Source organism: Bradyrhizobium sp. IC4060, from assembly GCF_020193715.1.
In the GTDB taxonomy this organism is placed as follows: Bacteria; Pseudomonadota; Alphaproteobacteria; order Rhizobiales; family Xanthobacteraceae; genus Bradyrhizobium; species Bradyrhizobium yuanmingense.
The window spans coordinates 285718-398659 of record NZ_JADYVJ010000003.1; the positions used below are offsets into that span (position 1 = coordinate 285718).

108 protein-coding genes and 1 pseudogene (2 of these 109 running past the window's edge) are annotated in these 112942 nt (G+C 64.8%); 37 read left to right on the forward strand and 72 right to left on the reverse strand.

Annotated features, from left to right (window positions below):
• A protein-coding gene (locus tag I6F16_RS13165) for a Crp/Fnr family transcriptional regulator (protein ID WP_225112922.1) crosses the window boundary here: on the forward strand, nt 1-409 show its 3' portion. Its footprint begins 302 nt before the window's first position; the window shows 409 of its 711 coding nt (coding positions 303-711); the start codon falls outside the window, past its left edge; the stop codon is at nt 407-409.
• Nucleotides 410-513: 104 nt separating this feature from the next.
• Here the strand turns inward: I6F16_RS13165 and I6F16_RS13170 are convergent, their stop codons facing one another.
• Complete coding sequence (locus I6F16_RS13170) at nt 514-711, reverse strand: DUF1858 domain-containing protein (protein ID WP_225112923.1); 198 nt, start codon at nt 709-711, stop codon at nt 514-516.
• An 84-nt stretch (nt 712-795) separates the two neighbouring features.
• Nucleotides 796-2148 (reverse strand): oxygen-independent coproporphyrinogen III oxidase, encoded by a 1353-nt coding sequence (gene hemN / locus I6F16_RS13175; protein ID WP_225112924.1) that lies wholly within the window; start codon nt 2146-2148, stop codon nt 796-798.
• A 165-nt stretch (nt 2149-2313) separates the two neighbouring features.
• On the opposite strand from hemN, the gene I6F16_RS13180 reads away from it, so the two are divergent.
• The 5 genes and pseudogenes from I6F16_RS13180 (at nt 2314) to I6F16_RS13200 (ending at nt 7741) form a co-directional block, all read left to right on the forward strand.
• Entirely contained in the window at nt 2314-2514 is a 201-nt protein-coding gene (locus I6F16_RS13180; protein ID WP_225112925.1) for a hypothetical protein, read from the forward strand.
• A 302-nt stretch (nt 2515-2816) separates the two neighbouring features.
• Nucleotides 2817-3914 (forward strand): copper-containing nitrite reductase, encoded by a 1098-nt coding sequence (gene nirK, locus I6F16_RS13185; protein ID WP_225112926.1) that lies wholly within the window; start codon nt 2817-2819, stop codon nt 3912-3914.
• 57 nt (nt 3915-3971) lie between these two features.
• A pseudogene (locus I6F16_RS13190) lies at nt 3972-4849 on the forward strand (SUMF1/EgtB/PvdO family nonheme iron enzyme).
• A 164-nt stretch (nt 4850-5013) separates the two neighbouring features.
• Entirely contained in the window at nt 5014-6039 is a 1026-nt protein-coding gene (locus I6F16_RS13195; protein WP_035998784.1) for a Fe(3+) ABC transporter substrate-binding protein, read from the forward strand.
• Between the two features lie 130 nt (nt 6040-6169).
• Entirely contained in the window at nt 6170-7741 is a 1572-nt protein-coding gene (locus I6F16_RS13200) for an iron ABC transporter permease (protein WP_225112927.1), read from the forward strand.
• 81 nt (nt 7742-7822) lie between these two features.
• Here I6F16_RS13200 and I6F16_RS13205 read toward each other — a convergent pair whose 3' ends face one another.
• The 3 genes from I6F16_RS13205 to I6F16_RS13215 are packed head-to-tail and all read right to left on the reverse strand — an operon-like array spanning nt 7823 to nt 9856.
• On the reverse strand, nt 7823-8458 hold the full coding sequence (locus I6F16_RS13205) for a GNAT family N-acetyltransferase (RefSeq protein ID WP_225112928.1): 636 nt from the start codon (nt 8456-8458) through the stop codon (nt 7823-7825).
• A 21-nt stretch (nt 8459-8479) separates the two neighbouring features.
• Nucleotides 8480-9130 carry a CoA transferase subunit B gene (locus tag I6F16_RS13210; RefSeq protein ID WP_035998776.1) on the reverse strand — a complete coding sequence of 217 codons (651 nt, stop codon included), beginning with the start codon at nt 9128-9130 and terminating at the stop codon, nt 8480-8482.
• 18 nt (nt 9131-9148) lie between these two features.
• On the reverse strand, nt 9149-9856 hold the full coding sequence (locus I6F16_RS13215; protein ID WP_035998773.1) for a CoA transferase subunit A: 708 nt from the start codon (nt 9854-9856) through the stop codon (nt 9149-9151).
• A 287-nt stretch (nt 9857-10143) separates the two neighbouring features.
• Between I6F16_RS13215 and I6F16_RS13220 the strand changes: the two genes are divergently transcribed.
• From I6F16_RS13220 to I6F16_RS13235, 4 genes are all read left to right on the forward strand, one after another.
• Nucleotides 10144-12027, forward strand: coding sequence for an AsmA family protein (locus I6F16_RS13220; protein ID WP_225112929.1), 1884 nt, complete (start codon nt 10144-10146; stop codon nt 12025-12027).
• A gap of 188 nt (nt 12028-12215) precedes the next feature.
• Nucleotides 12216-13601, forward strand: coding sequence for an ABC transporter substrate-binding protein (locus tag I6F16_RS13225; protein ID WP_109142529.1), 1386 nt, complete (start codon nt 12216-12218; stop codon nt 13599-13601).
• A 96-nt stretch (nt 13602-13697) separates the two neighbouring features.
• A complete protein-coding gene (locus tag I6F16_RS13230; RefSeq protein WP_035998764.1) occupies nt 13698-14570 on the forward strand; it encodes a sugar ABC transporter permease in 873 nt (290 codons plus the stop codon).
• On the forward strand, nt 14567-15418 hold the full coding sequence (locus tag I6F16_RS13235) for a carbohydrate ABC transporter permease (protein WP_035998760.1): 852 nt from the start codon (nt 14567-14569) through the stop codon (nt 15416-15418). Before I6F16_RS13230 ends, I6F16_RS13235 begins: the two co-directional genes overlap by 4 nt.
• Before the next feature lie 96 nt (nt 15419-15514).
• Here I6F16_RS13235 and I6F16_RS13240 read toward each other — a convergent pair whose 3' ends face one another.
• The 5 genes from I6F16_RS13240 to I6F16_RS13260 all read right to left on the reverse strand — a co-directional run bounded on the left by I6F16_RS13240 (nt 15515) and on the right by I6F16_RS13260 (nt 22880).
• A complete protein-coding gene (locus tag I6F16_RS13240; RefSeq protein ID WP_225112930.1) occupies nt 15515-16327 on the reverse strand; it encodes an ABC transporter permease subunit in 813 nt (270 codons plus the stop codon).
• Nucleotides 16328-16331: 4 nt separating this feature from the next.
• Entirely contained in the window at nt 16332-17246 is a 915-nt protein-coding gene (locus I6F16_RS13245) for an ABC transporter permease (protein ID WP_225112931.1), read from the reverse strand.
• Complete coding sequence (locus tag I6F16_RS13250; RefSeq protein ID WP_225112932.1) at nt 17243-18415, reverse strand: ABC transporter ATP-binding protein; 1173 nt, start codon at nt 18413-18415, stop codon at nt 17243-17245. The genes I6F16_RS13245 and I6F16_RS13250 overlap by 4 nt, the downstream gene beginning before the upstream one ends.
• A gap of 169 nt (nt 18416-18584) precedes the next feature.
• Nucleotides 18585-20057, reverse strand: a complete 1473-nt coding sequence (locus I6F16_RS13255) for a glycerol-3-phosphate dehydrogenase (RefSeq protein ID WP_225112933.1) — start codon at nt 20055-20057, stop codon at nt 18585-18587.
• A gap of 138 nt (nt 20058-20195) precedes the next feature.
• A complete protein-coding gene (locus I6F16_RS13260) occupies nt 20196-22880 on the reverse strand; it encodes an EAL domain-containing protein (RefSeq protein ID WP_036021968.1) in 2685 nt (894 codons plus the stop codon).
• 202 nt (nt 22881-23082) lie between these two features.
• On the opposite strand from I6F16_RS13260, the gene I6F16_RS13265 reads away from it, so the two are divergent.
• A complete protein-coding gene (locus I6F16_RS13265; protein WP_036021966.1) occupies nt 23083-24207 on the forward strand; it encodes an NAD(P)/FAD-dependent oxidoreductase in 1125 nt (374 codons plus the stop codon).
• A 146-nt stretch (nt 24208-24353) separates the two neighbouring features.
• Here the strand turns inward: I6F16_RS13265 and I6F16_RS13270 are convergent, their stop codons facing one another.
• Nucleotides 24354-24536, reverse strand: coding sequence for a DUF465 domain-containing protein (locus tag I6F16_RS13270; RefSeq protein WP_008546178.1), 183 nt, complete (start codon nt 24534-24536; stop codon nt 24354-24356).
• Between the two features lie 330 nt (nt 24537-24866).
• Between I6F16_RS13270 and I6F16_RS13275 the strand changes: the two genes are divergently transcribed.
• From I6F16_RS13275 to I6F16_RS13285, 3 genes are all read left to right on the forward strand, one after another.
• Complete coding sequence (locus I6F16_RS13275) at nt 24867-25073, forward strand: DUF465 domain-containing protein (protein ID WP_008546179.1); 207 nt, start codon at nt 24867-24869, stop codon at nt 25071-25073.
• 131 nt (nt 25074-25204) lie between these two features.
• A complete protein-coding gene (locus tag I6F16_RS13280) occupies nt 25205-25423 on the forward strand; it encodes a hypothetical protein (RefSeq protein WP_035998725.1) in 219 nt (72 codons plus the stop codon).
• A gap of 22 nt (nt 25424-25445) precedes the next feature.
• Nucleotides 25446-25697, forward strand: coding sequence for a hypothetical protein (locus I6F16_RS13285; protein ID WP_036021965.1), 252 nt, complete (start codon nt 25446-25448; stop codon nt 25695-25697).
• Nucleotide 25698: 1 nt separating this feature from the next.
• On the opposite strand, the gene I6F16_RS13290 is transcribed toward I6F16_RS13285, so the two are convergent.
• On the reverse strand, nt 25699-26406 hold the full coding sequence (locus I6F16_RS13290) for a GGDEF domain-containing protein (protein ID WP_225112934.1): 708 nt from the start codon (nt 26404-26406) through the stop codon (nt 25699-25701).
• A 142-nt stretch (nt 26407-26548) separates the two neighbouring features.
• Between I6F16_RS13290 and purE the strand changes: the two genes are divergently transcribed.
• The gene (gene purE, locus I6F16_RS13295) at nt 26549-27037 is read left to right on the forward strand and encodes a 5-(carboxyamino)imidazole ribonucleotide mutase (protein WP_036021962.1); all 489 of its coding nucleotides are present in this window, start codon (nt 26549-26551) and stop codon (nt 27035-27037) included.
• On the forward strand, nt 27034-28140 hold the full coding sequence (locus I6F16_RS13300) for a 5-(carboxyamino)imidazole ribonucleotide synthase (protein ID WP_036021959.1): 1107 nt from the start codon (nt 27034-27036) through the stop codon (nt 28138-28140). Before purE ends, I6F16_RS13300 begins: the two co-directional genes overlap by 4 nt.
• Nucleotides 28141-28182: 42 nt before the next feature.
• On the opposite strand, the gene aqpZ is transcribed toward I6F16_RS13300, so the two are convergent.
• Nucleotides 28183-28905 (reverse strand): aquaporin Z, encoded by a 723-nt coding sequence (gene aqpZ, locus I6F16_RS13305; protein WP_035998714.1) that lies wholly within the window; start codon nt 28903-28905, stop codon nt 28183-28185.
• Nucleotides 28906-29164: 259 nt separating this feature from the next.
• On the opposite strand from aqpZ, the gene rpsU reads away from it, so the two are divergent.
• On the forward strand, nt 29165-29461 hold the full coding sequence (gene rpsU, locus I6F16_RS13310; protein ID WP_008546194.1) for a 30S ribosomal protein S21: 297 nt from the start codon (nt 29165-29167) through the stop codon (nt 29459-29461).
• Nucleotides 29462-29562: 101 nt separating this feature from the next.
• Nucleotides 29563-30213 carry a tetratricopeptide repeat protein gene (locus I6F16_RS13315; RefSeq protein WP_074447704.1) on the forward strand — a complete coding sequence of 217 codons (651 nt, stop codon included), beginning with the start codon at nt 29563-29565 and terminating at the stop codon, nt 30211-30213.
• 26 nt (nt 30214-30239) lie between these two features.
• Here the strand turns inward: I6F16_RS13315 and I6F16_RS13320 are convergent, their stop codons facing one another.
• The 12 genes from I6F16_RS13320 to I6F16_RS13375 form a co-directional block, all read right to left on the reverse strand.
• Complete coding sequence (locus I6F16_RS13320; RefSeq protein ID WP_036021950.1) at nt 30240-31145, reverse strand: hypothetical protein; 906 nt, start codon at nt 31143-31145, stop codon at nt 30240-30242.
• A gap of 93 nt (nt 31146-31238) precedes the next feature.
• Nucleotides 31239-31523 (reverse strand): cupin domain-containing protein, encoded by a 285-nt coding sequence (locus I6F16_RS13325; RefSeq protein WP_035998690.1) that lies wholly within the window; start codon nt 31521-31523, stop codon nt 31239-31241.
• Between the two features lie 12 nt (nt 31524-31535).
• Complete coding sequence (locus tag I6F16_RS13330) at nt 31536-32633, reverse strand: ionic transporter y4hA (RefSeq protein WP_035998688.1); 1098 nt, start codon at nt 32631-32633, stop codon at nt 31536-31538.
• A gap of 48 nt (nt 32634-32681) precedes the next feature.
• Nucleotides 32682-34109, reverse strand: a complete 1428-nt coding sequence (locus tag I6F16_RS13335) for a sodium:proton antiporter (protein ID WP_225112935.1) — start codon at nt 34107-34109, stop codon at nt 32682-32684.
• Nucleotides 34110-34113: 4 nt separating this feature from the next.
• Complete coding sequence (locus tag I6F16_RS13340) at nt 34114-34911, reverse strand: alpha/beta fold hydrolase (RefSeq protein ID WP_225112987.1); 798 nt, start codon at nt 34909-34911, stop codon at nt 34114-34116.
• 211 nt (nt 34912-35122) lie between these two features.
• Nucleotides 35123-36520, reverse strand: coding sequence for an NAD(P)(+) transhydrogenase (Re/Si-specific) subunit beta (locus tag I6F16_RS13345; RefSeq protein ID WP_057028050.1), 1398 nt, complete (start codon nt 36518-36520; stop codon nt 35123-35125).
• Nucleotides 36521-36559: 39 nt separating this feature from the next.
• Nucleotides 36560-36877: a proton-translocating transhydrogenase family protein gene (locus I6F16_RS13350; protein WP_035998681.1), complete on the reverse strand. Its 318-nt coding sequence runs from the start codon at nt 36875-36877 to the stop codon at nt 36560-36562.
• A gap of 12 nt (nt 36878-36889) precedes the next feature.
• Nucleotides 36890-38017, reverse strand: coding sequence for a Re/Si-specific NAD(P)(+) transhydrogenase subunit alpha (locus I6F16_RS13355; RefSeq protein ID WP_036021943.1), 1128 nt, complete (start codon nt 38015-38017; stop codon nt 36890-36892).
• 140 nt (nt 38018-38157) lie between these two features.
• Nucleotides 38158-38310 carry an aa3-type cytochrome c oxidase subunit IV gene (locus I6F16_RS13360; RefSeq protein ID WP_035998674.1) on the reverse strand — a complete coding sequence of 51 codons (153 nt, stop codon included), beginning with the start codon at nt 38308-38310 and terminating at the stop codon, nt 38158-38160.
• Between the two features lie 97 nt (nt 38311-38407).
• Nucleotides 38408-38803, reverse strand: coding sequence for a type II toxin-antitoxin system death-on-curing family toxin (locus tag I6F16_RS13365; protein ID WP_074447732.1), 396 nt, complete (start codon nt 38801-38803; stop codon nt 38408-38410).
• Nucleotides 38804-38815: 12 nt separating this feature from the next.
• Nucleotides 38816-39040, reverse strand: coding sequence for an AbrB family transcriptional regulator (locus tag I6F16_RS13370; protein WP_225112936.1), 225 nt, complete (start codon nt 39038-39040; stop codon nt 38816-38818).
• 81 nt (nt 39041-39121) lie between these two features.
• A complete protein-coding gene (locus tag I6F16_RS13375) occupies nt 39122-41059 on the reverse strand; it encodes a M3 family oligoendopeptidase (protein WP_225112937.1) in 1938 nt (645 codons plus the stop codon).
• Between the two features lie 127 nt (nt 41060-41186).
• Here I6F16_RS13375 and I6F16_RS13385 point away from each other — a divergent pair, with 127 nt between their 5' ends.
• The 3 genes from I6F16_RS13385 (at nt 41187) to I6F16_RS13395 (ending at nt 47091) form a co-directional block, all read left to right on the forward strand.
• Nucleotides 41187-42683 carry a sigma-54 dependent transcriptional regulator gene (locus I6F16_RS13385; protein WP_225112939.1) on the forward strand — a complete coding sequence of 499 codons (1497 nt, stop codon included), beginning with the start codon at nt 41187-41189 and terminating at the stop codon, nt 42681-42683.
• A 347-nt stretch (nt 42684-43030) separates the two neighbouring features.
• Nucleotides 43031-45199 carry a L,D-transpeptidase family protein gene (locus tag I6F16_RS13390; protein ID WP_225112940.1) on the forward strand — a complete coding sequence of 723 codons (2169 nt, stop codon included), beginning with the start codon at nt 43031-43033 and terminating at the stop codon, nt 45197-45199.
• Between the two features lie 284 nt (nt 45200-45483).
• A complete protein-coding gene (locus I6F16_RS13395; RefSeq protein WP_225112941.1) occupies nt 45484-47091 on the forward strand; it encodes a DUF882 domain-containing protein in 1608 nt (535 codons plus the stop codon).
• Between the two features lie 49 nt (nt 47092-47140).
• On the opposite strand, the gene I6F16_RS13400 is transcribed toward I6F16_RS13395, so the two are convergent.
• The 3 genes from I6F16_RS13400 to I6F16_RS13410 all read right to left on the reverse strand — a co-directional run bounded on the left by I6F16_RS13400 (nt 47141) and on the right by I6F16_RS13410 (nt 49768).
• Nucleotides 47141-48907, reverse strand: a complete 1767-nt coding sequence (locus I6F16_RS13400) for an adenylate/guanylate cyclase domain-containing protein (protein ID WP_035998656.1) — start codon at nt 48905-48907, stop codon at nt 47141-47143.
• An 86-nt stretch (nt 48908-48993) separates the two neighbouring features.
• Nucleotides 48994-49266 carry a DUF2312 domain-containing protein gene (locus tag I6F16_RS13405; RefSeq protein WP_018641571.1) on the reverse strand — a complete coding sequence of 91 codons (273 nt, stop codon included), beginning with the start codon at nt 49264-49266 and terminating at the stop codon, nt 48994-48996.
• A 196-nt stretch (nt 49267-49462) separates the two neighbouring features.
• Nucleotides 49463-49768: a DUF1244 domain-containing protein gene (locus tag I6F16_RS13410; RefSeq protein WP_035998652.1), complete on the reverse strand. Its 306-nt coding sequence runs from the start codon at nt 49766-49768 to the stop codon at nt 49463-49465.
• A gap of 154 nt (nt 49769-49922) precedes the next feature.
• On the opposite strand from I6F16_RS13410, the gene I6F16_RS13415 reads away from it, so the two are divergent.
• The 3 genes from I6F16_RS13415 (at nt 49923) to I6F16_RS13425 (ending at nt 53080) form a co-directional block, all read left to right on the forward strand.
• Nucleotides 49923-50504, forward strand: coding sequence for a DUF1036 domain-containing protein (locus tag I6F16_RS13415; protein ID WP_035998649.1), 582 nt, complete (start codon nt 49923-49925; stop codon nt 50502-50504).
• Nucleotides 50501-51937 carry a pyruvate kinase gene (gene pyk, locus I6F16_RS13420; protein WP_036021924.1) on the forward strand — a complete coding sequence of 479 codons (1437 nt, stop codon included), beginning with the start codon at nt 50501-50503 and terminating at the stop codon, nt 51935-51937. Before I6F16_RS13415 ends, pyk begins: the two co-directional genes overlap by 4 nt.
• Nucleotides 51938-52168: 231 nt before the next feature.
• Complete coding sequence (locus I6F16_RS13425; RefSeq protein ID WP_225149232.1) at nt 52169-53080, forward strand: EamA family transporter; 912 nt, start codon at nt 52169-52171, stop codon at nt 53078-53080.
• Between the two features lie 34 nt (nt 53081-53114).
• Here the strand turns inward: I6F16_RS13425 and I6F16_RS13430 are convergent, their stop codons facing one another.
• Entirely contained in the window at nt 53115-53795 is a 681-nt protein-coding gene (locus I6F16_RS13430; protein WP_057028549.1) for a TetR/AcrR family transcriptional regulator, read from the reverse strand.
• Nucleotides 53796-54236: 441 nt separating this feature from the next.
• On the opposite strand from I6F16_RS13430, the gene I6F16_RS13435 reads away from it, so the two are divergent.
• Entirely contained in the window at nt 54237-55835 is a 1599-nt protein-coding gene (locus I6F16_RS13435; protein WP_225112943.1) for a glycosyltransferase 87 family protein, read from the forward strand.
• A gap of 74 nt (nt 55836-55909) precedes the next feature.
• Complete coding sequence (locus I6F16_RS13440) at nt 55910-57136, forward strand: glycosyltransferase family 87 protein (protein WP_225173808.1); 1227 nt, start codon at nt 55910-55912, stop codon at nt 57134-57136.
• Between the two features lie 222 nt (nt 57137-57358).
• Here the strand turns inward: I6F16_RS13440 and I6F16_RS13445 are convergent, their stop codons facing one another.
• The 3 genes from I6F16_RS13445 to I6F16_RS13455 all read right to left on the reverse strand — a co-directional run bounded on the left by I6F16_RS13445 (nt 57359) and on the right by I6F16_RS13455 (nt 59243).
• Complete coding sequence (locus I6F16_RS13445; protein ID WP_036041262.1) at nt 57359-57571, reverse strand: hypothetical protein; 213 nt, start codon at nt 57569-57571, stop codon at nt 57359-57361.
• A gap of 109 nt (nt 57572-57680) precedes the next feature.
• Nucleotides 57681-58910: a glycosyltransferase family 87 protein gene (locus I6F16_RS13450; protein WP_225112945.1), complete on the reverse strand. Its 1230-nt coding sequence runs from the start codon at nt 58908-58910 to the stop codon at nt 57681-57683.
• A gap of 168 nt (nt 58911-59078) precedes the next feature.
• On the reverse strand, nt 59079-59243 hold the full coding sequence (locus I6F16_RS13455; protein ID WP_035998610.1) for a Flp family type IVb pilin: 165 nt from the start codon (nt 59241-59243) through the stop codon (nt 59079-59081).
• A gap of 297 nt (nt 59244-59540) precedes the next feature.
• Here I6F16_RS13455 and I6F16_RS13460 point away from each other — a divergent pair, with 297 nt between their 5' ends.
• From I6F16_RS13460 to I6F16_RS13470, 3 genes are all read left to right on the forward strand, one after another.
• On the forward strand, nt 59541-61031 hold the full coding sequence (locus I6F16_RS13460) for a hypothetical protein (RefSeq protein ID WP_225112946.1): 1491 nt from the start codon (nt 59541-59543) through the stop codon (nt 61029-61031).
• A gap of 44 nt (nt 61032-61075) precedes the next feature.
• Nucleotides 61076-62638 carry a hypothetical protein gene (locus I6F16_RS13465; protein ID WP_225112947.1) on the forward strand — a complete coding sequence of 521 codons (1563 nt, stop codon included), beginning with the start codon at nt 61076-61078 and terminating at the stop codon, nt 62636-62638.
• A 64-nt stretch (nt 62639-62702) separates the two neighbouring features.
• On the forward strand, nt 62703-63698 hold the full coding sequence (locus I6F16_RS13470) for a glycosyltransferase family 2 protein (protein WP_225112948.1): 996 nt from the start codon (nt 62703-62705) through the stop codon (nt 63696-63698).
• Nucleotides 63699-63762: 64 nt separating this feature from the next.
• Here the strand turns inward: I6F16_RS13470 and I6F16_RS13475 are convergent, their stop codons facing one another.
• From I6F16_RS13475 to tolQ, 14 genes are all read right to left on the reverse strand, one after another.
• Nucleotides 63763-65202, reverse strand: a complete 1440-nt coding sequence (locus tag I6F16_RS13475; protein WP_225173809.1) for a hypothetical protein — start codon at nt 65200-65202, stop codon at nt 63763-63765.
• A gap of 121 nt (nt 65203-65323) precedes the next feature.
• On the reverse strand, nt 65324-66556 hold the full coding sequence (locus I6F16_RS13480; protein ID WP_036021882.1) for an APC family permease: 1233 nt from the start codon (nt 66554-66556) through the stop codon (nt 65324-65326).
• 9 nt (nt 66557-66565) lie between these two features.
• Nucleotides 66566-67405, reverse strand: a complete 840-nt coding sequence (locus I6F16_RS13485; RefSeq protein ID WP_225173810.1) for a universal stress protein — start codon at nt 67403-67405, stop codon at nt 66566-66568.
• Between the two features lie 252 nt (nt 67406-67657).
• Entirely contained in the window at nt 67658-69580 is a 1923-nt protein-coding gene (gene ftsH, locus I6F16_RS13490; RefSeq protein ID WP_035998585.1) for an ATP-dependent zinc metalloprotease FtsH, read from the reverse strand.
• Between the two features lie 276 nt (nt 69581-69856).
• Nucleotides 69857-70912, reverse strand: a complete 1056-nt coding sequence (tilS, locus tag I6F16_RS13495) for a tRNA lysidine(34) synthetase TilS (RefSeq protein ID WP_035998583.1) — start codon at nt 70910-70912, stop codon at nt 69857-69859.
• A gap of 64 nt (nt 70913-70976) precedes the next feature.
• On the reverse strand, nt 70977-72074 hold the full coding sequence (ybgF, locus tag I6F16_RS13500; protein ID WP_225173811.1) for a tol-pal system protein YbgF: 1098 nt from the start codon (nt 72072-72074) through the stop codon (nt 70977-70979).
• A 207-nt stretch (nt 72075-72281) separates the two neighbouring features.
• Nucleotides 72282-72770: a peptidoglycan-associated lipoprotein Pal gene (gene pal, locus I6F16_RS13505; RefSeq protein ID WP_035998574.1), complete on the reverse strand. Its 489-nt coding sequence runs from the start codon at nt 72768-72770 to the stop codon at nt 72282-72284.
• A gap of 244 nt (nt 72771-73014) precedes the next feature.
• Complete coding sequence (locus I6F16_RS13510) at nt 73015-73776, reverse strand: hypothetical protein (protein WP_035998571.1); 762 nt, start codon at nt 73774-73776, stop codon at nt 73015-73017.
• Nucleotides 73777-73943: 167 nt separating this feature from the next.
• Nucleotides 73944-76265, reverse strand: coding sequence for an EAL domain-containing protein (locus tag I6F16_RS13515; protein WP_225173812.1), 2322 nt, complete (start codon nt 76263-76265; stop codon nt 73944-73946).
• Between the two features lie 36 nt (nt 76266-76301).
• Nucleotides 76302-76445, reverse strand: a complete 144-nt coding sequence (locus I6F16_RS13520) for a hypothetical protein (protein ID WP_225112956.1) — start codon at nt 76443-76445, stop codon at nt 76302-76304.
• 78 nt (nt 76446-76523) lie between these two features.
• Nucleotides 76524-77870 (reverse strand): Tol-Pal system beta propeller repeat protein TolB, encoded by a 1347-nt coding sequence (gene tolB / locus I6F16_RS13525; protein WP_225173813.1) that lies wholly within the window; start codon nt 77868-77870, stop codon nt 76524-76526.
• Between the two features lie 30 nt (nt 77871-77900).
• A complete protein-coding gene (locus I6F16_RS13530) occupies nt 77901-78860 on the reverse strand; it encodes a protein TolA (protein WP_225146441.1) in 960 nt (319 codons plus the stop codon).
• A 4-nt stretch (nt 78861-78864) separates the two neighbouring features.
• A complete protein-coding gene (tolR, locus tag I6F16_RS13535) occupies nt 78865-79317 on the reverse strand; it encodes a protein TolR (protein WP_036021864.1) in 453 nt (150 codons plus the stop codon).
• 43 nt (nt 79318-79360) lie between these two features.
• Nucleotides 79361-80077: a protein TolQ gene (tolQ, locus tag I6F16_RS13540; RefSeq protein ID WP_008546343.1), complete on the reverse strand. Its 717-nt coding sequence runs from the start codon at nt 80075-80077 to the stop codon at nt 79361-79363.
• A gap of 422 nt (nt 80078-80499) precedes the next feature.
• On the opposite strand from tolQ, the gene I6F16_RS13545 reads away from it, so the two are divergent.
• On the forward strand, nt 80500-81018 hold the full coding sequence (locus tag I6F16_RS13545) for a DUF2231 domain-containing protein (RefSeq protein ID WP_035998550.1): 519 nt from the start codon (nt 80500-80502) through the stop codon (nt 81016-81018).
• Between the two features lie 7 nt (nt 81019-81025).
• Here the strand turns inward: I6F16_RS13545 and I6F16_RS13550 are convergent, their stop codons facing one another.
• On the reverse strand, nt 81026-81796 hold the full coding sequence (locus tag I6F16_RS13550) for a DapH/DapD/GlmU-related protein (RefSeq protein WP_225112959.1): 771 nt from the start codon (nt 81794-81796) through the stop codon (nt 81026-81028).
• 255 nt (nt 81797-82051) lie between these two features.
• Here I6F16_RS13550 and I6F16_RS13555 point away from each other — a divergent pair, with 255 nt between their 5' ends.
• On the forward strand, nt 82052-83215 hold the full coding sequence (locus tag I6F16_RS13555) for a fatty acid desaturase (protein ID WP_225112960.1): 1164 nt from the start codon (nt 82052-82054) through the stop codon (nt 83213-83215).
• 33 nt (nt 83216-83248) lie between these two features.
• Here I6F16_RS13555 and I6F16_RS37990 read toward each other — a convergent pair whose 3' ends face one another.
• From I6F16_RS37990 to I6F16_RS13580, 6 genes are all read right to left on the reverse strand, one after another.
• Nucleotides 83249-83383, reverse strand: coding sequence for a hypothetical protein (locus I6F16_RS37990; protein WP_260344240.1), 135 nt, complete (start codon nt 83381-83383; stop codon nt 83249-83251).
• The gene (locus tag I6F16_RS13560) at nt 83380-83637 is read right to left on the reverse strand and encodes a hypothetical protein (RefSeq protein WP_057028074.1); all 258 of its coding nucleotides are present in this window, start codon (nt 83635-83637) and stop codon (nt 83380-83382) included. Before I6F16_RS13560 ends, I6F16_RS37990 begins: the two co-directional genes overlap by 4 nt.
• A gap of 254 nt (nt 83638-83891) precedes the next feature.
• A complete protein-coding gene (locus I6F16_RS13565) occupies nt 83892-84383 on the reverse strand; it encodes a DUF2852 domain-containing protein (protein ID WP_035998538.1) in 492 nt (163 codons plus the stop codon).
• 121 nt (nt 84384-84504) lie between these two features.
• Nucleotides 84505-85245: a TetR/AcrR family transcriptional regulator gene (locus I6F16_RS13570; protein ID WP_057028075.1), complete on the reverse strand. Its 741-nt coding sequence runs from the start codon at nt 85243-85245 to the stop codon at nt 84505-84507.
• A 124-nt stretch (nt 85246-85369) separates the two neighbouring features.
• A complete protein-coding gene (locus I6F16_RS13575; protein ID WP_036021849.1) occupies nt 85370-85735 on the reverse strand; it encodes a YciI family protein in 366 nt (121 codons plus the stop codon).
• Nucleotides 85736-85783: 48 nt separating this feature from the next.
• On the reverse strand, nt 85784-86188 hold the full coding sequence (locus tag I6F16_RS13580; RefSeq protein ID WP_035998515.1) for a YciI family protein: 405 nt from the start codon (nt 86186-86188) through the stop codon (nt 85784-85786).
• A gap of 264 nt (nt 86189-86452) precedes the next feature.
• On the opposite strand from I6F16_RS13580, the gene I6F16_RS13585 reads away from it, so the two are divergent.
• The 3 genes from I6F16_RS13585 to I6F16_RS13595 all read left to right on the forward strand — a co-directional run bounded on the left by I6F16_RS13585 (nt 86453) and on the right by I6F16_RS13595 (nt 88546).
• Nucleotides 86453-87241, forward strand: coding sequence for an SDR family oxidoreductase (locus tag I6F16_RS13585; protein WP_225112961.1), 789 nt, complete (start codon nt 86453-86455; stop codon nt 87239-87241).
• A gap of 127 nt (nt 87242-87368) precedes the next feature.
• The gene (locus tag I6F16_RS13590; protein WP_035998510.1) at nt 87369-87806 is read left to right on the forward strand and encodes a hypothetical protein; all 438 of its coding nucleotides are present in this window, start codon (nt 87369-87371) and stop codon (nt 87804-87806) included.
• 395 nt (nt 87807-88201) lie between these two features.
• Nucleotides 88202-88546: a hypothetical protein gene (locus I6F16_RS13595; RefSeq protein WP_035998508.1), complete on the forward strand. Its 345-nt coding sequence runs from the start codon at nt 88202-88204 to the stop codon at nt 88544-88546.
• A 197-nt stretch (nt 88547-88743) separates the two neighbouring features.
• Here the strand turns inward: I6F16_RS13595 and I6F16_RS13600 are convergent, their stop codons facing one another.
• The 4 genes from I6F16_RS13600 to I6F16_RS13615 all read right to left on the reverse strand — a co-directional run bounded on the left by I6F16_RS13600 (nt 88744) and on the right by I6F16_RS13615 (nt 91497).
• On the reverse strand, nt 88744-89157 hold the full coding sequence (locus I6F16_RS13600) for a VOC family protein (RefSeq protein ID WP_035998505.1): 414 nt from the start codon (nt 89155-89157) through the stop codon (nt 88744-88746).
• A gap of 30 nt (nt 89158-89187) precedes the next feature.
• Complete coding sequence (kdpF, locus tag I6F16_RS13605; RefSeq protein WP_225112962.1) at nt 89188-89727, reverse strand: K(+)-transporting ATPase subunit F; 540 nt, start codon at nt 89725-89727, stop codon at nt 89188-89190.
• 118 nt (nt 89728-89845) lie between these two features.
• Nucleotides 89846-91132 carry an RNA polymerase sigma factor gene (locus tag I6F16_RS13610; RefSeq protein ID WP_035998501.1) on the reverse strand — a complete coding sequence of 429 codons (1287 nt, stop codon included), beginning with the start codon at nt 91130-91132 and terminating at the stop codon, nt 89846-89848.
• Nucleotides 91129-91497 carry a YciI family protein gene (locus I6F16_RS13615; RefSeq protein WP_035998498.1) on the reverse strand — a complete coding sequence of 123 codons (369 nt, stop codon included), beginning with the start codon at nt 91495-91497 and terminating at the stop codon, nt 91129-91131. The genes I6F16_RS13610 and I6F16_RS13615 overlap by 4 nt, the downstream gene beginning before the upstream one ends.
• A 140-nt stretch (nt 91498-91637) precedes the next feature.
• Between I6F16_RS13615 and I6F16_RS13620 the strand changes: the two genes are divergently transcribed.
• The gene (locus I6F16_RS13620) at nt 91638-92603 is read left to right on the forward strand and encodes a glyoxylate/hydroxypyruvate reductase A (protein ID WP_035998496.1); all 966 of its coding nucleotides are present in this window, start codon (nt 91638-91640) and stop codon (nt 92601-92603) included.
• 15 nt (nt 92604-92618) lie between these two features.
• Here I6F16_RS13620 and I6F16_RS13625 read toward each other — a convergent pair whose 3' ends face one another.
• Nucleotides 92619-93299, reverse strand: coding sequence for a TetR/AcrR family transcriptional regulator (locus I6F16_RS13625; protein ID WP_035998494.1), 681 nt, complete (start codon nt 93297-93299; stop codon nt 92619-92621).
• A 106-nt stretch (nt 93300-93405) separates the two neighbouring features.
• On the opposite strand from I6F16_RS13625, the gene I6F16_RS13630 reads away from it, so the two are divergent.
• Complete coding sequence (locus tag I6F16_RS13630; RefSeq protein ID WP_035998492.1) at nt 93406-94050, forward strand: glutathione binding-like protein; 645 nt, start codon at nt 93406-93408, stop codon at nt 94048-94050.
• Nucleotides 94051-94086: 36 nt separating this feature from the next.
• Here I6F16_RS13630 and I6F16_RS13635 read toward each other — a convergent pair whose 3' ends face one another.
• The 12 genes from I6F16_RS13635 to I6F16_RS13690 all read right to left on the reverse strand — a co-directional run bounded on the left by I6F16_RS13635 (nt 94087) and on the right by I6F16_RS13690 (nt 109248).
• Nucleotides 94087-94854 carry a transporter substrate-binding domain-containing protein gene (locus tag I6F16_RS13635; protein ID WP_225173814.1) on the reverse strand — a complete coding sequence of 256 codons (768 nt, stop codon included), beginning with the start codon at nt 94852-94854 and terminating at the stop codon, nt 94087-94089.
• A 17-nt stretch (nt 94855-94871) separates the two neighbouring features.
• On the reverse strand, nt 94872-95186 hold the full coding sequence (locus tag I6F16_RS13640) for a cytochrome c (RefSeq protein ID WP_225112963.1): 315 nt from the start codon (nt 95184-95186) through the stop codon (nt 94872-94874).
• A 114-nt stretch (nt 95187-95300) separates the two neighbouring features.
• Nucleotides 95301-97019: a PQQ-binding-like beta-propeller repeat protein gene (locus tag I6F16_RS13645; RefSeq protein WP_035998486.1), complete on the reverse strand. Its 1719-nt coding sequence runs from the start codon at nt 97017-97019 to the stop codon at nt 95301-95303.
• Nucleotides 97020-97343: 324 nt separating this feature from the next.
• The gene (locus tag I6F16_RS13650; RefSeq protein ID WP_035998483.1) at nt 97344-98648 is read right to left on the reverse strand and encodes a TRAP transporter large permease subunit; all 1305 of its coding nucleotides are present in this window, start codon (nt 98646-98648) and stop codon (nt 97344-97346) included.
• 31 nt (nt 98649-98679) lie between these two features.
• Nucleotides 98680-99273, reverse strand: a complete 594-nt coding sequence (locus tag I6F16_RS13655) for a TRAP transporter small permease (protein ID WP_035998480.1) — start codon at nt 99271-99273, stop codon at nt 98680-98682.
• A 9-nt stretch (nt 99274-99282) separates the two neighbouring features.
• A complete protein-coding gene (locus tag I6F16_RS13660; RefSeq protein WP_035998477.1) occupies nt 99283-100281 on the reverse strand; it encodes a TRAP transporter substrate-binding protein in 999 nt (332 codons plus the stop codon).
• A gap of 33 nt (nt 100282-100314) precedes the next feature.
• A complete protein-coding gene (locus I6F16_RS13665; RefSeq protein ID WP_225173815.1) occupies nt 100315-101973 on the reverse strand; it encodes a hydantoinase B/oxoprolinase family protein in 1659 nt (552 codons plus the stop codon).
• Between the two features lie 2 nt (nt 101974-101975).
• Nucleotides 101976-104060 carry a hydantoinase/oxoprolinase family protein gene (locus I6F16_RS13670; RefSeq protein WP_035998471.1) on the reverse strand — a complete coding sequence of 695 codons (2085 nt, stop codon included), beginning with the start codon at nt 104058-104060 and terminating at the stop codon, nt 101976-101978.
• Nucleotides 104061-104200: 140 nt separating this feature from the next.
• The gene (locus I6F16_RS13675) at nt 104201-105022 is read right to left on the reverse strand and encodes an NAD-dependent protein deacetylase (protein WP_035998466.1); all 822 of its coding nucleotides are present in this window, start codon (nt 105020-105022) and stop codon (nt 104201-104203) included.
• Between the two features lie 74 nt (nt 105023-105096).
• On the reverse strand, nt 105097-106896 hold the full coding sequence (locus I6F16_RS13680; protein WP_225112964.1) for a cation:proton antiporter: 1800 nt from the start codon (nt 106894-106896) through the stop codon (nt 105097-105099).
• A 131-nt stretch (nt 106897-107027) separates the two neighbouring features.
• On the reverse strand, nt 107028-107864 hold the full coding sequence (locus I6F16_RS13685; RefSeq protein ID WP_225112965.1) for a glucose 1-dehydrogenase: 837 nt from the start codon (nt 107862-107864) through the stop codon (nt 107028-107030).
• 70 nt (nt 107865-107934) lie between these two features.
• Complete coding sequence (locus I6F16_RS13690) at nt 107935-109248, reverse strand: solute carrier family 23 protein (protein ID WP_225112966.1); 1314 nt, start codon at nt 109246-109248, stop codon at nt 107935-107937.
• A 126-nt stretch (nt 109249-109374) separates the two neighbouring features.
• Between I6F16_RS13690 and I6F16_RS13695 the strand changes: the two genes are divergently transcribed.
• Complete coding sequence (locus I6F16_RS13695) at nt 109375-110709, forward strand: dicarboxylate/amino acid:cation symporter (protein WP_035998454.1); 1335 nt, start codon at nt 109375-109377, stop codon at nt 110707-110709.
• A 192-nt stretch (nt 110710-110901) separates the two neighbouring features.
• Here the strand turns inward: I6F16_RS13695 and I6F16_RS13700 are convergent, their stop codons facing one another.
• Nucleotides 110902-112515, reverse strand: coding sequence for an ABC-F family ATP-binding cassette domain-containing protein (locus I6F16_RS13700; protein ID WP_225112967.1), 1614 nt, complete (start codon nt 112513-112515; stop codon nt 110902-110904).
• Nucleotides 112516-112687: 172 nt separating this feature from the next.
• On the reverse strand, nt 112688-112942 hold the 3' portion of the coding sequence (locus tag I6F16_RS13705) for a RidA family protein (RefSeq protein ID WP_225112968.1). Its footprint extends 93 nt past the window's final position; the window shows 255 of its 348 coding nt (coding positions 94-348); its start codon lies beyond the right edge, outside the window; it ends in the stop codon at nt 112688-112690.

Genomic DNA, 112942 nt, shown 5'->3' on the forward strand with positions numbered 1-112942 from the left:
CGACAGCGTCGTGCTGATCTGGCCGAGCTCGGCCTGGCCGCGGCTGGTCGAGCGGTTTCCGGCGCTGGCCGCCAACACGCTCCAGACCGTCGGCACGCGGCTGCAGGAAAGTCACACCCGCATCCTGGAAATGTCGACCCAGCAGGTCGAGCAACGCATCGCGCACGCGCTGCTGCGCCTCGCCAAGCAGTCCGGCAAGAAGCTCGACCACGGCATCGAGATCGACTTCCCGATCAGCCGCCAGGACATTGCGCAGATGACGGGCACCACGCTGCACACCGTCAGCCGCATCCTGAGCGGCTGGGAGTGCCAGGGGTTGGTCGAGAGCGGCCGCCAGCGCATCATCCTGCGCGAGCCGCACAGAATCGTGGTGCTGGCGGAGCGGAGCGCCGACAGCGGCGCGGCGTGAGAGACGCCTCTCTGCTCAAGCTAGGGATGAGGCGCGCTTGCGCTTACGACGCAAGCGCGCCCTCATCCGGGAATCCGCGCACATCTGCGCGCTTCCTGACCGTTTCACGCCGGCACGCACACGCTCAATGCGGCGAGGAACTTGTCGCGGTCGATGCCATGCTCGCGGCAGGCGTCGTCGACCGTGTGGAAGGTCGCGATCGGACAGCCGACACAAGCCATCCTGAAGGCGAGAAACACGCGGATCGTGTGCGGCGCCGAATGCATGATGTCATCGACCAGATCGTCGGACCGGAAAGGCATGGACAACTCCGTTCCGATCGACGATAGCGGCGCGGGAGTGAGTTTCTTTGTTGGAGCGCAAGCTGCCTTGTCATTCCGGAAGAGCTACACCGCCCGACTGTGCAGCTGCTTGCCCGGATCAAGATGCGCGTCGAACGCGGCGGCGACGCTGCGGACCAGGAAGCGCGAATCCCCGGCGACGGCGAGCCGTTCGCCGTCCAGCCTCACGACGCCGTCGGAGATCAGCGGCTTCAGACGAGACGCCGATTTCAGCATGGCGCCGGCCTCCGCGCCGTGGCGCGCGCAGATGTCGCCGAGATCGGCACCGAACTCGCACATGATGCGTTCGATGATGTCGGCGCGCAGCCGGTCGTCATCGGTGAGGCCATAGCCCTTCGCGGTGGCGAGGCGGCCGGCAGCGATGCTCTGCGCATAGGCGCCGATCTGCACCTCGTTCTGGACATAGCCCTGCGGCAGATGCCCGATCGCGCTGGCGCCGAAGCCGAGCAGGACTTCGCTGCGGTCGGTGGTGTAGCCCTGGAAATTGCGCCGCAGCGTGCCCTGCTCGAACGCCACGGCCATGGCATCGTCGGGCCGGGCGAAATGGTCGAGCCCGATCTGCACGTAACCGGCTTCCTTCAGCGCATTGGCGATGGCGCAGGCCTGGTCGTGGCGCGCAAGGCCGTCGGGCAACACGCCTTCATTGATCATGCGCTGGTGCTTCTTGAAGCCCGGCACGTGAGCATAGCCGAACACCGAGAAGCGGCTGGGCGCGAGCGCGAGGCTGCGCCGCACAGTTTCCAGGCACGAGGCCATTGTCTGGTGCGGCAGCCCGTAGATCAAATCGAAATTGATGCCCTCGATTCCGGCGCCGCGGAGCATCTCGACCACGGACGCCGTCTGCGCGAAGCTCTGCACGCGGTTGATCGCCCGCTGCACCACCGGATCGAAGCTCTGCACGCCGAGGCTCGCGCGATTGACGCCGGAGAGCCGCATCGCCTCGACCATGTCCGCGCTCAATGTACGGGGATCGATCTCGACCGCGATTTCCGCCGAGGGCAGCACGAAGAATTCCTGGCGCATCGTCGCCATCAGCTCGGCAAAGGCGTCCGGCGCCATGATCGTCGGCGTACCGCCGCCGAAATGAATGTGCTCGACCTTGATGCGGTGGCCGATGGTTTCGGCCGTCAGCGCGATCTCTCTGCGTAGCGTCCGCTGGTAGCCGGCGATCAGTTCGTCGCGGCGGACGATCTGGGTATGGCAGCCGCAGTACCAGCACATCTCGCGGCAGAACGGCACGTGCAGATAGAGCGAGGCGCTGGCGGCCACGGGCAGCTCCGCCAGCCAGCGGGCATAGGCGTCCGGACCGATCGCCGGCGTGAAATGCGGTGCGGTCGGATAGCTGGTATAGCGTGGCAGGCGTTCCTCGCCGTAGATCGCCGCAAGATCAGCTCTCATAAGTTACCCATTCGTAAATGCCCGCCGCGCGCGAGACATCGCGGCAAATCACGGAATGAATTCAAATAACCCGGATCGGCGGACGCGGCTTTGCGCTCGCGCAAAGCGCGGATACCGGTTCCCGGCCATGGTGAGAAAAAATCGCGGCCATCCGGAGCGTTCGCCATGAGGCTTTTCGCACTCGAACTTATTCTCTCCCTGCTCGACGTCCGCGGCCATATCCCGCGTTTCGACCACTTCCGACCGGCCCCGGCCGCGCCGGCCCCCGCCGGCGCGGTGCGCGCCCTGGCGGCCGCGATCGCCGTCTTCGTCGCGCTGTCATTGGCGATCTGGGGATTGGTCTGGCTCGCCGTGAACCTGCTCTGAACGGACGCGCCTTCGCCAGGGCCTGTCTTGCGATCTCGTCCACGCGCATGAGCAGGGCAACCGAGATCGTCATCCAGCTTGAACATGCAAACGAGTTGCCGCTGAGTTGACGCTCGGCCTCGATCGGCATCGCGCCTGCGGACGCGGTGAGTTGCCATCGCCGATCCCGCTCCTTCGAGAAATCTAAGTCATGTTGCCGAACGCGAATCCGGCGGAAGCTTGTCGCAGCACAAACACGCTTGCCGCAATCGGCGCACACTGCACTCCGTCATCAAAACCATTTCAGATGAAGGATGCTTCCGATGTTCACCCGCAGAGCCGCATTGATCAGCGCCGCCGCGACCGCCCTGATGTTGGCGATCCCGGCTTTCGCCGCCGGCGGTCTCAAGCTGCCGCGTCAGAAGGTAGAGCTGGTCGCTCCGCCCTTCGTGCACGCGCACGAGCAGGCCACGATACAGGGCCCCAAGATCGTCGAGTTCAGGATGACGATCGAGGAGAAGAAAGTCGTCATCGACGACAAGGGCACCACCTTCCAGGCGATGACGTTCAACGGCTCGATGCCGGGCCCGCTCATGGTCGTGCACGAGGGTGACTATGTCGAGCTGACGCTAGTCAATCCCGCGACGAACACCATGCCGCACAACATCGACTTCCATTCCGCGACCGGCGCGCTCGGCGGCGGCGAGCTCACGCTCATCAATCCCGGCGAGCAGGTCGTGCTGCGCTGGAAGGCGACCAAGACAGGCGTGTTCGTGTATCACTGCGCACCGGGCAGCCCGATGACCCCCTGGCACGTCGTCTCGGGCATGAACGGTGCCGTGATGGTGCTGCCGCGTGAGGGGCTGAACGACGGCAAGGGCCGCGCGCTGAAATACGACAAGGTCTACTATATCGGCGAGCAGGACATGTACGTGCCGCGCGACGAGAAGGGCAACTTCAAGTCCTACGAATCGCCGGGCGAAGCCTTCACCGAGACCGAAGAGGTGATGAAGAAGCTGACCCCGACCCACGTCGTGTTCAACGGCAAGGTTGGCGCGCTCACCGGCAAGAACGCGCTCACCGCGAAGGTCGGCGAGAACGTGCTGATCGTGCACTCGCAGGCCAATCGCGACAGCCGTCCGCATCTGATCGGTGGCCACGGCGACTATGTCTGGGAGACCGGCAAGTTCGGCAACGCGCCCGAGGTCGGGCTCGAGACCTGGTTCATCCGCGGCGGCTCGGCGGGAGCTGCGCTGTACAAGTTCCAGCAGCCCGGCATCTACGCCTATGTCACGCATAACCTGATCGAGGCGGCCAGTCTCGGCGCCACCGCGCACTTCAAGGTCGAAGGCAAGTGGAACGACGATCTGATGATGCAAGTGAAGGCGCCTGCCGAAATACCTCCTGCCAGCACCAACTAGACGCGACGAAGGGGCCGGTCATCGCCGGCCCCTTTTTCCTTCTGCGGAGGAATGATTGTGCTGATCGCATTCAAGCTCAAGCTGGCACTTGCCTGCGCGGCCGGGCTTGCGGGGCCGCTGGCCGTTGCGCCTCTGGTCTCGGAGCTGACGATGCGCCATGCCGTCGGCGAGCCGGCCTTGGTCGAGGTCGCCCCGGGCAGCTTCGCCTATCGCGAGGCCGGCGATTTCACCCGCGGCGGACAGCAGGCGGAAGCGCCGATGCGCACCATCCGGATCAACCGGCCGCTGCGCATCATGCGGAATCAGGTCGCTTCATCCGACTATCAGCATTGCGTGCAGGATGGCGCCTGCCGCGCACTCGATCGCGACGTCGCAATCGCCCCCGATCGCCCAGCAGTGCAGGTGAGCTGGCACGATGCCGAGGCCTATGCAGGCTGGCTATCGCGCAAGACCGGCCATCAATACCGCCTGCCGAGCGACGAGGAATGGGCCTTTGCCGCCGGCTCCAGATTCCGGGATGACGGGGTACCGGTCGATGCAAGCGACCCTTCGAAGCGCTGGATCAGCCGCTATGAGCGCGAATCCGAACGCGACCTCTCCGACACCACGGCTCATCGCTTCGGCAAGTTCGGCCCGAACGAGCATGGCGTCGAAGACCTCGCCGGCAATATCTGGGAGTGGACCGCGACGTGCTTCGTGCGCTCGCGTGTCGATGATTCCGGCAATCCCGGCCGCGCGACCGTGAATTGCGGCGTGCGCGTCGCCGAGGGTGCGCACCGCGCCTATGTCACCGACTTCATCCGCGACGCCCGTGCCGGCGGCTGCGCCCAGGGCGTGCCGCCCGCCAATCTCGGCTTCCGCCTGGTGCGCGAGGAGAGTCGTGGCTGGCCAGCGTCTCGCAGCGCCTGAGCAAGATGAGGCCGGCAGGATCATAGGGCGCCAATTATTTCCCATGACCGTCGCTTCAGTATTAGAATGAGTCTAAAAGATACTTTGGAATTGCTCTAAGCTTATGCTCTCGCGACATCGCGTCGCTAACGTTGGCCCCCCGCCTGCGCTACTCAATCGGCGTTCAATCTCGCGCCTGGGAGCAGCCCTTATGATCTATCTTCGCGTCCTCGCCGCGTCTGCGGCGGTGTTGAGCCTGACCACGTCTTTCGTGTCGGAGGCAGCCGCCAACGGCGAGGTCAACGTCTATACCTACCGCGAGACCAAGCTGATCCAGCCGCTGTTCGATGCGTTCACCAAGGACACGGGCATCAAGGTCAACGTCGTCTCCGCAAGCTCCGGTCTGGAGCAGCGCATGAAGGCGGAAGGGGCCAACAGTCCGGCCGACGTGCTGCTGACGGTGGACATCGGCCGCATCGACGAGGCCGTGCAGGCCGGCGTCACCCAGCCGATCAAGTCGGAGGCGGTCGACAAGGTCGTGCCGGCGCAATATCGCGATCCGGACGGACACTGGGCCGGCATCTCCATGCGCGCGCGCGTGATCTATGCCTCGAAGGATCGCGTCAAGCAGGACAAGATCACCTATGAGGAGCTCGCCGATCCCAAGTGGAAGGGCAAGATCTGCATTCGCTCGGGCCAGCACATCTATAACAACGCGCTTTTCGCGGCCTACGCGGCCAAGTACGGCGAAGCCAAGGCCGAGGAATGGCTGCGCGGCCTGAAGGCCAATCTCGCGCAGAAGCCGTCGGGCGGCGATCGCGAAGCCGCGCGTGACGTCGCCGCCGGCAAATGCGATATCGGCATCGGCAACACCTATTACTGGGCGCTGATGATGAACAACGATCCCGAGAAGAAGCCGTGGGCGGAGGCGACCCGCGTCATCCTGCCGACCTTCGAGGGCGGCGGCACCCACGTCAACCTCTCCGGCGTGCTGCTCGCCAAGAACGCGCCCAACAAGGCCAACGGTACCAAGCTGATCGAGTGGCTCGTCAGCGAGCAGGCGCAGCAGATGTATGCCGACCAGAACTACGAATATCCGGTTCGGAGCGGTGTCGCCGTCAATGCGACCATCGCCGGCTACGGCAAGCTCGTCCCGGATCCGTTGCCGATTGCAAAGATCGCCGCCAACCGCAAGGCTGCGGCCTCGCTGGTGGACAAGGTCGGCTTTGACAACTGATCTCTGGCGGCCCACGTCTATCGAACTGCTGGAAGCTACGAGCACACGGCCTCGATCGAGGGGCCGTGTACGGGCCGGTCGCGCCGCAACCGCCATCGCGATCGCAACCGCGGTCCTGGTAGCGGCGCCCGTGATCTCGATCGTTTCGCTGGCTTTGCAGCCGGCATCCGATGTGTGGCACGACCTGATCAACTACGTGCTGCCGGCCGCCCTTCTCGACACTGCCCTTCTGCTCGTCGGGGTCGGCGCGGTCACACTTTTGATCGGCGCCGGCACTGCATGGGTGATGTCGCGCCACGATTTTGCCGGCCGGGGCATGCTGCTGTGGCTGATGCCGCTGCCGCTGGCGATTCCGACCTATCTTGCGGCGTACGTCTATGCCGATCTGTTCGAACCGCTGGGCCTGGTGCATCGCACCCTGGCGACCTGGCTGCCGCTGGGCGATGCCCTCGGCCTTCTGCCCAACCTCCGCTCGCTGCCGGGCGCCATCTTCGTGATCGGGCTCGTGCTCTACCCTTACGTCTATCTCTCGGCGCGTGCGACGTTCCAGGTTCAGTCAGCCGAATTCGCGGAAGCGGCCACGACGCTGGGCGCCGGCCGATGGACCATCTTGTGGCGCGTTTCACTGCCGATGGCGCGGCCGGCGCTGGCGGTCGGCGTGGCGCTGGTCGCGCTGGAAACGCTCAACGACATCGGAGCCAGCGAATATCTCGGCATCCGCACGCTGACGGTCTCGATCTTCACCACCTGGCTCAACCGCGGCAGCCTTGCCGGTGCAGCGCAGCTCGCATGCCTGATGCTTGCGATCGTTGCCGGCCTGATCGCGATGGAGCGTTACGGCCGTCGCAACGCCAGCATCGAATTCTCGGCCGAAAGCCCGCATGTGAGGCGGCGAACCCCGCTGTCGGGCGCAAGAGCGTCGATCGCGTTCGCGGTCTGCGTGCTGCCGGTGCTGATCGGCTTCGTGGTCCCGCTGCTCTATCTGGCGCATCAGGCTCTCGGCCGCGGCCTGCTTGCAAATTTCGACCCGCTGCTGTGGCGCCACACCTTCCATTCGTTTGCCTTTGCAGGGCTCGCAACGCTCATGGCCTTGATGCTTGCGCTCGCCACGACGATCGCGCATCGCTTGCGGCCGGATCCTCTGCGATATGTCGCGCTGAGCATCGCGCAGGCCGGATACGCGCTGCCGGGTCTCGTCATCGCTCTCGGCCTGCTCACCCCGGTCCTGGCGGTCGACAATGCGCTGAGCGCGGTCGCGACCTGGACCGGACGTTCGCTTCCGGGGCTGGTCCTGGTCGGCTCCGGGATGGCCGTCGTGATCGCCTACACGATTCGTTTTCTGGCTGTGCCGGTCGGCATGATCAAGGCCGGGTTCGACAGCATTCCGAGCGACTATGACGAGAGCGCACGCGCGGTCGGCGCCGGCCAGGGGGTCATGTTGAGGCAGATCTATCTGCCGTTGCTCCGGCCCGCGATGCTTGGCGCCGTCATCATCATGTTCGTCGACTGCCTGAAGGAGCTGCCGGCAACGCTGCTCCTGCGGCCCCTCAACGTCGAAACGCTGTCCACGTCGATCTACCAGTACGCAAGCCGCGGCAATTTCGAGGACGGCGCGCTCGCGGCCCTCCTGATCATCGCCGCGAGCATCGGTCCAGTTGCCTGGCTGACCCGGTTCTCCGAGGTGCCGAGCGGCCCCGCTTGAAGGGGCACATCGTCCGCACATTCATGGCGCTTCGACCAATTGATAGCAAACGCTTGGTTGTCGCCGGTGCCTGCAACCTGCTCAAATCTTCCGCGCGAACACGCGAAAACCGGGCGCGCCGATGATTGCCTCGAAATTCGGGTCGCGCTTCTCTTCCGCGAAGACAAAACCCGCCTTCGCGTAGGCGCGCTCGGCCGGCTCGTTGCCGATCAGGAACGATATCGTCGCCCGGGCAAACCCAGCTGCCCGCCCTTTGTCCAGCGCATGCGCGATCAACGCCTGCATCAAGCCACGACCACGATAGGCAGGGTCGGTCGCGACATGCTCGATCATCCAGTCGCCCTCGCCGCCCTGGACCCAGCAAGCTCGCGAATAGGCACCGCGCTGGCGGATGGCGTCGAGCTCTGACGCCGTCAGCCCAATTGAGAGACCGACCTCTTCGACCGCGCGCCATGCCGCCGGTCCGGTGCCGGCTGCCGGCACGGCGCAAAGTGCAGCAGCGGGCTTGCCATCAATCTCGGCGACCAGGAACTGCGAAAAATGCCACATCGACACCGCCCGTGCGACGGCGACGCGCGCGACGAAAGCGAGGCACTCCGCTTCCGGCCAGCCGAGCGCCACGTCGAACCAGCCGCGCGGCCGGTGGCCGCGCATCGAATTCAGGATGGTTTGTGCGATGAATTCGGCATCTTCGGGACGCGCGGACCGTATCGTCATGCGCGCCCCTTTACGACGACCCTACGTGTTCTTCAGCGCGACGCGGAATTCGGCTTCGGTCTTGGACTTGATCTCGTCGAGCGTGACGCCGTCGGCGAGCTCGATCAGCGCCATGCCGCCATCGCCGTGCTTGTCGATGGTGAAGACGGCAAGATCAGTGACGACCATGTCGACGACGCGCTCGCCGGTCAGCGGCAGATTGCACCTCTTCAGGAGCTTCGGGCCGTCCTTGGCCGAATGCTCCATCACCACGACGACGCGCTTGACGCCTGCGACGAGATCCATCGCGCCGCCCATGCCCTTGACCATCTTGCCGGGGATCATCCAGTTGGCGAGATCGCCGTTCTGGGCCACCTGCATGGCGCCGAGGATCGAGAGATCCATGTGGCCGCCGCGGATCATGCCGAAGGAATCCGCGCTCGAGAAATACGAGGTCGACGGCAGCTCGCTCACGGTCTGCTTGCCGGCGTTGATGAGATCGGCGTCTTCCTCGCCCTCATAGGGGAACGGCCCCATGCCGAGCATGCCGTTCTCGCTCTGCAAGGAGACGTCCATGCCATCGGGGATGTAGTTCGAGACCAGCGTCGGGATGCCGATGCCGAGATTGACGTAATAGCCGTCGCGCAATTCCTTCGCGGCGCGCGCGGCCATCTGTTCACGGGTCCAGGCCATGTGAGTCTCCTGTTGCGCTTAAGCGGCGGTACGCGGGCGGGTGTTGCGGAATTCGATGCGCTTCTTGGCCGTGCCGACCTCGACGATGCGCTTCACGAAGATGCCGGGCGTGTGGATGTGGTCGGGATTGAGTTCACCGGCGGGAACCAGATGCTCGACCTCGGCCACCGTGATCTTCGCGGCGGTCGCCATCATCGGGTTAAAGTTGCGCGCGGTCTTGCGGTAGATCAGGTTTCCGGCGGTGTCGCCCTTCCAGGCGTGCACGATGGCGAGGTCGGCGAACAGGCCGCGCTCCATCAGGTACTTCTCGCCGTCGAATTCCTTCACTTCCTTGCCTTCGGCGATCAGCGTGCCGACGCCGGTCTTGGTGTAGAAGGCCGGGATGCCGGCGCCGCCGGCGCGGATGCGCTCGGCCAACGTGCCCTGCGGATTGAACTCGAGTTCCAGCTCGCCGGCGAGGTATTGCTGGGCGAACAGCTTGTTCTCGCCGACATAGGACGAGATCATCTTCTTGATCTGGCGGGTTTCGAGCAGGCGGCTGAGGCCGATGCCGTCGACGCCGGCATTGTTGGAGACCACGGTCAGGCCCTTGACGCCGGAATCCCGGATCGCGTCCGACAGCTCCTCGGCAATGCCGCAGAGGCCGAAGCCGCCCGACATGATCATCATGTTGTCTTTTAGAATGCCTGACAGCGCCGACTTGGCGTCGGGATAGACCTTGTTCATGCAAAAAACCTCGACTGAACCTTGGGCTGGCGGGCGTCGCGCCTCATTGGCGGCGATTATTAGGCGAAATCGTCCGAAGCCGTCAATGATACGGGGTTCTCCGCTCCGCCCCCGGGTGATAGAAGCTGCCCATGCCGTGGGCATAACCGCGCAGCGGCCTTGAAAGCGTCAAGAAAACCCATCAAGTTGCGGTACTTAACACCATAGGATCTGGGCGTCGGCACAGACGTTTCGCGGCCCGCCCTTCTGGCTCCAACGACCAACCCGATCAGGACATGCCATTGACCATGGCCCAAGGAATGAAGCGCCTCGGGACGCCGATCGCGGCGCTGCTCGGCGTCGCGCTGATCGCCCTGATCGCGACCTCCTGGCTCATCAACCGCGACGCGCTGCGCAAGGCGGTCGAAGCGCAGATCCGCGACGTCACCGGGCTCGAGCTCAATGTCGCAGGCAGCATCGAGATCTCGGTGCTTCCGGCGAGCTACATCTCCTTCCGCGACGTCGGCCTCAAGGGCGGCGGCACCAGCGCTCCCGCGCTCCAGGTCGACGTGCTCACCGCGAATTTGCGGCTGCTGCCGCTCCTGCTGCAGCGTTTCGAGATCGCCGACCTGACGCTGCTGCGGCCGCGCATCCACGTCAGCCTGAAGCCGGACGGCGAGAGCAACTGGACGCCCTTCATCCAGACCATCGCACGCACCATGAAGCCCGGGGCCGAGAACCAGGTCTCGTTCTCCGAAATCCGCATCCAGGACGGCGTGCTCGATTACGAGGACGTTGCCACGCGTGCCAACGAGAAGCTCGAGGACATCGACCTGTCGCTGGCCTGGCCTTCGATCTCGCGCTCTTTTGCCGCGACCGGGCAGTTCGACTGGCGCGGCGAGCGCGTCGACGGCTCGATCAGCTTTTCCGATTTCGTCGCCGCCCTCTCCGGCGACCGCTCCGGCCTGAAGGCGCGCATCGCCAGCGCGCCGCTCAAGCTCGCCTTCGACGGCAGCGTCGCCAATCGCACCAGCGCGATGATGGAGGGTACGCTCACAGTGGACAGCCCGTCCTTGCGCAACGCGCTGCGCTGGACCGGACAGCCGCAGCCCGGCAGCGGCGGCTTCGGCCGCTTCGTGCTGAAGGCGCGCGCCAACGTCGTCGGCGCCTCGATCGCGCTCACCAATGTCAACGTCGAGCTCGACGGCAATGCCGCCGAAGGCGTCATGACCTACGCCAATAACGGCCGGCAGACGCTGCAGGCCACGCTCGCCGCCGACGCGCTCGACTTCACACCTTATATCTCGACGTTCCGCCTGCTCGCGAGTGGGGCGCGCGACTGGAACAGGCAGCTGTTCGACCTCCAGGGATTGTCGACCACCGACCTCGACATGCGCCTGTCGGCGGCCAAGCTGACCGTCGGACCCACGCGGCTCGGCCGCACCGCGATCGGCGCCAATTTGCGCAACGGCACGCTGGCGCTCTCGGTCGGCGAGGCGCAGGTCTATGGCGGGATCGCCAAGGGCTCGTTCGGCATCGCGCGGTCCGATACGGTCGCCGACATCAAGGCGCAATTCCAGTTCACCGATGTCGATCTGCAGGCCTGCGCCACCGAGCTGTTCGGCCTCAACAAGCTGTCCGGCCGCGGCAACATCAACGTCTCGCTGTTCGCCTCGGGCTCGAGCCCGTTCGGCCTCGTGCAGTCGCTCGACGGCAGCGCCACCGTGACCGGGCATAACGGCGCGATCGCGGGCTTCAATGCCGAGCAGCTGCTGAAGCGGCTGGAGCGGCGGCCGCTGTCGGGCGGCGGCAATTTCCGCAGCGGCTCGACGCCATACGACAAGCTCACGATCGCCGTGAAATTCTCCGACGGCATCGCAACCGCCGAAGACATCCGCATCGAGGGCCCGGCGGCCAAGATCACGCTGACCGGCACCGCCTCGGTGCCGACCCGCGAATACGACATGAAGGGCGTGGCGAGCCTCAACACGGCGTCCGGCTTTCAATTGCCCTTCATGGTGCAGGGCCCCTGGGACGATCCCCTGATCTTCCCCGATCCCGAAAGCCTGATCCGGCAGTCGCCGGCGGCGTCTCCCTTCCTCGATCTCCTCAAGCAGCGCATCACGGGGGGAAAGCGCCCGGAGGGATCGCCGACCGCCGAAAATGCGAAAGAGGGCGCGAAGTCGAACTGACGATTGTGCGCCGTGGAGCGCGCGCGAATTGATCCCGGTGAATTGATGCGGCGATTGGATCGATGCGCGCATGATGCATCTCCGACGCGCTACGACCTTGGTCCGACAAGATGCGTTGATTGCGCTACCACCATGCGCTAGTGTTTTATACGACCGGTTAAAACACCGGCCGTTTGAGGGAGAAAAACGTGAAATCCAAGGTTATTGGCGCAGTTTCATTGGCGGTCGCTGCGGTTGGGCTGTTTGCCGCCACTGCGCCCGCATTTGCACAACAGAAGACGATCACGGTCTGGTGGGTCAAAGGCTTTTACAAGTCCGAGGACGAAGCGCTCGCCGAGACGATCAAGAAGTTTGAAGCCAAGACCGGCATCAAGGTCGAATTGTCGCAATACGCGATCCAGGACATGATTCCGAAGACCGTCGCAGCGCTCGATGCGGGCACCGTGCCCGACGTCGCCTATTCCGACAGCTACGACGTGCAGGTACAGGGCAAGTGGGCCTATGAGGGCAAGCTCGAGGACCTCACCGACGTCATGGAGCCGATCAAGGGCCGGTTCGTGCAGAACACGCTGGACGCCTCGATCCTCTACAACGACGTCGCCAAGAAGAAGGCCTATTACGGCTTCCCGCTGAAGCAGCAGAGCATGCACGTCCAGATCTGGAACGACATGCTGGAGAAAGCCGGCTTCAAGCAGAGTGACATCCCGAACGACTGGACCGGCTACTGGAGCTTCTGGTGCGACAAGGTGCAGCCGGCGATCCGTAAGGCCACAGGCCAGCGCATCTATGCCGTCGGCCAGCCGATGGGCGTGGAATCCACCGACTCGTTCCAATCGTTCTACACCTTCATGGACGCCTACCACGTCAAGCTGGTCGACGACGACGGCAAGCTGCTGGTCGACGACCCCAAGGTCCGCGACGGCCTGATCAAGGCGCTGAAGGACTACACCGACACCTACACCAAGGGCTGCGCCCCGCCCTCCGCGACCACCTGGAAGGACCCGGACAACAATGTCGCCTTCCACAACAAGACAATCGTGATGACCCACAACTTCACGATCTCGATCGCAGCAAAATGGTACGAGGAGTCACAGAACCAGAACCTCACGCCGGAACAGCGCGAGGCCGGCAAGAAGGCTTATGAGCAGGACATCGTCACGGCGTCCTTCCCCAAGGCTCCCGATGGCTCGACCATCAAGTATCGCTCCGACGTCAAGACGGGTCTGATCTTCACCGCGGCCAAGAACAAGGCCGAGGGCAAGCAGTTCCTCAACTTCCTGCTGCAGGAAGAGAACATCCGTCCCTACATCGAGGGCGCGCTCGGCCGCTGGTTCCCGGTGACGAAAGAAAGCCAGGAAAGCCCGTTCTGGCAGGCCGACAAGCACCGCAAGGCCGTCTACACCCAGTTCAAGGGCGGCACCTCTCAGTTCGACTTTACCAGGAACTGGAAGTTCACGATCTTGAACAATGAGAACGTGTGGGCGAAGGCGATGAACCGCGTCGTCAGCGAGAAGGTTCCGGTCGACAAGGCCGTCGACGAACTCATCGCCCGCATCAAGCAGGTCGCGGGCTGAGTCGTCCGCCCATCTCTCCGCGTTGCGGGGGAGAGTGCAACAACAACAACACCGGCCGCGTCTCGCGGCCGGCTTCTCTTTGAAGAGTCCGAAAGAATGGCGATCACGCTCTCTGGCGATCAGGCAATACCCGGCCCGCCCCTGTCGTCGCGGCTGACCCCGGCGCAGGTCTGGGGCATCCTCCTGCTAACACCTTATCTGCTCGTCTTCCTTGCCTTTGTCGTCTATCCCGTCTGCTACGGGCTCTGGCTGGCACGCGATCCGGCGAACTATGTGGCGCTGTATCACGACCCGATCTTCGCGCGCGCTGCAATCAACACGCTGATCTTCCTGGTCGTCGGCATCAACATCAAGATGATGATTGCGCTGTTCCTGTCCGGCTTCTTCGCGCAGCAGCGCACCTGGATCAGATGGCTGTCGGTGATCTTCATCCTGCCCTGGGCGGTGCCGTCGATCCCGACCATCCTGTCGGTGCGCTTCATGCTCAATCCCGAATGGGGCATGGTCAACCACTTCATCTTCTCCCTGACCGGCGATGACGGCCCGAACTGGCTGAACGACCCGACCGTCGCGCTGTGCATGGCGATCGCCGTGCACATCTGGAAGTCGCTGCCGTTCTGGACGCTGATCCTGATCACCGGGCGCCTTGCGATCTCGCACGATCTGTTCGAGGCCGCCGAGGTCGACGGTGCCAGCTGGTGGCAGAAATTCCGCTACATCACCTGGCCGTCGATGCAGACGCTCTACGTCACCTGCACGCTGCTCTCGATGATCTGGACGCTGGGCGATTTCAACAGCGTCTACCTGCTCACCGGCGGCGGACCTGCCGACCTCACGCACGTGCTGGCGACGCTCGGCATCCGCTATCTTCGGCTCGACCAGCTCTCGCTCGCGATGGCATCCATCGTCTGCGCGATGCCGTTCGTCCTGCCACTGGTTTACTTCATGATGAAACGGTTGTCGCGATGAAGCTTCCCTCCCTCCGTGACGTCGCGACGGAAGCGCGGCTGCTGCTGATCGGCATTCCCGTCTTCCTGTGGACGATGATCCCGATCTACCACATGTTCCTGTTCGCGATCTCCCCGAAGGAGGACGCGTTCTCGGGCAAGCTGTGGCCGGACCATCCGACGCTGCACAACTTCGAAATCGTGTTCAAGCAGCAGCACTACTTCCTGCGCGACTTCTACGCCCAGTTCTGGAATTCGACGCTGATCGCAGTCTCCGTGGGCGTGCTCACGCTGTTCATCGCGACCGCCGCGGCGTTCGCGATTTCGCGATTGAAGGTGCCGGGCGGCCGCGCCGTGCTGAACCTCGCGCTCTTCACCTATTTCATTCCCGCGGCGTTTCTCGCCGTGCCGATGTATCGCACGATGGGCAATTACGGCCTGCTCAACAATCACTGGTCGCTGATCCTGGCCATGGTGACGATCGCCTCGCCTTACGCGATCTGGGTGCTGAAGCAGGCCTCGGACAAGCTGCCGGTGGAGCTGGACGAGGCCGCGGTGATGGACGGCGCCACCACGCTGCAGATCTTCCGCCTGGTCTATTTGCCGCTGATGATGCCCTCGCTGGTCGCGATCGGCACCTATGCGGTGCTGCTGGCCTGGAACGAGTATCTCTACGCGTTCCTGCTGCTGTCGAACGACCGCGACATCACCCTTCCCGTCGCGCTCGGCAACTTCCTCGCCGCCGACGACTCGCCGTGGGAGCTGCTGATGACGACGGGCTTCATCTACGCGCTGCCGCCGGCCGCGGTCTATTACGCCTTCCGCCGCTACATGGTGGGCGGGCTCACGGCGGGTGCGGTGAAGTCGTAAGCTCTTCTTTCGTCATTGCGAGCGAAGCGAAGCAATCCAGACTACCTCCAGACTGGATTGCTTCGTCGCAAGAACTCCTCGCAATGACAGCAGAGCCTACAGCGGCGCAGCGCTCTCACCTCGCGAGCTCGACAGCTTCGAGGCGAGCGAGGCAATGACGATGACGACCGCGATCAGCGCGATCACCAGCGTGCAGATCGCGTTGATCTCGGGCTTCACGCCGAGCCGCACCTCCGAATAGATACGGATCGGCAGCGTCGCCGAGCCTGGGCCGGTGGTGAAGCTCGCGATCACGAGGTCGTCGAGCGACAGCGTGAACGCCAGCATCCAGCCGGCGACGATTGCAGGGGCGATCAGCGGCAGCGTTGCGGCAACGAACGCACCGACGGGATTGCAGCCGAGATCCATCGCCGCCTCCTCCAGCGAGCGATCGAGCGAGCCGAGGCGCGACTGCACGACCACCGTGACGAAGCACATGGTGAGCGTGGTGTGGGCGATCGTCACCGTCCAGAAACCGCGCTCGGCGTTCAGCGCAACGAACAGCAAGAGCAGCGACAATCCGGTGATCACCTCCGGCATCACCAGCGGTGCGTAGAGCATGCCTGAGAACAGGGTGCGACCACGAAAGCGTTCACCGCGCGACAGCGCCACCGCTGCGAGCGTGCCGAGCAGCGTCGCGATCGTCGCGGAGGCGACAGCGACCCGCAGGCTCATCCAGGCCGCCTCGATCATGGCGCGATCGTTGAACAACTCATGATACCAGCGCAGCGACCAGCCGCCCCACACCGTCACCAGGCGCGAAGCGTTGAAGGAATAGAGAACGAGGATCAGGATCGGCAAATAGAGGAACGCCAGCCCCAGCGCGAGCGAGGCGATGTTGAAGCGGGACAGGCGGAAGACCTTGCGCATCGCGCTACCTTCCCTGTTCCAGCTGCCGCTTCTGCAGCCGCTCGTACAGCAAGAGCGGCACCAGCAGCACGACCAGCAGCACGATCGCGGCAGCCGAGGCAACCGGCCAGTCCTTGTTGGTGAAGAATTCGAGCCACAGGGTCTGGCCGATCATCAGCGAATTGGAGCCGGCCAGAAGGTCGGGAATGACGAACTCGCCGACGATCGGGATGAAGCACAAGAGCACGCCGGCGCCGACGCCGGGCAGCGACAGCGGGAAGGTGACGAGCCAGAACACCTGCCAGGGCGGCGCGCCGAGATCGGCAGCCGCTTCCTCCAGCACCGGCTCCATCTTGGCGAGCGTCGCGTAGAGCGGCAGGATCATGAACGGCAGATAGGAATAGACGATGCCGATATACATCGCGGTGTCGGTGGAGAGCCACACTACGGGCTGGCTGACCAGATGCAGCGCCAGCAGGACCTGGTTCAGCAGGCCGTCGTGCTGGAGGATGTTGATCCAGGCGTAGATGCGGATCAGGAACGAGGTCCAAAACGGCACGATCACCAGCACCATCGCCACCGCCTGCCAGCGCTGCGGCAGCCGCGCCATCCCGTAGGCGATGGGATAGCCGATCAGGAGCAGTAGCGCGGTGGCCGTGAGGGCGACGGTGAGGCTGCGGACATAGGCGAAGACGTAAATGTCGTCGGAGGCGAGCAGCTTGAAATTGTCGACCGAGAGCGCAGCGAACGCTGCCTTCAGCGCGTCCCATCCCGCCGTGAGGTCGAACACCGGCTCGTAAGGCGGCTGCGCGATCGCGGTCTGCGACAGGCTGATCTTGAGCACGAAGCCGAACGGCACCAGGAAGAACAGCACCATCCAGACATAGGGCGCGATGGCCGCGAAGCGCGCCGGCTTTGCGAAGATGCGGCGCGAGCTCATGATTGCAGCACCACGCAATCGTCGGGCGTGAACCAGGCGACGACATGCTGGTTCAGGCTGTAGGCGTCGACGTCCAGCCGCGCGCTGTTAGCGACCGACGCCTGCAGCATCCCGCCGGTGTCGAGCTTCACCTTATAGGTGGTGGTGCCGCCGAGATAGCAGATGTCCGCGATCACGCCCTCGAGGGTGTTGATCGCCGTCTCACGACCGGCCTCGTTGGCCGGGCCGCGGCGCGACAGCTTGACCTTCTCGGGGCGGATCGCGACCGCCAGTTTTCCGGTGCCGACCGCCTCACGCGGCTCGGCCACCACCAGCGCCCCCGCATCGCGCGTGCCGATGACCAGACGACGACCGTCGCGCAATTTTGACTCGCCGTCGAACAGGTTGACGTCGCCGACGAACTCGGCGATCCAGCGCGAGCGCGGCGCCTCATAGAGCTCGCGGGGGTTCGCGACCTGGGCGAGCCTGCCTGATTTCATCACGCCGATCCGGCTCGCCATCGTCATCGCCTCCTCCTGGTCGTGGGTGACGATGATGAAGGTCATGCCGAGCCGCCGCTGCAGCTCCATCAGCTCGGCTTGCGTGTTTTCGCGAAGCTTCTTGTCGAGGGCTGCGAGCGGCTCGTCGAGCAGCAGGAGCTGAGGGCGGCGCGCCAATGCGCGGGCGAGCGCCACGCGCTGGCGCTGACCGCCGGACAACTGGTCCGGCTTGCGCTTCTCCAATCCCTCGAGCTTGACCAGCGCCACCATCTCCGCGACGCGCGTGGCGATGTCGGCACGCGGCATGCCGGCGCGCTTCAGGCCGAAGGCAATGTTGTCGCGTACCGACAGATGCGGGAACAGCGCATAGTTCTGGAACATCATGTTGATCGGGCGGTCGTGCGGCAGCGCCTGCGCGATATCCTTGCCGCCGAGCAGAATACGCCCCTCGTCCGGCGCCTCGAAGCCCGCGAGCATGCGCAAGAGCGTGGTCTTGCCGCAGCCGCTCGGGCCGAGCAGCGCGAAGAACTCGCCGGCCTTGATATCGAGCGACACGCCGTCGACGGCGCGGAACGTGCCAAAGGTCTTGGCGACGCCCTCGATGCGCAGCAGCGGCTGGCCGGCCGCCGGACATGCGTCTCCGCCAGCCGGTTCAGCCGCAACGTTCATCCCGGGCAATTCTTCCGCCATGGTCCCTGCCAACCCCGATTCCGCCGCACGCTAGCGGCCGATCGTGTTTAGCTCAACCGGTTCGGGGAAAACTTACATCGCGCCGCCGTAGCCCGGATGGAGCGAAGCGGAATCCGGGGCTGTTCGCCGGCGCAGAGACTCTCCCGGATTTCGCTTCGCTCCATCCGGGCTACACCAGTGACCGGCTCAGATCCGCCATGAACGCCGCCAGCGCCTCACGGTCCGCCGCAGGCATTGTCAGGCCCAGCTTGGAACGGCGCCACAGAACGTCATCCGGAAAACGCGCCCACTCGCAGGTCATGAGATATCGCACCTCCGCGCCGGTCAGTTCGGGACCGAAGGCTGGGCCAAGCTCTTTGCGCGTCCTTGCTTCACCGAGCACGGCCGCCAATCGCGAGCCGTAGGCCGCGACCAGGCGCTGGGCTTCCGGCTCGGACAGAAAGCGCCAGCGCTCGCGTGCGAGGTCGACCTCGGTGTCGAAACGATCCCAGGCGAAATCTCCACCTGGCAGCGCTGCGCCGGCGGTCCAGGGCGGCGACATCGGATAGAACGGCGTCAGCCTCGTCACCGCCCGCTCGGCGCGCCGGCGCGCGGTGGTGAGGTCGCCGCCGAACATCGTGATCAGCGGTGCCTTGCGCCGGCGCGCGTGGAACAGGGTTGTGCCCTCGCGTTGCCGCGCGGACGCCGGTCTCAGATTGACGCCGCAGACCGCCCGGACCACGTCGGTCGGGGCGACGCGCTCGCGGAAGTAGCGGCTCGCCGCTTCGCAGAGATAACCGACATCGGCCCCTCGCACCGCCACGATGGCGGGGTCGCCGGTGAAATCGTGCGTGACTGTGCCGATCAGCGTGAACGCGCGCTCAAACGGGCTTGCGAAGATCAGTCGGCCGTCGCTGTTCTGGAACACGTAGACATTGTCTGAATCGAACAGCCTGGGCACGATGATCTGGCTCATCTGCATGGCCGTCGCGGCGGGCTGCGGCTGGCGCAGGACGGTCTCCGCGACGATCGAGGTCCAGCCGCCACTGGTATTGGCCAGCGCCCTTGCTGTAACGGAGCGGCGGTGGCCGCGATCGACCACGGCGAGCCGCCAGATGTCGGTTCGGTCGGCACGTACGCAGCGCGCCCCGGTCCGGATCGTCGCACCACGCTCGGCGGCGTCCAGCGCCGTGAGCACGACAAGCCGGGAATCGTCGACGATACAGTCCGAATATTCGAACGCCGTGCCGAACGGGCGCTTCAGCGCGTTGCCGACCGGGTGATGGGTGATATCGAGGGTCGTCGATCCAGGCAGGCCGCTCCGGCCGGCGAGGACGTCATAAAGAAACAGGCCGGCCCGCAGCAGCCACGGCGGACGCTCGTCCACATGTGCAGGAATCACGAAACGCATCGGCCGCACCAGATGCGGCGCGATGGCGAGCCAGGTCCGGCGCTCGGCCAGTGCCCGGCGCACCCGCCAAAAGCCGCGGCGCTCCCGCACCGAGAGATCGCCGTGGATCAGCCGCGGTGTGGCCGACGACGCCGCGCCGCCGAGATCGCCCTGCTCGAACAGGATCACCCGCAGGCCGCGGCCCGCCGCATCGCGGGCGAGGCTGACGCCGTTCAGGCCGCCGCCGATGATCGCGAGGTCGTAATCCGCCATGAAGCCGTCGAATGGGAGCGAAGCACTCCCATCCACTAGAGCGATTTCCGTTCCGATGAAATCGGAACGGTGGCTCTAGATTCATATTCTGACGCGTTTTCTTGACGCGAGCCGCTGTCCACTTCGCTCGAAAACGCTCTAACCGGTCTTCAGCGCAAGCTCCATGGCTTCGGCGCGGCCGACGAGCCCGGCATATTTGCCGATCGGCAACGGCTTGCCGAGCAGATAGCCCTGCACCCCGTCACAGCCTTCCTTGGCGAGGAAGGCGAGCTGGTCGAGCGTCTCGACGCCCTCGGCGATGATCGACATTTCGAGGCCGTGGCCGAGGTCGATGACGGCGCGCACGATCGCCGCCGATTGCGGGTTGCGGCCGAGATTGATGATGAAGGCGCGGTCGATCTTGATCTTGTCGAACGGGAACGCCTGGAGATAGCTCAGCGAAGAATAGCCGCTGCCGAAATCGTCCATGGAGATGCGCACGCCGAGCGCCTTCAGGCGGCGCAGCAGCGCAAGGCCGCGATCGAAATCCTCGATCAGAACACCTTCGGTGATCTCGAGCTCGAGCCGGCCGGGTGCGAGGCCCGTCTCGATCAGGATCGAATGGACGAGGCCGACCACGTCGCCGTGCATGAACTGCGCCGGCGACAGATTGACCGCGACCTGCAGCGGCTTCGGCCAGGACGCCGCCTCGCGGCAGGCCTCGCGCAGGATCCACTCGCCCATCTCGACGATGAGGCCGCTCTCCTCGGCGATGGGAATGAATTCGGCCGGCGAAACCTGGCCGCGCACCGGATGCTGCCAGCGCGCCAGCGCCTCGAAGCCGATGATCTCGCTCTCGGCGACGCTGTGGCCCGCGGCCCCCTGCGGCTGGAAGGCGAGCGAGAGCTCGCCGTTCTTGACCGCCATGGAGAGGTCCTGGTGCAGCACGCGGCGGTCGCGGATCTGCTGGTCCATCTCGGGCTGGTAGAGGCTGATCGTGCCGCGCGACTTCTGCTTGGCGCGGAACAGCGCCGCGCCGGCATTGGCGAGCAGCGAGGCGCCATCGGTGCCATTGTGGGGAAAGACCGACATGCCCGTGGTGATGCCGGCGCGGACCGGCCGGCCGTCGATCTGAAAATCCTTCGCGACGGCTTCGCCGATCTGCTGCGCCAGCGCGAGGCCGGCCTCGGGCTGCTTGCCGTCGATGATCAGGCCGAACTCGTCCCCGGACAGGCGCGCCACCACGCCGCCGCGTGCGGAATCCTGGAGCCGATGGGCGACCTCGATCAGGAGCTTGTCGCCGAGCGCATGGCCGAAGACGTCGTTGACCTCCTTGAGGCCGTCGAGGTCGACGCAGAGCACGGCGAACTCCTCGCCGGTGCCCTCGCAAGCCTCGATCATCTGGGTCAGAGCCTGCAGGAAGGCGGCGCGATTCGGCAGATCGGTGAGGCCGTCGTGATAGGCCATGTGCGCCATGCGCGACTCGGTCTGCCGGCGGTCGGTGACATCCTCGTGGGTCTTGATCAGATATTGCGGCTCGCCGGCATCGTTGACCACAGTGGCGCGGCGGGTCAGGAACAGCCGCAGGCCGCCCTTGGTGGAGATCGGATGCTCCTCGGTGATCATCCCGCGCTTCTTGATCGCGGCCTCGTCGCGCGCGACGATCAGCTTGGCCTCCTTGGCGTTGAAGATGTCGGACGCGGTCAGGCCGGTGGCTTCCTCGCGCCTGCGGTTGAGGATCGTCTCCGCGCTGCGGTTGGCGAGCAGATAGCGGCCGTCCTTGACCTGCTCCACGATCAGCGCAACCGGGATGTTGTCGACCACGAGCTCGAGGAACTTCTTGGTGCTCTCCAGCTCCTGCGACAGCGAGCGGCGGTCGGTGATGTCCTCGAACAGGATGAGCAGAAATTCGGGCTTGTTGCTCTCGTTGCGGACCACGATCCGGATCGAGGCGACCATGCGCCGCGCGCCGGCACGATCCACCTCGAACTCATTGCGGTGCTGGCCATCCGGCGAATTGAGCGCGGCCTGGTCAGCGGCCTCGATGCTGGCCGCCGAGGCCGACGCAAACAGCTCCCGTGCATTCCTGCCGACGGCGAAGTCCCGCGACAATCCCCAGAACTTCTCATAGGCGCTGTTGGCGAAGATGTAGCAGCCGTCCTCGATGTTCTTGGCCGCCACGCAGGCCGGCACATGATCGAGCACCGATTCCAGGAACTGCTTGGTGGAGGCGAGCTGCCGCGACAGGTTGCGCTGCTCGGTGACGTCGAGATGGGTCGCCACCGAGCCGCCGTTCGGCAACACGAAATACTTCACCAGGATAGCCCGTCCGTCCGGCAGTTCCGTGGTCAGGCCATTGGCGCTCGATGCCTTTTGGTAAAATTCGTCATCGGTGACGCCGAGCACTCCGCGCTCGCGGCGCAGCCTCAGGATGTCGCAACCGGTCATGTTGGGCCGGAGGTCGGATCGCGTCAGGCCATAGATCTCGAGATAGCGGTCATTGCAGAAGATGACGCGGCGCTGCGCATCCGTCATCACCACGCCCTGGTTGAGGTTGTTCATGGCGGAGGAGATGAAGGCGTTGCGACGCAGCTGCAAACGGCTGGACCGGCGCAGCGAGGAATGGATCCACAGCCCGATCGCGGCGAGGAACGAGCAGACCACGATGCCCGCGATGAGGGCTTCCCAGATCACGCCGGGATCAAGCCTGGTGGGATCGCCCGGAACGGCAAGGCTGTCCGATGCCGCAAAGGCGCGCGCAGGCGCGCCCGTAACGGCCAGGCATAGGAGGGCGTGCACAGCAATCGAAAGCGTGCTGCCCACGTGCCAGTTCTTCTCAGCCATCAGCCACCCGCGATTTCAACGTCGGATTGTCTGGCCTCGCGGGTTTGGATCGGGTAAACGCCTGTGGGCACAACAGAATAATGTGACATAAAATGCGGCAATTGCCCTGACATGATAAACGACTTCTTAACGGAAGCCCCGCCTGCGCCGCCGCATCCGGACCGTGCGCCACCGGTGCTTCCAACTGGTCTCCTGCACAACCATGGATAGGGTCGATTGCGTCGTCATCGGAGCCGGCGTGGTCGGGCTCGCGGTGGCCCGGAAGCTCGCCCAGGCCGGGCGCGAGGTGATCGTGCTGGAGGAAGCCGAGGCGATCGGCACCGTCACCTCCTCGCGCAACAGCGAGGTGATCCATGCCGGCATCTACTACCGGGCCGGGAGCTGGATGGCGCGCATGTGCGTGGCAGGCAAGCACGCGCTGTACCGCTACTGCGCCGAGCGCGGCATCCCGCACAAAAATTGCGGCAAGCTGATCGTCGCGACCAGCCCGAAGGAGACCGAGAAGCTGCAATCGATCAAGGCGCATGCCGAGGCCAACGGCGTGCTCGACATGCAGCTGCTCTCGGGCGAGGCCGCACGCGCGCTGGAGCCGGCGCTCGCCTGCGACGCCGCGCTGCTGTCACCGTCGACGGGCATCATCGACAGCCATTCCTACATGCTCTCGCTGCGCGGCGAAGCCGAGGACGCCGGCGCAGCTTTCGCGTTTCACACCCCGCTGATCCGTGCCAAGGCGGCGGCCGGCCTCATCGAGATCGATGCCGGCGGCGAGGCACCGATGACGCTGCAATGCAGCCTCCTCGTCAACGCCGCGGGGCTGTCGGCAACGCATGTGGCGCGCAGCATCGACGGCATGCCGCTGGACCGGATTCCGCCGGCCTATCTCGCCAAGGGAAACTACTTCAGCTGCAACGCCAGGGCGCCGTTCTCGCGCCTGATCTATCCGGTGCCCGAGCCCGGCGGCCTGGGCGTGCACCTGACGCTGGACATGGCAGGACAGGCGCGCTTCGGGCCTGACGTCGAATGGATCGAGACGATCGACTACGAGGTCGATCCGTCACGCGCCGAGCGCTTCTATCCCGCGATCCGCAAATACTGGCCGACGCTGCCTGACGGCGCGCTGATGCCGAGCTATTCGGGCATCCGCCCGAAGATCGTGCCGCCGGCCGTGGCCACGCAGGATTTCTTGATGCAGGGCCCGCGCGATCACGGCGTTGCAGGCCTGATCAATCTGTTCGGCATCGAATCGCCGGGACTGACGTCCTCGCTCGCGATCGCCGATCACGTCGCCGAGCTCGCAGATATCGACAGTGTTTCGAGAAGCGGATAGGTGTGCGCGTCGAGAGCCACGGGTCCAAGCAAGAGTGAGCGCCGCACAACCGTGTTGCACGGTACACACCTTGCAGCAGGGATGAGCACGGATGCTCTCATCCCTGCGTGAAGGACGTGATCAACTCTACACTGTCACGGGGGTTACTAGTGGAGCGTGTCGCCAGATTGCTTCAGACGCTCGATCTGGTCCTTGACCATCAACTTCCGGCGCTTCAACTCAACAATTTGCAGGTCGTCTGTTGAAAGGTGCACGAGAGCTTCGTGCAATTCGTTTTCGAGAAGTTTGTGCTTCCGTTCCAATTCAACGAGATGTGCCTGAATTGTCATTCGAAACCTCCTCGGTAGGGTTGAACCTTTAGGATTCGATCCGGACAACCAAGTCTACATCACCGATTCGTCCTGTCGATGGGTATCCGTCGTTGCAGCGTCATTTTTGAAAGTTCATATGTAACGAAGCGTGACTAAGGGAACCACGCCGGAAAAATCCATGATATCAATACGCCGACGCACCGCCGCAGCTCCCTGCAGAAATATGTTGCTGGAGATCGGGGACGAGGGATCGCAGATCGCTTGCGATCACGCGGCGCAAGGACGATAATTTCCACAGGGCATCCACAGCCCGGATCTCACGCCTATCGGTTTTCGGCCACCGCAGACATGACCAATGAAGATGAGCGTGAGCTCGAAGCCGAGCTCACCCGGTTGCAGCAGGAACACCGAGATCTCGATGCGGCGATCGATGCATTGCATCAATCGCCCGCCCCCGACCTGTTGCGGTTACAGCGCCTGAAGAAGCGCAAGCTGTTGTTGCGCGACCGCATCGCGTTCATCGAAGACCAGATCACCCCCGACATCATCGCCTGACCGTGAGCCGGTCTTGCGCGGCGCCCCGCCGCTTCCGAATCCGCTTGACTCAATAAGAACAAAATAGGAACATTCGCGGGCGCCCCAACACCTCAGAGAACGCTCAAGGACAACACACGAGGACAACGCAGATGTCGGCAACCGCCCTTTTCGACAACAGCCATTACGAACAGGCCTGCGATCAGGCGATCGCGATGTGCGACGGCAATCTGCGCAGCACCATCAAGGCGCTGATCATGGCCAACGAATATCTGGAAGCCGAGCTGGAGGAATTGCAGGCGGCGATTTCAGCCGGCTGCATTCCGGAGATCTCGCGCAGCAAGATGCGGAGCAAGAGCAGCGCCGCATAATCTTCAACCTTGGAGCAACGCCATGTCGGATGTGACCTATTACGTTGCAATGCCCTTCTTGATCGATGACGACGGATCACCCGTCGCAGGCGCTGCAGAGGAGTGTCAGTCCTCGACGGCGGCGCTGCGACGCGCAGAGATGCTGGCGCGCGGCGCCGGCCATATCGGCGCGATCGCGTTCAGCCGCAGCGGCGATCCCATGACCGGCGAATTCGGCGACGCGACGCTGCTGCGCAAGTTCGGCAACGTGCCGGAAGATCTTGCCACCCTCTAGACTAGCGCTCGCCGCCGACCAGCCTGATCCGCGGCTCGTGCCGGCGGCTCGCCTTGCGCACATACATGGCGGCATCCGCCTCCTCCAGGGCGCGGCCTGCAGCGGATTGCGGACCGAGCAGCGCGACGCCGGCCGAGGCGCCCGCGGCCACGTGCTGGCCGCGAAAAACGAATGACAATTCGTCGATCGCCTGCTCCAAGGCCGCAGCCTTGACCTTCGCATCGGTCTCGCTGAGATTCCAGAGCAGCAGCGCGAACTCGTCGCCCCCGAGCCGGCCGACCACGTCGGAGGCGCGGATCTGTCGCGTCAGCGTGGCGACAATCGCCTTGAGCACCTCATCGCCGGCGGCATGACCGAAGGAATCGTTGATCGGCTTCAGCCGATCGACGTCGAGCACGATCAGCGCCCCGCTGGCGCGGTAGCGCTTCATATAGGCGATGGCGCGCGCGAGCTCGCGCTCGAAACCGCGCCGGTTGGGAATCCCGAGCAGGAAATCGGTATCGGCGGCCGCCTCGAGCTCCGAGATCCGCAACAGGGCCGCCTTGAGCTTGCTCCTGAGGCCGCGGATGATCGCCTTGCCGTCATCGGCAGCCGGCGCTCTGCGCAAGGCCGGTTTGGCCGCGCGGCTCGAAACGGCTTTGGATCGGGCGGCGCTCATGTTCCGGCCCTTTCTGGCCTTCGCAGGGCTCGCCCTTTTCGGTTTCTTCATGGGCATCGTGCTCAATGAAGGCTTGCGGGGATTCACCAAGACAGGATAGTGGATTCCCTTCTCCTTGCCACCGCCTTGCGAGCCGCCGGCCGGAATCATTAATCTGGCCTATCTCTCTGTTTTTCTGGGCACAATTGACGTCATGACCGCGCCGATCGCCATCATCATGGGAAGCCAGTCGGACTGGGACACGATGCGGCACGCCGCCGACACGCTTGACGCGCTCGGCATTGCTGCCGACAGCCGCATCGTCTCGGCCCACCGCACGCCCGACCGGCTGTTCGCATTCGCCAAGGGTGCCAAGGCCGCAGGCTACAAGATTATCATCGCCGGCGCCGGTGGCGCGGCCCATCTGCCCGGCATGGCGGCGGCGCTGACGGAACTCCCTGTGTTTGGTGTTCCCGTCGAATCCAAGACGCTCAGGGGCGTCGATTCGCTCTATTCGATCGTCCAGATGCCCGCGGGCATTCCGGTCGGCACCCTCGCCATCGGCAAGGCCGGCGCGATCAATGCCGCGCTGCTGGCAGCCGCCGTGCTGGCATTGTCCGACCCCGCCCTGTCGGATCGCCTCGCCGCCTGGCGCAAGGCCCAGACCGAGGCGGTCGCCGAGCGGCCGGAGGACAAGGCGTGACGGACACCAGGCACGTGAAGCTGAAGCCCGGTGACACCATCGGAATCCTCGGCGGCGGACAATTGGGCCGGATGCTTGCCATGGCCGCGGCGCGACTCGGCCTGCGCTGCCAGGTGTTCTCGCCCGATCCGGATTCACCGGCCTTCGACGTCGTGCTGAACGCGACCTGCGCCGAATATGCCGACGTGGAGGCGCTCGAATTGTTCGCGCATGATGTCGACGTCATCACCTACGAATTCGAGAACGTGCCGGCGGCAGCCGCGCTGGTATTGGACGCGCGCCGCCCGGTGCTGCCCAACCGCAAGATCCTCGAGACGACCCAGGACCGGCTCGCCGAGAAGGATTTCGTGACGAAGCTCGGGATCGGCACTGCCGCCTACGCCGACGTCACCTCCGTCTCCTCGCTGCGCGAGGCGATCGCCAGGATCGGCCTTCCAGCGGTGCTGAAAACCCGCCGCTTCGGCTATGACGGCAAGGGCCAGGCCATCATCCGCGAGGGCGACGACATCGCGAAGGTGTGGACCAGCCTCGCCACCAAATCGGCGATCCTGGAGGCCTTCGTGCCCTACGAGCGCGAGATCTCCGTGATCGCCGCGCGCGCGGCCACGGGCGAGGTCGAGTGCTTCGACGTCACCGAGAACGAGCACCGCGACCACATCCTGAAGATATCGCGTGCGCCCGCGCCGATTCCTGACGCGCTCGCCGAGGAGGCGCGCAGCATCGCGAGCAAAATCGCAAGCGCGCTCGACTATGTCGGCGTGCTCGCGGTCGAGATGTTCGTGCTGGCAGGCGGCACCGGACCGAAGGTGCTGGTCAACGAGATCGCGCCGCGCGTGCACAATTCCGGGCACTGGACGCTCGACGGCGCCTCCGTCTCACAGTTCGAGCAGCACATCCGCGCCATCGCCGGCTGGCCGCTCGGCAAGCCGGTGCGCCACGGCGAGGTCGTCACCATGACCAACCTGATCGGCGACGAGATCAACGATTACGAAAAGTGGCTGAGCGTGCCGGGCGCGACCGTGCACATCTACGGCAAGGGCGCGCCGCGCCCCGGCCGCAAGATGGGCCACGTGACAGAAGTCAGGCCGCCCCGGGACAAGTGACGGGATCGCAGCAAGAGCTGCAATCCCGCCGGGTGATTGTGACTACGCCGTCTTCACGCCCGCAACGACGCCGCTGGGCTCCTCGCTGAGCCAGCGATAGATCACCCCGCCGAGCGCGCCGCCGATCAGCGGCGCGACCCAGAACAGCCACAGCTGCGACAGCGCCCAGCCGCCGACGAACAACGCCGGGCCGGTGCTGCGCGCCGGGTTCACCGAGGTGTTGGTGACGGGAATGCTGACGAGGTGGATCATCACCAGCGCGAGCCCGATCGCCAGCGGAGCGAAACCCGCCGGCGCGCGCCCATGGGTCGCCCCCATGATGATGAACAGGAACATCATGGTCATCACCACCTCGGTGAGGAAGCCGGCCATCATGCTGTACTGACCGGGCGAATGCGCGCCATAGCCGTTGGAGGCGAAGCCCTTGCTGACGTCGAAGCCGGGCGCCCCACTCGCAATGACATAGAGCAGCGATGCGGCGACAATCGCGCCCGCCACCTGGGCGATCACATAAGGCAGGATCTGGCCGGCCGGAAAGCGGCCGCCGGCGGCGAGACCGACCGTGACGGCCGGATTCAGATGGCACCCGGAGATGTGGCCGATCGCGTAGGCCATGGTGACGACGCTCAATCCGAAAGCCAGGGACACGCCGACCAGCCCGATCCCGACCTGCGGGAAGCCGGCGGCGATCACCGCGCTTCCGCAGCCCGCGAATGTCAGCCAGAAGGTGCCGATGGCTTCGGCAGCATATTTTTTGATGTCCATTGTAGTCCCTCATTGCAAAGATTCCGGAACAAAGCTCCGGTGCGGCCCCGTCCTCGGCGCCAAATCGCCCAAATCGGGGCCGCATGGAGGTATTTTCGCCGCATTTAATGGCCGAACTTGGCCCGAAAATCCGCTTGGCCGGTGGACATCTGCGGTTTTGTCTGATACATCCGCGCGCTCAAGGTTAAGGGCTTGCGCGTTTCGCCATCCCCTTTGACTTACCAGAATTCAAATCCGATCCACCTGAAGAGGATGCCGCGTGCAGGTTCTCGTTCGCGATAACAATGTTGATCAAGCCCTCAAGGCGCTGAAGAAGAAGATGCAGCGCGAGGGAATTTTCCGCGAGATGAAGCTCCGCGGTCATTACGAGAAGCCCTCCGAGAAGAAGGCCCGCGAAAAGGCCGAGGCCGTGCGCCGCGCGCGCAAGCTGGCCCGCAAGAAGCTGCAGCGCGAAGGCCTGCTGCCGATGAAGCCGAAGCCGGTGTTCGGCGCCGGCCCGGGCGGTGATCGCGGCGGTCGTGGCGGCCCCGGTGCAGGTCCGCGCGGACCGCGCTGAGCCGATTCAGCAAGACTTTAGTTTTCGATGACGCGGGCCCCGGGCCCGCGTTATTGTTTTGAGGACTTGTCGGATCAAGCTCTAGCGCGAGCCAACCGTAGATGGCCTCCCCTTTCTCCCAGCGCGGCCTTCCGCGACGGCGCCGGATCTGGCAGCCGCCGCTCGCGGCGGCCCTGACGGGGATCGTGCTGGGCGGCTGCTCGTTCGATCTGGGATCACTGATGCCGGAGAAGGACAAGCCGCAGGAGGCCCCCAAGGCCGCCGCGCCGGCCGAGAGCGCGGTGAGCGCCGGCAACGTCACCGAAGCCCAGGCCCATACCGCGAAGGCTCAGTCTCTGGCGAAGTCAGGCGAGGCCGCGGCAGCGCTCGACGAGTTCAATCGCGCGATCGGCCTCGATCCCTACAATGCGCAGGCGCTCTATGGCCGCGCCCTGATCTACCAGGGCAACAACCAGCACGACTTCGCGATCGCCGATTTCAGCGCCGCCAGCGGACTCAACCCGCAAAAGGCCGAGCCGCTGCTGGGCCGCGCCAACAGCTATCTCGCGCTCGGCAAGGTCAAGGAGGCCGCAGCCGATCTCGACGAAGCCTCCGAGGCCGATCCGAACAATGCCCAGGTCTGGACCGCGCGCGGTCAGGTCTATGAGCGCCTGGGCGACAAAGCCAAGGCGGCGGCGTCCTACACCAAGGCGGTTGCGCTTCGTCCACGCGACGAACCCGCTCGCAGCGGTCTCGCCCGCGTCGGCGGCTGACGGTTTGGCGCAGGCTGAGCGGAGTTCTAGTCGGGCGTGGCGCTCTTGGGCAGAACGGCGTTGAACATCGACTTCATGCCCGACAGCATCTCGTCGGCGACATTGGTCTTCTTCGGCCGAGGCAGGGCGGCGCCCGCATCGGCACGCAGGTCGAGCGGCGGTGCGATGACCGGCACGGGAATGTCGGCCGGCGGCGTCACCCGATTCGGATCATCGTTGCCGATCGAGGCCGTGTACGGCGGATTGGAGCCCCCATTGCCATAGGCCTCGGGTGAGGGCGTCGAGACATTGATCGGCGGCGGCAGCGGACGGACTGGAGACGGCTCCACATTCACGACCCGCGGGGCCTCCGGCGTGCGGGCGGCGTCCCGCACCGCAGGCTCAGCCGGCTTGGTCTCCGACGCGCGAGCCTCGGCAGGCTTGGTTTCCGACGACCTGGCCTCGGCAGCCTTGCCCTCGGGCGACTTGCGCAGGCGCTCGATCGCAGCACGCGCCAGATCGTTGGCGTCGGGAGCCGCGGAAGCCGCCGTCGGGGCCGAATTGGCCTCAACCACGGGAGCAGAAGCCGCCGGTGCGGATTTCGCCGCGGCCTTGTCGCGGGCAGAGGGACGTCCGCGCGGACCGGTGTCAGCGGGAGCCACGTCTGCGGCCTTGGTCTCGGCGGCCGGCGGATGATCGACCGGCTTCTCGACCGCCGCCTTGTCCGTCACGCTCTTCTCGGGGATGCCCTTGGCCTTGACGCCGGAGGCGGGAAGGTTGGCGGTATCGGTGGGTTTGCCGTCGCTGCCGGTCTGGGCAGGCGCGGTCACGGCGGCTGGGGTGTCGGCGGCCGGCTTGGCGTTGATGTAATGATTGACGATGTAGGCCCCGATGATCGTCGCGAGCACCGAGGGGAAAATATCCATCGAAATTTTTGCGAGGTATTTCAGCATTCCGACCACACTCCCCGCGCGACCTGATGCGGGAACTTTAGGGCATTGTGAGGGATCAACTGCGACGGATCGATGGCAAACGGTGGCGCGACCCTAGCGTTTCAGCTCAATTTCAAGGAACACGATCTCAGTTGAGGTTTCGTTAAGTACGTCATGCTGGACGCCGGCCTTGCGGAAATAGGATTTCCCGGCGGCAAGCTGCGCCTTGGACCTTTCGCCATTGGGCGCGACGATGGTCATCTCGCCGGCGGCGAGCGGAACGATCACATAGTCCATGCCATGGGTGTGATGGCCGGTGGCGCTGCCGGGGGCAAGCCGCCATTCCGTCACCCGGACCTCTTCGTTGTCGACCTGAACCTCGGACTGGGCGGCAAGCACCGGGAGCTCCTTCTAGGGTACGAAAACCATGAACACGTAGACGGCAAATACCACCATATGCACCAGGCCGAACAGGACATTGGTCCTGCCCGTGCCGAAGGTCAGCATGCTCAGGAAGAAGGTCAGCAGCAGGAGCACGCTGCCTTGGGCGCCGAGGCCGAGCTCGAGCTCCTTGTCGAGCGCGTAAGTGGCGACGCCGACGGCAGGAATGGTCAGGCCGATGGTCGCCAGCGACGATCCCAGAGCGAGGTTGATGCTCTTCTGGAGGTCGTTCTGGCGGGCCGCCGAGACGGCCGCGACGCCTTCCGGCATCAGGATCAGAAGCGCGACCAGAAGCCCGGCAAAGGCCGGCGGCGCGCCAATCTTGGCCGCGACGGCGTCGACCACCAGCGAGAATTTCTTGGAGAGCAGCACGACCGCCAGCAGCGCGATCAGCAGCAGCACGACGCTGAGCACCAGCATCCTGCCCGACAGATGCACCTCGCCGCTGCCGGCGTACGCCCGCTCGTGGACGAAGTAATCCTTGTGCAGGACCGTCTGGGTGTAGAGAAACACCGCATAGAGCGCCAGCGTGACCACGTCGACGAAGCCGAGCTGGACCGCCGAATAGACAGGCCCCGGCGTGGTGGTGGTGTAGTTCGGCAGGATCAGCGTGATGGTCGCGAGCGCGAACAGGACGCTGAGATAGACGTTGGCGCCGGAGAGCTGAAAACCCTGCTCGCGATAGCGCAGGCCGCCGATGAAGATGCAGAGCCCGACGAGGCCGTTGCAGACGATCATGACCACGGCGAACACGGTGTCGCGCGCCAGTGCCGGGGCAGGCTTGTCGCCCAGCATGATCGTGGTGATCAGCGCGACCTCGATGATGGTCACCGAGAGCGTCAGCACCAGCGTGCCGTAGGGTTCGCCGACCCGCTCCGCGATCACCTCGGCATGATGAACCGCCGCGAACACCGTGCCGAACAGGATGACCAGAAGGACGACGGTGAAGAGAAGACCGCCAAACGACAGCGTGAAGACGTAATCCGTGGCGCTGACGGCTGCGAACAACAGCAGGGCCAGCGCCGGAAAGACCCAGGCCGACCGGGGCATCGGATCATGCGCGCTCATCATCGGCTCCAACTACGAAAGCGAGCAATAGCAAATCGGCCGGCGGATTCAATGCCAGTGCAGGATCGGTGCGACCGGCAGGAACGTCAGCAACAGGAACAGCGGGATCAGCACGGCGCCGGCGCGCAGGAGATAACCGAAGAAGCTCGGCATCGCGACGCCGTTCTCGCGGGCGATGCTGCTCACCATGAAGTTCGGCGCGTTGCCGATATAGGTGAGTGCTCCCATGTAGACCGCTCCCATGGAGATCGAGGCGAGCGTGCCCGAGAGCTGATGCATCAGCACCTGCGGATTGCCGCCGGCGAGCTCGAAGAACAGCAGATAGGTCGGCGCATTGTCGAGGAACGCGGACATCAGGCCGGTGAACCAGAAATAAACGACCTCGCGCGGCGCGCCATCCGGCGCCGTCACCGCCGACAGCAGCCAGGCGAACGCGCCGTGATGGCCGGCATTGAGCATGGCAATGACCGGGATGATGGCGACGAAGATGCCCGCGAACAGTTTTGCGACCTCGCGGATCGGCTCCCAGGTGAAGCCGTTGGCCTGCCTGTGCTCGTCGGGCGTCAGCCACACCGACAGCGCCGCGATGGCCAGCAGCGCCAGGTTGCGCGCGACGTCCTCCAGCTCCAGCTTGGTACCGAAAATGTCGAAGGCAATGTCGGGCCTCCACATCGCCGAAGCGAGAAGGCTGGCGACGATGGCTGCGATCAGCACCAGATTGACGAGGCCGCGGATGCGCAACGGCTCTCCCCGGCCTGTGTCGGCGGGCGGCGGCTCACTGCGAAAGCGCCAGACGTCAACGACGGCGAAGATCGCGAGCAGCAGGACGGCGATGAGTGCGGTCTGCAACCAGATGGTCCGCGTGGTCCAGAAGAAGTCAACGCCATGCAGGAAGCCGACGAACAGCGGGGGATCGCCGAGCGGGCTCAGCGCGCCGCCGACATTGGCCACCAGGATGATGAAGAAGATGACGACATGGGTGTTGTGGCGCCGCTGCCGGTTGGCGCGGATCAAGGGGCGGATCAGGATCATCGCGGCACCCGTGGTGCCGACGATGCTCGCCCCCAGCGTGCCGAGGGCGAGGATGCCGACATTCGCCGCCGGCGTGCCCTTGATGTCGCCGGTGATGAGGATGCCGCCGGCCACGACATAGAGAGCGAACAGCAGCACGATGAAGCCGAGATATTCGGCGAGCATGGCATGGACCAGCGCCGCCAAGGTCGCCGCGCCGCCGGCAAAGACGACGAGCGCGGCGAGCGCCAGCAGCGACCAGGCAGCGGTGATCTTGCCGTAATGGTGATGCCAGATCTTCGGCAACAGCAGCGGCCCCATTGCAATCGACAGCAACAAGCCGGCAAAGGGCAGCGCATAGGGCCAGCGCATCGCCGCACCATCGAGGCCGGTCGCGGCAAGCGCATTCTGCGGCAGAAGCGTCAAGCAGGAGACGGCGAGCGCGGGGATGTAACGTTGAGCCAAGCCGTCAGCCGCCAATGAAGCCTCTCGCCGTTTCGATCGCGCCATATTGATCGAGATCGTCGTGCCCGCCGCCCTCGATGCGAACGAACCGCTTGGGCTCGCGGGCGAGCGCGAACAGACGCTCTCCGAAGACGATCGAAATGACAAGGTCATTGGTGCCATGCATGATGAGCAGCGGCACCGTGACGCGCGACATGCGCTGGTCCGAATGGAAAGGGTCGCGCATCAGAAGGCGGACCGGAACGAACCGGAACGATGACGCCGCAATGTCGGCTGTCGACGTATAGGGCGCCTCCAGGATGAGTTTTCCAACGCGATGCTCCGAGGCGAGCGCGACCGCGACGCCCGTCCCGAGCGAAAAGCCCCAGGCGACGATTCGTTCCGCCGCATAGCGCGCGGTGGTGAACGCGTAGGCGGCTGCAGCGTCGCGCAGCAGGCCCTGCTCGCTCGGCATCCCGCTCGAGCCGCCATAGCCGCGATAGGACAGCGCAACGAGGCCGGTGCCGTCGGCAGTCATCGCCTTGAAACGGCCGACGCGGCCGGCGAGAAAATCGCCATTGCCGTGGAAGTAGAGGATCACGGAACGACCGGGCTTGGCCGGCACGTGCCAGACGATGACCTGCTCGCCATCAGACGTGGTCAGGACATGCTCTTGCGCCTCGGGAAGGCCCGCAGCATCGGGTGCGGTGCGGCCGGCGGGCGGGATCGGAAACAGCATCTCGCGCTGGCGGACGTACAGCACGAGGAGACCGGCGCAATAGACGGTCAGGAGCACGATGGCGATCCACTTGACAATGCTCATCATTGCGCGGCCGCTCCCTCGCTTGAGACTAGGGCTTGCGACGGCTCCGCAGCAATTTCATGACGTCGGTCGCAGGCTCGCCGGAACGTCGCGGCAGCTGCACGCCGCCTTGTGGGCAGCGTGCCAGGCGACGCGCTGCTCGCGCACGCCTTGGGCGGCATGCGACGGGACTGGTGCCATTCCTAATTGATGGCCACGGTCCCTCCCCCCGTCACATCGCCTTGACGATGTTCTCGGTGACCTTCTTGGCGTCGCCGAGCAGCATCATGGTGTTGTCGCGGTAGAACAGCGGATTGTCGATGCCGGCATAGCCAGAGGCCAGCGAGCGCTTGATGAACATCACCGTGCCGGCCTTCCAGACCTGGAGCACCGGCATGCCGTAGATCGGCGAAGTCTTGTCCTCTTCGGCCGCCGGGTTGGTGACGTCGTTGGCGCCGATCACGAAGGCGATGTCGGCCTGCGCGAATTCGGAGTTGATGTCCTCGAGCTCGAACACCTCGTCATAGGGCACGTTGGCTTCGGCCAGCAGCACGTTCATGTGGCCGGGCATGCGGCCGGCGACCGGGTGAATGGCGTATTTCACCTCGACGCCTTCCTTCTTGAGCATGTCCGCCATCTCGCGCAGCGCGTGCTGGGCCTGCGCCACCGCCATGCCGTAGCCGGGCACGATGATGACCTTGGAGGCGTTCTTCATGATGAAGGCCGCATCGTCCGCCGAGCCGAGCTTGGCGGGCTTCTGCTCGCCCGTGGCGCCGCCGGCCGCCGCGGTCTCACCGCCGAAGCCGCCGAGGATGACCGAGATGAAGGACCGGTTCATCGCGTGGCACATGATGTAGGACAGGATCGCGCCCGAGGAACCGACCAGCGCGCCGGTGATGATCAGCGCGGAGTTGCCGAGCGTGAAGCCGATGCCCGCGGCGGCCCAGCCGGAATAGGAGTTCAGCATCGAGATCACGACCGGCATGTCGGCGCCGCCGATCGGGATGATCATGAGCACGCCGAGCGCCAGCGCGATGATGGTGATCATCCAGAAGTCGAACGCGCCGCCGGTGAGGACGAGACGGACGATGAAGAACACCAGCGCCACGGCCAGCGCGATGTTGATGATGTGACGGGCCGGCAGGATGATCGGCGCGCCGCTCATGCGCGCGGACAGCTTCAGGAACGCGATCACCGAGCCGGTGAAGGTCAGCGCGCCGATGGCGACACCGAGCGACATTTCGACCAGACTTGATGCATGAATGGCGCCAGGCTTGCCGATGTCGAAGGCCTCAGGCGCGTAGAACGCGCCGGCAGCGACCAGCACCGCGGCCATGCCGACCAGCGAGTGGAAGGCGGCGACCAGTTCCGGCATCGAGGTCATCGGCACGCGGCGGGCGATCACCGCGCCGATGCCGCCGCCGATCGCGACCGCGAGGATCACGAGGACCCAGGCCACGCCATCCGCCGGCGGATGGCTCGCCAGCGTGGTGGCGACCGCGATCGCCATGCCGATCATGCCGAACAGATTGCCCTGGCGCGAGGTTGCCGGGCTCGACAGCCCGCGCAGCGACAGGATGAACAGCACCCCCGCCACGAGATACAAGAATGCAGAGAGATTGGCGCTCATCTCAGGTCCCCATTGATCCCTTCAGCCCGAGGTGGCCGCTTACTTCGACTTCTTCTTGTACATCGCCAGCATGCGCTGGGTGACAAGGAAGCCGCCAAAGATGTTCACGCAGGCGAAGACGAGCGCGACGAAGCCGAAGCCGCGCGCCCAGCCCGAGCCGCTCGAAACCATGCCGACGCCGACGGCGAGCAGCGCGCCGACCACGATCACCGAGGAGATCGCGTTGGTCACGCTCATCAGCGGCGTGTGCAGCGCGGGCGTCACCGACCACACCACGAAATAGCCGACGAAGACGGCGAGGACGAAGATCGACAGCCGGAAGATGAAGGGGTCGACGACCTGTGCAGCGTGCTCCATGGCAATCTCTCCTTAGGCTTTCGGCTGGAAGTTCGGGTGGATCACGGCGCCGTCCTTCGTCAGCGCGGTAGCCTTGACGAGTTCGTCGTCCCAGTTGACGGCGAGCTTCTTCTCTTTCTTGTCGACCATGGTCTCGATGAAGGAGAACAGGTTGCGCGCGTAGAGGCTGGAGGCCGACGCCGCAACGCGACCCGCAACGTTGGTGTAGCCGACGATCTTGATGCCATCGAGGTCGACGACTTCGCCGGCCTTGGCGCCCTCGACATTGCCGCCGCGTTCGACGGCGAGATCGACCAGCACCGAGCCGGGCTTCATCGACTTGACCATGTCGGCACTGACGAGCTTCGGCGCCGGGCGGCCCGGAATCAGCGCGGTGGTGATGACGATGTCCTGCTTCTTGATGTGCTCGGCGGTGAGCGCGGCCTGCTTGGCCTGGTATTCTTTCGACATTTCCTTGGCGTAGCCGCCGGCGGTCTGTGCGTTCTTGAACTCCTCGTCCTCGACGGCGAGGAATTTCGCGCCGAGGGATTCCACCTGCTCCTTGGTGGCGGGCCGCACGTCGGTCGCGGTCACGACGGCGCCGAGACGGCGCGCGGTCGCGATCGCCTGGAGGCCGGCGACGCCGACGCCCATCACGAACACCTTTGCGGCAGGCACGGTGCCGGCTGCGGTCATCATCATCGGAAAGGCGCGGCCGAAGGCTTCGGCGCCCTCGATCACGGCGCGGTAGCCGGCGAGGTTGGCCTGCGAGGACAGCACGTCCATCACCTGCGCTCGGGTGATGCGCGGCATCAATTCCATCGCGAAGGCGGCGATGCCGGCATCGGCCATCGTCTTCAGCGCGGCATCGTTGCCGTAGGGGTCCATGATGGCGATGACGAGGGCGCCGCGCTTGTACTGCGCCAGCTCGGATGCCTCAGGGCGCTTCACCTTGATGATGATGTCGGCGTCCTTGAGCGCGTCAGCGCTGACGGTGGCGCCGACCGCGGTGAATTCGGAATCCGGCAGGCCCGATTTGATGCCGGCACCCGGCTCGACGGCGATCTCGGCGCCCAACGCCTTGAACTTCTTCACCGTATCAGGCGAAGCGGCGACCCGCGGCTCCGACGGATCTATTTCTTTGGCAACGGCGATCTTCATAGGCCCTCCGGCGACGCGGACAAAAACGCGCACGCGAACTTAGCGTTACTCCCGCAACGTTTGGATACCGGTTTTGAAACCGGCTTGTATGCAAATTTAATGAGCAGCCGCCGGCGTTGGCGGATGCAGCCGACGATGGATCAGGTCAGAAAGACCGCCATCAGGATCACGATGAGCGCGACCGAGACCGTGCCGTACTTCACCAGCTTGATGAAGCCCTCATAGGTCTGCTCGTGGGCAACGTAGTCGTTGCCGTCGGCGGTGGTGTACGCCACTTCGCTATGGTCAGCCATGGAATGTCCCCAGTCGAACGTCGAATTCTCGGGCTGGGATACCTGAAAGATTTAGACAGGGCAACGGCACCGAGGCGGGGTTTTCCCGCAAATCGGGTCATTTGGAATTCCAATTGTCCCGGATCCATCGCGTCAGACTCTCCTCACTGACTTCGCCGGCGGCGAGGGAGAGGATGATCGTTGTCGCTTCCGCGGGATCGGGGCTGAAAGCTACGCCGTTCTTGCGAAGAAAAGCCATCATGGCCATGAAGGCGATGCGCTTGTTTCCATCGACGAATGCATGATTTTTCGCGAGGCCGAATGCATAGGCTGCAGCGAGTTCGTCCAACGGCGCCTGTTCCGAGCGCCATTTGTTGATCGGGCGCTCCAGCGCCGAGCGCAGCATGCCTTCGTCGCGCAATCCCGGCGCACCGCCGAAGCGCCGGAGCTGTCGACCATGAATTGCGACAGCCTGCTCGTAAGTGACCCAGAGCGGCTCCTGAGGATCGCTCATGCGCATCGCCAGCTATTTTGCGAGCGTAGCGAGCGTGTCGCGATACTTATCCATGATCTCGTCGGCGATCTCCATCGTCCGCTCGAAATCGGGGTCGTAGGGCAACAGCTGAAAACCACCACCAGGCAATTCCACCACATGCAGTTGCTGGCCGCGCTTGAGATCGAGGCGCTGCATCAGCTCGCGTGGCAACAGCAAACCATCCGAATTGCCGATCTTCTTGATCTCAATTTTCATGGCTGACCTCCGGCGCGTTATACACTTGTATAACACAACCAACGAGTCGGTTCAACGGATGTTTTACGGATGGCGAATGCGTCAGCCCATCGCCTCCAGCTCGTCGATCATTCCGGCGATGACGCTGAGCCCGCCGTCCCAGAACTTTGGGTCCTTCGCATCTAACCCGAATGGCCGCAGCAGCTCGGAATAGTGCTTGGTGCCGCCGGCGGCGAGCATGTCGAGATAGCGCTCGGCGAAACCCTCGGCCGCGTTCTCGTAGACGGCGTAGAGCGAGTTCACGAGACAGTCGCCGAACGCGTAGGCGTAGACGTAAAACGGCGAGTGGATGAAGTGCGGGATGTACATCCAGTAGTTCTCGTAGCCCGCCTTGATCTCGATCGCCGGCCCGAGGCTCTCGCCCTGCACCGACAGCCAGATCTCGCCGAGCCGCGTCGCGGTGAGCTCGCCGTTCTTGCGCTCGGTGTGGACCGCACGCTCGAAGGAATAGAACGCGATCTGCCGCACCACGGTGTTGATCATGTCCTCGACCTTGCCGGCGAGCAGCGCCTGGCGCTGCTTCGCGCTCTTGGTCTGGGCCAGCAGCCGCTTGAAGGTGAGCATTTCGCCGAACACGCTCGCGGTCTCCGCCAGGGTCAGCGGCGTCGGCGCCATCAGCGCGCCGTTCTTTGCCGCGAGCACCTGATGGACGCCATGGCCGAGCTCATGCGCGAGCGTCATCACGTCGCGCGGCTTGCCCTGGTAGTTCATGAGAACGTAAGGGTGCGCTGACGGCGTGGTCGGATGCGAGAACGCCCCGGGCACCTTGCCCGGCCGGACCGGCGCGTCGATCCAGCGGTCGGTGAAGAAGCGCTCGGCGATATCGGCCATTTTGGGCGAGAAGCCGCGATAGGCCGTCAGCACCATGCTGCGCGCCTCCGGCCAGGCGATGACATCGGTCGCCGCGAAAGGCAGCGGCGCGTTGCGGTCCCAATAGGCCAGCCGCTTCTTGCCGAACCATTTCGCTTTCAGCGCATAATAGCGATGCGACAGTTTCGGATAGGCTGCGCGCACCGAGGCGACCAGCGCATCGACGACCTCGCGCTCGACACGATTGTTCAGATGGCGGGAATCGGCCACGTCCTTGAAGCCGCGCCAGCGGTCGGAAATGTCCTTGTCCTTGGCGAGCGTGTTGGTGATCAGCGCAAAGGTGCGCTCATTGGCCTTGAAGGTCTTCGCCAGTGCCTCCGCCGCGCTCTTGCGCTTGGCGCCGTCGCGATCCTGCAGCAGATTCAGCGTCGGCTCGATCGCGAGCTCCTTGGCGCCGACCTTGAAGCGGAGGCTGGAGATGGTCTGATCGAACAGCCGGTTGAAGGCTGAATAGCCGGTCTGCGCCTTCTCCAGGAAAAGCTGCTCGAGCTTGTCGTCGAGCTGGTACGGCTTCTCCTTGCGCAGATCCTCGATCCAGGGACGGTAGTGCGCGAGCTCGGCGGCCTGCATCGCGCGATTCAAAATATCGTCATCGATCCGATTGAGCTCGAGCGCGAAGAACAACAGATGCGTGGACGCCGCCGTCAGCCGCTCGGACACGTCGCCGTAAAACTTTGAAATCGCAGGGTCCACACTGTCGCCGGCATGGACGAGCCCGGCATAGGAGCCGAGACGGCCGGCGAGATCGTCGATCGCCTCATAGCGTCGCACCGCCTCGGCGAGCCACTTTCCGCCATCTTCGTTTGCTGTCCCTGTCGCCAGCTTGCCCCTGTAGTCCGTCTCGAAGGCGACGCAGTCGGCATCCATTCTCTCGAGGTCGCGCGCCACCTCCGGCGCCTCGATCCCGGAATAGAGGTCGGTCAGGTTCCACTCCGGAAGCTTGCCGGTCTTGCTCGCAGCTTTGGAGGGTGCAGCTTTGGAGGGCCTTGCCTTGGGGGCGGATTTTTTGGTGCTTGGCTTGCGGAGAGCGGGCTTGCCGGGAGCGGACTTCTTGAGAGCGGACTTGTTCAAGGCAGATTTGTTCAAGGCGGACTTGGAGCGCGAATTCATTGTGTGGGAAACCTGTGTTCAACAATCGCGGCGGCAGGCGGGGGCATCAAGGTTTAAGCGTGCGTTAATGGGCTTCGGCCAGAGTGCCCCGATTCGAGACAGATAGTAGTAGCGTGCGGGGAACACCATGGCTGCCAGTATTTTGATCGCCGACGACGACGCTGTAGCCCGCCGGCTGGTCGAGAACATGGTGCAGAAATGCGGCTATGAGACGGTCGTCGTGGACTCCGGTGACGCCGCAATTGCCGCCCTCACTGCCCCCGACGGACCGGCCATCGACGCCGTCATCCTCGACCTCGTCATGCCCGGCCTCGACGGCATGGGCGTATTGGCGAAGATCCGCGAAGCCGGCCTGAGCGTCCCCGTCATCGTGCAGACCGCTCATGGCGGTATCGACAACGTGATCTCCGCGATGCGCGCGGGCGCGGCCGATTTCGTCGTCAAGCCGGTCGGCGTCGAGCGGCTCCAGGTCTCGCTTCGCAACGCGCTCAACACGTCCGCGCTCAAGGGGGAATTGCAGCGCATCCGTCACAGCCGCGAAGGACGGCTCACCTTCTCCGACATCATCACCCGCTCCGAAGCGATGACGGGCGTGATGCGCGCCGCCCAGAAGGCGGCAAACTCCGCGATCCCCGTGCTGATCGAAGGCGAGTCCGGCGTCGGCAAGGAGATGTTCGCGCGCGCCATCCATGGCAGCGGCGAGCGCAAGGCCAAGCCGTTCGTTGCGGTCAATTGCGGCGCAATTCCCGACAACCTCGTCGAGTCCATCCTGTTCGGCCATGAGAAGGGCGCCTTCACCGGGGCCACCGAGCGGCACACGGGCAAGTTCGTCGAGGCTCATGGCGGCACGCTGTTTCTGGACGAGGTCAGCGAGCTGCCGCTGACGGCGCAGGTAAAGCTGCTGCGTGCGCTCCAGGAAGGCGCCGTGGAATCGGTCGGCGGCCGCAAGCCGCTCAAGGTCGACGTCCGCATCATCTCGGCCACCAATCGCAAGCTGCTGGAGCGGGTGAAGCAGGGACAATTCCGGGAAGACCTGTTCTACCGGCTGCACGTGCTGCCGCTGACGATCCCCTCGCTGCGCGCGCGGCGTGAGGATATCCCGCACCTGATCAGGCATTTCATCGCGCGCTTTGCCGCCGAGGAGAGCCGCCCGATCACCGGGATCAGCGGCGAGGCGGTGGCCCATCTTGCCCAGCTCGACTGGCCCGGCAACATCCGCCAGCTCGAGAACGCGGTCTATCGCGCCGTGGTGATGAGCGACGGGGACCAGCTTGGTCTCGGCGACTTCCCTCTGCTCGCCTCGCAAGCGCATCCCGTCACGGATATTCCGACCGCTCCGTTGCTGCTCGAGCCGGCGGCGACGCCCTCCGTAGTGTCGGGTAATGAAATACCAATCGCCCCGCTCCCCGCGGTGGGAACGCTGTCTATGCTCACTGCGACCGGGGATGTCCGCCCGCTGGAGGACATGGAGAACGAGATCATCCGTTTCGCGATCTCGCATTATCGCGGCCAGATGTCCGAAGTGGCTCGCCGACTCAAAATCGGCCGCTCGACGCTCTACCGCAAACTCGACGAGGCCGGGGTTCCCGGGCATGGCGGCAAAAGCGGCGAGGAGACGCATTGAGCCCAGTGCGAACGAAGCTTCGCGCGGCGGTGCGAGATCGCTCTAAGCCGTTCGCGTGACGACGGAATTCGTCTGCGATCTGAACCGTGACTTGGAAGTGACAGACAGAGGGAAAAGCGCGTGGCAGAAGCGTACAATCCGTTGCCAAGAGGCTCCCTTGAAGTCAGTTTGTCGTGAGTTGCCCCGGGCAGCGCTGGCCGCAAAATCGGGGCCTGTATATCGTCTGCGTCAGAATCGTTGCGTGCAGGCGTGCAACTTTCGAGAGGCCGGCGCGGTTTAGCCGAAACACCAATAAGCGATAACGAGCTGTTCCATGAAGGAACAGTTCACCCGAGGGGTGCGACACAATGCGTGACTGTTTGAACCACCGTGTGGGCTTTGACCGTGTCTTGATGACGGTCGCGGCGACCTTCCTCACGGTGTCGGCCAGCTCGGCCCTGGCGCAGGATCTGCCGCGCAGCAGCGCCGCGGAACTCGCGATCGAAGCCGCGATCCCGCGCCCCGAACCGGCAAACGTCCCGCCCCCGACTGCAGCCGACATCAAGCTCGACACCACCGCCACGGTGCAGGATTCCACGAAGGACGTCGCAAGGGATTCCGCCAAGGTGAACGTCGCGCCCACGGCGGACAAGGTGGAGACCAAGCCCTCCGACGTTGCCACCACACCCGCGCCGGAAGCGCCGAAGAGCGAGACTGCGAAAACCGAGCCGGCCAAGGCCGACACCGCAACGGCCACGCCGGCGGCTCCCGCAGCACCGGCCGCCGAACCGGTGAAGGCCGCAAGCAACGTGCCCACCGCCGACCAACCGGTCGCGGACAAGCTCAAGGACATCATCGGCGCTAAGACCTCGCGCCATTTCGACCGCAAGAACGAGCGTGCAGCGATTGAGAAGTTCTATGGCGCGCGCGACTTCGCGCCGGTCTGGACGCAAGGCGGCAACCTGACTGCTGCGGCCAAGGGCGTGATCGCACGGCTCAAGGACGCGGCGTCCGACGGTCTCAATCCCGCCGACTATCCGGTGCCGGATTTCGCCGCCACGACCCCCGATGCGCTGGCTGATGCCGAGCTCAAGCTCACCGCCAGCATGTTCGACTATGCCCGCCACGCCCAGAGCGGCCGCATGCATTGGTCGCAGGCCGGCGGCGACATTCTCTATCCCGAGCATCCGGTCGATCCCGGCGAAGTGCTCGCCAAGGTCACGACGGCGGCGGACGCCTCCGCGGCGCTCGAGAGTTACAACCCGCCGCACAAGCTCTACAAGGAGCTGAAGGCCAAGCTCGCCGAGCTGCGCGGCCAGGGCAGCGGTCCGGTGATCGAGATCGCCGACGGCCCTGCGCTGAAATACACCCCTGCCGGCAAGAAGCAGGCTGAGATCGTCGTGGAAGATCCGCGCGTGCCGCAACTGCGCGCCAAGCTCGGCCTCGCCGAGAACGCGAGCGACACCCGCTATGACGCGGCGGTCGCCGAAGCCGTGCGCAAATTCCAGAGCGGCGCCGAGTTGAAGGCGACCGGCATCCTCGACGACAAGACGGTCAAGGCGCTCAACACCCCCAAGCGCGACAAGCAGATCGACGTGGTGCTGGTGAACATGGAACGCTGGCGCTGGCTGCCGCGCGAGCTCGGCGCGCCGTCGCTGGGTGATGCCTATGTCATCCTCAACATTCCCGATTTCACTTTGAAAGTGATGCAACGCGGCCAGCAGGTCTGGACCACACGCGTCGTCACCGGCAAGCCGGGCAAGCAAGCCACCCCGCTCCTCACCGAGACGATGAAGTACATCACGGTGAACCCGACCTGGAATGTGCCGCCATCCATCGTTTACAACGAGTACCTGCCGGCATTGCAGCAGGACCCGACCGTGCTTCAACGCATGGGCCTGAGGCTTGAGCAAAACCGCGACGGCTCGGTGCACATTTCGCAGCCGCCGGGCGAAGCCAACGCGCTCGGCCGCATCCGCTTTAACTTCCCGAACAAGTTCCTCGTCTATCAACACGACACGCCGGACAAGCATTTGTTCGCCAAGGAAGAGCGCGCCTTCAGCCATGGCTGCATGCGCGTGCAGAATCCGGATCAGTACGCCTCCGTTCTGCTCAACATCGTCATGCCGAACGAGAAGTACACGCCGGAGCGCATCCGCAGCATGTACGGCAAAAGCGAGATCGACCTGAAATTCCCGACCCCAATCCCGGTCAACATCACCTATCAGACCGCGTTCGTGGATGAGGCCGGCAAGCTGCAGTTCCGCAAGGACGTCTATGGCCGCGACGCGGCCATGATCAACGTCCTGAAGAACAACCGCGGCAAGGACCTCGAGGCCGTCGTGGCGCATTCCCAGCCGAGCTATTCGCGTCCGGCAACGACGCTGCCCTCCGGAGTGGCCGTGGCCAACAACGGCAGCGGCTTCGGCTCGTCCGGGCCGAACTTCTTCGAGCGGCTGTTCGGGGCGCCCACCCAGGCCGTGCCGCCGGCACCGGTCGGCCGCCGTCCGCAACAGCAGCGGGTGTTTACCCGCTGACGCCCGTCCCGCACTCGTTTTCCTGAAATTCTGCAAGGAAATCAGCGACCCCGTCCCCAGGATGGGGTTGTTGACGTTAACCATGCTGCGACCTGCGATGGGGCGGCGGGCGTTTTTTTGCCACAGTCAACCGCTTAGGATCGTAATCTGACTTGGTTTGGGGGCGAGAAGGTCAACCTCAAATTAACCTTCTCGCTTTAAGAAAGCGTTCATCCTCTTTCGCGCTGCTAACGGGGTTGGCGGGAGAGTCCATTTGAACGCTCGTCGACTGGGTGGGCTCATACGTGCTGACTGGTCTCGCACGCCAATTCGTTGTGCTGTCGTTGTCCCATGCGGGCGTGAAGGCCGGATCCCGGATCGGCCTTGCGGCTGCATTGCTGCTTGCGGCCGCCGGTTCGGTTCATGACGCCGCCGCTCTGAACGAGACCAAGACGCTCTCGTTCCACCACACCCATTCCGGCGAAGACCTCACCGTCACCTTCAAGCGCGACGGGCGCTACGACGAGGCGGCGCTGAAGCAGCTCAACCACTTCCTGCGCGACTGGCGTACCCAGGAACAGACGGTCATGGACCGTCGCCTGTTCGACATCCTCTGGGAAGTCTATCGGGACGTCGACGGCAAGCAGCCGATTCAGATCATCTCCTCCTATCGCTCCCCCGCCACCAACGCCATGCTCCGCCGCCGCTCCTCCGGCGTGGCGCGCGCCAGCCAGCACATGCTGGGCCATGCGATAGACTTCTTCATCCCCGGCGTACCGCTGGAGCAGATCCGCTTCGCCGGCCTGCGCCTGCAGCGCGGCGGCGTCGGCTTCTATCCCACCTCCGGCTCGCCTTTCGTGCACCTCGACACCGGCAGCGTCCGGCACTGGCCGCGGATGACGCATGACCAGCTCGCCCGCGTCTTCCCGGACGGCAAGACGGTGCATCTGCCGACCGATGGCGTGCCGCTGAAGAACTATGAGCTCGCCAAGGCCGAGATCGAGCGGCGCGGCAACGGCGATGATGCCGGCAGCAAGCCGAATTTCTTCGCAGCCTTGTTCAGGAGCAAGCCGGCAGCTTCGGCCGCCAGCGACGAGGATGACGAGGGCGCGCCCGCCCCGGCCGCGAAGCCGGCGGCACCGACCGTCGTCGCAGCCGCCGCCAAGCCCGCCGAGCCGGTGCCGACGCCGCGCGCCAAGCCGCAGATCGCCGCCGCGATCCAGCTCGCGTCGGCCGATGCGCAGATCGTCGCGCCGCCCAAGCCGAAGCCCGCGCCCGTGGCTGACAAGCCCGCTTCCGGCAAGCCTGTTGACGGAAAGCCGGAGACCCCGGCCGACATCATCAATGCGCGCGGCTTCTGGGATGACGTTCCGGCCACGCCGCAGCAGGCGACGCCGGCGCAGGTCGCCGCGCTGAAGGCGCGCCAGGCGCTGGCCGCGGCCACCGATCCGCAACCGACCGCGAGCGTGTCCAACGCGGCCCTGCAAGCCCTGGCTTACGCGCCGGCGGCGTCCCCGGTCGACCGCGGCAATGTCGTCGCCGCCTCGGCGCCGATCCCGCGCACCACCCGCCCCCGTAGCGTGGCTCAGGCGCCGGAGATCAACAGCGTGGTCGGCAAGAGCGTCGACGGCAGGGTCGCAACCGCGACCCGCCTGTCTGCGGCCAAGGGCGAGAGCATCTGGCTCAAGATCGTGATGCTGTCGCCGAGCGCCAGCCACGCGATGTCGGTGACGCTGATGGGCGAGCTCGATACCGCGGCGCTGCGCGGCTATTTCGTCAAGCCGCGCTCGGTGATCGCGATGGGCTTCTCCGACGACCCGATGCAGGGCCTGTCCTGCGACAATTTTTCGGGCAGCGCGACTGCAAAGCTCGAGACGACGTCGTTCGTCGTGCGCACCGCCGCGCTGCGCTGAGTCCTCTGTACCAGCAAAGCTCTCTCTGTTCGTCCTTGCCCGGGGTCGATCAAGCCGGCAAGCCGGCCGCGATGAGGCCGGCCTCGTGACGCTGCCGGTCGGGCTCGCGCTTGTAGTGCAGCGTCGCAAGATAAGCTGCCACCGAGAATCCCGGTTCGCGCTTCAAGACCTCGGCGGCGTGAGCGCCGGCCGCGATCGCGTTCTTCATCTGCGCGAATGTCGCCGCCAGGAACGCATGATGGGTATAGTCGGGGCGCGTGATCCTTGAAAACGCCTCGGCGGCCTCGGCGTATTTCTCCGCGCAATAATAGGCGCGGCCCAGATGGCTCCAGAAGCGCTCGGGATGATAGGGGTTGAGACGCATCGCTTTCCTGATCCAGTCGATGCCTTCCTCCGGCAGGCCCAGCCAGGTCAGAAGCTCTCCCTGTTGCACGACGACGAGGTCGTAGTTCGGATTGAGGGCGAGTGCACGCTCCTGGTGATAGGTGGCCTTTTCGTAGTCGTGTCGCGTCAGATTCAGCGCGGCGAGAATTCGGTGTACGTCCGCGTCGTTGTCGTCGAGCGCCAACGCAATTTCCAGCTCCGAAGCAACCTGCTCGAAGGTCGCCTCGCGGTCGGCGCACCAGCCATAGATCCAGCACTGACCGAGCACGCATGCCTTCCAGGCATGAGCGTGGGCATAGTTCGGATCCATCGCCAGCGCACGGTTGAGCAGCGTCTGCGCCTGAGCGTTGTCGTCGCGGGTTGATCGATGATGCAGGAGCTTTGCAGCCAGCACGCATTCGTAAGCGGGCATGTTGTCGGTCGGCTTGCGCTTGGTGCGGTCGTGCGTTGCGGCTTCTACTCGCCCCGGCAACGTCGCCACGATCGCGCGGGTCATCTCGTCCTGGATGGCGAAGATATCCCGGAGCTCGCGGTCGTAACGTTCGGCCCAGATATGGCGGTCGGTCTCTGCATCGATCAGCTGCACGGTGACGCGGACGCGCTCGCCGGCCTTGCGAACGCTGCCCTCGATGACATAGTCGACTCCGAACTCACGGCCGATGTCCTGGACCTTTACGGCCTTTCCCTTGTAGACGAACGTCGAGTTGCGGGAGATGACGAGCAGGTCGTGGAAGCGCGAAAGCTCGGTGATGATGTCCTCGGTGAGACCGTCAGCGAAGAACTCCTGCTCCGGATCGCCGCTCATATTGGCGAACGGCAGCACGGCGATGGACGGCTTCTTCGAAACACCCGGCGGCGTCAGAGCACGATTGGACCCGTCAGGCAGGCTTGCGGGCCCCTCCGCCAGCCGAATGCGGAAGATGCGGATTGGACGGGCGATGTTCTTGACGCTCTGTTCACCGAGATCGTCGAACTGAACGCCGTCGAGCCGGTCGCCGACCTGATCGCGCACCGCGCCGGAGACGCAGATTCCTCCGGGCTCGGCCAGCGTCTCCAGCCGCGCCGCGACGTTGACGCCATCGCCGAATATGTCGTTCTGATCGACGATGACGTCGCCGAGATTGATGCCGATGCGGAATTGGATCCACCGCGGCGGCGGGACGTCGGCATTGCGCCGCGCCATGCGGCGCTGAACCTCGGCCGCACATAGCACGGCATCGACGACGCTGTGGAATTCCGCGAGCATGCCGTCGCCGGTCGTCTTGATGATACGGCCGCGATTCTTGGCAATGGCGGGATCGATGAGCTCGACACGATGGGTCTTGAGGCGCGCAAGGGTGCCGGCCTCGTCGACCTCCATCAGCCGGCTGAAGCCGACCATGTCGGCAGCGAGAACCGCGGCAAGCCTGCGCTCTGGTCCCGGCACATCCATCGCTCGGTCCCTTCACCGAGCAACCTAGCAGATGCCGAGATTTTGCCCAAGCTTGGTGCGCTGCAACGCCGACCGGGCGGGGCGCCTCAGAGCATCCCCAGCGCCTGCATGTAGGTCTCGAGGATGGTCTCTGCCTCGGCGCGCTCGTTGGGGTCCTGCTTGCGCAGGCGCACGATGGTGCGCAGCGCCTTGACGTCGTAGCCGTTGCCCTTGCTTTCGGCATAGACGTCGCGGATGTCGTCGGAGATCGCCTTCTTCTCTTCCTCCAGCCGCTCGATGCGCTCGATGATGGATTTGAGCTGGTCCTTGGCGAATTTCGTCGCGGGCTCGTCGTCGCGGACGGCGGCGGAGGTGGCCATCTTGGTACTCCCAATGGAACTGGCAAAAACGAGGTGACGCCGGCATCCCTCACCGCGCGTGCTGGGTAGACCCTTAGGGTCGGCGCTCCCAGCGTTCAAGCAAGCATCACGCTCGTCCACAGCGCGCCCACACCTTCCTGCGCCGACGCATAGAAAGCTGTTGTGTGGTGCGACTCAGGGCTCGGCGATGGGCCGTTCAATGCCCGTGGGGATGGACCTTCTTCATCGCCTCGAGCTGCTCGGGCGTGGCCGTGCCCTGGTGCTTCGCCTTCCAGGTCTCATAGGGCATGCCGTAGACGGCTTCCCGGCTCTCGTCCTTGCTCAAGGCGACGCCCTGGGCGTCCGCGGCGTCCTTGAGCCAGTTGGACAGGCAATTGCGGCAGAAGCCGGCCAGATTCATCAGGTCGATGTTCTGGACGTCGGTGCGGCTCCGCAGATGCTCGACCAGGCGCCGAAAAGCGGCCGCCTCGAGCTCCGTTCTGGTTTTGTCGTCGATTGCCATGGCTGTCTTTCCTCAAGGTCCGTTCCGGGGCAGGGTTACGGGATCAGGTGGGTCTTGTCACAGATTTTGCCATATCGCGGCGCAAAGGGGCCACTGCCCGGCCGCCCCCGGCCCAACGCCAAATCGTCAATGATCTGGTATAGCTTCCGCGACAATGACTGCCGAATCTCCCCGCTCCCCGCTTTACCTGCTCGCCCGGTTGGTCCCGGTGCTGGTGGTCGCCCTGGCGTGCCTCTACGCCGGCCCGGCCTCCGCCGATTTCCGCCTCTGCAACAACACGTCGAGCCGGGTCGGGATCGCGCTCGGCTACAAGGACGCCGAGGGCTGGACCACCGAGGGCTGGTGGAACATCTCGTCCCGTTCCTGCGAGACGCTGCTGCGCGGCACGCTGGTCGCCCGGTACTACTACATCTACGCCATCGACTACGACCGCGGCGGCGAATGGTCGGGCCAAGCCTTCATGTGCTCCCGCGACAAGGAGTTCACCATCCGCGGCACCGAGGATTGCCTGGCCCGCGGCTATGACCGCACCGGCTATTTCGAGGTCGACACCGGCGAGCAGCGCGCCTGGACGGTGCAGCTGACCGACGCCAACGAACAGCCGGCGCAGCAGCGCGTGCCTGGCCTGCCCGGCCCGGTGGGCCCGGGCGGCGTTCCGGGTTTGCCCAATAGCCCGCCCGGTGCTACGCCCCCGGGCTCGCCCGGCCTGCCACCCCCGTCTGGAAATAAGCCATGAGGCGCCTTCGCCGTATCAAGATTCTCGCGACCCTGGGACCAGCCTCTTCAGACCTCGCGATGATCCGCCGCCTGTTCGAGGCCGGCGCCGACCTGTTCCGCATCAACATGAGCCACACCCCGCATGACAAGATGCGGGAGCTGGTGGCGACGATCCGCAACGTCGAGAGCAGCTACGGCCGGCCGATCGGCATCCTGGTCGACCTGCAGGGCCCGAAGCTGAGACTGGGCTCCTTTGCCGAAGGGGCGATCCAGCTCCAGAACGGACAGACCTTCACGCTGGATTCCGACAAGACACCCGGCGATGCCACGCGCGTCCAGCTCCCGCATCCGGAGATCCTGGCGGCGCTCAGGCCCGGCCATGCGCTGCTGCTCGACGACGGCAAGGTGCGGCTGATCGCGGAGGAGACCTCGAAGGAGCATGCGGTGACGCGTGTCGTGGTCGGCGGCAAGATGAGCGACCGCAAGGGCGTCAGCCTGCCCGACACCGACCTGCCGGTCTCGGCGATGACGCCCAAGGACCGCGCCGACCTCGAGGCCGCCCTCGTCACCGGCGTCGACTGGATCGCGCTGTCCTTCGTGCAGCGCGCCGACGACGTGATCGAGGCCAAGAAGATGATCCGCGGCCGGGCCGCCGTGATGGCCAAGATCGAGAAGCCGCAGGCAATCGACCGCCTCGCCGACATCATCGAGGCTTCCGATGCGCTGATGGTGGCGCGCGGCGACCTCGGCGTCGAGCTGCCGCTGGAGCGGGTGCCGAGCCTGCAGAAGCAGATGACGCGGATGGCGCGCCGCGCCGGCAAGCCGGTGGTGATCGCGACCCAGATGCTGGAATCGATGATCCAGTCGCCGGTGCCGACCCGCGCCGAGGTCTCCGACGTCGCCACCGCGGTCTATGAGGGCGCCGACGCCATCATGCTGTCGGCGGAATCGGCGGCCGGCAAATTCCCGGTCGAGGCGGTCTCGACCATGAACCGCATCGGCGAGGAGGTCGAGCGCGATCCGACCTACCGTTCGGTGATCATGGCCCAACGTCCGGCGCCGGAATCCACCGCGGGCGATGCCATCGCCGACGCCGCGCGGCAGATCGCCGAGACGCTGGACCTGCCGGCCTTGATCTGCTGGACCTCATCGGGCTCGACCGCCGTGCGCGTGGCGCGCGAGCGGCCGAAGCCGCCGATCGTGGCGATCACGCCGAACATCACCGCCGGCCGCCGGCTCGCGGTCGCCTGGGGCGTGCATTGCGTGGTGGCGGAGGACGCGCGCGACCAGGACGACATGGTGAGCCGCGCCGGCCAGATCGCCTTCCGCGACGGTTTCGTCCGCGCCGGCCAGCGCGTCATCATCGTCGCCGGCGTGCCGCTCGGCATCCCCGGCACCACCAACATGGTGCGCATCGCCTCGGTCGGCCCCGAGGGCGACGCCAACATGTGAGGCCCGCCGGGGGCGGCCAAACAAAAAGTCGAAAAACAACCCCATGCACAGTAGCCGGCCACTCTGGCCGGTCTTGCCGGGGTTTTGCGAAAAGGCACGCTCGGGCAATGGCCTGAGCGCGATCAGGTCGCCTTTTGGCTCGCGGCGCGATTTCTTCAGGTCCCGACCAGCGCCGTGTTCGCAGGCAGCAGCGTCTGCTGCACCAGGCCGCTATCGCTAGGAACCGGTTATATGGCCACCACCGTAGAATCCGAAGCCCGCGCCCGCCCGACGCTGGGCATCGTGCTCATGGCGGCCGCGATGCTTTCGATCCCGCTGGTCGATGGGATCGCCAAATATCTGAGCGCCGACTATTCGCCGCTCTTCATCGCCTGGGCGCGCTACGCCGTGGCAAGCGCCGTCGTCCTTCCGGTGGCCGCGATCAGGTACAAAGGAGAGATCTTTCCCGCCGAACGGCGCGCCTCCCATATGCTGCGGACGGTGTTCCTCGTCACCGGGATGACACTTTACTTCCTGTCCATCGCGACCGTTCCGCTGGCTACAGCCGTCAGCGCCTATTTCGTGGGGCCGGTCATCGCGGTCGCGCTCGCCGCCATGGTCCTGAAGGAGCGTTTGACGCAACGAAAGATCGCGAGCCTGGCGCTGGGCTTCACCGGCGCCATCGTCATTCTGCGCCCGGACGGCGACATCGAGCCCGGCATCCTGCTGGCGCTCGGCGCCGGGCTAACGTTCGCGCTCTATCTGATCGCAACGCGGCAGGCTTCTCTGGTCAGCGATCCCGTCAAGACGCTCGCCTTCCAGTGTGTCGTCGGCATGGTGCTCCTGACGCCACAAGCCATCTTCACTTGGGCCACACCGGCCTGGGACGCTGTCATGTTCTTTCTGGCTTTGGGTGCGCTCTCTGCTGTCAGTCATGTCCTGTCCATCGCGGCATTTCGCTTCGCCGAAGCGTCCACCCTGTCGCCGCTGGTCTATCTCGAACTGCTCGGTTCCACAGCCATCGGCTATCTTGTCTTCAAGGATATCCCGCAAGGCTCCACGATCGCCGGAGCCGTCCTCATTGTGACCGCCGGGCTCATTCTTCTGAAGCGTCCCACCGGGGTTGATCAGTCCGGCCGGGAAAATGCTGATGTAGCAGGATAACAGCGGGCCCGGGCGATCCCGGTGGCGGGTCGGCTCAGGCGCCGACCAGTGCCTTGGTCGTCGGCAGCAGCGTCTGCTGCACCACGAGGCCGCGGGCACGAGCGTCCATGACGCCGACGGCGCGCAGCGCCAGCAGGGTCACGGTCTGCACCGCATCGCGCATCTTGACGGGATCATCGAGATTGTCGGGCGCGAGCGGGCCGACGAGCGCCTCATGCAGCGCGCCGAGCAAGGCGGTGGCCGCAAGCGCGGTGTCCTGCGCCGGCAGATGGCCGGCACGCACGGCGGCGTCGATCCGGGAGGCGATCTCGCCGGCGATCTCGCGCCGGCTGGCAAGGCGCGAGGCGCTGACATCGACATCGACCGGCTCGGCCAGGATGCCCCAGGCCAGCCTGCGCTGCGACAGCGTATGCACCGCCACCGTGGTCACGGCGGCCGCCAGCGCCGAGGACGGCCCCGGCGCGGCATCGGCCGCCCTTCGGATCGCCGCGAGCTCGTCGCGGGAGACCTCGGCAATGAGCTCGGAGATCAGCTCGGCCTTGGAGGGGAAATAGCGGTAGACGGTGCCGGCCGCGACATTGGCCCGGACCGCGACCGGCGCGATCTGCACCGCCGCCATCCCGCCTTCCGCCGCCGCCTCCCGCGCCGCCGCCAGAATGGCGCTGCGCCGCGCCGCAAGGCGCTTCACCACTTGATGCGTCCGCCGATAAACCATGGCGCGCTTCCTGTCCCACACGCCGGCCGCACGCCCTGCGGCCGAACGCTTCTCACGCAATAGATGCAAATCGCCCCGCAAGGACTGAACAACTATTCAGGGTGAATGACAAGATGCAAATGCGTGGGGCGTCATGGTGGGCGGACGGAGGCGTCAAGCTGCGTCGGCGGGCGCGTGGGCTTCGTTCTGCAACGCACTCCGCCCTCGTTCCCGTTTCCGACATCCACAATCTCTAGGTGTCAAATCAGAAAATTCTCGCAAAGATTCATGCAACCTTAACTGGCTACCCGTAGTCCTACGGTTGTAAATTGGAATTCGGCAATGCGTTTCACGAGCGGGCTTTCTGCGGTTCAGCGACCCGGCTCTGCTCCTGATGTTCCCGGCGCATATGGCGCCTTGATGCTGGAACGCGCGGCGATTTCTTCCGATCCGCGAGAGGTCATGTCCCTTCCCGCGGCCGACAGGCTGCGGCGGTCGTGGAGGGCGAAGCAGCGCGGCAATGCGCTTGCAGCCATCGCCGTTGTCGTCTGCGCGATGCTGGCGGGCGCGCTCTACACCCTGGCGATGGGCGAAGACGTCAACTGGGATTGGCAGAACTACCACGAATACAATGTCTGGGCCGTTCTCAACGGCCGCTATGGCGTCGATGTGGTCCCGCCGGGCTTTCAGACCTACTTCAATCCGCTCGTCTATTTCCCAGTCTACTATCTCCGCCATGTGCTGCCGGCGCCCTATGGGCTGATGATCATCGGCGCCGTTCACGGCCTCAACCTCGCGCTGATCTGCCTGTTCGCACGTCTGGTGCTGCGCCAGGCCGCGACCATCGCGCCGGTCGCAGCAGTGGTCGTCATCGCTGCCTCGGGTCCGATGACGCTCTCGGAAGTCGGCACGAGCTTTTCCGACGTGCTGCTGGCCTTGCCCGTGATCGGCGGCTGCCTTCTGATCCTGGTGGCGGATCGCCGACCGGCGATCTGCGTCCTGCTCGCGGGATTGCTGATCGGTGCCGCCGTCGGGCTGAAGCTGACCAATGTCGTCTACGCGATCGGCGCTGCCGCGGCGCTGATCGTCTCCGCGCGTCCGCTGCGGGCGATCACGCTTCTTGGCATCGGCGGAATGGCCGGCGCGGCGCTCACCGGCGGGGTATGGTGCCTGATCACGTGGCGCGACACCGGCAATCCGATCTTCCCGCTGTTCAATGCACTGTTCCAGTCGAGCGAGGTGGCCGGCGTCAACCTGATGGATGCGCAGTTCATGCCTCATGGCGTGCTCGACGCATTGGCCTACCCCTTCTACTGGCTGATCGGCGACCACCGAGGCGCGGAGCATCCGTTCCGCGACGCGCGCTTCGCGGTGGTGATGGTCCTGCTCGTGCTCGGCCTGTGGGTCCGCGCGAGGCGCAAGAGCGCGATCCTCACCCGGGGTGACGTGCAGCTGGTTGTGCTGTTTGCGGCCTCTTACCTCGCATGGCTCGGCTTGTTCTCGATCCAGCGCTATGCGGTGGTTCTGGAGCTCCTGTGCGGTCCGCTGATCGTTCTCCTGCTCACGCGCCTCGCCGCGAGCACCGGACCGTCATCGCTGACGGCGTCCCCTCGTCCGCTCGCCGTGTTGACGTTGACGCTCGCAGTCGCGATCGCAGCGTGGTCGCAGCCGGCGGACTGGTGGCACCGCCCCTGGTCCGACGTCTACCGGCCGAAGATCGCCCACGAGCTCGATCAGCCCGCGACCTATTTCATCCTCGGCAAGCCACTGGCCTATATCGCGCCGCAGCTGCCCTCCCAATCGCGCTTCTACCTGCTCGCCGATATCGCCGTGCCGATCGTCCCCGGCGGCATCTTCGACCAGCGCATTCGCGCCGGGCTGAAGACGCCGCTGCCCGGCGGCGTCCGCGAATTGCACATGCGCGGCGATCCGGACCGCAGCGCGCTGCTGGATCGCTACGAGCTCACCATCGATCGCTCCCGGCCCTGCGTCACCATTGAGGGCGCCCGCCCCGGCACGGTGATCGAAAGTTGCCCGCTGATCGCGCGGACTGCGCATTAGTCGCCGTCCGCGCGGAACTCAAACTTGAGAACCATCGCGCCTCTCGAACAGAGGCCTTACCCTTTGAGCGTACAATGAGTCATGGCAAGCTCGGCACAGACAATCCAGCATCAGTAAGGATCTACGCGTCCCTCACCGTGGTCGCTGCGGCCATTCTGCTGGCGGTTGTCATATTTGACTTCCAACTGGCAGCAGCCCAGTCGTTCCCATCGTTCGTACTTGACCCAGGCGGCTTTCCGGTTGGTCGAGATTTTCTGAACACTTGGATAGGCGGCCGATCGGCTTTTTCCGGCGGCCCTGCGGACTGGTTTGATACCAGCGCCTACATGGCTGCGATAGCGAAGGTGAGCGGCATTCCCGATTTGGCACCTCTGTATTGGTCGTATCCGCCGCATCTTCTGTTCTTCATTTGGCCCTTTGGTTTGCTCGGTTTTCTGCCGTCGTACATTGTGTGGTGCGTCACCGGGCTTGCCCTGTATGTTTGGGCGGCAACATCATGTGGTGTCGAACGAAAATACTGGGTGTTTCTGGCCGTCGCACCTGCCGTCACGGTTAACGTATTCCTCGGCCAAAACGGCTTCTTGACCGCTGCGCTCTTGATCGGCGGTCTGGCAAACCTCGAGCGGCGGCCGATACTCGCTGGAATTTTGTTTGGTATGCTGACTATCAAGCCGCAACTCGGACTCCTGCTTCCGATCGTGCTGGTGCTGGGAGGGCACTGGCGAGTCATTGGTTCAGCCGTCGTCATGACGGTGTCGCTTGTCGCCGCGACTGCAGCATGGTTTGGGCCAGAAATCTGGATCGCATATTGGCATAAAGTTTTGCCGCAACAGCACGAACTGCTCGACGTGGCAGGTATCATGGGCTGGCCGATCGTTGCCTCAGCCTTGATCAACGCCCGCCTTGCGGGTCTTCCGGCTGATTTGGCCTGGGTGGTGCAAGGAGCGGCGTCGGTATGCGCCGTCGGTGCGGTGGTTTGGACGTTCTGGCGCAAGCGCGATCCGGTCCTCTCACTAGCGCTCTTCGCCACCTTCTTGTTTTCACCCTGGATCATGAACTACGACATGGTCGTATTCGGATGGATTGTCGCGCTTCTGCGTCAGCGCGGAAACGAAGCATTCGCCGATCAAATTCTTTCGCTTGCGTTGTGGATGCTGCCTATTCTGATGTTTCCATTCGGCTTCGCGCAAATACCGATTGCTTTACTGATCCTCCCCTTGTTCGCCGCTCGTCTGCTGTGGCGGTTGTCCAATGATAGATCAAAGCAAGCCTCGTCAGTGACGTCGCCAGCGTTAGCTTGAGTGGCGACATTTCCTGTTGCGCGACGCCATCACGAGGGCATTCTTGAGCAGCGTTCTCACGCGCGGACATCCCTCGTGCGAAGGCGCAACATCCATCGGTTGTGCATCAAATGAGCGCGAAGCTTCAGTAAATTGGGAGCCGCGTTTCGCTTCCGGCGCTCAGCCGACAATCTCCGGCTTTCAGCCGGCAGACCGTTTTGGACCCAAAGCGGGCGATACCTGTCACCCTTTCATCCCATCCAGCTTGGGATGATTATTGTAAATGTTGTCGTGAAGCATGGTGTCTATTCGAGCGATGATATCGCCGACCGACGTTCTCAATCTCAGGAACTCTTCTGCTGAAGAGGCTTCTTGGGCAAGCGCGAGCGCCCGGGATAGCTCCTCAATGCTCCGCTCTATATGTTGTTTGAATCTCGCGGCTGGCTCTGCGTCCATGGTACTCTCTCGCGGGAATTTCGCCTACATTGGCAGCGTACCAGTTCTTCGGCCCCAAAAGTCTTTCAATTCTAGCGTCTCAAATCCGATCAGAGCGTGACCGAGTTCCTCAGCTCGTTCGCGTGAGAGCGAGCTGCGCCGATGCGGTCTCGGCACTCCGCCAGGCTGCGCAGCGTCCGAGGATCAGCCCGAACACGATCAGGATCGCCGGGAAGCCGACCGGTTGCCCGAGAAACAGGAAGCTCGCAAGCAGCGCGAAAACGAGCGCAAGCGCCATCACCTCGTGGCGTGCGAAACCTTCATCGAGCCCGGCGCGGATGAGGAAGGCCACGGCGATGCCCAGCACGACCAGATCGTACATGAAGAGATAGGGCGTCGTCAGCAGCGCCGCGGTCGCGAGCATCGCTGCCTTGAGGGCGTAGGGCAGCCGGCTCCGCCACACCACGACCAGCGCCACGGCCACAGAAGCGGTCAACACCCACTGGAAGATCCATGCGAGCTGCTCGGTGCCGCCGACATAGCGCACCAGCGCGAAGATGCTCTGCATCTTGAACCAGGGCGCCCGGCCTTCGGTCAGGAAGGCCTGAGAGAACATCGGAATCCAGTGGAAGAATGCCTGCCAGCTTTCGGTGCCGAAGGCGAACCAGGACGTTGCAGCGATGACGACGGTGACGATCGCGGCGGTGAACAGCACGGTCCATTCGGCGGCGGCGAAGAGAACCAGCGGAAACAAGAGACCGTATTGCGGCTTGTAGCTGAGAAGGCCGAGACAGATGCCGGCCAGCACCGGCCGCGTCGGCAGCAGATAGAGCATGCCGCCGATCAGCGAGGCCGTGAGGAAACCGTTCTGCCCGACCAGGATGTTGAGGAAGGCGGCCGGAAATCCAACCGCAATTACCAAGCCCGCGTTGCGCCCGATGATGGCGCGCATCACGGCGAGATAGGGCACCATGCTGAACGCGGCCCAGCCGATGAACGCCACCGTATAGGGAAATTGCGCGAGGAAGGACGCGACGAACAGGAAGGGCGGCGGATAGTGCCAGGCGAAATGGCCGACGAAATCCTGCTTGAGCAGCGCAAGCTCGACCTGCTTCTGAATGTCCCAATCCCAGGCCTGCGCGGGATGCCCCTCGAGCGCCAGTCTTCCGGCCGCCCAGACGTTGACGAAATCAGTGGGGATGCCGCGCCCGTCGGCGTCAAAGATCCAGAGATGGGCGAGATAGGCCGTCGGAAAATACGCCAGCGTGACGATCGCCAGCACGAAGGAGATGTTGACGAGGATCGCTGGGACCGCACCGTGACGGCCGATTGCAGGCGGAACGGAGGAGGCTTCGGCCATGCGGCTTCCTTACGCGATGATGTGAGGCGGATGCGTCCAAGCCATACACCCGAGTGACTTGAAGGAGGCTTAAGCCCGATCGTCCAACGCCCCGCGCCGAATTCCCGGGCAAAGCAAAAGAGCCCCGTCGATGACGGGGCCCTTCGTTATTCCGCTGGTCGTCCGGCCTTACTTGAGGCTGGTCGAGATCGAGCTGAACTTCGTGTTCAGCGTGGTGCCGAGGTTGTTGACGACGGTGATGATCGCCAGCGCGATGCCGGCAGCGATCAGGCCGTATTCAATGGCGGTGGCGCCGGATTCATCCTTCATGAAACGCGCAACGAGGTTCTTCATAGAGTGCTCCAAATGAGTACACGAGGCTACAACTGATCTGGTCTCTTCGGCTTCCCAGCGCCGCCCGACCATGGCAACGGAACGTAGAGGCAAAGAATTGCACCGCAGTTAATTCGGCTGCGTAAACACCGAGCGGATTGCGTGTATCGGCCCATGGTAAATCCAAGTTCGAAACAATCCGTTAAATTGTAAGCATCTGACCCCGGCCTGGCGCGGCCGGTTTACCCGAAGTTATGACCGGCGTGGTCCAATGCCGCCCGCTCGGGCCGGCAAGAACAACCAGGACGACGAGGCGGCATGTCCCTTTCCTTCGCCAACAGCATCGCGGTGCAGGGCCGCGCGCGCGCTCTGGCGCCGTTGTGCGTCGGCGCCGGCGCCTATCTGTTCTTCCTGTTCCTCGGCGACACGCTGCTTCAGGATTCCGACTCGTTCTGGCAGATCAAGATCGGGCAATGGATCCTCGATCACCGCGCCATGCCCATGATCGACTTCTATTCCTTCACGCGGACGGGCGCGCCGTGGATCTCGACGTCCTGGCTGTCGCAGGTCGCGTTCGCCTTCTCGCATGCGCACTGGGGCTGGGCAGGCCCCGTCATCCTCACCGCGGCCGCCGTCGCGCTCACCGTCGCGATCTTCGTCCATCTGCTCGAGGCGCATATCGGAGCCCCGCGCGCGGTGCTGTTCGCGATGCTGGCGCTGCTGCTGTCGATCCATCACGTGCTGGCGCGGCCGCATATTCTGGCGCTGCCGGTGATGGTGGCGTGGGTCGGCTTGCTGATGGCGGCTGCGAGCCGCCGGAGCGCGCCGTCCTGGACCTGGCTGCCGCTGATGGCGCTGTGGGCGAACCTGCACGGCGGCTTCGTGCTCGGGCTCGCGCTGATCGGCCCGATCTCGCTCGAAGCGGTCGAGCATGCCGGGAAGGGACGGCGGCTCGCCCTGTTCATGCGCTGGGTGCTGTTCGGAAGCGGGGCGCTGATCGCGAGCTGCTGCACGCCTTACGGCTGGCGAACGCTGCAGGGCGCGACCAACATCCTCAGCCTCGGCGAGCTGCTGACGCTGATCGTCGAATGGATGCCGGCGAACTTCGCCACGTTCACCCCGTTCGAAGGCGCCCTGCTCGCCCTGATCGCATTCGGTTATTATCGCGGCCTGGTGCTGTCGGCACCCCGGATCTTCCTGATCCTGTTCCTGACCTGGAGCGCGCTGAGCCACGTCAGGAGCATCGACGCATTTGCATTCCTGGTGCCGCTGGTGCTGGCAAAGCCGCTCGGCGAGATGTTCCCGCAGCCGACGCTTGAGCCCGCCGGTGCCGACAGCTGGCCGGTCCGCTATGTCACGGCGCTCGGCGCGCTGATGATCGTGGCGGCAAGCTGGACCTCGACCTCGCTCTATCTGGGGCACCACCGCTTCACCTTCACGATGACGCAGACGCCGGTTGCCGCGGTCGACCTGCTCGAGCAACGCAAGGTGCAGCGCGTCTTCAACGCCTACCAGTTCGGCGGCTATCTGATCTCGCGCAATATCCCTGTTTTCGTCGACGGCCGCGCCGAGCTCTACGGCGAGAAATTCATTATGGACTTCTTCAAGGCGACCGAGGGCAAGAAGCCCGAGCTGCTGCCACGCCTGCTCGACGAGCACAAGATCGATGCGACGCTGCTGGGCGCGGATGCGCCGGGGCCGCAGATCCTCGACCAGCTCAAAGGCTGGAAGCGGATCTATGCGGACGACATCGCCGTGATCCACGTGCGCGACGCCGCAGACGGCGCGACCGCGGCGCCTTCGAAGTGACGACCCGCTCCAGCGCGCGTCTTCGACCTCAGCAACTTTATCAGATGGTTCCTTCCAGCAAGCCGATCCTGACAGATCCGGCGCGTTCCGCCCCGGACCGAGCCGTGGCGATCATCGTGCTTGCGATGCTGGCTGTGGTCTCGTTTGTTCCGGTGCTGCTGACGCCCATTCCGGCGATGGTCGATTATCCCAATCACCTCGCCCGCATGTCTGTTCTGAGCCAGAACGGCACCGCGGGTGCAAATCCGTATTACGAGGTGAGGTGGGCCTTCTATCCCAACCTCGGAATGGACCTGCTGGTCCCGCAGCTGGCGCGGCTGATGAGCGTCGAGAACGCGACGCGGCTGTTTCTGTTGCTGAGCCAATGCCTGATCGTCACCGGTGCGCTTCTGCTCGAATGGGTCAGGAAGGGACGCATCCATCTCGCCGGTTTCGCCGCGCTCGCTTTGCTCTATTGCCTGCCGTTCAGCTGGGGTTTCGTGAACTTCGAGTTCGGGCTCGGCCTCGCGCTCTGGGGCATCGCCGTCTATCTGATGCTGGCGGAAGGCCCCTGGCCGCTGCGCTTCATGGCCAATCTGATCTTCGTCGCCGCGCTCTATGTGGCGCATTTCTTTTCGCTCGGCATCTATGGCGCAACGCTCGGCCTTTTCGAGCTGTCTCGCGTCCGCCAAGGGCGGGTCGCGTATTCCGTCGCGGCCGCGCGGCTTGGCGCGCTGGCCCTACCGGCGCTTGCGCTGCTTGCGATCATGCATGTCACGGCAGGCGCGATCGGAAGCCAAGGCAACGATTGGTTCCTCGCATTCAAGCCGGTCTGGCCGCTCCGCATCATGAACGGCTACAATCTGACGGCCGCGGCGGTGACCGGGCTGACCCTCTTGACCGCGTTGCTGTTCGCCGCAAGGCGCGGCTTGCTCAGGCTCGAGCCGGCCGGGATCTGGATCGCGCTCGGTCTTGCGCTCCTGTACGTGGCCATTCCCTCGAGGCTGTTCGGGACCTCGTTTGCCGACCTCCGCGTGTTTCCTGCTGCGGCGCTGATCCTGCCGGCGTTCTGCTCGCTGTCGCTGCCAAGCCGGGCTTGGCGGATGGCTGCACTCGCTGCGATCAGCGGCATCACGCTGATCAATCTCGCCGTTGTCTTCACGGTATGGCTGCCCTACCGCACTGACTACGCGGCCATTGTCGAGTCGTTCCGCAAGGTCGAACGTGGCTCGCGCGTCCTCGTCAGCAATGCGGACGAAGCTGGCGACCCGCCCTTCGCCGATCTCACGGCGTATCCGATGTATTATGCGCCAACGCTGGCGGTGCACTATGCCAATGCGTTCGTGCCCAATCTCTTCACGGAGGCGGGCAAGCAGCCTGTTCGGGCCGTCGAGGCCGTGCGCCATCTTGCCACTCCGGATGGCGGATTGGTGTCCTCAGGCCTGCTCACCGCGATAGCAGCGGGCCACCCGCCGGCGGACTCGCCGCGCTTTGTCCGCACCTGGTACCGGGATTTCGACTACCTCTATGTGCTGGGACCGCGGGCCGCAAACCCGCTGCCGGATCTGCTGGAACCATTGCAGACCTCGGATCGGTTCGTGCTCTACAGGATTCGCCGCAAGTCCTGAGAAAGGCGACCTTAACCACCTGCCCATAGACTTCCGTCCCTGCAACCCAGCTGGACTCCTTCGCATGGCGGCCAATTCCGGACCGATCCGCTACAGCCTCGTCATTCCCGTCTTCAACGAGGAAGCCGTACTGCCGATATTGTTACGCCGGCTCGACTTGCTGCTGTCCCGGCTCGACGGGCCGGCAGAGGCGATTTTCGTCGACGACGGCAGCAGCGATTCCAGCTCGATCGTGCTACAGGCACTCGCCGTGCGCGACGCCCGCTTTCGCTATATCGGCCTGTCGCGGAATTTCGGCCATCAAGTCGCCATCACCGCCGGCATGGACGCCGCGCAGGGTGACGCGATCATCGTCATGGACGCCGATTTGCAGGATCCGCCCGAAGTGATCGAGCAATTGATCGCAAAATGGCAGGAAGGCAATGACGTCGTCCACGCCCGCCGCTTGTCGCGCGAGGGCGAAAGCCGATTCAAGCGCGCGACCGCACACCTGTTCTACCGGCTGCTCGGCAAGATGTCCTCCGTCGGCATCCCCGCCGACGTCGGTGACTTCCGCCTGATCGATCGCAAGGTGCTGGACGCGCTCAGGCAGATGCCGGAGCAGGATCGCTTCGTACGCGGCATGATCGCCTGGCTCGGCTTCCGCCAGGCCGAGGTCACCTTCCATCGTCTCGAGCGCGCCGCGGGCGAGACCAAGTACCCCCTGTTCAAGATGATCCGGCTCGCGGTGAACGCCGCGCTCGGCTTTTCCGATCTGCCCTTGCGCCTGGCGATCTGGTGCGGATTGACCGTCTCGGCATTCGCACTGCTCTACGGCGGCTGGGTCGTCGTGATGTGGCTGAGCAACGACGCTCATCTCGTGACCGGCTGGTCCTCGACCATCGTCCTCCTCTCGCTGTTGTGTGGAATGAACATGCTGATGACGGGGATCGTGGGCCTTTACGTCGGCCGCATCCATGCCGAAGTAAAGCGCCGTCCACTGTACGTGGTCCAGAAGCGAGCCGGCTTCGATCGCAACGAGGCGGCGACTGTACCCGCCAAGCACGCAATCAACGAGTGATCCGCCGCAATCATCTCGGACGTGAGGCCAACACCTGGTCTTCGATGATGCTGCCGAGCTGTTGTTACTGCATCTCTCGGCGCTTGTGGACGACCGCCACATCGTCGCTGTACACGCGCTGCCAGTGCGGCAACCGGTCAAGCATCGCTGTGGCGGGCGTATTCGGTGCGAGCAGCGTCGCGCGGATCTTGTAGTCGTCGAGCAGCTTGAGAAAATCTCCGAGGTCAATCAGCGCCAGGGCGCGATTGTAGCGGTCGATGAACGGTCCGCCGAACAGTTCCGCGCGGCCGTCGATGAAGGTTGGAATGCCGGCAAAGACCAAATAGCCGCCGAAGGAATAATCGTTGAGCAGCGGCCCCGCCTTGGCGAGGTCGGCACGGGCGACCGCCGCCTCGGGGGTGATGAGGGGAGCCGGCCGGATGTCGCGCGCCAGCGCCAATCCACTCATCCCGGCCAAGATGCCGAATGCCGCCAGGTTCAAGCCACGCGAGGAGCGGTCGGTCTCGTTCCCGCTCGGCCCGCCGAACCTCCGGGCCAGCGGGGCCGCGAGGTAGAGCGGCGCCAGCATGGCCAGCAGATCCGCATTGCGCATCTGCGCCAGCGCGAAATGGAGCAAGCCGATCACCACCAGGGTCCGCACGACCGGCAGCGTGACGCCGCGCGAGAGCGCGAAGATGCCCCCCAGCAACAGCAGCTCGAAGCCGCCGATGCGGCTGAAATCCTGCGGCCGCCATTCCGCGATCCAGGCGAGCGCGGGACCGAGGCCGAGTGTCGTGATCGGCATCAGCAGCGGTTCCGGCCCATGCGGCGTCAGGCAGGATGCGGCGACGGCAAGCAGTGTGAATGGCACCCAGCGCAGCAGCACGCGTGGCCATTGGCTTCGCTCCTCGCGCAGCAGCGCCTCGAGCACCACGGGTCCAATCAAGCCAAGCGCCAGCACTCCGCTGCCGTGCAGATTGCCCCACACGACCAGCAGCGGCAGGGCCCAGTATGGTGGCGGCCTGCCATGATCCATGCAACGCACCAGGGCAGCCGCCCAGATCACCATGATGGGCATCACGAGCACGTGTGGCCGCGCCAACATGTGCGGCGCCGTCAGGATGACGGCCGCGATCACCATGATCAGCGTCTGGGTCGGCGACAGCTCGCGCAGCAGGAAGTATGTGAGCAGACCAAAGGCGAGTGCGATCGCCGCGGCCGCGACGACGACGACGCCGGACCAGCCGGACAGGACGTAGGCTCCGGCATAGATGACTTCCGACAGCCATTCGAACGTGATCCAAGGCGCGCCATGCTTCGAAAACGAAAATGGATCACTCGTCGGCAGGGTCCCATGCGCCATGATCCAGCGCCCGAGCTCGACGTGAGAATAGCTGTCGGGATCTCCGAGCAGCTTCGGGCCGACGGCCAGCAACACAGCGTAGACGGCGAGCCCCACAGCCCAAGGGAGCGCTGCACGCGCCGAAAACGGTTGAACCGCGCTGGAGACGACCTGATCAGTCATGGCGGGCCAAGCTAGGCCTTAATTGTTAAGGTGTTCTTTAATGTTTCACCGATCGCGCGTGCGGAAGCGAGAGAACCGCCATCGCAACGCCCGGGCCCTCCGCCGAAACGCCACGCGGGCGCTATCGCACGAGATCGATCAGGAGCAACCCGGCGCTTGTGAACAGTCCTGCGATCGGCACCCAAATGGGCACGAAGAACACGCCGGCGGGAGGCTTGGATTCTCTCGTCTTGATGCGAAGAAGCGCCAGGTTGACCAGGACGAAGATCCCGAGCGTCAGGCGCGAGGTCCATTCGGCCAATCCGGTCAAGGGGATGCCGAGGGCGAGGATCAGGATGGCGCCCACGCCGAAGAGGGTTGCAACCACCGGCGCGCCGCTTCTGGCGTTCACACGGGCCAGAAAGGCCGGAAGGCTGCCTTGGTCCGCAAGCCCGTACAGCACACGTCCGATCATCAGCATGTGAACGATGATCCCGTTGACCGTCGCAACGATCGCGATGACGCTCAATACCGAGAGGGGAAGACCGGTCAACCGCTGAAAGACAAGTGCAAGCGGAGCCGAGGCGTGCGCGAGCTCGGCCGGGGGCACCGCGACCACCGCAACCCAGACGACGATCATGTAAAGGAGCGCCGTCACGCCGAGGGTGATGAAGAGCGCCCAAGGCAGCGTTTGGGACGGATTCTTCATTTCCTCGGAGATGTTCACGAGGTGCTCGAACCCGATGAATGCAAACACGGCGAGCAGCGATGTCTGTGCGATCCCGGTCCACGCTGCTTTATCGCTCAGGGGAGCCAACAGTTCGGGCAGCCGGGACACCAGGGCGTCGCCCTCAAACAGCCCGGCTCCGACAATGAGGACCAATCCTCCGATCTCCACGACCGTCATCAAGCCGGCGAAGCTGATGGACTGAACCGCGGACAGGCAGGCGATCGCTCCCATCGCGAGCACAACGCCGGCGATGATCCAGCTGGCAGGCAGCGGCAGGAACACGCTGATGTAGCCGGCGCTCCCAACGGTGATGGTCGCGCCCGAAATCGTCGCTGCAGCCACCACGAGCAACCCTGTGGCACCGCTGAGCCATTTTCGATGAAACGCGGCCTGGACATAGGCGGCCTCGCTCGCCGCGACCGGCAGTCGCGTGCCCAGTTCGGCAAAGCTCCCGGCCGTCACGCCCATCACGACCGCGGCAACGAGGAACGCCAGCGGTGCATGCATTCCGCTCCGGGCGGCGGCCGCGCCCACCAGGACGTAGATGCCGGCGCCGATCGTCACGCCGAGCCCATAGAGGACCGCGTGCGTGAGCGTCAGCGATCTGACCAGTTTCGTAGACCCGAGCGGCGCCACCTCCTGCATCACCAAGCGTCAATGCGAAAACAGGATCGGCACCGGCGGCTTGGACAGCAGGCCCCTGGTCGCGCCGCCGAGCACGAATTCCCGCCACCTCGGCGTTCCGTACGCGCCCATCACGAGGACGTCGATGCCGTGGGACAGCACGTAAGATGTGAGGACCTCGTCGATCGGCTTGCTCTCGGCATCGATCTCATCCAGCACGACCTCGATGCCGTGACGAGCCAGGTTCTTCGCCAGTTCTCGGCCGGAATGTCTGGAATCCAGGGGCTTTTCATTGGTGACAGTCACGACGCGCACACTTCTTGCGCTTTCGAGCAAAGGAAGTGCGTCGGAAACCGCTCGCGCAGCGGTACGGCTGAAGTCCCAAGCCACGCAGATGGCATCGAGCCGCAACGGACGCGACCGCGGGCCGGTGGGAAGGATCAGCGTCGGCCTGCCGGATTCGAAGATCACCTCCTCGGCGTACCCCAGATCATGGGAGTCCGGCACCGCCATGATCGTGAGATCGCGAAGCCTTGCATAGTCAACCAGCAGCGCGGCCTCGCTGGCGGTTGCACATTGCTCGAAGATGGTCTCATGCCGGACGCCGGATTTGTCGGCGGAGGCTTCGAATGCGGCAAGCAGGGCTTTCGCATTCTCGCGGCTCTTGGCGGCCTCGCGCGCAATAAGCGCGGGTATGTCCAGGATGACATCCCCGAGCAGGCTTGCGCGCACCTCCGCATGGACCTCGCAGGAAATGGCTGCGAGGTGCGCCCCCAGGGTGGCGGCCACCGAGACGGCATCGTCGATCACTGAAACCGGCGTCGGCTCCGGGTAGCTCGCCAGGGTCAACAGAACATCCTTGAAAGCCATGTGTGCCTCCTTTGACGAGTCGGAACCTAACGCTGTCGAGATGCTCCTTCTTGACCCACCGCAACCGATTCAGCCGGATGGCTGTGGCAAAACGGCCCAGGCTCGAACGATGGCGCCGGAACAGAACGCTCTGGTTCGGCGGCGCCTGCCTTGCGGGAGGGGCCAGCGCAATGCCAGCTCGCGAAGGCGCGTCGGACAATAAAAAACGCGGCGTTACCGCCGCGTTTTTCGATTCTCAGCTGCAGCTTGGAATTACGCCTGCGGCTGCGGCTCGAGGCCGGGATCTGGATCGGGACGCGGGCGCGGCTTGCCGGCCGGGGGCACGGCGGAGGCGCGCGGGGTGGTCGGCTCGAGCACGGACTCGCGGTTCGGCTTCTTGCCCTTGAGCAGGTCGACGATCTCGTCGCCGGTCAGCGTCTCGAACTCGAGCAGGCCCTTGGCCAGCGTCTCGAGATCGGCGCGCTTCTCGGTGAGGATGCGCGTCGCCTCCTTGTAGCCTTCCTCGACCAGACGCTTGATCTCGGAGTCGATCTTCTGGACGGTGGCTTCGGAGGCGTTCTGCGTGCGCGACACCGACATGCCGAGGAAGACCTCGTCCTGGTTCTCGCCATAGGAGACGGTGCCGAGCTCTTCCGACAGGCCCCAGCGCGTCACCATCATGCGGGCCAGGCGCGTGGCCTGCTCGATGTCGGACGCCGCGCCCGAGGTCACCTTCTCGCGGCCGAAGATCAGCTCTTCGGCGACGCGGCCGCCCATCATGATGGCGAGGCGCGAGGTCATCTGCTCCAGCGACATCGACAGCTTGTCGCGCTCGGGCAGCTGCATGACCATGCCGAGCGCACGGCCGCGCGGGATGATGGTCGCCTTGTGGATCGGATCGGTCGCGGGCACGTTGAGGCCGACGATGGCGTGGCCGCCCTCGTGGTAGGCCGTGAGCAACTTCTCTTCCTCGGTCATGACGAGCGACTTGCGCTCGGCGCCCATCATCACCTTGTCCTTGGCCTCCTCGAACTCGGCCTGCGTCACCATCCGCTTGTTGCGGCGGGCGGCGGTCAAAGCGGCCTCGTTGACGAGGTTCATCAGGTCGGCGCCGGAGAAGCCCGGGGTGCCGCGCGCAATGGTCTTGAGGTTGATATCGGGCGCCAGCGGAACCTTGCGAACATGCACCTTCAGGATCTGCTCGCGGCCGACGACGTCGGGGTTCGGCACCACGACCTGACGGTCGAAGCGGCCCGGACGCAGCAGCGCGGGATCGAGCACGTCGGGGCGGTTGGTGGCGGCGATCAGGATCACGCCCTCGTTGGCCTCGAAGCCGTCCATCTCGACCAGCAGCTGGTTCAGCGTCTGCTCGCGCTCGTCATTGCCGCCGCCGAGACCGGCGCCGCGGTGACGACCGACGGCATCGATTTCGTCGATGAAGATGATGCAGGGCGCATTCTTCTTGGCCTGCTCGAACATGTCGCGGACGCGGCTCGCGCCGACGCCGACGAACATCTCGACGAAGTCGGAACCGGAGATGGTGAAGAACGGCACGTTGGCTTCGCCCGCGACCGCACGCGCGATCAGGGTCTTACCGGTGCCGGGCGGGCCGACCAGCAGCACGCCGCGCGGAATGCGGCCGCCGAGGCGCTGGAATTTGCCGGGGTCGCGCAGGAACTCGACGATCTCCTGCAGGTCCTGCTTGGCTTCGTCGACGCCGGCGACGTCTTCGAAGGTGACGCGGCCATGGGCCTCCGTCAGCATCTTTGCACGCGACTTGCCGAAGCCCATCGCCTTGCCGGCGCCGCCCTGCATCTGCCGCGACAGGAAAATCCAGACGCCGATCAGCGCGATGAAGGGCAGCCAGGAGACCAAGAGCGAGACGAACCACGGCACGTTGTCGCCGGGCGGCTTCGCGGTGATCTGCACCTTGCTGTCATAGAGGCGCTTCACCAGCGTCGGGTCGTTCGGCGCGTAAGTCTGGAAGCTGGAGCCGTTGGTGAAGGTGCCGTGGATGTCCGGCCCCTGGATCACGACGTCGCGCACATTGCCGCGGTCAACTTCGCTCAGCAGCTGCGAGAAGGCGATGTCCTGCGAGGAGGCCCGCTGACCCGGATTCTGGAAGAGCGTGAACAACGCCAACAGCAGCAAGACAATGATGACCCAGAGGGCGAAATTGCGCAGATTGGCGTTCATCGATCTTCCTTCGTGGTCGCGCGGATCGCGGCCGTGATCCTTGGGCAGTTGATTTGGTCAATGCGAGGAAATCCCAAGGAATCCTCATCGTTAGACGGATACAATTTAGGTGCCGCCCCGGTCGCTGCCAAGGGAACGAGATGGGACTATTTATCCCATCTTAGCGCGATTCCCGCTGAAATCATGGCGTCCGAACCCGGGTTTTTCCTGCCTGGTTAAGGTGGCCTGACGGCACGGACGCGAATTGACCGGTGTCATGATCCGCTCTCGTCGCGCTCATCTGCCCTTGCGCCGCCGGGCCGGCGCCGGCGCGATCTGGATACGCCCGCCGGCAAGGCTGATCAAGGCTCCCGCGAGGGTCTGCTTCAGAACCGGCCGGCCATTTGCGGCTGCACCGGGGCCGGCGATCGCCCGATCAAGCACCGACATCAGGGTTTCGACCTTGCCGAGTTCCGCCGGCCCTTCATGGCCGAGCGCGTTGATGGCCCGCAGCAGGAGCCGCAGCCGCACCTCCTCCGGCAGGGCGGCAAAGGTCGCGGCCTCGAAGCTCCTGACACTCGCCTGCGGCGCATCGCCGCGATCCCGCAGGCGGAGGAAGCGCTCGGCGCCGTCGGCAAGCACCTCGACCGCCGCATTGGCCCGCGCCAGCCTTGCCGCGAGCCGCGCCAGATTTCTGGCGTCGCCGCCCTCGGCCGCGAGGAGCGGCAGCAGCGCGCGCAGCCGCGGCCGTGTGTAGGCGGTGTCCCGGTTGGTGGGATCCTCGGCAAAGCCGATCCTCGCCCGCCGCAAGGTCGCGATCAGCTGCGATTTCGGAACGTCGAGCAACGGACGCGCCAGCACGATTCCGTCGCGCTCGGTGAATGGAGCCATGGCCGAGAGTCCGGCAAGTCCGCTGCCGCGGAACAGGCGCATCAACAGGGTCTCGGCCTGGTCGTCGCGGGTGTGTGCCGTCAGCACATGGCTCGCGCCGGCGGCACGGGCGGCCTGTGCGAGCAGGCGGTAACGGGCCTCGCGCGCGGCGGCAGGCAGCCCCGTCTTCGGCTTTTCACCGCGCCAGCGCAAGGTCCGGTGCGGCAATCCGAGCGCCGCGGCGAGCCGCTTGACCTCGCGCGCCTCACGGGCGGCCTCCGGGCGCAGGCCGTGATCAATCGTGACGACCGTGATTTGCGGGCCTCGCGCGAGGCTGCGCTGCCAGCGCGCTGCAAGCCACATCAGCGCAACCGAGTCGGGCCCGCCGGAGACCGCGAGCACCAGCGCCGGGGCATCTCTCAGGCCCGCGAAGAGCCGCCTCGCCTCGCGCGCCGAGATCGGTGAATCGTCGTCGTCTGACATGACGCTGCAATCATCCGCGGATTGACCGAATGTTTAGCGCAACGCCATCCGCTTTGTCAGCGGATCAGCACTTCACCCGCTTCTGCTCGCGATCGACGGCGGCTTTGACGCCGGCGGAGGCGCGGGGATATTTGCGGCCGATCTCGCCGAAGGCGGCGCAGGCGGCCTCCTTCTCCTTCAGCGCGGCGAGCGACTGGCCGAGCCGCAGCAGCGCATCCGGCGCCTTGGCCGATTTCTCGTATTTGGTGGTGACGGCGAGGAACGCTTCGGCGGAATCGCGATATTGCTGGCGCTGGAAATAGCTCTCGCCGAGCCAGTATTGCGCGTCGCCGACCAGCGGGTCGCTCGGAAATTTCTGCGTGAAGTTCTTCATGGTCTGCTCGGCCAGCGCGTAGTCCTTGCGCTGCATGTAGCCGATGCCGAGGTCGAACTCGTCGCGGGGCGTCGCCGACGGCGGCAGGGTGGCCAAAGCAGCGCCACCGGCCGGTGCGGGATAACCCGATTGTGCCGGCGGATAGCCGGGCTGCGCGGCCGGCGGCACACCTTGCTGGTAGCGCGGGCTGGTGTTGGCGAGATCGAGCGGCTCGCCCGCATTGCGGCCGCCGCCAGGCGTGACCGCCGGCATCGGCTGCTGCCCGCCGCCGAGTGCGCGCGGCGCGCCGGGTGCATTCGGGTTCTGGCTGGGGTCGAAGGCATCGCCGCGGCGGCGTGTGCCGGGAGCGCCGGGCGCCGGCTGCTCCTGAACGATCGGCGCGGGCGCGGCGATCTGCGGCTGCTCGTAGCTCGGCGGCGCGGCTTGGCTCGGCTGCGCGGCTTGCTGTTGCGGGGGCTGGCGATATCCGGGCGCCACCTGCCCCGGTGCAATCTGGCTGGGTGCGATCTGCGCGGGCGGCATCGCGGCGACGTTTGGTGCCTGCCCGGGCGCCCCTTGCGCGCCGCCCTCGAGCGCCCGCAGGCGCTCTTCGAGCTGGCGGTTGCGATATTGCAGCTCCTCGTTCTGGCCGGTGAGCTGGCGCAGCCGGTTCTCCAGCCGCTCGATCCGCATCTCCGGGTCGACATCATCCGACTGCCCGTAGACCGATTGCGCAAGCGCGGGCGAGCACAAAGAGAGCAGCGCGGCGGTCGCCGCGGTACCGGTAAAAGCCTTAAATCTGGATGACATCTTGCCCTGACGACGAAAGCGAAATGGCCTGCGACGGAACCCTCGACGCGCCACACATCGAAGTGGAGTACGCCAAAAATGTGACTGATACCAAGGGGTTTTCAGTCACAGAATGCTGAAACGAAACCGGCGCCCGAGAGGGCGCCGGCATCATCCAATTGCAAAGCTGAACGGGGCCTGACTGACCACCGGGGACCTGACCGAGCGTCAGGAGCTGGCGTTCAGGACAGTGACGGCGCGGCGGTTCTGCGACCAGCAGGAGATGTCGTTACAGACGGCGACCGGCCGTTCCTTGCCGTAGGAGATCGTGCGCATGCGGTTCGGGTCGATGCCGCGCGAGGCGAGGAACGAACGGACCGACTGGGCACGGCGGGCGCCGAGCGCGATGTTGTATTCGCGGGTGCCGCGCTCGTCGGCATGACCTTCGATGGTGAAGGAGTAGCGCGGATAGGTCTGCAGCCACTGCGCCTGCTTCTCCAGGGTCACGATCGCCTGCGGGGTCAGATCGGTCTGGTCGCTTTCGAAGAACACGCGGTCGCCGACGTTGACGACGAAGTCCTGCTGGCTGCCGGGCGTCGCCGCATTGGCCATCGCATCCGTCGCGGCATTCTTGTTGGCGCAGGCGCCCATCGACAGGGCGACGGCGAGCACCGCGGCCAGCTTCAATCCCTGGAGGATACGCATAGGATGTCTCATTCCGGAGCCTCCACGCTCACGTTAGTCCACTGCTGTCCGGTCTACAGGGGGTTGGTTAAGCGAACGTTCCGTCAACCTTGACGGAACCTTGCCTCAGCCGGTCAAATGCCCCCAACCAGCGAAAAGCAAACGTCATGGTTAATGGGTTGTAAATGTGGCGCGAGGGTGAAGGCAAGCCGCGTCGGCCGGCAAAAGGGCCGGCACTTGCTGGAATTTTGGGCCGAAATGACCGGGGAGCGCCCGCCTAGACCGAACCGAGCGCTTGAGAGGCCACGTCCAGGGTCCGCGGCGTGGTGAGCAGAATCGGCCGCGTGGCGGCCTGGCGGGGGATGCTGCGTTCAAACAGCATGCGCCGCTCGAACGCGCTGGAGCGCATGATCGGAAAGCGCGCCAGCACCTTGTCCCGCTGCCGCCGGACGTCGGTCGCCATCAGGACCGCCTTCTTGGTGGGCCAGCCCGGAAAGCCCCGCGGCTCCGGCGAAATGGTCTCGTGCAGGAAGATGCGGCGGTAGAACGCCTGATGATCGGTCCGGATCATGGCAAGGCCGGTGTCGGCGTTGAAATGATCGCACGCGACAAAGGCGAGGCGGACGGTCAAATAGGGCAGCTCGGGAAAGCGGTGGTGCTTGTCGGGATCTGCAACGAGCCGGCACGGATCGACAAAAACCTCGCCGCGATCGAGGCGGGGATGCAGGATGTCGCCGAACACCTCGGTGGTATAGGACATCCGCCATTCCGACGTCAGCAGATGGATGCGGACGGAGCTGCAAAGCTCTCCGTCAACGTAGACCCCGAAATTCCAGGTGTTGGGCGTTTCGTCGAAACGATCGCTGACGCGCAGCGAAGGTGATGGCTCGATCAGACCGGCCTGCAGATAGGCGCGGTAGCGCATCAGATACAGGTTGTCCTTGTCCTCGGGCGTTTCGATGAGCCGATAATCGATGCGGTCAAACAACGCGGCGCCTCGTGGAAGGAGCGCCGTGTTCGGTTCGGCTCCGGACTTCATCTGCAACCTCTGACTCCAAGCAACTTCCACGAGTAGCCAGACCTTAATGGTTCCTTAACGGAATTGCAAAGCTATAGAATCGTTAGGGTTAACCTTTGCGGGCCCGCAAGACTACGGTGCACACGGGAGCCGATTGCGAGAGTGGAGCTGCCGGGAAGGGATCGGGCCTATCGCGACGACACGAGGGCGAGCTGGTCGTCGGGCACGCGACGACCATGCGAGGCGTTGAGCAATTGCCGGATCCGCACCGCCGGTACGGGCCGGCTGAACAGGTAGCCCTGCCCTTCGGTCACGGTGCCGTCGGCGCTGATCAGCTCGAGCTGCTCGTTGGTCTCGATGCCTTCGACCACGACGGCCATGCCGAGATCGGCGGACAGCCGCGCGACACCGCGCAGCAGCGTCAGCGGCCGGTCGGAATCGATGCCTTCGAGGAAGGAGCGATCGATCTTCACCTTCTGCATCGGGAAATTGTGCAGGTAGCTGAGGCTGGAGTAGCCGGTGCCGAAATCGTCGAGCGAGATGCGCACGCCGAGCGCATGCAATTGCGACAGGATGTCGTGGGTGAGCTGGGTGTTGCGCAGCAGCGAGGACTCGGTGATCTCGATCTCCAGACGATGCGCCGGCAGGCCCGACACTTCGAGCGCGTAGCGGATTTCGCTTAGGACGTCGCGCTGGTGGAATTGCTGCGGCGAGAAGTTGACGGCGACGCTGACACCCTCCGGCCACTTCATGCATTCCATGCAGGCGCGGCGCAGGATCCAGCGGCCGAGATCGACGATCAGGCCCATGTCCTCGGCGACCGGGATGATGTCGACCGGCGAGACCGTGCCGCGCACCGGATGATTCCAGCGCAGCAGCGCTTCGCAGGTGGTGATCTTGCCGGACCTCAGATTGACCAGCGGCTGGAAGAACAGCTCGAATTCCTCGTTGGCGAGCGCCTTGCGCAGGTCGAGCTCGAGGATGCGGCGCGCCTCGACGGTCGCGGCCATCTCGTCGCGGAAGAAACAATAGGTGCCGCGGCCGTCGGCTTTGGCGCGGTACAGCGCCATGTCGGCGTTCTTGAGCAGCGTGTCGGCGCTGGTGCCCTCCGGCGAGGTCAGCGCGATGCCGACGCTGGCGCCGATCTCGACCAGATGATTGTCGATGCGGTACCGCTCGCTCAACCGCTCGACGATGCGGCGGGCGAGTGCCGCGGCATCCTCGGGCGACGTGAGGTTCTGCTGGAACACGACGAACTCGTCGCCGCCGAACCGGGCGACGAAATCCTCGGGGCGCAGCATCTCGCGCAGGCGGTTGGCGACGGCGCACAGGAGCTGGTCGCCGCAGGGATGGCCCAGCGTGTCATTGACCTGCTTGAACTGGTCGAGGTCGATGAACAGCAGCGCGGAGAGCTGCGCCGCATCGTGGGAGACAGCCAGCAGGTGCTCGATCTGGTCGCGGAAGTTGACCCTGTTCGGCAACGCCGTCAGGTCGTCGTATCGCGCAAGATGGGTGATCTTGGCCTCGGCGTTGCGCCGCTCGGTGATGTCCTCGAGCAGCAGCACCGCCCCTCCGTCCGCCATCGGCTGAACGGTCCAGCACAGTGACCGATTTCGCTCCAGGTTCGCCTCGGCGGTGATGATCTCCTTCTCCCGCGAACTTTCGATGCCGGCGACGATATGCTCGCCGTCCCCGCTCGAGATGGATCTTGCCTGCACGCATGCCGCGATGATGTCGCGCGCGCTGGCGCCGCTCCGAGGCAGATGGTCGGGCAGGTTCATCATCGCCGCGAAGCGGTGATTCATCACCGCGAGCTGGCCATCGCGATGGAACATGCAAAGACCGTGCGGCATGTTGTTGAGGGCGGTATCGAACTGGCCCGCAAGTGCGGCTTCGCGCTCGCGCGCCACCACAGCGCCCATGAAGATCCGGTGCAAGTTGACCGAGAGCTGCATGATCGCCAGCAGGAAGGCCGCGCTCACAACGGCCATCGCGATGTAGTAGGGCGTGCCGCGCCACGCCAATGCCAACACCGCCGGGGCGAAAATGAGCAGCGCCTGCAGATGGAAGATCGACGGTCGTCCGTACGCCCTTCCCGCTCCCCCTGCGGCGATGCCTGTCGTGACCGACAAGGCAATCATGTGCGCGACCGCGTCGTCGGTGGCGAGCAGAGTCGTGCCGCACCAGATGCCGATCGCCGCGGCCTGGATCTTCGCGCCGATCTGATACCGCGCCTGCCAGCGTTTGGCCGCCTCGGCGGTCACGCTCGACTTGCGTCCCTGATAGCGACGCAAATCGATCGCCCGCACCGTTCCGGCCAAGACGAGCAGCGCCACGCACGCCCAAATCAGGAGCTCACCTGTCTTCAGCGCAGTCAGCGCAGCACCGATCGAAACGAAGATGAGACCGGCCAGCAGCGGTCCGGGCGCTTCAAAGAGCGAATCGATCTGCGCCGCCGGATTGACCGGCGGCGGTTGCCCCTGCTCTCCGCTCTGGCTTGCGAACTGCATTTTGGTTTGTACGCGCGTCCTGTTCAGCGCGTAGTCTTACCCAGCCGAGATGAAGCTTTTCTGAGGGAACATCGTTAAAGTCGGGTTGTTTTTCGGCAATAGCGAAATGATTTTCGCTGGAATATCAAGCAGGTAGGCAAGCCTTGCCGGGCGCAAGGTGAAGGAAGTGTTGCCGGTCACGGCAAACTCGGAAAAAATCGGCGCGGTTTTTCGAAAACATCGCGCGTCTGAACGCGCGATGTTTCAACTGCGCCGTTGTCAGCCCGAGGTCGAGGACAACAGTGGCGACCATGCCGGGTCCGAGGCAAAGCCCGGAGTCGGCACCTTCAATTCGTTGCGGCCGGAGATGTCGACCGAGTACAGCGACGGCCCGCCATTGCCGCCGGGATCGCGGAAGAACATCAGCACGCGGCCGTTCGGCGAGAAGGTCGGGCCTTCGTTGTGAAAGCCGGAGGTGAGCAGCCGCTCGCCCGAGCCGTCGGGCTTCATGACGCCGATCGCGAACTGCCCGCCGCCCTGCCGGGTGAAGGCGATGTAGTCGCCCTTCGGCGACCACACCGGCGTCGAATAGCTGGCGTTGGTGTCATCCTTGGAGAAGGAGATGCGCTGCGCCTGTCCGCCGCCCGCACTCATCACGTAGATCTGCGACCTGCCGCCACGATCGGACTCGAAGCAGATGCGGCTGCCGTCGGGCGAATAGGACGGCGAGGTGTCGATCGCCGGCGTGTCGGTGAGACGCGTGGTCGAACGCGAACGCAGATCCATCACGAACAGGTTGGAATTGCCGCCCTGCTGCAGGCTCATGATGACGCGCTGGCCGTCCGGCGAGAAGCGCGGCGCGAAGGTCATGCCGGGGAAGTTGCCGACGATCTCGCGCTGGCCGGTCTCGATGTTGTAGAGATAGACCTTCGGATCGCCCTGGCCGAACTCCATGTAGGTGATCTCTTGCGAGTTCGGCGAGAAGCGCGGGGTCAGCACGAGATCGGAGCCGCGGGTCAGATAGCGCACATTGGCGCCGTCCTGATCCATGATCGCGAGCCGCTTGACGCGGCGCTCCTTCGGCCCGGTCTCGTCCACGAACACGACGCGGCTGTCGAAATAGCCCTTCTCGCCGGTCAACTTCTCATAGATCTGATCGGAGATGATGTGGGCGATGCGGCGCCAATATTCCGGCGAGGTGAAATATTGCTGGCCCGCGAGCTGCTGTCCGGAGAGGACGTCCCACAGGCGGAATTCGGCCTTCAGGCGGCCGTCCGGCTGCCGCGTCATGCGGCCGGTGACCAGAGCCTGCGCGTTGATGGTCTTCCAGTTCTCGAATTGCGGCGCGACGTCGATGTTGCTGATGCGCTCGATGAAAGCGGCCTGGTCGATCGGTGCAAACAGACCTGAGCGCTTGAGATTGTTGGTGATGACCTGCGTGACGCCGTTGCCGACATCGCCGTCGGAGGGCGAGCCGGGCACGAAGTTGCTGATCGCGATCGAGATGGGCTGAAATCCGCCGGGACTGACTTGAAGTCGCCCCTGCGCCGTCGCGGCGCCTCCGGCCAGCAGGGTGACTGACGATCCCGCGGCCGCGATGAATCCACGTCGCGTCAGAAATGGCATCTTGTTCACCTGAGTTAATTCATGTCTCATCTACTGCTGATCTTTCATATCGAAAGTCAGCGCAATCGTTTTCCAAGTGTCGTACTGAGCTTTGGGCAAGAACGTGTAGGCCTGACACTGTTGGATCGCACGCTTGGCACTCTCCGCCATCGCATTTGCAATTGCCCGAGACGGTCCTCGAACCGCGACAATCACAGGCGCTGACGCGAGCGTGCCGTCGGGGCGCATCTGAATGTCTATGTCGGCCGTAAACTGATCCCTGTCCTGAGCATCATAAGGGAAATTGAAGCAGTGCTTGACGGCAGCGACGAAAGCTCCCTGCCAAGTCGCGACGTTGTTGGCGGCCGTCCCTGTCGCTGTGCCCAGCGAGGCTGATGCATTCAACGCCGAGCCGGTCTGCTCGTGCCGGGTCGCGGCGCGCTTGTCGAGGTCGCGCTGGATCTGCGCGGGGTCGAAGGTGCGCTCCTTCGGCTTGGGCTGCTGCTGCGGCTGCACCGCCGCGACCTTCTGCTCCACGGGCTTGGGCGGCGGCTTCTTGGCCTCCATCTTCTTCTGCAGCTCGGCGATCGGATCTTCCTTGGCCGGATCAGGCTTCTTTTCCTGCGGCTTCGGCTCTTCCTTCGGCTTGGCCTCCGCCACGGGCTTCGGCGGCTCCGGCTTCTTCTCCACCGGCTTCTCGACCGGCTTCGGCGGCGGCTCCGGCTGGGAGTTGGTCTTGATCAGCTCTTTCTTCTCGGTGACCTTGCCGACGGCGTCTTCCTCGGGCTTGGGCTCCGCGATCTTCTCGACCTTCGGCTTCGGCTCTTCCTTCTTGCCGGTCTTCTGCCCCGCCATCATCTTGGCGAGCTGATCGGAGGAGATGATGTCGATCGGAAGCGATTCCTGCGTAGCGATGTAGGCCTTGCTGCTGAAGGTGACGAGCCCCCATCCCAGCACGAGGACATGCAGGGCAATCGACGCAACGAGTGTCTTGTCGACGTTCACCTTCACGGCCTCAAGACCCCTGATCCGCTTCCGTGACGAGCGCCAGCTTCTTGAATCCGGCGCCCGAGAGCTGGCCCATCACCTTGGCCACGGTGCCGTAATCCGCCTTCTTGTCGGCGCGCAGATAGATGCGTTCCTCGAGGCCGCCGCGCGCATCGGTGATCGCCTTCAGCTTCGGGATCAGCTCGTTCAGCGCAATCTCGGTGTCGTTGATGAACACCTTGCCCTTGATGTCGACCGACATCTGGATCGGCTTCTGGTCGTTGTTTTCGAGGCTCTTGGCACTGGTCTGGGGCAGGTCGAGCGGGACGCCGACCGTCAACATCGGTGCCGACACCATGAAGATGATGAGCAGCACCAGCATGACGTCGACCATCGGCGTGACGTTGATCTCGGCCACGACCGGCTTCCGCCGGCCGCGGCGCCCGCCGCCGCCGGACGAACTCGCAACGTTCATGGCCATGATCGCGTGCCCAGATTGCCCTTCACACTATACATGCCGTCCGTCAGCCCCGCTCGTCGATCTGACGAGACAGAATGGCTGAAAATTCATCAGCAAAGCCCTCGAGCCGCTGGGCCTGCCGGTTCACCTCGGAGGTGAACTTATTGTAGAAAATAGTGGCAGGAATGGCGGCGATAAGGCCGACGGCGGTCGCAAACAGCGCCTCGGCGATACCGGGGGCGACCACCGCCAGAGAGGTATTTTTCGAGGCCGCGATCGACTGGAAGCTCGACATGATGCCCCAGACCGTGCCGAACAGGCCGACGAAGGGGCCGGCGGAGCCGACGGTCGCCAGCACCAGAAGGCGCCGTTCCAGCCGCTCGACCTCGCGCGCAATCGAGACGTTCATCACCTTGTCGATGCGCATCTGAAGCCCTGCGACCGAGCGGGCATGGCTCTCGAACGAGCGCTTCCACTCGCGCATCGCCGCCACGAAGCAGGCCGCCATGGAATGCGTCGGCTTGGCCGACAGCGTGCGATAGAGCTCCTCGATCGACTCGCCGGACCAGAACGCCTGCTCGAACCGGTCCATCGAGCGGCGGGTGCGCGCGTAGAGAAAGATCTTGTCGATAGCGATCGCCCAGACCCAGACCGAGCAGGCCAGAAGCCCCAGCATCACCGCTTTCACGATCCAGTGAGCCTGCCAGAACAGCGCGATCAGCGACACGTCGGCGGAGGCAGCAACCGGAAGGGCTGACTGAGCCAATTCGGCCGGATTCATAAGCAGTATCCTCTCAAGGCGATCGTTACCTAATGTCCTTCGGCCAGCAAATCGCGGCCGGTGTTCCCCAACAGCCGCGCTGGACCCGCGCGGCGGGCAAGCCCGCTCAAAGCCTTGTCTTTCTGGGGTGCAGGGCTCGTCCAAAGGCTCGTCAAAAGCCGGCCGCCTGCATTCCCCGCCAAGATGTCAAAACTAAGGGGCCTCGACCCCAGGCCTTGACGTCGGGCTCCGGGCACGCCTGTCCGCACATACCAGAGCCCGCCGATGGTTAATGCGGGGTTACCGGCGACGCATTTGGCTGCAGGAAAGACAGTCCCTGCAGGGGGATGGACCCCGGATCCCGTGTTCCAGACGCACCGGCCGGAGGAACCTGCTCTCGTGCCAAAAATTGTCCGGAAAATCACTCTCAGCGAGGTCCTGCCATGTCCATCAACCCCAAGACGACCGCCGCGATCGGCGATCACCCGCTCCACCCCATGCTGATTCCGTTCCCCGTCGCGTTCCTGGTCGGCGCTCCCATCGCCGATCTGGCCTTCATCGGAACCGGCGACGGTTTTTGGGCACGCGCCGCGATGTGGCTGATCGGCGCCGGCATCGTCATGGCGCTGGTTGCCGCCGCAGCCGGCTTCACCGACTTCTTCAGCGAGCCACGCATCCGCCGCCTGAACGATGCCTGGTACCACATGGTCGGCAATCTCGCGGCGGTGGTGCTGGCCCTGGTCAATTTCTATCTCCGCTACGCCCAAGGCGCGGAGGCGGCGATCAAGCCCTGGGGCGTCGTGCTGTCCCTGGTCGTGGTCGGCATCCTCCTGTTCACGGGATGGAAGGGCTGGGAAATGGTCTATCGCCACCACGTCGCGGTGCTGGATGCGCCGGGCCAGACCAGCTCGGAGCCGGTCAACCCGCATCATGGCGGCGAAAGCCACCGCCGCGCCGCCTGAGCGACAGTCAAGCGGACGAAGCGGCCGCAAGGCAATTGGTGAGCCGCGCGGGATTGCCGATTGCGGTGCAGCCGCCAGGCACGTCACCGGTCACGACAGTCCCGGCGCCGATCTTGGCGAAGTCGCCGATCTCGATGTCGCCGAGGATGGTCGCGCCGGAGCCGATGAACACGCCGCGACCGATGCGAGGCGAGCGCATCGGCAGGTCGCCATGGCGTCCGATGCTGACATTCTGAAGGATGGTCACCTCGTCGCCGATGACGACATTGGCACCGATCACGATGCCGGTGGCATGGTCGAGATAAACCGACGAGCCGAGGCTCGCGGCCGGATGAATGCTGACCTGCAGGACGTTCGAAGCCTCGTTCTGCAACAGCAGCGCCGCATCACGATGGTCATGACGCCATAGCCAGTGCGAGACGCGCCAGGACTGCAGCGCGACATAGCCCTTGAAGTGCAGCAGCGGCGGCAACAATCCGGCGATGGCGGGATCACGGAGCATGATGGCGCGCAGATCGCGGCCGGCCGCTTCGACCAGATCCGGTTGGCCGCGAAAAGCATCGCGGGAAAACGTCGTGAAGCGCTCGCGATCGGCGGCGCTGCCGCCCAGCCGACGCCCGATCAGATCGGCCAAGGCAGCGGTAAAATCGTCATGGGCAAGGACGGCATCGGCGACAGCCTTGCCGAAGACGGGATCCGCCGCTGCGGCGCGCCGCGCCTCGCCGCGTATCTCCTGCCAGAGGATGTCGCTCGCCACGATCGCAGTCTCCGTCCGCATTGCCGCCTGCGGTGTTTTGACGCTTGCTTCTCGCTGTCGAATATAGGACGCAGGCCGCCTGCGCGCCAATTGGCGTCGGCAACACGCGCGGCCACCTGTGCGCCATGCTCCCCGTAAGGCTACGGGCTTGCTTGCCAGAGAGCTGCGGCCAGCCTTCGGCCGAAGCCCGCGGTGGCATCCGCGGGTTTTGGTACCCGCCGGACGTCAAGCTGCCGGCCAGTTCCGAATCCACGTCATCCGAGGTCACGCTCAAATATGCCGCTCAACGCCCCCGCCGACGACCAGCACGACGACATCATGTATCCATCCGCCCTGCCGTTCCTGCTGGTCCATCTCGGCTGCCTTGCGGCAATCTGGTCGGGCGTCACCTGGCAGGCGGTCGCGATCTGCGTCTCACTCTATTGCTTGCGGATGTTCGCGATCGGAGCCGGCTACCATCGCTATTTCTCGCATCGGGCGTTTGCGACCAGCCGGGTGTTTCAGTTCATCCTGGCCTGCCTTGCGCAAAGCAGCGCCCAGAAGAGCGTGTTGTGGTGGGCCGCCAAGCATCGCCACCATCACCTGCATTCCGACACTGAAAACGACGTGCATTCACCGCGTCACCGCGGCTTCCTCTATAGCCATCTCGGCTGGATCTTTTACCGGCAGCACGACGCAACCGACCTCGTGAAGGTCGGCGATCTCGCCGCCTATCCCGAGCTGATGTGGCTGCATCGGCTGGAGCTGCTGCCGGCCTTCGTGCTGGCAGGGCTCTGCTTCCTGGTCGCAGGATGGTCGGGTCTGGTGGTCGGCTTCCTCTGGAGCACGGTGCTGGTCTATCACGCGACCTTCTGCATCAATTCGCTTGCCCATGTGCACGGGCGCAAGCGCTACGTGACCGGCGATGATTCCCGTAACAACTGGCTGCTGGCATTGGTCACGCTGGGTGAGGGCTGGCACAACAATCACCACGCCTATCAGAGCAGCGTGCGACAGGGCTTTCGCTGGTGGGAGGTCGACGTGACCTATTACATCCTGACGCTGCTGTCGTGGATCGGCGTCGTCTGGAACATGAAGGCGCCGCCCGAACAGGTGCTGCGCAACGAGCAGCCGCTCGGCGCGCGGGTCATCCAGCGGGCGGCCCGCGAGCTCGCCGGACGGTTCGATGCGCAAACCCTGGCGCATGCGATCTCGTCGGCACGCCGCCGGGCCGATCTCGCCCAGTTGCAGCTGCCGACGCTGCACGACATCCTCAATCGCGCGCATGAAGGTGTCGACGCGCTGACGCATCTGCATCTGCCGAAGATCCCGACACGCGAGGAGTTTCTCGCGGAAGCCAAGGCGATGTTCGCGCGAACGCGATCGCTCAACGAGATCGTCGACCACGCCTACGAATACTTCCTGGCCTCGGTTCACGCGCAACTCGCCACGGCGCGCTGAAGCTTCACGCCATGCGACACCGGCCGGCAGCGGTCATGTTGCCGGGGCGCGTCCATCGCGGGCGCGGCCGGGGTCAGCCTGCTTGCGGAGGCTGAGCGCATAGAGCCAGCCGCCTGCGGCGATCAGCACGGGCAGGACGAAAAGCGCGAAATCGCGGAGCAGGATCATGGGACGATACTTCCCTTCGCGAACGACACCGCGCGGCTGAGTGCGTACGATGCGCCCCAATATAGATAGGCGCTAAGAAACAACCGCCAGGACTCACCGAGCTGCCACTCCGGGTAGAGCTGAACTTCCGTGGGCCATCCATTGAGGAACGCGATCGCCACCGGGACGACCGGTCCGAAGCGCTCGAACAACACGGCCGCGCGCTCGAACAATGCGAGGCGCTGGCTGATTTGTTTGCGTTCAATATTGGTCATGATCGTGCCCGTCGGCGCCGCGGAGGCGCAGTCAAGGCTTGGTCGGTGCTCGCGCGGTCCGGGTTCTATCGATCCTGCACATCTGCGTGATGGGCCTCGCAAAGCCCTCGCAGGCGCTTCGCATCGCTAGGACGACCATCGAAGTGTGACATAAGCCAAACCGCCCGCCTGCGGGTTGCGCAGGCGGGCGGCTCGGGGCCATCAGGACTTTGGGGGCATGCGCCTGAAGGCTTTGAGAGGTGTAATTCTTCGGATCAGCCCTGCTGCTGGTCGGTCGGCGGCGGGGTCGGACGCGTCTTGTGCTGCGCCATGAACTGATCGAACTCTTCCTTGTCCTTGGCGTGACGCAGGCGGTCGAGGAAGTTCTTGAACTCGACCTGCTCTTCCTCGAGCCGGCGCAGTGTCTCACTGCGATACTCGTCGAAGGCGCGGTTGCCGGAGGACGGCGGGCCGAAGCCAAAGCCGAAGCCGCGGCGCTCCATGCGGTCGCGCATGCGATCCATCTTGTACTGCATCTTTTCCATCTTGTTCTGCCAGCGATCCTGATTGCTCCAGCACGACATTCTTCTGCTCCCGAGTGTGAAAAAGAGGAGGGCAAGTCCGATCGGCCACCAGATGATGAAGCCGAGAATGGTCACGGCGATCCAGCCGGGATGCCAGGGCGTGTCCAGCATGCGGGGGCGCTCGTAATATTGCTGTTGGTCCGACGGGCCGCGCCAGCGATTGACATCAGCGGTGTAGGCCATTTCCCTTCTCCATCACGGCACCAGCGCCGTTGTGAATGTAAATAACATTTACATAGCTAGACCATCCCGCGATTTTGTCAAGCTGGCAGCAAGACACGCCCGCGTGATTACTTGCGCAATCTTATTTCGGCTTGCCCCAGGGGCTGCCGGGCGGCAGGCCCGAACCGGAGGGAGCCTCCGGCGGCACCGGCGGCGGCTCGGCGCCCCTGGCCGGAGGACGGCGGTCGATCGGGAAGCCGAGGCCGCGCAGATAAATCAGTACCTCGGCCTCCAGCAGCTCGTCCGGCGACATCGGCAGCTTGCGTCGCGCAGCATCGCCGCGGGAAAACAGCGAGGCCACGCCATGCGACATCGACCAGATGTGCAGCGCCATCATCATCGCCGGCGGGCGGGGTGTGCCGGGCGGCGTCAGTGCGGCGAGCCGCTCGGCTGCGGCTCGAATGATGTTGAAGGCGCGTTCGCTGGCCGCCTGAAGGGCGGGATTGGCATCGACCGGCACGCCCGATTCGAACATCGCGTTGTAGAAGGCCGGCTCCGCGCGGGCAAAGGCGAGATAGGCCTTGCCGACGCGCTCGAAGGCGGTGACGGTGTCGGGCCGCCCGTCGTCCCACGCCGCCGACAGGCGCGCCTCGAACTGCTCGAAACCGCGCTGGGCGATCGAGGACAGCAGCTCGTCACGGTCGCGGAAATGCCGGTAGGGCGCCGCCGCACTGACTCCGGCCATGCGCGCGGCGTCGGCGAAGGTGAAGCCGGCCGCCCCCTTCTCGGCGATCAGCCCGAGGGCCGCCTGCAACAGGGCTTCCTTCAGATTGCCGTGGTGATAGCCGCGCTCGGCGCGGCGCTGCTCCTTGCGCCAGCTCATGTGAACGAGCTTTACATGAGCCGGGCGTGAAGGTCACTAGCGGCGGCCGGACTGGTTAACCCGTATTTTCACGTCATTCCGGGGCGATACGGAGCATCGAACCCGGAATGACGGGTGACCGGGGCTACATCTCCGGAATCGGCAGCACGGGCATGACCTCGATTGCCTCGCCCGGGAAGATCGCAAAATGCGGATGGTTCTCGAACAGCTTTGCAGCGTCCTCCTGCGAGGCGGCACGCACCACCGTGAAACCGGTCAGCGCGTTGCTGACCTCGGTGATTCCGCTCCCGTCGATCCTGCGGGTCTTGCCGAGCGGGCCCCCCATCTCGACGATCACGGATTTGTGCTTCTCGACCCAGCCGTGCCAAGCGGCCATGCCCTCCTGCTCCTTCGCCTTCCGCTCGGCCTCGGGCAGCGCGCGCCACGCCGCCATTTTCGATCCGCTCGTGCTGCCGAGATAGACGGCGAGAAATTTGTGTTCGGTGCTCATGGGTTTTCTCCTCAGGGTTGATTGGGAATCGCGCAGCCGCCGTCTCGTCTACGTCTTCAGGTCGCCAAACCCGGCGACGATCTCTTGCACTTCGGGCGAGTAATCGGCCATCTCCTGCACCTGGCGGACCTCGATGATCTCGTTGGCTGAAGCGGGACATTTCTTGGCCCAGGCGATCGCCTCGGCGCGCGAGGCGACCTCGATCATCCAATAGCCGCCCAGGACTTCCTTGGCTTCCGCGAAGGGCCCGTCGGTGACGATGGGCTGGCCGGTCGCAAACGAGACGCGTGCCCCGGTCGACGGCGGGTGCAGCCCATCGAGCGTGATCAGCACGCCTGCGTCCTTCAGCGCCTCGTTGTAGCGCATCATCGCGGCGACGCGCTCGGGATCGAGCTGCAGCTCCGGCGGCGCGTTCTCGTAGCCGAGCGGGATCATCAGCATCATGAATCGCATGGGAGTTCCTTGCTGCTCTCAGTCATTCCGATATGTCCTGCGGGCGGAAACGGCCGGGCCCGCGTCCCCTCCAAGACGAACGGCCTTCTGCCGGGCCGACAGCGGGACAGAAATTATTTCGAGGCCGCAGCGCAGCCGCGGCTGGCGCATTCTGGGCCGCATCGGGCTCGATCGGCTCGGCGAGGCCTTTCATGCCGGAACGAAAGCGCAGTAAAAGGAACCGGCGCTTCGCGCGCTGCTCCCGGACACAGGACAGATCAGCCAATGCCGCAAGCCCCGCAAAAAGTCGCCCTCGTCACCGGTGCCGCCCGCGGCATCGGGCTTGCGACCGCGAAGAAATTCCTGGCCGAGGGCTGGCGCGTGGCCCTGCTCGACATCGAGCACGAACTGCTCGGCCGCGCGGTCGCGGACATCGGCCAGAGCGAGGCGACGCTGGCGCTGACCTGCGATGTCGCCGACGCTGCCGCAGTCGGCACCGGAATGACGACGATCGAGCGGCGGTTCGGCCGCTTGGACGCGCTGGTCAACAATGCCGGCATCGCGGTGTTCGCGCCGCTGATGGAGACGTCGGATGCCGACTGGCGCCGCGTGCTCGAGGTCAACCTCACCGGACCGTTCCTCTGCACCAAGGCCGCGGTGCCCCTGATGCGCGACGGTGGTGGCGGCGCCATCGTCAACATCACCTCGATCTCAGCCGTGCGCGCTTCGACGCTGCGCTCGGCCTACGGCACCAGCAAAGCAGGCCTTGCACACCTTACCAAGCAGCTCGCGGTCGAGCTCGCCTCCCTCAACATCCGCGTCAACGCGGTCGCACCGGGGCCGGTCGACACCGCGATGGCGAAGCAGGTGCACACCAAGGAGATCCGCGCCGACTATCACGACGCCATTCCGCTCAACCGCTACGGCCTGGAAGAGGAACTCGCGGAAGCGATCTATTTCCTGTGCTCGGGCCGCGCGAGCTACATCACCGGCCAAATTTTGGCCGTGGACGGCGGCTTCGATGCGGCGGGCATCGGCCTGCCGACGCTGCGCGGGCAAAGGCGCAACGGGTAGGAACAAGATTTCGTAGGGTGGGCAAAGGCGCAACGCGCCGTGCCCACCATCGATCCCAAATTTGCGGTGCGGATGGTGGGCACGCTACGCTTTGCCCACCCTACGAAAGCGAGTTGGTGGAGAGTTCATGCAACGCATCACCTTTCTCAAAGCTCTGATGCTTGCATCCGCGCTGCTCGCCGCCGCGCCTGCGGCGGCCGAGATCCGCATCATCCAGTCCCCGGGCGGACAGGTCGGGCCGTTCCTCGATCTGTTCGAAAAGGTCCGCGACAGTGGCGAGCGCGTGGTGATCGACGGCCCCTGCCTGTCCGCCTGCACGCTGGTGCTGAGCATCGTGCCGGGCGAGCGCATCTGCGTCACCAAGCGCGCCGTGCTCGGCTTCCATGCCGCACGCTCGGTTGACCGGCGCGGCCGCTTCTATGCCGAGCCGGAAGCATCGGTCGCGGTGCTTGCCGCCTATCCCGGTCCGGTGCGCGACTGGATCAGCCGACGTGGCGGTCTGACCTCGCGGCTGCTGCTGTTGAAGGGGCGCGATCTCGCCGCGATCTATCCGCGTTGCCGCTGATACAGCCGGCAGCCGCCACCGCTTTCAAAACAGCGTCTGGATCACTGGCGCCAGCTTCGCGCTGGCGCAAATGAGCATTCCCCAAAGAGCAAAGTTGATCTGTAGCGCCGCCGCCATCGGTCGCTCCCCTTGCAAGTGACGTCCATCCCAGTTTGTAGCTTTTATGACTCACCAATAACGATTCTGACGTGCAGAGCACAGCCCAATCTTGCGCCAATTGTTGTGCGATGCAGCTCGCTTCACGAAGCGGCCTCACTGCGTCCGCAAAGTGATGCGATAGCACGACTCATATTCGGCCATGCCGGCAAGCTTGTTTTGCCTTGAGTTCCATTGAACCGACGATGCGCGTATCTCACGCAGATTCTGCGCGCCGATTGTGGAGGCAAAAGCCCGGCATGATTCGACACGGCTTGATCGTGCTCACTTTTTGCACAGCGCTGATCGGATGCGCAGAGGCGCCAGCGCAGGAACGCCGCGCCATTGCATGGGATGGCCTCGGCAAGGATCCGAACCGTCCGCATGTGGCCAAGCGGCGCGTCACGACCGGCGCGCCGGCTGCAAGTGATCCCAATCAGGAGCGCGAAAAAGTGCTCGGCACATTGCGCCCCTATTCCGAGGCGTGGTGGGCGGTCCAGGACGAGATACAGGCGGAGAACGACAGGAAGCTGGGCGCCAAGCTCGTGATCTGTCCTCGCTGCGTGGAATCGTCGCCCGAGGACGTCACCGGATCAATCCGGTGAAAGGACAACGGCTGATCGGCGCCTGACGTAACGAAACGTACGTCCCCTCTCCCGCAGCATTGGAGAGAGGGGATCGCAACGTGACGGTCGCGCCCAAAGCGCGATGCGATAGGATAAATCGTCATCGCGCTTTAGGTTGTTGTTTGAGCATGATCTGTTCGGAAAACCGCTTCACACTTTTCCGGATCATGCTCCTATCACATGCCCTCGGCCGGGCAATTCACCATCCAGGGAATGCCGAACTTGTCGACACACATGCCGAAGCCCTTGGCCCAGAACGTCTTGCTGAAGGGCATGGTGACGCTGCCGCCGTCGGCAAGCGCGTTGAACTTGCGCTCACCATCTGCGGGATCCTTGACCGTTAGCGAGATTGCAAAGCCCTGCGGCTTCTGGAAATGCTCGGCCGGCGAGTCGGAGGCCATCAATACCGTGCCGTCCGGCAGTGACATCCGCGCATGCATGATCATCTTCTCGCGGCCGGGCGTAGCCGGCACCTCCGGCGGAGCATCCGATGCGCGCATCATCGCGTCGATCTTGCCGCCGAGAACCTTGGCGTAATAGTTGAACGCTGCTTCGCAATTGTCCTGGTAGAACAGATAGGGATTGAGCATCGTTTCTCTCCTCTTCGTTTGCAGTGAGGCTTATTGCTTCTCGGTGAGCTTCTTCAGGCCGGCGAGGCCGGTCTCGAAATCCTTGCCGATCATGCTGTCCATGTTGAAGAACACCTGCATCAGCTTGGACAGGAACGGGGCCGGACCGTACATTACCCATGTGACGAGTGTGGCATCGCCTTGCGGCACAAAGGTGAACTCGGCGGTGTTGTGGCCTTCGAACGGCCGCTCGAAATCAAGCTTGATGCGGAGCTTGGAGGGCCCGTTCGCCTCCAGGATCTCCATATGGCCGGCGCCGACCTTGTTGTCGCCCTCCCAGGCATAGGTCGCACCCTTCCCTGCCGCGGTTCCGCCGAACGTCCGCTTCATGGCGGGATCGCGGGTCTCATACGGCGACCAGGCGGTCCAGCGATGGAAATCGGCAACCAGCGGATAGATTGCAGCGGCCGGCGCCTTGACGGCGAGCGAGCGTTCCACACGGAACGTGTCGGGTTTCGTCAGGGCGAAGACGAGGACCGCGGCAAGGCCGGCGGCGAGAACGATGGCGATGACGGCAATGGCTTTCAGCATGGATGGCTCTCCGTGGATACGGAGCCTAGGACGAACGGGGGAGGCCCCGGCCCGACAATGGGACAGAAATTCTTTGGCGCACTGCGCACCCCACGTCATGGCGTGGAAACAGACGGGCCTACTTCGCCTTGGCGCTTTCCTTTGCCTTCGGCTGGCTGTCCCGGATCAGGCGATCGAGATGCATGCGGATGTGGGCGGCTTCGGCCGAGGTGTTGGCGAGCGCGATGGCGCGGTCGAAGGCGATTCGGGCTTCGTCGTTGCGGCCGAGCTGCATCAGGAAGGCGCCGCGCACGCCGTAGAAATGGAAATAATTGGCGAGCTTCGGCGCCAGCGGCTCGATCAGCTCGAGCGCGGCCTGCGGCCCGCGCACCTTGGAGACCGCGACCGCCCGGTTGAGCGTCACCACCGGCGAGGGCTGCACCACTTCGAGCGCGCCGTAGAGCAGGTCGATCTCCGTCCAGTCGGTCTCCTCCGGCGTCGCCGCGCGCGCATGCAGGGCGGCGATCGCGGCCTGAATCTGGTAGGGCCCGCTGCGGCGGTGGCGCATCGCCTTGTCGATCAGCGCGAGGCCCTCCGCGATCATGGTGCCGTTCCACAAGGAACGATCCTGATCGTCCAGCAGGATCAGCGACCCGTCCGCGGCAAAGCGCGCCGCGCTGCGCGCGTGCTGCAACAGGATCAGCGCGGTCAGGCCCATGATCTCCGGCTCGCTCGGAAACAGCCGCAGCAGCAGCCGCGCCAGCCGGATCGCCTCCTCGCACAGCGGCTTCCTGATCTCCGCGGTGTCACCGCTCGCCGAATAGCCTTCATTGAAGATCAGGTAGATCATCGCCGCGACGCCGGCGAGCCGCTCAGAGCGCTCGACCGCGCCCGGCGCCTCGAACGGCGTCCCGGCCTCGGCCACCTTTGCCTTGGCGCGCGTGATGCGCTGCTCCATCGCCGCTTCCGAGACCAGGAACGCGCGGGCGATCTGCTTCACCGTGAGGCCCGAGACGATGCGCAGCGCCAGCGCGATCTGCTGCGTCGCCGGCAGTCCTGGATGGCAGCAGATGAACATCAGCCGCAAGATGTCGTCGCGATAGTGCGAGCCGTCGAGCCGCTCGGCCAGTTCGCCTTCGGCGTCGTCGAGATCGGAGATCGCCTGGTCGTCCTCAGGCAGCGGCTGCTGCCTGCGCGCGCGTCGCACTTCGTCGATCGCGACGTTGCGGCCGACCATGATCAGCCAGGCCGCGGGATCGCGCGGCGGCCCATTCTGCGGCCAGGTCTTGAGCGCGCGCAGGCAGGCGTTCTGAAACGCCTCCTCGGCGGTGTCGAGATCGCGGAAATAGCGCAACAGCGCGCCGACCGCCTGGGGTCGCGCCGAAGTCAGCGCAGTCTCGATCCAGGCGGTATCGGCCTCGCTCACGTCAGGTTTCCTCCGGGCCGGAATACGCCGACGGGACGCACCTCATAGGCGCCGCCGGGATTGGCGGCACCCAGCTCGCGTGCGACGTCGAGCGCGTCGTCGAGATTCTTGCAGTCGACGATGTAGAAGCCGAGCAGCTGCTCCTTGGTCTCGGCATAGGGGCCGTCGAGCACCAGCGGCGGATCCTCCTTGCGCAGCGTCGCCGCCGCGGTCGTCGGCAACAGCCGCGCCACCGGCCCGAGTCGACCCTGCCTGGTGAGCTTCTCCTGCACCACGGTGAGCTTCTTCATCACGGCCTCGTCCTGTTCCTTGCTCCAGGAGCCGACGAAATCCTCATCGTGATAGCAAAGAATGGCGTAAAGCATGGGCAGCACTTCCCTCGTCTGTTCTGAAGACGCGCCAATATGCCCCGCCCCGACAGCGCTGCGGAAAAAATTTGCAAGAAAAATCCGGCAGATCGTGCCAAGGAGGACCTTCTTGCGCGGAACCTGAAGAGGCACTTCGAATGACCATGGGCACACTGGCCGTCCTGATCAACAGCACGCAGCAGAACTGGCTGCCGGAGCGCTGGAAGGCCCGCTTCGACGCGGTCTGCGGGGGACGCCGCGTGGTGCTGCTGCCGGACGCCGGGCTCGATCCGGCGGAGGTGCATTATGCGGCGGTGTGGAAGCCGGTGCCCGGCGATCTCGGTGCGTTCCCCAATCTGCGGGCGATCTTCAACCTTGGCGCCGGCGTTGACGCGCTAATGGCGGACAAGAGCCTGCCCGAGGTGCCGCTGGTGCGCGTCGCCGTGCCCGATCTCACCAATCGCATGACCGAATATGTCATGCTGCACGTTCTGATGCATCACCGCCAGGAGCTTTACCTGCGGCAATCGCAGCGCGAGAAGCGCTGGGAGCCCAGATATCAGTGGCCGGCCAGCGCGGTCACGGTCGGCGTCATGGGATTGGGCACGCTAGGCGCCGATGCGGCCGACGTGCTGCGGCGGCTCGGCTTCCGCGTCGCCGGCTGGAGCCGCAGCCCGCGCACGATCGAGGGCGTCGAATGCTTCCATGGCGCCGCCGGAATGGACGCGTTCCTGCGCAAGACCGATATCCTGGTCTGCCTGCTGCCGCTGACATCAGACACGCACGGCATTCTCAACCGCGAGGTCTTCGCCAAGCTCAATCGCATCAGCCCGCTCGGCGCGCCGGTGCTGATCAATGCAGGCCGCGGCGGCCTGCAGAACGAGGCCGATATTCTCGCCTGCCTCGACGACGGCACGCTCGGCGCCGCCTCGCTCGACGTCTTCGTGCAGGAGCCGCAGCCGAAGGACAGCCGGTTCTGGACCCACCCCAAGGTGGTGTTGACGCCGCACAATGCCGCCGACACCGACGCGGATGCGATCTCGGCCTATGTCGCCGAGCAGATCGCCCGGTTTGAGGCGGGCGGCGCGCTGGAGAACGTGGTGGACCGAAAGCGGGGATATTGAAGCTTCGCTTCCAGCTTATCCTTTGGCGCCGATCATCACGTCGATCGCGCTCTTGACGATCGCCTCCAGCTCCTTGCGCGGCACGCGGGCGCGGGAGCGGATGGCGATGGTGTGGATGGTGGCCGATGCGATCTGTGCCAGCGCGAACGGATCGGCGCTCTCCGGCAGCTCGCCTTTCTCCTTGGCGCGGCGGAAGCAACTGGCAAAGGCCTTGTCGAGCCCGGTGAGGCCGTCCAGCACCATGGCGCGGATCTCGGGATCGCCGACCGCCTCGGAGGCCGCGGTCACGACCGTGAAGCAACCGCGCGGTCCGGTGTCGCCGGACAGATAGATGTCCAGCGCGGCTGCGTAGATGCGCTCCAGCCGCTGGCGCAGCGGCATCTCCTCGCGGAAGATCGCGACCATCGCCGCGCCCGCCTCGTCGCGGTAGCGCTGATAGCTCTTGATGTAGAGCTCGCGCTTGTCGCCGAAGGCGCCGTAGAGGCTCGGCCGGTTCATGCCGGTGGCTGCGCTGAGATCGTCGAGCGAGGTGGCCGCGAAACCCTGCTTGCGGAACAGATCGAGCGCCTTGCCGAGCGCGATATCGGGCTCGTAGGCGCGCGGACGGCCGCGGCGCTTAGGCCCACCGCGACGCTCGGACTCGCCGCGACGCTCGGGCTGATTGGCAGCAGCTGGCGGCTTCGATTTTTGTACCATTCCGCAAGTTATTCCTTGACCTCACCCATATTATGCAAGATGGTACAAAAATCAATCTGGCCAGGTTGAGCGACACCCAAAGAGGAATTGCCCAAGGAGGCTACAGATGGATCTCTATTTCTCGCCGCTTGCCTGCTCGATGGCGACACGCGTCGCGCTGTATGAAGCCGGCGCCGAGGCGAACTACCTCGAAGTCGATCCGCCGACCAAGAAGGTCTTGAGCGACGGCTCCGACTTCCGCACCGTGAATCCGATCGGCCTCGTGCCGACGCTGCGCACCGATGAAGGCATGGTGCTGACGGAGAACGCTGCGATCCTGCAATATGTCGCGGACCGTTTCCCGCAAGCCGGCCTCGGCGCGAGCGCCGGCATCGAGCGCACCCGGCTGCATCAATGGCTCTGCTTCATCGGCACCGAGCTGCACAAGGGCCTCTTCATCCCCATGCTCGACCGCAAGGCGCCGCAGGAAGCCAAGGCCTATGCCCTGGAAAAGAACCTGTCGCGGCTCGACTATCTCGACAATTACCTGAAAGGACGCGAGTTCCTGCTCGACCATTTCAGCGTGGCCGATGCCTATCTCGTCACGGTCATCAACTGGACCATGGCGACGCCGCCGATCGAGCTTGCGAAATGGCCAAACCTGAAGGCGTATCACGAACGGCTGCGTCAGCGACCTTCGATTGCCAAGGCGATCGCGGAGGAGTTCGAGCTGTACAAGGCCGAGCTCGCGCGGAAGAAGGCGGCGGCCTGAAGCCGCACGCGAGCTCCGTAATCGCGCGGCAGCGCGCTATCTCGGCGCCTGCAGCGCGATGCCGTAGCGGCGGTAGATCCGGTCGATCGTGCCGTCGCTGCGCAGCCGCTCCACGGCTGCGTCGATGGCTTCGCGCAACGCATCGTCCGGGCGGACCATGCCGACGCCGACATTCCAGTTCAGATCGGCCGTGCTCTCGTCGCGATCGAGGATCCGGAGCGGTTTGTCCGGATGGGTCAGATTGAAATAGCTGGCGGCGGTGGGCGTGACCGCGGCGGCGTCGATCTCGCGGATCGACACGGCCTCCAGGCTGTCGCTCTCGAAGCCGAAGGTCGATATCGGCACGCGCCGCTGACCGATGATCATGGCTGCGATCGATCCAACCTGCACGCCCACCTTGGTCGATTCGTTGAGGCTGGCGAAGGACGTGAGCGTGCTGGATGACGGCACGGCGAGCGCGACGCCTGTGCGATAATACGGTTTGGAGATTCTCAGACGGGTTTCGCCTTGCGCTTCGCGATCGGCGATGACGTCCAGGAGAATGTCGCAGCCGGCGCTGCGCATCTGGTACTGCGTGATGATCCAGTCGAGCCGCAGCGAGACACCGAGCTCGCGTGCCAGCACCCGACCGAGTTCGACCTGGAAGCCGGGCGGATCGCCGGTCTTGTGCGCGAAGGGAAGCGAATTGGGATGTGCGCAGAGCCCGATCACGCCGCTGGAGCGGATCGCCTCCAGGGGGCGCGCCGCCGCCTGCCCCGACAGGACGATGGCGGCAGCGACGATGACCGGGGCAAATGTCTTCATTCCACACTCTATGCTAGTCAGCCGTCGCGCGGTTTCAGGGCGCGGATGTACTTGACCATCTGGTCGATCTGGGCGTCGGTGAAGGCGCCGTCAAAGGCCGGCATCGCTCCTTGCTTGCCGAGCTTGATGCGACTGCGGATATAGTCGTCGTCGCGCGGCGAATTCATCAGTTGCGGCCCCTTCCCAGCGGCCCGGCCACCGTCGGAGTGACAGAAGCCGCAAGTCCCCGCAAACACCTGCTCGACCTCGAACGCCGCGTTCTCCGGCGCGGGTGTGGCGGATTGGGCCTGGGCCATCGCAGCCCACAGCAACGAGGCGCCCAGCCCCGCCAAAATCGTCTTGCAAGACAGTCTCAACAGCTACGCTCCATTCCTGAGCCACGCGGCCGCGACATCGATCGAGGAGCGGGCTTGCGCCCGCTCCATGATCAGAACATCTGCGGCAGACTATTTCAGGCTGAAGACGACCAGGGCGCCGTCGTCACGCGGCATGCTCTTGTAGACGCCGCCGAAGTTCGGCGCATATTCGTCCGCCAGCATCCCGCCGAAGCCCGCCGTCACCGCGATATATTGCTTGCCGCCGACGGAGTAGCTGACGATCCCGCCCTGATGGCCGGTGCCGTTGTTGTGCCTCCATAGCTCGGCGCCAGTTTCGGCATCATAGGCGTGCAGCACGCCACGCGAATCAGGCACGAAGACGAGGTTGCCTGCGGTCGACAGCACGCTTCCGAGCGGAGGCTCGGGATAGCGAACCTCCCATTTCTTCGCGCCCGTGATGGGATCGCGCGCGTCGAGATGTCCGTAGATCTCGCCACCCGGAGGAGGCACCATCTTGAAATCGGCACCGATGTTGAGCTGGACCTGCGGCGTGGTGACCGGCGTCGTCTTCTGGATATCCAGCGTCATGCACCATTCCTGTCCGATCTTGTAATAGAGACCGGTCTTGGGGCTGTAGGAGCCGGCGTTCCAGCTGATGCCGCCGCCGATGAACGGACACAGCGGCGGTTCGGTGACCTTGCCGACCGGGAAATCGCGACGGCCGATCAGGGCGCCGGTCTTGGGATCGATGTCCTTGACGAAGTTGATGTTCTCGACCAGCCGCCAGACGTTCTTCACTTTGAGATTGCGGTCGTAGACGAAGACAAAGCCGCCCTTGTTCGGATGGACCACGTATTTCTGGCCATCACGCTCGAGCATCACGAATTCGCCGACCGAGCTGTCGAAGTCCCAGGCATCGTGCGGCAGTTCCTGATGGTAGAATTTCAGCTTGCCGGTATCGATGTCGAGCCCGATCACCGAGCTCGTATAGAGGTTATCGCCGGGACGCGCCCCCTGGGTCTTGTAGTCCGGACCCGACCAATCGTAGAGCGGCGCCGGATTCGCAGTGCCCCACAGGACAGTGTTGGTCTCGGAATCGTAGGTGCCCGGCATCCAGCCGCCACCACCGCCGGTGCGCCAGGACTCGTTGCCCCAGGTCTTCATCGCCTCTTCGGTGCCTGCGACCGTGAGGAACTCCCACTTCTTCTTTCCGGTTGCGGCATCGAGCGCGAAGATCGGGCCGCGGCCCGGCCATTCGCCGCCTTGCGCGCCGATGATCACGCTGCCCTTGGCGTAGAGCGGCGCGCCGGTGAAGCCGACCGTCAGCTTCTGCGAGTCGATCAGCCTGGTCTCCCAGAGAACCTTTCCGGTCTTGGCGTCCAGCCCGAAGACACGACCGTCCATGGTGCCGACGAAGACCTTGCCTTCGCCGAGAGCGACGCCGCGGTTATAGGGCGAGTGGGTCTGGCGGCTGATCAGCGCTTCATCCAGCTCCGGAAAGAACGACCAGATCACCTCGCCGCTGGCGCCGTTCAGCGCGAAGACCCGGCTGTAAGAGCCCGAATAGTACAGCACGCCGTCGGCGACGAGCGGCATCGACTGCAGGCCGCGCGTCGATCGCCCGGGAATGTGCATCCATGCCACGCCCAGATTGCCGACATTGCTCGTATTGATCTGTGTAAGCGGGCTGTAGTGATGGGATTTGTACGAACCGTGATAGGTGAGCCAATCGTTCTGGCCGGCGGCCTCGATCCGGGCCGTATCCACGGACTGAGCCAATGCCGCCGTCGCTGCAAGTGTCGCAACGACAACGACAGCCAAGGCCGAGCTGAGCCACTGTTTCCTCATTTGCACTTCCTCCCGCTCTTGTGTTTGTTGATTGCGTCTCGTGAATGCGGCTTGCGAGGGGTATTTGCAGTTCAGTGTGCGTCGATCGTCCTCCATCGGACCGAATCGTCAACAGACGTCCCCTCTCTCGGCGCATCGCGCCGAGGAGCCACGTTCACTGGAGTGGTTGCTGTTGTACTTCTGCTTGCCGTTACACTGTACGACGGATCACAGGGCGTGCAAATATGGAATGCGCGCCGAAGTCAATTCGATGCAGCGCGACTTGAAACGGCAACGACGCTGACCGTTTTTGCTTTCGCTCCGCCGATCCCGGAACAAGTCGTCTTATCCGTAAAGCACCTTCGGCAGAATCGTGACGATGCCCGGCCACAGCGTCAGCAGCAGCACGAATCCGATCATGATCATGAGGTACGGCATCGTGACGCGGGCGATATAGCCGAGACCGTCGTCGGTCAGCCCCTGGATCACGAACAGGTTGAAGCCGACGGGCGGCGTGATCTGCGCCATCTCCACGGCGAGCACAAGGAAGACGCCGAACCAGACCTCGTCGAAGCCGGCACCCTTCACGATCGGCAGCACGATCGGCAGCGTCATCACGATCATCGAGAAGCCGTCGAGGAAACAGCCGAGCACGAGATAGAAGACGATCAGCGCCACGATCAGCATGAACGGCGACAGGCCGAGGCCCTTGACGAACGCGGCCACCGCCTGCGGGATGCCGAGGAAGGCCGCGGCATTGCCGAGGATCGAAGCCCCCAGCACGATCAGCGCGATCATCGAGCAAGTGACGACCGAGCCGATCAAGACGTCGCGGATCACCTGCTGCGACATTGCGCCTTGCGCCCAGGCAACCAGGGCCGCGCCGAGCACGCCGACCGCGGCAGCTTCCGAGGGCGTTGCGAGCCCGCCATACATCGAGCCGAGCACGCATGCGATCAGAAACAGCGCCGGCGCGAGATCCTTCAGTGCTGTAAAGCGCTCGCTCCACGGCACCTGCGAGAGCTTGGCTTCGGTCTCGGGCACCATCGCGGGTTTGAGGGTGGTGTGCAGCATCACCCAGGCCATGAACGTCGCGGCCAGCAGGAAGCCCGGCAGCACGCCGGCGGTGAACAGCTTCAGGATCGAGACGTCGCCGAGCACGCCGTAGATGATCATGATGTTGGAGGGCGGGATCAGGAAGCCCAGCGTGCCGGCGCCGGCGAGCGAGCCGATCGCGATGTCACGGGAATAACCTCGGCGCGTGAGCTCGCTGAGCGACATGCGGCCGATCACCTGCGTCGTCGCGGCCGACGAGCCCGAGATCGCCGCGAAGATGGTGCAGCCGATCACGTTCACATGCAGCAGGCGCCCGGGCAGCAGCCCGGCCCAGGGCGCCAATCCCTGAAACAGGGAGCGTGACAGACGGGTGCGGAATAGCAACTCGCCCATCAGGATGAACAACGGCAGCGCCAGCAGCTCCTGCGTGGTCAGGATGTTCCAGGCGTATTGCGGCAGCAGCTTGTCGAGCGGGACCGAACGGAACATCGCGAGCAGCAGCGTCGCGGTCAGCGCAAGCGTGAGGCCGATCCAGACGCCGCAAGCTAGCAGCACAAACAGGATCGCGAACAGGGCGACGACTTCGATGGTCATGCGATCTTGGATCCGGATGCGGGCAAGGCGGTCATTCGACGGGCGAGGCCTTCATGCGATGGTCCTCCAGCGGCAGGCCGAGCGCGGCCTGGATCGCACGCGCGAGGAACTGCAGCGTCAGCAGCAACATGCCGAAGGTGACGATCGCTTGCGGAAACCACAGCGGCGTGTCGCTCGAGGTCGAGACCTGGCCGCGCACGAAGGCGCTCCAGGCGAATTTCGCCATGGCCATGGTCAGGAACGCCATGAAGGCGAAGCCGGCCGCCGCCGAGAGGATCTCGAGCGCGCGCTGCACCGGCACGGGTGCGTTCTTCAGGAGCAGCACGACGCGGATGTGGCCGCCGACGCGCAGCGTCATGGCGGCACCGAAAGTGAAGGCCGCCGCCATCAGATAGGAGGAATATTCCCACGCGATCGAGATGGTCGGCGGGAAGAACGGCAGGAAGTTCGAGAGGAAGCGGGTTGCGACCTCGCACAGCATCAACAGCGTCAGCATCAGGAGACAGAAGCCGCCGATCCAGCCGTCGAGCCGGCCGAGGCGATCGATGCCGTCGAGGACGATGCGCAGCGGCGCAGGCGCCGCCGCGTTGAGGCTTTGCGATGCTTCAGGCGAAAGGCTCACCACGCCTCGTCCTCAGCCGCGCTTAATTTCGGCGAGATAGGCCCGCACCGGCTGGTCGGCCGCCGGCACGCGCTTGAGGAAGGCATCCAACTGCGGCGCGGTCTTGGCCCGGATGTCCTTCATCATGGCGTCCGAGACCGGCACCACCTCCATGCCGCCTTCCTTAAGGCGGTTGAGGCTGTCGACATCGGCCTTGAGCGAATTGGCCCAGAAGCCGGGCTCCATCTTCGCCGCGATGTCAGCGACCAGCTTCTGTTGATCGGCGCCGAGCGCCTTCCAGGCATCGAGATTGACGGTGAGCATCTGCGACGACCAGACATGGTTGGTCGGGTAGACGTATTTCAGGAACTCCCAGAACTTGCCGTCGACGCCGGACACCGACGAGGTGGAGACCCCGGCCACCGCGCCGGAGGCGAGTGCGGGGATCGTTTCGCCCCAGGGGATCATCACCGCCGCCATACCGATGGCATTGAGCATCTCGACCGCGTTCTTGTCGGGCACGCGGATCTTGATGTTCTTGAGGCCCTCGACGTCGGCGACCTTCGCCTTCAGATGCAGATATTGCGTCGGCCACGGCACGATGTAGAGGATCTTCTGATTGTTACGCGCGGCGATCTTCTCGTATTCGGGCCGCACATATTTGTGCAGCACCTTGAGCTCGTCCACGGAGCCGCAGAGGAAGGGGATGCTCTCGACGCCCATGAAGGGCTCGTCGCCGACCTGCTGGATGTTGAGGACGTCGGCGAGCGGCACCAGGCCGTCGCGCACGGCCCGCAGGTGCTCGGGCCCCTTGAAGCCGAGCTGGCCGCCGGCCTTCACGGTGATGGCGACCGCACCATTGCTTTGCTTCTTCACTTCCTCCGCGAAGGACATCGCGTTCTGGGTGTGGAAATTGCCGTCGGGCCAGACCGTCGACATATCCCAGCTCGTTGCCGCCCGTGCGCGAGTCGAGATGTGGCCGGCGGCGAGCAGCGTCGCTGCGCCCACAGTGAAGTTCCGTCGCGTAATCATTGCTCCCCTCCGTTTACCGAGCGTGTTGATGCATCAACGCGCGTACCCATAGACCTTGACTGCGTTCTCCGAAGACACGAGACCGCTTGCGACGTCGTCGTTGACGGCCGCGCGATCGCGCTCCCTGGGATCGCCGATGCCGGCACCGCCGGGCGTCAGCACGACCAGCCGGTCGTCCGACGGCACCTGCTGAAAGCCCTTGCCGCGCAGCTTCTTGCCGGACTTCAAACCGACATAGCCGGCCTCGCCGTTCTGGCCGCCGTCCCGCCCGCGCGGCGGGTGGTCGATGCGGTCGAACGCGGCGAGGATGTCGAACGGCGCATCGACCCCGCTGCCGACTTCGATGATCTGGCCGAGGCCGCCGCGGGTGCGCCCTGCCCCGCCGGAATCCGGACGCAGCTCCTTGCGCCAGAAGATCAGCGGCGTCTGCGTCTCCGCGATCTCGACCGGCGTGCCGCGCACGCCGCTTGGGTAAGCGGTCGCCGACAGCCCGTCCTTGCCGAAGCGCGCACCGGTGCCGCCGTTGGAGGTGACTGCCATCGAGAACCCGTAATTGCCGCCGGCGCCGGAGCGGGTCTGGCCGCGCACGTTGAGATTCCACAGGCAGGAGGTGCCTTCCGCAGGCACGCGCTCGGGAATGATCTGGCGCAGGCAGCCGAACACGACGTCCGGCAGCATCTGGCCGATGACGTGGCGCGACGCCACGGGCGCCGGCTTTGGCGCATTGAGGATGGCACCAGCCGGCGCCGACACCGTCAGCGGCGAGAGCGAGCCGGCATTGTTCGGGATCTGCGAGGCGACGACGCAGCCGAGGCCGAACACGGTGTAGGCGGTGGTGTAGGACAGCGGCACGTTGATGCCGAATTTTGACGCGGCGGAGGTGCCGTCGAAATCGACGTGGATGCCGGTATCCGAGATGGTCAGCGTCGCCGCCAGCGTCACCGGCGCATCATAACCATCGACCACCATGGTGTTGCGCCAGCTGCCCTTCGGCAGCTTTGCGATCTCCGCGAGCACGGCCTCGCGCGAGCGGTCGCAGATGTAGTCGCCGAGCTCGTCGAGCGTGTCGATGCCGAACTCACTCATCATCTCGACCAGGCGCTCGCAGCCGACGTCGTTGCAGCCGGCGAGCGAATAGGTATCGCCCTCGGTGTCGATCGGCAGCCGCGTGTTGGTGCGGATCATCGCCATCAGCGTCTCGTTGACGACGCCCTGGTCGATCAGCTTCAGCATGGGGATGTAGAGCCCCTCCATGAACACGTCGGTGGCGTCGGGCCCGAAGCCGATGCCGCCGATGTCCATGAGATGGCTGGTGCAGGAGAACAGTGCGACGACCTTGCCGTCCTTGAAGCAGGGCGTGGTGACGACGAAATCGTTGAGATGACCGGTCCCCATCCAGGGATCGTTGGTGATGTAGGCATCGCCCTGCTTCATCGTCTCGATCGGGAAGTGAGCGATGAAGTGCTTGACCGATTCCGCCATCGAGTTGACGTGGCCGGGTGTGCCGGTCACTGCCTGCGCCAGCATCCGCCCCCTGAGGTCGAACACGCCGGCCGAGAGGTCGCCGCATTCGCGCACGATCGGGCTGAAGGCGGTGCGCAAGAGCACCTGCGCCTGCTCCTCGACCACGGCGATCAGCCGGTGCCACATGATCTGAAGGTCGATCAGGCTCGCGCCATTTGCCTTGCTCATGATCAGGCCGCCTTTCGTTCCATGACGATGCTGCCGGCACCGTCGATATGGGCGTCGAAACTGGTGGAGACGAAGGTCGAGGTTTCGTCTTCCGCGATCACGGCGGGGCCTGCGATGGTCGCCCCTGGCGCCATGTCCTCGCGCCGATAGAGCGGGATCTCGATCACTTCGCCGGCCCGGCCGTCGAAGAATTTTCGGCTGCCGGACGCCTTGGCCGCGGGCTGGCGCGCCACGGAAGCGACGGCGGGCGGATTGCGCGCCTCGGTGGTCGCGAGCACCGACCAGCTCAACACCTCGATCGCCGCGCCCGGGATCGGTCGCTCGAACATCGCCGAATAGTCGGCCTCGAACTTTTGCCGCAGACCGGCGAGATCGGCCGTCGTCAGCGGACGGTTCGGCAGCTCGACGGTGATCTCGTGGCCCTGGCCGACATAGCGCATGAAAGCCGCGCGGCGCTCGCGCACCGGCGCGCCGGCCGCGCCCGGCTCGACCAGCGCGCGCGCTTCGGTCACCATGTCCTGAAGCAAGTCAGAGACCGCCTCGGTATCGAAATCATCGAGCCGGACGTGACGGCTGCGCACCAATTCATACGCGATGGGAGCCGCCAGAAATCCGACCGCCGAGCCGACGCCGGCGTTCGAGGGCACGATCACGCGGGAGACGCCGATCTTCTCGGCAACGCGCGCCGCATGCAGCGGCGCGGCGCCGCCGAAGGCGATCAGCGTGTGCTGGCCGACCACCGCGCCGCGCTCGACAGCGTGCACGCGCGCGGCGCTCGCCATGTTCTCGCAGACCACCTCGTGCACGGCATAAGCCGCTGTTTCCGCCGACAGGCCGAGCGGCGCACCGACATCGCGCAGCAGCGCCTGTTTCGACAGCTCCGGATCGAGCTTGATCGTGCCGGCCGCAAAGGCGTCAGGATCGATCATTCCGAGCGCAACGTCGGCATCCGTCACCGCGGGGCGCTGACCGCCGCGGCCATAGCAGGCCGGTCCCGGCTCCGACGAGGCGCTCTCCGGGCCGACGGTGACGCGCTTCATCGCGTCGACATGGGCGATCGAACCGCCGCCGGCGCCGATCTCGACCATCTCGATCACGGGGATGCGCACCGGCAGGCCGGAGCCCTTGAGGAAGCGCGCGGCGCGATCGACCTCGAACACGCGCGAGGTCTCGGGCTGGTATTTCTCGATCAGGCAGATTTTCGCGGTGGTGCCGCCCATGTCGAAGGACAGCACCTTGCTCTCCCCGAGTCGCGCCGCGATCTGCGCCGCGAAGATCGCGCCGCCGGCCGGCCCGGATTCGACGAGACGCACCGGAAAGCGCCGCGCGGTCTCGATCGAGGTGACGCCGCCGCCTGAGGTGACGAGGTAGATCGCGCCGCGGAACTGCTCGACCTGCAGGGCGTCGGCCATGCGGGCGAGATAACCGTCGATCAGGGGTTGCACATAGGCGTTCGCGACCGCAGTCGATGTGCGCTCATACTCGCGAATTTCGGGACAGACGGCGGAAGACACCGTCACGGAGATGCCGGGCATCTCCTCGGCCATGATCGCCGCTGCGCGTCGTTCGTGCTCGGGATTGGCGTAGGAGTGCAGGAAGGCGACCGCGACGCTTTCGACGCCGAGTTCACGCAATTTCGGCGCGAGCGCGCGCACGGCCGTCTCGTCGAGCGGGAGGCGGACGGCGCCGTGGGCGTCGATGCGCTCGGGCACGGTGAAGCGGAGGCCGCGCGGCGCCAGCGGCTTCGGCTTGTCGATGCTGAGATCGTACTGGTCGTAGCGGCTCTCGGTGCCGATATCGAGCACGTCGCGAAAGCCTTCGGTTGCGATCAGCGCCGTCTTGGCGCCGCGCCGCTCGATGATAGCGTTGGTCGCAAGCGTCGTGCCGTGGATGAAGACGTCGATATCGCTGATATGCGCGCGCGCATCGGCAAGAATGAGCCGCATGCCGTCCAGCACCGCCTGCTCGGGCCGCTGCGGCGTCGTCAGCACCTTGCGGGTTTTGCGGTCTTGTCCCACGTCCAGCACGATGTCGGTGAACGTGCCACCGATATCAACGGCAAGCCGCACCTCGGCTCCCTCGAGCATTCCAATTTCTCCGTGCTGATCGTCAAGTTCGGGTCCAAAAGCACAGCAATTCCCGTGCCATGAGGCATGCCTGCAACGCTGTGCCCGGCTATTTTGCGCGGCACCCATGCAATAGGCAAGGCGTGTTCGCGCCTGAGCGATCAGAGCAGGAATGCAAGCGCCGCTTCACAGCGCTCCTCAACCTTCAGCGTCAGGAGATCGTCGGCGCGCGTGCGGCCGAGATTGACCGCGGCGATGGGGATATTGCGCCGCGCGGCGGCTTGGACAAAGCGGAAGCCGGAATAGACCATCAGTGACGAGCCGACGATCAGCATGGCATCGGCTTCTGCCAGATGATCCTGCGCCGTGGCCACCACCTCGCGCGGCACGTTCTCACCGAAGAACACCACGTCGGGCTTGAGGATGCCGCCGCAGGCTTGGCAAGGTGGCACCTCGAAGGAGGAAAAATCCTCGTGCTCCAGATCGGCGTCGCCGTCGGGTGCATCGGCGGCATCGAGCGTCAGCCATGCCGCATTGGCGCGGCCGAGCGCGTGCTGAAACTCCTCGCGCGACGTCTTCGCCCCGCAGCCCATGCAGCGGACCAGATCGAGCCGGCCGTGCAGGTCGATCACCTGCCGATGGCCGGCCGACTGATGCAGCCGGTCAACGTTCTGGGTCAGCAGCATCCCGCACCGGCCGTTCGCCTCGAGCCGGGCCAGCGCGCGATGCGCATCGTTGGGCCTCGCCCGGCCGAACCGCCGCCAGCCGATCAGGCTGCGCGCCCAATAGCGCCGGCGGGTCTGCTCGTCCGACATGAAGGCCTGGAAGTTGACGGGCTGGGTCCGCTTCCAATTGCCCTGGCTGTCGCGATAGTCGGGAATCCCGGAATTGGTGCTGCAGCCGGCGCCCGTCAGCACGAACAGGCGTTCGTGCCGGCCGATGAAATCCTGGAGCGGAGGTTTTGCCGGAGGGGCATTCGTCATGGCGCATGATGTAGTTCGCGCCGGCCCGTTTTGCCAGATGACGACAATCCCGGCGCATGGCGGCCGCATAGCCGCTATCGCGGCGACCGCCGTCCCGTGAGATCGAGCGGACGAGCTTTCTCTTGTCCCGCGATCCGCGCGGCCTGCTGCAGCGTCAGCCTGAACTCGTCCCGCTTCTCGTGCACCGAGGCGATCGCATGCCCGACTGCAACGCCGAGGCCGACCAGTGCGGCTTCGGAGAGCTGCAGGCTCGCCTCGATGGTTTCCGGCACCGCATCGGTTGCGCCGATCGCGTAGAGGTGCCGGGCATGATCGGCGTCCCGCGCACGCGAGACGATCAGCACGTCCGGCCGCACCGCCCGGATCCGCTCGACGACGGCATCGATCGCCGGCCGCGACTGGATGGTGATGATCACGCCGGTCGTCTGCATCAAGCCGCAGGCTTCGAGGAAACCCGGCTCCGTCGCATCGCCAAAATAGACCTTGTGACCGTCGCGGCGGTCGCGCGCCACGTCGACGGCCGCGTGATCGACCGCGATGTAGTTCAGGCCATGGCTGGTCAGCAGGGAGCAGACGACCTTTCCAACACGGCCATAGCCGACCACGATGGCTTGCGCCCGGTCGCCGGGCGGCCGGACCGCGAGCTCGGGATCGGGCGTGCGTTCGCTGCTCAGCTTCGCGGCCAATCGTCGCCCGAGCATGCCCAGAAGCGGCGTCAGGGCCATCGTCACGGCGGTGACGGCGACGGCAAAGCTCGACACGCGGGGCTCGATCATGCCTCCGGCCGCCGCCATTCCGATGCTGACGAAGGCGAATTCGCCGACGGGGCCCAGCAGGAAGCCGATCTCGATCGCCGCCGGCCATGACAGCCTGAAGAGGCGCCCCAGGATGATGAGCACGATCGCCTTGCCGACGAGAATGCCGACGACGGCGGCCAGCAGCCAGCCGGGGTCGCGCAGGAACACGCGGACGTCGATCGCCATCCCGACGGTGAAGAAGAAGATGCCCAGCAGCAGGCCCTTGAACGGCTCGACGGTGGCCTCGATGGCCTTGCCATATTCGGTTTCCGCCAGCATCAGTCCTGCAACGAAGGCTCCGAGCGCCATCGACAGGCCAGCCTGGTGGGCGGCAAGCCCTGCGCCGACGATGACGAACAAGGTCGCGGCAACGAACAACTCCGTCGAATGGGTGCCTGCAACCATCTGGAAGAGCGGACGCATCAGCAGCCGTCCGACCAGAGTGAGGAAGGCTACCGCCAGCACAGCCTTCAGGACCGCACTGGAGATGTGCGCCACGACCGAGCCACCGCTTCCCGCGCCGAGCACCGAGACGAAAACCAGAATGGGGACGACTGCGAGGTCTTGAGCCAGCAGCACCGAGAAGCTGGCGCGCCCGGCCGAGGTGGAAAGCCGCCTCTCGGCGGACAGGAGCTCGAGCACGATCGCCGTCGAGGACAGCGCAAGGCTCGCGCCGAGGATCACGGCCGTATCGGAGCTCTGCCCGAAGAGAAGCGCCACGCCGAAAATCATGGCCGATGTCGCGAGGACTTGCAGGCCGCCGAGCCCGAACACTAGACGCCGCATCGTCATGAGCCGTCTGAAAGACAGCTCGAGCCCGATCAGGAATAGCAGGAACACGATGCCGAGATTGGCGATACCCTCGACGTTCTGGGCGTCCGTCACGGTGAACCAGTACAGGACCGGGACGTCCTTGACGAGCGAGCCGAGCCCGAGCGGACCGAGAATGGCGCCGGCCCCGAGATAGCCCAGCACGGGATTGATGCCCCAATGCCGGACCATTGGCACCACCACGCCGGCAGTCCCGAGCACCACCAGCGCGTCACTATAGGCATTGATGTTGATGGTTGTGGTCACGGGCCCTTCACGTGTCGGCGCCCGCCAATAGCGGCAGCGCCATCCACGGTCGATAGCACACGGCGCCGCAGATCCCCAACCGGTCGCGCCCCTCTATCCCACGCGAGGCGCGCGCAACCCCAAGCCGGTTTTCAGCTTGCCCAGTTCTCCCGAAACTCTGGAAACAGCGTCAGGCCCCCGCAGGCATAGATAGTCTGCCCGGTGATGTAGCTGGCGTCGTCCGAGGCGAGGAAGGCGAACACCGCGGCGATCTCTTCCGGCGTGCCGACGCGCCCCATCGGAATGTGGGAGGTGACGACGCCGCGCTTCTCCGGATCGCCGGTCCAGGCCGCATTGATCGGCGTGTCGATCGCGCCGGGACCAACCGCATTGACGCGGATGCGCTGGCCGGCGAATTCCAGCGCCAGCGTGCGCGTCAGATTGGCCATGCCGCCCTTGCTGATCGAGTAAGCGAGATAGCCGGGTTTGGGGATGATCTGGTGGACGCTGGAGCAGTTGATGATGCTGCCGCCTGCCCCGCGCGCGACGAAATGCGCCAGCGCCTTCTGCGCACACAGCACGGCGCCGTTCAGGTTGACGTCGATGATGCGGCGATAGGTTTCGACGTCGAGCGCCTCGCTCGGCGATTCCCGCTGGAAGCCGGCATTGTTGACGAGACAGTCGAGGCGGTTGAAACGCGCCAGGACCGTCTCGAACATCGCGGCGATGTCCTGCTCATTGCCGATATCGGCCTTGACGACGATATGGTCGAGCCTGCCGTGGCCGCGATCGCTCGATGCGGTTCGTGCGAGCGCGAGCGTCTCGTCCGCCCCCTCGGGACTGCCGAAATAATTGATGGCGACGGTCGCGCCTTCCTGGGCGAGCCGGATGGCGACGGCACGGCCGATGCCTTGTGAGGCGCCGGTCACCAGCGCGTACTGGCCGACGAGGCGCGAGGGAAACGGGGTCGAGCGTTCGGTTTGCGGCATGTGTTTTCTCCGGGATGCATCATCATGGATGGAACCGGCGTTTTGTTCCATCCCTCGCAGATGCCGGGATCTAGTCAGCTCGCTGCGCGCGCGGCGAGGTTAAGATCTGATAAAGGATGATCGCGCCGAAGGTCGCGGTGCCGATGCCGCCGATCGTGAATGCACCGAATTTGAGCGTGAGATCGCCGGCCCCTGCGATCAGCGCCACCGCGACCGTGATGAGGTTCGCAGGATTAGCGAAGTCGACCTTGTTCTCGACCCAGATTCGTCCGGCCATCGCCGCGATCAATCCGAACAGCACGATCGAAAGCCCCCCGATGACGGGACCCGGGATGGACAGGATGAGCGCGCCGAATTTCGGCGAGAAGCCGAGCAGGATCGACACCAAGGCTGCGAACGCAAACAGCAGGGTCGAATAGACCTTGGTCGCCGCCATCACGCCGATGTTCTCGGCATAGGTGGTGACGCCGGTACCACCGCCGCACGCCGCCACGATGGTAGCTAAGCTGTCGGCGAACAGGGCGCGGCCAAGATAAGAATCGAGGCTTCGGCCGGTCATGGCGCCAACGGCCTTGATGTGCCCGAGATTCTCGGCAACGAGAATGACGGCAACCGGCGCGATGAGGAAGATCGCATCGGCATGGAAGCTCGGCGCAGTGAAGTTCGGCAGCCCGAGCCACGGCGCGGCCGACAATTGCGTGAAGTCGATCGGCTTGCCAAAGCCGAGGCCGTTCGCGAACAGCAGGTAGAGGAGATAGCCGCCGACCGCCCCGAGGATGATCGGTAGGCGGCGCCACAGGCCTGGTGCTGCAACGGCGACCACGCCGATGATCAAGACGGTGGCGAGGCCGATCCAGGTGTCGAATGCATTGGCGCTCACCGCCTTGACCGCCACCGGCGCGAGATTGAGGCCGATCGCGGCGACGACGGCGCCGGTAACGGCCGGCGGCAGCAGCCGCTCGATCCAGCCGACACCGGACCACATCACGACCAGCGAAATCAGGCCATACAGCACTCCGGCGCCGACGATGCCGCCGAGCGCAACCGACAGGTTCGGGTTCGGCCCCTGCCCGGCATAGCCGGTGGCGGCGATGACGACGGCGATGAAGGCGAAGCTCGAGCCGAGATAACTAGGCACGCGCCCGGCGACGATGACGAAGAAGATCAGCGTGCCGACGCCGGAGAACAGAACTGCAACGTTGGGATCGAACCCCATCAACAGCGGCGCGATGATCGTCGCACCGGACATCGCGACGCAATGTTGAAGACCCGAGACGATGGTCTGGCCCCAGGACAGCCGCTCCTCCGGCATAATCACGCCCGAGGTCTTGAGCTTCCAACGTGGAAAATAACTCTGCTCGTCCGAGCCTGTTGCGATCGTCATGTTCCCACCCAAGTTCGACGCAACGACCGATGGTCGTGCCAACAGACAAAAATGTGATTGTCGCTTCTGCGGCGCCCATCACATGATGCAAATCATGCACGATCAATCCGTTCCCGAGCCTACATTATGACACAGATTGCGATCCCGTCAGCCATCCAGCGCCGGCACCAGCCCTGGTACAAGATCCTCTACGTCCAGGTGCTGATCGCGATCGCACTCGGCGTGCTCATCGGCTATGTCTATCCCGATCTCGGCAAGGCCTTGAAGCCGCTCGGCGACGGCTTCATCGCGCTGATCAAGATGATGATCGCGCCCGTGATCTTCTGCACCGTGGTGCACGGCATCTCCTCGATGGGCGATCTGAAGCGGGTCGGCCGGGTCGGGCTGAAATCGCTGATCTATTTCGAGACGGTCTCGACCGTGGCCCTCGCGGTCGGCCTTCTGGTCGGCGAGATTCTCCAGCCCGGGCGCGGCTTCAACATCGATCCGGCGACGATCGACCCGAAATCGGTGGCGACCTACGTCACCAAGGCCCACGAAGAGGGCATCGTAGCCCACCTGATGGCGATCATTCCCGACAGCTATCTCGGGGCGATCGCGCGCGGCGACCTCTTGCAGGTGCTGCTGATCTCGATTCTCTCCGGCTTCGCCATCGCCTTTCTCGGCAAGGCCGGCGAGCCCATCGCGGACGCGATCGACAAGGCGGCGAAGATGTTCTTCGGCATCATCCGCATCATCGTGCGCGTCGCGCCGATCGGCGCCTTCGGCGCCATGGCGTTCACCGTCGGCGCCTACGGCCTCGGCTCGCTGCTCAATCTCGCCGCGCTGATCGGCACGTTCTATCTGACCAGTATCCTGTTCGTGCTGATCGTGCTGGGTTCGATCGCCCGGCTCGCCGGCTTCTCGATCCTGCGCTTCATCGCCTATATCAAGGACGAGCTCTTGATCGTGCTCGGCACCTCGTCCTCCGAGACCGTGCTGCCGCAGATGATCCAGAAGATGGAGCATCTCGGCGCCTCACGCTCCGTGGTCGGCCTCGTCATCCCGACCGGCTACAGCTTCAACCTCGATGGGACCAACATCTACATGACGCTCGCGACGCTGTTCCTGGCGCAGGCGACCAACACCCATCTGACCATCTGGCAGGAGCTCGGCATTTTGGGCATCGCTATGATCACCTCCAAGGGGGCCTCGGGCGTGACCGGCGCCGGCTTCATCACGCTCGCTGCGACGCTGTCGATCGTGCCTGATATCCCGATCCAGTCGATCGCGATCCTGGTCGGCATCGACAAGTTCATGAGTGAATGCCGCGCGCTCACCAACCTGATCGGCAATGGCGTTGCCTGCGTGGTCATCAGCATCTCCGAAGGCGAGCTCGACCGCGACGCGCTGCACGAGACCATGGCGCATCCGCTGGAGATCGGCGAGGCGCTGGAGCCGGGTGGAGGCGCGGCATCCTAGGCCGCGCAATCGGTGGGCAGACGAAGCCTGGTTCCGATGCGGTAGTTTCCCGGAGTAGAAAATCGATGCGGCCCGCGTCACAACAATGGCGTTGGGATCACGGATTTATACTCATTTTTTTCCGCCCGACGCGCTGGGGGCAGGGCGTCGGGCTTTTGAAAATCACAGCCAGATCCAGAGCGCCAGGCGGGATCAGACGATCCCGCCATCGATGCGCGGCAAATTGGCGGCAAGTTCGATCCGCCGCGTGATCCCGATCGCCTGCAGGAACGCCTCGTCATGGCTGACGACCAGCAGTGCGCCGTCATAGGCCCGCAAGCCGGCCTCGACGGCTTCGATGGACTCGAAGTCGAGATGATTGGTCGGCTCGTCCAGGATCAGCAGCGACGGCGGCGGCTGCCCGCCCAGCACGCAAGCGAGGCCCGCGCGGAAGATTTGCCCGCCGCTCAGGCTCCCGGCGATTTGCAAGGCGGCATCGGCGCGAAACATGAACCGGGCCAGCGCGGCATGGCACTCGTTCGCACCGGCCTTCGGATTGAGACGCCGAAAATTGTCCAGGATGGAGCGCGCCGGGTCGAGCAGGCTGACCTTCTGGTCGAACAACGCGAAATCCGGCCTGAGCCGCACGATGCCCGCAAGCGGACGCAGCTCGCCCACGATGAGCTTCAGCAGCGTCGTCTTGCCGGAGCCATTGGGCCCGACCAGCGCGACGCGCTCCGGCCCGACCACCGCAAATGAGAGGTCGCGCACGACAGGCTGCTCCGGCCAAAAGCCAGCGCTGACACCGTCAAGCCAAAGCACCTCCCTCCCCGCCGGCAGGTCGGTTGCGGGCAATTTGACCGAGAGCGGCTGAAGAACCTCGACGCGCCGGCGCGCCGTGTCGATGGCTTGAAGCGCTTCCGCGCGCTGCCGCTCGGCGATTTGTGCATTCTTGCCGCCGGTGTCCTCGCTGCGATCCTTGCGGGCGCCGGCCAGGATGCGCGGCATGTCGCCCTTGGCGCGCTTCTTTCTGCCGCCGCTGTCCTTGCGCGCTTTCTTCTCCGCGGCCTCCCGCGCCCTCCCGTCGATCTCGGACAGCCGGTTCTCGGCAAGCGCGAGATCGTGCCTCACAGCCGCGAGCTCGATGGCCTTCTGCGTTCGAAAGCTGCTCCAATTGCCACCATATCGCGTCGCGCCGAGCGACGTCAGCTCGACGATCGCATCCATGGTGTCGAGCAGTGTCCGGTCGTGGCTGACGATAATCGCGCCGCCGCGCCAGGCAGCCAGCAGATCGGTGACGGCCTTGCGTCCGTCCTGGTCGAGATTGTTGGTGGGCTCGTCCAGCAGCAGGAAGTCAGGCGCAGCGAACACCAGCGCGGCGAGACGAACCCGCGTGATCTGGCCACCGGACAGGCACGACAGCGCCGTATCGGGAGACGGATCGAACCCGAGGCGCGCCAACGCGGCCTCAAGCCGCGTCTCGAGCGTCCAGTCGACCGCAGCGACCTCGTCGGCGGAGGCGTCGCCCCGCTCGGCACGGCGCAGCAACTCGAGCGCCGGCCGCACGCCGAACAGATCCGCCACGGTCCCGCCGGCAAGAACCTGCACGTCCTGGCGTAACAAGCCGATAGTGCCGTTGATCAGAACGCGTCCCGACTGAGGAATATGTTCACCGAGCATCGACGCAAGCAGCGTCGTCTTGCCAACGCCGTTACGGCCGACGAGACCAGTTCGCTCGGCGCCGAATGTCAGATCGAGGTTTGAGAAGAGAGAGCGCCCGTCAGGCGTGGACAGCGACAGGTTCGACAGGATGATTGAAGCAGGCATGGAATTCCCCGTGAGCAAGGCGGATGGGCGTTGCGGTCGGGGTGAAATCCATGGCTGCGAAGATCCTGATTGAGGAACTCTCTAACTAGTCCCATCAAAGGGCGAGATCAAGGCGCGGCACGAGGAGACAACAGGCGTGATGGGCGCTGTCGTCCTTCCTCGCCGTGCACCATCAGCCCTTGAGCGCGGTCACCACCACCTCAATTAGCGCACCGCCGCCGAGATCGGCGACGCCGACGGTGGCGCGGGTCGGCAGGTTGTCGCCGAAGAATTCGGTCCAGGCCGCGTCCATCTCTTTCTTCTTGGAGAGATCGGTGACGAAGATCGAGGCGCTGACCACGCGGCTCTTGTCGGTTCCCGCCTCTTTCAGATAGCCGGCGATCTTGCCGAGGATGTTGCGGGTCTGCTCGCCCATCGAGACCGAGGT

What these genes read in the sequence shown, in the direction of transcription:
- tilS (WP_035998583.1), bottom strand. Translation starts at nt 70,912, where the DNA reads ATGTCAGACGACGACGATTCACCGATCTCGGCGCGCGAGGCGAGGCGG.
- I6F16_RS13330 (WP_035998688.1), bottom strand. Translation starts at nt 32,633, where the DNA reads ATGAGCGCGCATGATCCGATGCCCCGGTCGGCCTGGGTCTTTCCGGCG.
- I6F16_RS13475 (WP_225173809.1), bottom strand. Translation starts at nt 65,202, where the DNA reads ATGACTGATCAGGTCGTCTCCAGCGCGGTTCAACCGTTTTCGGCGCGT.
- I6F16_RS13470 (WP_225112948.1), top strand. Translation starts at nt 62,703, where the DNA reads ATGGCGGCCAATTCCGGACCGATCCGCTACAGCCTCGTCATTCCCGTC.
- ybgF (WP_225173811.1), bottom strand. Translation starts at nt 72,074, where the DNA reads ATGTCATCCAGATTTAAGGCTTTTACCGGTACCGCGGCGACCGCCGCG.
- I6F16_RS13405 (WP_018641571.1), bottom strand. Translation starts at nt 49,266, where the DNA reads ATGGCCACCTCCGCCGCCGTCCGCGACGACGAGCCCGCGACGAAATTC.
- I6F16_RS13660 (WP_035998477.1), bottom strand. Translation starts at nt 100,281, where the DNA reads ATGATTACGCGACGGAACTTCACTGTGGGCGCAGCGACGCTGCTCGCC.
- I6F16_RS13620 (WP_035998496.1), top strand. Translation starts at nt 91,638, where the DNA reads ATGACCATGGGCACACTGGCCGTCCTGATCAACAGCACGCAGCAGAAC.
- I6F16_RS13215 (WP_035998773.1), bottom strand. Translation starts at nt 9,856, where the DNA reads ATGAACAAGGTCTATCCCGACGCCAAGTCGGCGCTGTCAGGCATTCTA.
- I6F16_RS13635 (WP_225173814.1), bottom strand. Translation starts at nt 94,854, where the DNA reads ATGAAGACATTTGCCCCGGTCATCGTCGCTGCCGCCATCGTCCTGTCG.
- I6F16_RS13560 (WP_057028074.1), bottom strand. Translation starts at nt 83,637, where the DNA reads ATGACCAATATTGAACGCAAACAAATCAGCCAGCGCCTCGCATTGTTC.
- I6F16_RS13410 (WP_035998652.1), bottom strand. Translation starts at nt 49,768, where the DNA reads ATGGCAATCGACGACAAAACCAGAACGGAGCTCGAGGCGGCCGCTTTT.
- I6F16_RS13345 (WP_057028050.1), bottom strand. Translation starts at nt 36,520, where the DNA reads ATGAGCGCCAATCTCTCTGCATTCTTGTATCTCGTGGCGGGGGTGCTG.
- I6F16_RS13220 (WP_225112929.1), top strand. Translation starts at nt 10,144, where the DNA reads ATGGCCCAAGGAATGAAGCGCCTCGGGACGCCGATCGCGGCGCTGCTC.
- kdpF (WP_225112962.1), bottom strand. Translation starts at nt 89,727, where the DNA reads ATGCTGAAAGCCATTGCCGTCATCGCCATCGTTCTCGCCGCCGGCCTT.
- I6F16_RS13615 (WP_035998498.1), bottom strand. Translation starts at nt 91,497, where the DNA reads ATGCTTTACGCCATTCTTTGCTATCACGATGAGGATTTCGTCGGCTCC.
- I6F16_RS13290 (WP_225112934.1), bottom strand. Translation starts at nt 26,406, where the DNA reads ATGAAGAAACCGAAAAGGGCGAGCCCTGCGAAGGCCAGAAAGGGCCGG.
- I6F16_RS13670 (WP_035998471.1), bottom strand. Translation starts at nt 104,060, where the DNA reads ATGCTCGAGGGAGCCGAGGTGCGGCTTGCCGTTGATATCGGTGGCACG.
- I6F16_RS13390 (WP_225112940.1), top strand. Translation starts at nt 43,031, where the DNA reads ATGCGTGACTGTTTGAACCACCGTGTGGGCTTTGACCGTGTCTTGATG.
- I6F16_RS13240 (WP_225112930.1), bottom strand. Translation starts at nt 16,327, where the DNA reads ATGCGCAAGGTCTTCCGCCTGTCCCGCTTCAACATCGCCTCGCTCGCG.
- I6F16_RS13700 (WP_225112967.1), bottom strand. Translation starts at nt 112,515, where the DNA reads ATGCCTGCTTCAATCATCCTGTCGAACCTGTCGCTGTCCACGCCTGAC.
- tolR (WP_036021864.1), bottom strand. Translation starts at nt 79,317, where the DNA reads ATGGCCATGAACGTTGCGAGTTCGTCCGGCGGCGGCGGGCGCCGCGGC.
- I6F16_RS13375 (WP_225112937.1), bottom strand. Translation starts at nt 41,059, where the DNA reads ATGAATTCGCGCTCCAAGTCCGCCTTGAACAAATCTGCCTTGAACAAG.
- I6F16_RS13465 (WP_225112947.1), top strand. Translation starts at nt 61,076, where the DNA reads ATGGTTCCTTCCAGCAAGCCGATCCTGACAGATCCGGCGCGTTCCGCC.
- I6F16_RS13385 (WP_225112939.1), top strand. Translation starts at nt 41,187, where the DNA reads ATGGCTGCCAGTATTTTGATCGCCGACGACGACGCTGTAGCCCGCCGG.
- I6F16_RS13510 (WP_035998571.1), bottom strand. Translation starts at nt 73,776, where the DNA reads ATGAAGTCCGGAGCCGAACCGAACACGGCGCTCCTTCCACGAGGCGCC.
- I6F16_RS13340 (WP_225112987.1), bottom strand. Translation starts at nt 34,911, where the DNA reads ATGAGCATTGTCAAGTGGATCGCCATCGTGCTCCTGACCGTCTATTGC.
- I6F16_RS13245 (WP_225112931.1), bottom strand. Translation starts at nt 17,246, where the DNA reads ATGAGCTCGCGCCGCATCTTCGCAAAGCCGGCGCGCTTCGCGGCCATC.
- I6F16_RS13580 (WP_035998515.1), bottom strand. Translation starts at nt 86,188, where the DNA reads ATGCGATTCATGATGCTGATGATCCCGCTCGGCTACGAGAACGCGCCG.
- I6F16_RS13285 (WP_036021965.1), top strand. Translation starts at nt 25,446, where the DNA reads ATGTCGGATGTGACCTATTACGTTGCAATGCCCTTCTTGATCGATGAC.
- I6F16_RS13440 (WP_225173808.1), top strand. Translation starts at nt 55,910, where the DNA reads ATGAGTCATGGCAAGCTCGGCACAGACAATCCAGCATCAGTAAGGATC.
- I6F16_RS13455 (WP_035998610.1), bottom strand. Translation starts at nt 59,243, where the DNA reads ATGAAGAACCTCGTTGCGCGTTTCATGAAGGATGAATCCGGCGCCACC.
- I6F16_RS13360 (WP_035998674.1), bottom strand. Translation starts at nt 38,310, where the DNA reads ATGGCTGACCATAGCGAAGTGGCGTACACCACCGCCGACGGCAACGAC.
- nirK (WP_225112926.1), top strand. Translation starts at nt 2,817, where the DNA reads ATGTTCACCCGCAGAGCCGCATTGATCAGCGCCGCCGCGACCGCCCTG.
- hemN (WP_225112924.1), bottom strand. Translation starts at nt 2,148, where the DNA reads ATGAGAGCTGATCTTGCGGCGATCTACGGCGAGGAACGCCTGCCACGC.
- purE (WP_036021962.1), top strand. Translation starts at nt 26,549, where the DNA reads ATGACCGCGCCGATCGCCATCATCATGGGAAGCCAGTCGGACTGGGAC.
- I6F16_RS13235 (WP_035998760.1), top strand. Translation starts at nt 14,567, where the DNA reads ATGAAGCTTCCCTCCCTCCGTGACGTCGCGACGGAAGCGCGGCTGCTG.
- I6F16_RS13630 (WP_035998492.1), top strand. Translation starts at nt 93,406, where the DNA reads ATGGATCTCTATTTCTCGCCGCTTGCCTGCTCGATGGCGACACGCGTC.
- I6F16_RS13355 (WP_036021943.1), bottom strand. Translation starts at nt 38,017, where the DNA reads ATGAAGATCGCCGTTGCCAAAGAAATAGATCCGTCGGAGCCGCGGGTC.
- I6F16_RS13555 (WP_225112960.1), top strand. Translation starts at nt 82,052, where the DNA reads ATGCCGCTCAACGCCCCCGCCGACGACCAGCACGACGACATCATGTAT.
- I6F16_RS13695 (WP_035998454.1), top strand. Translation starts at nt 109,375, where the DNA reads ATGACACAGATTGCGATCCCGTCAGCCATCCAGCGCCGGCACCAGCCC.
- I6F16_RS13210 (WP_035998776.1), bottom strand. Translation starts at nt 9,130, where the DNA reads ATGGCCTGGACCCGTGAACAGATGGCCGCGCGCGCCGCGAAGGAATTG.
- I6F16_RS13255 (WP_225112933.1), bottom strand. Translation starts at nt 20,057, where the DNA reads ATGGCGGATTACGACCTCGCGATCATCGGCGGCGGCCTGAACGGCGTC.
- I6F16_RS13270 (WP_008546178.1), bottom strand. Translation starts at nt 24,536, where the DNA reads ATGACAATTCAGGCACATCTCGTTGAATTGGAACGGAAGCACAAACTT.
- I6F16_RS13460 (WP_225112946.1), top strand. Translation starts at nt 59,541, where the DNA reads ATGTCCCTTTCCTTCGCCAACAGCATCGCGGTGCAGGGCCGCGCGCGC.
- I6F16_RS13625 (WP_035998494.1), bottom strand. Translation starts at nt 93,299, where the DNA reads ATGGTACAAAAATCGAAGCCGCCAGCTGCTGCCAATCAGCCCGAGCGT.
- I6F16_RS13250 (WP_225112932.1), bottom strand. Translation starts at nt 18,415, where the DNA reads ATGGCGGAAGAATTGCCCGGGATGAACGTTGCGGCTGAACCGGCTGGC.
- I6F16_RS13565 (WP_035998538.1), bottom strand. Translation starts at nt 84,383, where the DNA reads ATGGCCTACACCGCTGATGTCAATCGCTGGCGCGGCCCGTCGGACCAA.
- I6F16_RS13685 (WP_225112965.1), bottom strand. Translation starts at nt 107,864, where the DNA reads ATGCCGCAAACCGAACGCTCGACCCCGTTTCCCTCGCGCCTCGTCGGC.
- I6F16_RS13265 (WP_036021966.1), top strand. Translation starts at nt 23,083, where the DNA reads ATGGATAGGGTCGATTGCGTCGTCATCGGAGCCGGCGTGGTCGGGCTC.
- I6F16_RS13485 (WP_225173810.1), bottom strand. Translation starts at nt 67,405, where the DNA reads ATGGCTTTCAAGGATGTTCTGTTGACCCTGGCGAGCTACCCGGAGCCG.
- I6F16_RS13315 (WP_074447704.1), top strand. Translation starts at nt 29,563, where the DNA reads ATGGCCTCCCCTTTCTCCCAGCGCGGCCTTCCGCGACGGCGCCGGATC.
- pal (WP_035998574.1), bottom strand. Translation starts at nt 72,770, where the DNA reads ATGAGACATCCTATGCGTATCCTCCAGGGATTGAAGCTGGCCGCGGTG.
- I6F16_RS13545 (WP_035998550.1), top strand. Translation starts at nt 80,500, where the DNA reads ATGTCCATCAACCCCAAGACGACCGCCGCGATCGGCGATCACCCGCTC.
- I6F16_RS13480 (WP_036021882.1), bottom strand. Translation starts at nt 66,556, where the DNA reads ATGCAGGAGGTGGCGCCGCTCGGGTCTACGAAACTGGTCAGATCGCTG.
- I6F16_RS13515 (WP_225173812.1), bottom strand. Translation starts at nt 76,265, where the DNA reads ATGCAGTTCGCAAGCCAGAGCGGAGAGCAGGGGCAACCGCCGCCGGTC.
- I6F16_RS13445 (WP_036041262.1), bottom strand. Translation starts at nt 57,571, where the DNA reads ATGGACGCAGAGCCAGCCGCGAGATTCAAACAACATATAGAGCGGAGC.
- I6F16_RS13195 (WP_035998784.1), top strand. Translation starts at nt 5,014, where the DNA reads ATGATCTATCTTCGCGTCCTCGCCGCGTCTGCGGCGGTGTTGAGCCTG.
- I6F16_RS13430 (WP_057028549.1), bottom strand. Translation starts at nt 53,795, where the DNA reads ATGGTTTATCGGCGGACGCATCAAGTGGTGAAGCGCCTTGCGGCGCGG.
- I6F16_RS13585 (WP_225112961.1), top strand. Translation starts at nt 86,453, where the DNA reads ATGCCGCAAGCCCCGCAAAAAGTCGCCCTCGTCACCGGTGCCGCCCGC.
- I6F16_RS13570 (WP_057028075.1), bottom strand. Translation starts at nt 85,245, where the DNA reads ATGAGCTGGCGCAAGGAGCAGCGCCGCGCCGAGCGCGGCTATCACCAC.
- I6F16_RS13675 (WP_035998466.1), bottom strand. Translation starts at nt 105,022, where the DNA reads ATGACGAATGCCCCTCCGGCAAAACCTCCGCTCCAGGATTTCATCGGC.
- I6F16_RS13320 (WP_036021950.1), bottom strand. Translation starts at nt 31,145, where the DNA reads ATGCTGAAATACCTCGCAAAAATTTCGATGGATATTTTCCCCTCGGTG.
- I6F16_RS13575 (WP_036021849.1), bottom strand. Translation starts at nt 85,735, where the DNA reads ATGAGCACCGAACACAAATTTCTCGCCGTCTATCTCGGCAGCACGAGC.
- I6F16_RS13690 (WP_225112966.1), bottom strand. Translation starts at nt 109,248, where the DNA reads ATGACGATCGCAACAGGCTCGGACGAGCAGAGTTATTTTCCACGTTGG.
- I6F16_RS37990 (WP_260344240.1), bottom strand. Translation starts at nt 83,383, where the DNA reads ATGATCCTGCTCCGCGATTTCGCGCTTTTCGTCCTGCCCGTGCTGATC.
- I6F16_RS13205 (WP_225112928.1), bottom strand. Translation starts at nt 8,458, where the DNA reads ATGACGATACGGTCCGCGCGTCCCGAAGATGCCGAATTCATCGCACAA.
- pyk (WP_036021924.1), top strand. Translation starts at nt 50,501, where the DNA reads ATGAGGCGCCTTCGCCGTATCAAGATTCTCGCGACCCTGGGACCAGCC.
- I6F16_RS13170 (WP_225112923.1), bottom strand. Translation starts at nt 711, where the DNA reads ATGCCTTTCCGGTCCGACGATCTGGTCGATGACATCATGCATTCGGCG.
- I6F16_RS13275 (WP_008546179.1), top strand. Translation starts at nt 24,867, where the DNA reads ATGACCAATGAAGATGAGCGTGAGCTCGAAGCCGAGCTCACCCGGTTG.
- I6F16_RS13450 (WP_225112945.1), bottom strand. Translation starts at nt 58,910, where the DNA reads ATGGCCGAAGCCTCCTCCGTTCCGCCTGCAATCGGCCGTCACGGTGCG.
- I6F16_RS13260 (WP_036021968.1), bottom strand. Translation starts at nt 22,880, where the DNA reads ATGGCTGAGAAGAACTGGCACGTGGGCAGCACGCTTTCGATTGCTGTG.
- tolB (WP_225173813.1), bottom strand. Translation starts at nt 77,870, where the DNA reads ATGCCATTTCTGACGCGACGTGGATTCATCGCGGCCGCGGGATCGTCA.
- tolQ (WP_008546343.1), bottom strand. Translation starts at nt 80,077, where the DNA reads ATGAATCCGGCCGAATTGGCTCAGTCAGCCCTTCCGGTTGCTGCCTCC.
- I6F16_RS13365 (WP_074447732.1), bottom strand. Translation starts at nt 38,803, where the DNA reads ATGAGCGATCCTCAGGAGCCGCTCTGGGTCACTTACGAGCAGGCTGTC.
- I6F16_RS13415 (WP_035998649.1), top strand. Translation starts at nt 49,923, where the DNA reads ATGACTGCCGAATCTCCCCGCTCCCCGCTTTACCTGCTCGCCCGGTTG.
- I6F16_RS13590 (WP_035998510.1), top strand. Translation starts at nt 87,369, where the DNA reads ATGCAACGCATCACCTTTCTCAAAGCTCTGATGCTTGCATCCGCGCTG.
- I6F16_RS13600 (WP_035998505.1), bottom strand. Translation starts at nt 89,157, where the DNA reads ATGCTCAATCCCTATCTGTTCTACCAGGACAATTGCGAAGCAGCGTTC.
- I6F16_RS13180 (WP_225112925.1), top strand. Translation starts at nt 2,314, where the DNA reads ATGAGGCTTTTCGCACTCGAACTTATTCTCTCCCTGCTCGACGTCCGC.
- I6F16_RS13400 (WP_035998656.1), bottom strand. Translation starts at nt 48,907, where the DNA reads ATGGATGTGCCGGGACCAGAGCGCAGGCTTGCCGCGGTTCTCGCTGCC.
- ftsH (WP_035998585.1), bottom strand. Translation starts at nt 69,580, where the DNA reads ATGAACGCCAATCTGCGCAATTTCGCCCTCTGGGTCATCATTGTCTTG.
- I6F16_RS13665 (WP_225173815.1), bottom strand. Translation starts at nt 101,973, where the DNA reads ATGAGCAAGGCAAATGGCGCGAGCCTGATCGACCTTCAGATCATGTGG.
- I6F16_RS13370 (WP_225112936.1), bottom strand. Translation starts at nt 39,040, where the DNA reads ATGAAAATTGAGATCAAGAAGATCGGCAATTCGGATGGTTTGCTGTTG.
- I6F16_RS13230 (WP_035998764.1), top strand. Translation starts at nt 13,698, where the DNA reads ATGGCGATCACGCTCTCTGGCGATCAGGCAATACCCGGCCCGCCCCTG.
- I6F16_RS13425 (WP_225149232.1), top strand. Translation starts at nt 52,169, where the DNA reads ATGGCCACCACCGTAGAATCCGAAGCCCGCGCCCGCCCGACGCTGGGC.
- I6F16_RS13435 (WP_225112943.1), top strand. Translation starts at nt 54,237, where the DNA reads ATGTCCCTTCCCGCGGCCGACAGGCTGCGGCGGTCGTGGAGGGCGAAG.
- aqpZ (WP_035998714.1), bottom strand. Translation starts at nt 28,905, where the DNA reads ATGGACATCAAAAAATATGCTGCCGAAGCCATCGGCACCTTCTGGCTG.
- I6F16_RS13595 (WP_035998508.1), top strand. Translation starts at nt 88,202, where the DNA reads ATGATTCGACACGGCTTGATCGTGCTCACTTTTTGCACAGCGCTGATC.
- I6F16_RS13645 (WP_035998486.1), bottom strand. Translation starts at nt 97,019, where the DNA reads ATGAGGAAACAGTGGCTCAGCTCGGCCTTGGCTGTCGTTGTCGTTGCG.
- I6F16_RS13550 (WP_225112959.1), bottom strand. Translation starts at nt 81,796, where the DNA reads ATGCGGACGGAGACTGCGATCGTGGCGAGCGACATCCTCTGGCAGGAG.
- I6F16_RS13280 (WP_035998725.1), top strand. Translation starts at nt 25,205, where the DNA reads ATGTCGGCAACCGCCCTTTTCGACAACAGCCATTACGAACAGGCCTGC.
- I6F16_RS13650 (WP_035998483.1), bottom strand. Translation starts at nt 98,648, where the DNA reads ATGACCATCGAAGTCGTCGCCCTGTTCGCGATCCTGTTTGTGCTGCTA.
- I6F16_RS13350 (WP_035998681.1), bottom strand. Translation starts at nt 36,877, where the DNA reads ATGGAGCACGCTGCACAGGTCGTCGACCCCTTCATCTTCCGGCTGTCG.